Here is a 112360-nt window from a genome sequence, read left to right on the forward strand (position 1 = left end):
GCGGCACCGGCTCGTTCCTGAAGCCGCGCACGCTGCGGCGCGACTGGACCAGCGTTTCGAATTCCACCTCAAGACCTCCCTGCCCGTTCATCCCCTGGCGCGCCAACACGCGAGCGGTTGCCGATGCGGCGCGCAATATCTATGCTAACCCGCAAGCAAGACCAAGAACCCTGTGAGGATCCCATGAAAGCCAACATGGCTGCACCGCTCGATCCCGTCATCGCCCAGATCATTCCGCTGCTGCCAATGCGCGATGCCACGACGATGACGCCACAGAGCGCCCGCGATTCCTTGCGTGCACTGGCTGCCTCACGCGCGGCCATAGCGCCACCACCGGTCGACATCATCGCGGATATCAAGGTGAAAGGCGGCGCCGGTCCGCTGGATGCACGGGTCTACCGCGTCGGCACCACGCCGGCGCCGACCGTGGTGTTCTTCCATGGTGGCGGCTGGGTCGCGGGCGACCTCGAGACCCACGACCGGCAGGCACGCAACCTTGCGATCGAGACGGGCGCGGTCGTCGTCTCCGTCGATTATCGCCGTCCGCCCGAAACGCGTTTTCCCGGCGCGTTCGAGGACGCCTTTGCCGCGGTCAGCGACGTGTTTGGCCGCGTCGCGGAATTTGGCGGCGATGCAAAACGCTTCGGCGTTGCCGGCGACAGCGCCGGCGGCAATCTCGCCGCCACCACCGCGATCGCCTGCCGCGACGCCGGCATCAAGCTCGCGGCGCAACTCCTGGTCTACCCCGTGACCGACGTCCTCGGGAGTTATGCGGACGCGCGCGAGAACGCACGCTTCCCCTCGCGCGCCGAGAATGCCGAAGGCTACTTCCTCTCGCGCGCCGTGATGGAGTGGTTTTGCGGTCATTATCTCGCCGATCCCTCTCATGCGACCGACTGGCGCGTTTCACCGCTGCGCGCGGCTTCGCTCGCCGGCGTCGCGCCCGCGATCGTCACCACCGCCTGGTTCGATCCCCTGCGCGACGAAGGTGCAGCCTACGCACGGGCGCTGGAGGCAGCCGGTGTGCCGGTGAAGCATCATGAAGGCCCCGGCCTGATCCACGGCTATTTCGGCCTCGGCGACGCCTCCGAGGTGGCGCGAGCCGAAGCGCAGCGCGCACGCGCGGACTTCAAGGCGCTTCTCGCGCGCGGCGCCTGAGGGCGATATCCGGAGCGGCAGGATCGACCGCCGCGCCGGCCGGCGTTCAGGACTTGGCAGCGGGCACCTCGAAGAAGCCCGTCGCCTGAACGAGGCGGCCATCGTCGCCGAAACGGCCGAAGCTCTCGCCCGTGACGAACACGCGACCGGCGCCGTCATACATCGTCCAGCGAAAAAGCCCTTGATCATGGTGCTCGAGGAAGCTGTCATTCCTGAAATGCGCGCCAGGAAACTTGAGCTGGGTTTGACCGATGCGCGCCATCAAGGCGTCGCGTCCCTCAACCTGCGAGCCCGGATCGGTATACACGCAGTCCGCGACCACGCTTTGCTCGAGCAGCCGACGCCGCTCGTCCTCATCGATGGGTCCCCACGCCGCCTGATAGGTGTTCCAGGTCTTCAGTCGCGCTTCATCGTTCATCTCGCAGAACCTCTCGTGGCTTCATGCCGCTTTCGGTCATATTGACAATTATTGATACTTTGTCAATATGACCCGACGTTCAGTTCCGACGCTTGTGAGGCTCATGGCTCGTTCCAGCATTTCGAAAGAAGAGCTCGCCGTCGAGGCTGCGACGGAGGTCTTCTCCCGCTACGGCCATGCCCGCACGACGATGGGCGACATCGCCGCCAGGGCGGGAATGTCGCGGCCGGCGCTGTATTTGCTCTTCCCCGACAAGGACGCCGTGTTCGCGGCGGTGATCCAGCGAATGGACGAGCAGAAGCATCGGGAGATCAGGGCCGCAATCGCGCGCCTCGACGGCCTTCACGCCAGGCTGCTCCACGCCTGTAAATCCTGGGGATCGCATGGCTTCGACCTGATCGAGGCGCATCCCGATTCGGCAGATCTGTTCGACCTCCGTTTCCCCGCAGTTCGGAAGGTCTACGACAACTTCCAGTGTTTGGTCGCCGACCTCATCCGCGATCAGGTGAATGCCGCCGGGATAGCGGTCGAGCCGGAGGTGCTGGCGCGATGCCTGGTGTTCGGCATGCGGGGACTGCGCGAAACCGCCAGGAACGGCAAGGAGATGCGGCGGCTGATCGCCGTTCAGGTCACCACGCTCGTCAGAAGCATCAATGACGGCACTTGAGCTTCGAAGAGCCGCCTACCGCGCCTTCCCCGCCCGCTGCGCGTCGGTGTGCCCCCAAGTTTGGTCCCAATCCTGACCGGCGGCATCGACGACGCGGCCGTCGGCTTCGAAGAACTTGTTCGGCACCTGGAAGATCGCCAGGATCAGGGCGCCCTCCGGGCACCAGGCGGCATGCCGGCTGCCCGCCTCGCGCCAGATGAATTCGCCGGCCTTGCAGGTAATCCCCTTGGCCGGTCCCTCGTTGTCGACGAGAGCGCCCTCGATGACATAACTCTGCTCGACGCCGACATGCTCGTGATCGGGCAGCACCGATCCCGGCGCAAAGCGCATCAAGGCCGTCATCAGACCGCTGCTGCGATCGAACAGCAGCGTCTTGGCCTCGCAGCCGGGAAAGCGCGTCTTCTGCCATTCCATCTCTTGCGGCCGAACCAGGTGAGAATGCCGGTCAGAAGCGGCATCCGGCATGTTCGCAATCAGGGTCTCCATTACGATGCTCCCTTTCGGCTAAACTCGCCTGAAGCTAGCAGGATCGCCCGTCCCGGTCAGCGAGCAGTGCAGCAGGCGTCGGCCCTTTCGTACCCGCGGTCGGAAATCGCCAGCAAGACCGGGCGGCAGGCGCTCATCCAGCTTGATTGCGCCACGATTTCCGGCTCCAATCCGCGTGCCATTTCTGGTTTAGGGAGACAATCATGATGAAGCGGATTTTCCTGGCTGCGATCGTTGCCACGTTCGCAGCGGGTTCGGCCCTCGCGGAGGACACCTGCGAAAGCAAGGCGGTCGGCAAGGACGGCAAGGCCCTGGCTGGCGCCGCCAAGACCTCGTTCATGAAGAAGTGCAAAGCCGAAGCCTGCGCGCCCAAGGCCGTCAGCGCCGAGGGCAAGCCGCTCGCCGGCGCCGCCAAGAACAGCTTTATGAAGAAGTGCGAGATGGGCGCGTAAGGCGCCGCAAATTCGCTGCTGCTTTAGCGAGCAATCGCCAGACGAACTGCCACATGGCCGGGCTTGTCCCGGCCATTCGCGTGTGTGTTTCCGTGTGCCGGCTTCCAGACCAAATCATCCGAAAGCAGCGTCGCCCTAGACAGGAGCTCTCGACTGACCGATCATGCGGTGCTGAGCGAAACGGGGCGCATCGACAAGGCTTTCTAGCAAAGGGAACGTCAAGATGTGGCAACCTCGAGTGCGTCATCACTTCATCGCGGCAATGAGCTTGCTCTTCGCGCTGCTCATCGGACTTGAAGCCGCGAACGCGCGGGGCCCGGGACTGCCCAATGTCATGGTGCTCGCAACCGGCGGCACGATCGCCGGCAGCGGGGCGAGCAGCACCACCGTGGTCGGCTACACCGCCGCCACGGTGGGCATTGAGACGCTCCTGAATGCCGTCCCCGAACTGAAAACGGTGGCTAACGTCAAGGGCGAGCAGGTTTTCCAGATCGCCAGCGAGAACATGAACAATGACTACTGGCTCAAGCTTGCCAAGCGCGTCAACACGCTGCTCGCGCAGGACGACGTCGATGGCATTGTGATCACGCACGGGACCGATACGATCGAAGAAACCAGTTATTTTCTGGACCTCGTCGTCAAGAGCAAGAAACCTGTCGTCGTCGTCGGCGCGATGCGGCCGTCGACGGCGATCAGCGCGGATGGACCGATCAACCTCTTCAATGCGGTGATCCTCGCAGGCAGTGACGAGGCCGTCGGCAAGGGCGTGCTCGTTGCTCTCAACGATCAGATCAACGCGGCTCGCGATGTCACCAAGAACAACACCTCGACGGCGGACACCTTCCGTGCCCCGGAACTCGGCTTTCTCGGCTACATGCAGGGCAACAAGCCGTACTTCTATCGTCAATCGACGCGCCGGCACACGGCGGACTCCGAATTCGACGTCTCCAGCCTCGATGTCCTGCCGCAAGTCGACATCGTGTACGGCTACGCCAACATGAACCGGGTCGCGATCGACGCGTTTGTCGCCGCCCGGGCCAAGGGGATCGTGCATGCCGGCGTCGGTGACGGCAGCCTGGCTCGCCCCGCGGTCGAGCCAGCCCTCGACGAGGCCCGCAAGAAGGGTGTCGTGATCGTGCGCAGCAGCCGGGTCGGCAACGGCATCGTCGCGCGCAACGGCGAGGCCAAGGACGACGAGCACGACTTCGTCGTCTCGGATACGCTCAATCCTCAAAAGGCGCGCATTCTGCTGATGCTGGCGCTGACCAAGACGACCGACACCAAGGAAATCCAGCGGATGTTCTATACGTACTAAAGCGTTCGACGCGCGGGCGCTCCACGAACTCGTCTTGCCCGGGCTTGTCCCGGGCATCCACGTTTTTGTTTCGTGCAGCCATGGTCGTGGATGGCCGGGACAAGCCCGGCCATGACGGCGACCCAGTGGTCAATCCCGCTTGAAACGATAATCAAAGGCGGCGCCGAGCGGCCTGATCAGCCCGACCGTCGGCGCCGGGAAATGAATCGGCAGGATCAGCGTGTCGGTGTCGGCGACGGAAGCAAAAAACTTTCGCCGCGACACCGCGGACTGCTTCGCATCCCAATCCGGCTTGGCCGACCAGTCCGGCTCGCGGCACTGGATCTGATGATGCATGAGGTCGCCGGCGACCACCGCGCGGCGCCCCTTCGAAAAGATGTTCACGCAGCAATGGCAGGGCGAATGCCCCGGCGTCGGCGTCAGCGTGACGGTGTCGTCGAGCGCGTAATCGTCATCGACCAGCAGCGCTTGGCCTGCCTCGACGATCGGCAGGCAATTGTCGCGAAACACGGTGCCGGGCGGGTTGCGGCCCTTGGCATGCTCGGCCTCCCAGGCCGCATATTCACCCTTGTGGAAGACGTATTTCGCATTCGGAAACGTCGGCACCCAACGGCCATCGCGCAAGGTCGTGTTCCAGCCGGTGTGGTCGATATGAAGATGCGTGCAGAACACGTAGTCGATCTGCTCGAAGCCGATGCCGAGCGCGAACAGCTCGTTGCGCCAGCGTTCCTTGCCGGGAAAATCGAACGGCGGCGGATGGCCCTTGTCCTCGCCGGTGCAGGTGTCGACCAGGATGGTATAGCGCGGCGTGCGCACCACGAAGGTCTGATAGGTGATGACCATCATGCCGCGCGCGGCATCGAACACCTCCGGCTCCATGGTCGGCAGATGGTGCCTGAACACACCCTCGTCATAAGCCGGGAAAAAATCCTGCGGCCGCCGCCACGGCCCCTCCCGCTCGATCACCGCATCGATGGTGATGTCGCCGATCCGGAGTTGCTTCATGGCTATTTCGCTCCGCTTTTTTGAAACAGCGTAGCGAGAGCCCCTGAAACGTGCAAGCAAGCGAATGGATTGCAAATCTCTCGATCTGGTTGTAGCCCGATGGAGCGAAGCGTAATCCGGGAAGGTGCTCGCGTGGTTCGCTATCGGCGCAATCTTCTCCCTGGTGGGACCTTCTTTTTCACCGTGACGCTGGATGATCGAAGATCATCCGTGTTGGTCGATCATGTGGACAAGCTGCGCCACGCATTCCGGGTGGCGCGCGCTGAAAGGCCATTCACGATCGAAGCAATCGTGGTCCTCCCTGATCATCTGCACGTCATCATGACGCTGCCGGACAATGACGCTGATTTTCCGGCCGATGGCGGCGGATCAAGAGCTCCTTCACGCATCAACTGGCTGTTTCAGGTGCCCCCATCTCCCGCAATCGTCGGGGGGAGTTCTCTCTGTGGCAAAGGCGGTTTTGGGAGCACACGATTCGTGACGACGCCGATTTCGAACGCTGCGCCGACTACATCCACTTTAACCCGGCCAAGCACGGGTATGTCTCTTCGCCGGCAGACTGGCCGCATTCATCGCTTCACCGCTACGTCCGCGAAGGCGTGCTTCCGCCCGATTGGGGAGGAGCTGGAGAGATAGTTGGTAGCTTCGGCGAACGCGAAGACTGACCCGGATTACGCTTACGCTCCATCCGGGCTACGAGATTTCCACGGACTCCTGTCGCCCGGATGAGCGAAGCGACATCCGGGGCCGGACCATCCGCAGCGCACGACTAGCCACGCGGCACGAAACCCGGATTACGCTTCGCTCCATCCGGGCTACCGCCGATCACTACGACCGCAACCCCGGCGCTTCCTGCCCCGTGCGCGCGACATATTCGGTGTAGCCGCCGCCGAACTGGTGGATGCCTTCGGGCGTCAGCTCCAGCACGCGGTTCGACAGGACGCTGAGAAAATGCCGGTCATGCGAGACGAACAGCATGGTGCCCTCGAAATCCGACAGCGCCGTAATCAGCATCTCCTTGGTGGCGAGGTCGAGATGGTTGGTCGGCTCGTCCAGCACCAGGAAGTTCGGGGGATCGAACAGCATCTTGGCCATCACCAGGCGCGCCTTCTCGCCGCCCGAGAGCACGCGGCAGCGCTTCTCGACGTCGTCGCCGGAGAAGCCGAAGCAGCCGGCGAGCGCGCGCAGGGAGCCCTGCCCCGCGGTCGGAAACGCATATTCGAGTGACTCGAACACCGTCTGCTCGCCGTCGAGCAAATCCATCGCGTGCTGCGCGAAATAGCCCATTTTGACGCTGCCGCCGACTGCAACGGTGCCCTCGTCCGGCTCGCTCGCACCGGCGACGAGCTTGAGTAGCGTCGATTTGCCGGCGCCGTTGACGCCCATCACGCACCAGCGCTCCCTGCGGCGGATCATGAAATCGAGCCCGTCATAGATCCGCTTGCTGCCGTAGCCCTTGAAGACCTTTTTGAGCGCAACGACGTCCTCGCCCGAGCGCGGCGCCGGTGGGAAGTCGAACGCCACCGTCTGGCGGCGGCGCGGCGGCTCCACCCGCTCGATCTTGTCGAGCTTCTTCACCCGGCTCTGAACCTGCGCCGCATGAGATGCGCGCGCCTTGAACCGCTCGATGAATTTGATCTCCTTGGCGAGCATGGCCTGCTGGCGCTCGAACTGCGCCTGTTGCTGCTTCTCGCTCAACGCCCGCTGCTGCTCGTAGAATTCGTAATTGCCGGCGTAGGTCGTAAGCGAGCCGGAATCGATCTCGACCACTTTCGAGATCACGCGGTTGATAAACTCGCGGTCGTGCGAGGTCATCAGCAGCGTGCCTTCGTAGTCGTGCAAGAACTTCTCCAGCCAGATCAGGCTTTCTAGATCGAGATGGTTGCTGGGTTCGTCGAGCAGCATGACGTCGGGACGCATCAAGAGAATACGCGCCAGCGCCACGCGCATCTTCCAGCCGCCGGAGAGTTTTCCGACGTCGCCGTCCATCATCTCCTGGCTGAAGCCGAGGCCGGATAGCGCCTCGCGCGCACGGCCGTCGAGCGCGTAGCCGTCGAGCTCCTCGAACGCGTGCTGCACCTCGCCGTACCGCGCGATGATCTCGTCCATCTGGTCGGCCTTGTCGGGATCGGCCATCGCGGTCTCGAGCTCGCGCAGCTCGGCGGCCACCGCACTCACCGGTCCCGCCCCGTCCATGACCTCGGCCACGGCGCTGCGGCCGGCCATCTCGCCGACATCCTGGTTGAAATAGCCGATGGTGATGCCGCGATCGGTCGAGACCTGCCCCTCATCGGGCAGTTCCTCGCCGGCGATCATCCGGAACAGCGTGGTCTTGCCCGCGCCGTTCGGGCCGACGAGCCCGATCTTCTCGCCCTTGTTGAGGGCGGCGGACGCTTCGATGAACAGGATCTGGTGGCCGGCTTGCTTGCTGACGTTGTCGAGGCGGATCATGAGGTCTTTTTGGGGGATTGTTGCGTTGCAGCGTCATAGGCCATGCAGGCCGCCAGGGGAAGCCTGGCCGAGCCCGTGTTGTCTGCTCGGAGAGACCTTGGCCGCACGCCGAAGTTGCTGCCTGTGGCTGAAATGACGCACGCCGCCAGCAATGGCCTCGGCTGCGAACAACGGTTCATTGTTCCAGGGGTTCCACTCCGATAGCGTCGCCATGTCGTGCCGCCAATGGCCTGGCAGTCAACAAGACGTCAGGTGGGCAAGTGTCGGGATTTCGGCGGATTTCAACCAAGCGGGCAGCGTGGCTGGCTTCGACTGCCTTGGCGGCGACGCTGGCCGGTACGGCGGCGGCGCAGGCCGCAGATTCGACCTGGTCGACCAGCCCAGGCACGGGCGACTTCAACACCGCCGCCAATTGGAGCCCGGCCGTGGTGCCAACTGGCACCGCGTTCTTTGGCACCTCCAGCACGACGGCAGTTTCATTCTCGGCCGACGCCAGCTTCGGCGGCTGGACCTTCAACAGCGGCGCGTCGACTTACCACTTCACCAATAGCCGGTCTCTTTCCTTCATCGACGCTGGTATCAATGCCCAGGGCGGCCAAGTCTTTATACGCAACGACACAAATGCTCTGAATTTCTACAACAGCAGCACGGCCGGCGCAGGAGCTGCTCCTGCAACTCAATTTGACATCCAGAACGGCGGCAGCGTCAACTTTTACGACACCAGCACGGCCGGTAATTCCCGCATTAGCTTAGGCGGCGGTGGCGCTGCCAACAGGATCTATTTCAACAATTCTAGCACGGCCGGGAACGCGCAAATCAACGCCTTCAGCGGCAGCCCCGCTGTGGTGTTCAAGGACACCAGCTCAGCCGGCACTGCAAGGATCTTGGTGAACAGCACCGCCACGTTCAGCAACGCGAGCAGCGCCGGCAGCGCCGCATTCAACGGCAGTGGCGTTCTGCAATTCTTCAATAACAGCACAGCCAGCAGCGCCGATGTCACCCTGCAATTGGTCCAGTTTTTCGATACGAGCAGTGGCGGCAATGCCACTCTGAGGACTTTTGCGGGCAGTGTCGTTGATTTCTCGACCCTAACATCCGCGGGGACGACTGCCGGCTCGATCAGTGGCACGGGCACGTTCAACTTTGGCACAAAAACGATCACGGTTGGCGGCAACAACCAGTCGACCACAGTTGCTGGTACGATCCAAGGAATCGGCGGTGCGCTGGTCAAGACCGGCACCGGCATGCTGACGCTGTCGGGCACCAACACCTACGCTGGCGGCACCACGATTTCCGCTGGAACCTTGCAGATCGGCAACGGCGGCACCACAGGCTCGGTCCTCGGCAACATCACCAACAACGCGGCGCTAATTTTCAACCGCTCGGATGCGGTCACCTTTGGCAGCGCCATCGGCGGCAGCGGATTGGTCTCCAAGCAGGGCACCGGCACGCTGACACTGTCGGGCACCAACACCTACACCGGCGGCACGACTGTCAACGCAGGCGAGCTTGTGGTGAACGGCTCGATCGCATCGTCGGTGCTGACCGCCGTCAGCAGCGGCGCCACGCTGTCGGGCGTCGGCACCGTCGGCAATACGGTTATCAACACCGGCGGCACCCTGGCGGCGGGCAACGGCGCCGCAGGCACGTCGCTGAACGTAACCGGCAGTCTCGCCCTTCAGTCCGGCGCCATCTACATGGTGCAGATCAATCCGACGACTTCGAGCTTCATCGGCGTGACGGGTTCGGCCACGCTCGGCGGCGCCACGGTGAACGCGACCTACGCCAATGGCAGCTACGTCGCCACGCAGTACACGATCCTCACAGCAGGCAGCGTCAGCGGCACGTTCGGAGCGGTGGTCGACACCAACCTGCCCACGAACTTCCATACGACGCTGAGCTATGATCCCACCCACGCCTATCTGAACCTGGTCCTGAACTTCGTCCCGCCAGGCGGCAGTTTGACTGGCAACCAGAACGGGGTCGGCAATGCCATCGTCGGCTACTTCAACACCAATGGCGGCATTCCGCTGGTCTATAGCGGGCTGACACCGGCCGGCCTGACCCAGGCCTCGGGCGAGACCGCGACGGGGTCGCAGCAGACCACTTTCAACGCCATGACCCAGTTCATGAGCATCATGACCGATCCGTTCACGCCCGGACGCGGCGACGGCGTCCATGCGCCGGCCTATGCCGAGGATAATGTTGCCGCCAACGCCTACGCCTCGTCAGGCAAGCCGCGCAGCAAGAACGAGCGCGACGCTTATGCCGCGATCTACAGCAAGGCGCCGCTGCGGAGCAATTACGATCCGCGCTGGAGCGTGTGGGCGGCCGGCTTCGGCGGCGCGCAAACCACCGATGGCAACCTCGCGGCAGGCTCCAACACCAGCACCAGCCGCATCTTCGGCATGGCGGCCGGTGCCGACTATATCCTTTCACCCAACACCGTCGCAGGCTTTGCGCTCGCCGGTGGCGGCAGCAGTTTCAACGTCGTCAATGGCGGCAGCGGTCGCTCCGACCTGTTCCAGGCCGGCGCCTTCGTGCGCCACACGCTCGGCGCGGCCTACGTCTCGGGCGCGCTGGCCTATGGCTGGCAGGATGTCACCACTGACCGCACCGTGACGATTGCCGGCGTCGATCACCTGCGCGCGCAGTTCAATGCGAACGCCTGGTCGGGACGCCTCGAAGGCGGCTACCGCTTCGTGACGCCGTGGATCGGCGGCGTCGGCCTCACGCCCTATGCGGCCGGGCAGTTCACCACCTTCGACCTGCCGGCCTACGCCGAGTCCGTCGTCTCCGGCACCAACACCTTTGCGCTGGCCTACGGCTCGAAGAGCGTCACCGACACCCGAAGCGAACTCGGCGTCCGCGCCGACAGATCCTGGGCGATGCCGAACGCGATCCTCTCGCTGCGAGGCCGTGCGGCCTGGGCGCACGACTTCAACCCGGACCACGCCATCAACTCCACCTTCCAGGCGCTGCCCGGCGCCAGCTTCACCGTCAACGGCGCAAGGCAGGCCAGCGAGTCCGCGCTGACGACGGCGTCCCTCGAAATGAAATGGATGAACGGCTGGTCTGCGGCAGGCACCTTCGAGGGCGAGTTCTCCGAGGTCACGCGCTCCTACGCCGGCAAGGGCGTGGTCAGATACGCCTGGTGAGAGGCGTCCTCCCAGAAGCTTACGGCTTGTAGACCTCGACCGTCTGCATCATGCCCATCTCCTCGTGGTTCATCATGTGGCAGTGGAGCATGTAGACACCGGTGAAATCGATAAAGCGCGAGCGGAACACGACCACGCCGCCCTTGCGCTCCACGATCACGGAATCCCGCCATTCCGGCACCGCCAGCGCCTTGCCGTTGGCCGAGATCACCTGGAACGGGTTGGTGTGGATGTGGAAGACGTGGTCGTCATGCTCATGCGTATTGACGATGGTCCACTCCTCGACCGCGCCCAGCTTGACCCGCTGATCGATGCGGCCGGGGTCGAACTTCTTGCCGTCGACGGAGAACTCGAATTCCTGCCAATGGCCGGCGGCATCGGCCTCCGGCGCGGTGGCCGACAGCACCACCTTGCGGCGGTTGGTGATCTCGGAGTCCTTGATGGTCGCGAGCGGCGCTGGTGGCAGGGCGCGCGGCAGCTGCATGTCCATCGGCGCGCCTGACACCACGACCCGCGCCAGAGGCCCCACCGGCGAAGGATGCCCCTGGTCGTAGGGCGCCGCGTTGAAGGCGTAGGTGCCGGGGCTGCCTGCTTTCACCAGAATGTCGGCGCGCTGCCCCGGCGCGATCAGGACCTGCTTGAGCGGCTGCATGGCACCGAGCTGGATGCCGTCATAGGCGATCGCATGCAGATCGTGCTTTTCGAGGTCGAGCAGCATGTCGTCCTGATAGGCGGCGTTGAGGATGCGCCAACGCTGCACCTCGCCGGGCCGCATCTCGATCATTGGCCGGCGCTGGCCGTTGATGGCGAGAAAGCGCGTCGCAGTCTCGGGAAACAGCGTCTCGAAATTTTCGACCATGCCGTTGGCATCGTAGACCACCTGGGTCAGCACCATGAGGCGTTCGCGGGCTGTCGCGATCTCGGGGACGTCGGCGAAATCGCCCTCGATGACGACGGCGCCGACCATGCCGGAGGACATCTGGATGTCGGCGCTGCCGTGGTGATGCGGGTGATACCAGTAGGTGCCCCTGGTGTGGTCGGCCGGCAGGGTGATTTCGATGTTGTAGCTGCGGCCCGGCGCCATCGAGCGCATGACGTTGTCGGAAATCCCGCTCGGGCTGGTATGCGCGCCGTGGAAGTGGAAATTGGTGTTGTTGAACTGGTGCGGATGGCTGATGTCGGCCGGCAATCCATCGCGGTTCGGTGGCAAATCGTTGATCATCTTGATGCGCAGGGTTTCGCCGGGCTTCATGCGCAAGGTCGGGCCGGGGCTGCCGCCGTCATAGGATCTGACATAGAGCCGGACGCCGCCGATCTGGCGATAGGCGTAGCCGACCCGCAACGTCGTGCTCAGCACGCCATTGACGGACCGCCGCACCTCGGGCTCGACCAGCGCCTGGTCCATGGCAGGAACGGGCGTTTCAGCGACCATCCCCATGGTCGGCGACATGTCCGCGGTGTGGGACATGCCAGCATGGTCGTGCACGGCGTGCTGGGCGTTCGCGGCACCTGCGAACAGCGACAACGCGCCGGCTTTGAGACCGCAATCGAGCAACTGGCGGCGCGACAATGTCATAGTCCCTGTCACGCTGGTGACTGAAGCTGCACCGTTCGAATCGTGCTGCATTTGCATTTCGCCCCCTGTTGCCTGACGGTCTTCCGTTCGATTCGATTTTAAAGCAAGCTCGAAACCGCAATTCGAGCCGTAAGCGTATCACATTCATTGGTTGTAAACCTCCTCGCCCGTTCTATCGTCAATGAATCGTAACGGATTCGGCGCTCGCGCGGGTCCGTGGCCTGCGTACATCGAATGCTGCCAGCATCCCGATGTTCTCGAAACTCTGTCCAAGGATCTGATCATGACGCCTTCGCGACGTGAGTTCGTGAAGTGGTTATCGGCGGGAGGCATCTCGGTCAGCCTGTCACATCTGGCGTCCGCGGCGGGCGTTCCCTTCGCAGCGCACGAAACGCTGCCTGGACGCGGCAAGTTCAATCCCGCGACAACGGGCGCCGGCCGTGTCGACGGCGTCGCCAAGGTCACCGGTGCGAAGCTTTACGCGTCCGACTTCCGCGCCAACGACCTGCCGGGCTGGCCGCAAGCCACCTCGCACGCCATCCTGGTCCGCGCCAATGACGCCACGCATGTCTATACCGGGCTGGACCTCGGCCGCCTCGGCGGCGCGCTCAAGCCGTCGGTGGTAGTGACAGCCGCCGATCTCGATCGGATCGGGACGCAGGTGCCGGAATTCTATGCGGGCGACCTGTTCTGTCCGATCGGCAAGACGCCGCTTTATCTCGGGCAGCCGGTCGCGCTTTTGATCTTCGAAAAGTTCGATGCCTTCGACCAGGCGCGTCTCGCGCTCCGCGACGGCACGTTCGTCCAATTCGGCGAGGAGACCGGGCCTGTCGTGGTGCCCGATTACGGGGCCTTCCGCTTCACCCGCGTGGCAGGTCCCTCGCCTGACCAACCGGACGTCTATTCGCCGCTCCAGGCCGGCTGGGTCTCGCCCAAGAAGGTGCAGAGCGCGGCGCTGCCGGTGTGGTCGCCGCTCGCGAAGGACACGCCGGCGGATTACGCCAAGGCGGCGAAATATGGCGAGCAGATCCGCGCCGAGCTTGCAGCGGATGACCCATCCATGCTGGTGCTCGACCGCGAGTTCGAGACGCAATCGGTCGACCCGATGTTCCTGGAGCCGGAATGCGGGCTCGCCTGGTACGACGGCAAGGGCGGCAATCTCGAACTGCTGCTCGGCGTCCAGTCGCCCTACGAAGCGGCGGAGTCGATCGCGCATCTCTTCGGCAAGGCCCGCGCGCCCTACAAGCCGGCACACATCAACGCGCAGTTCGCCCATGTCGGCGGCGGCTTTGGTGGCCGCGATCACACGCCTTTCATTCTGTATGTGGCGCTCGCGGCGGTCTGCTTTCCCGGCAAGCCGGTGCGGCTGGCGCATGACCGTTACCAGCAGTTTCAGGCCGGCATCAAACGCCACGCGATCAAGATGCGCTCGCGCATCGGCATCGATCGCGCGACCGGCAAGATCAAGGGGTTCGCTGCCGATCACGTGCTCGACGGCGGCGGGCTCGCCCATTTCTCGGCCAGCGTCGCCGTCGTCGCAGCCACCGGCGCGATCGGCATCTACGACATTCCGAAGGTCGACGTCAGGACCGTCGCGGTGCACTCGCGCGGCGTGAGCGCAGGCTCGATGCGGGGCTACGGCATCCTGCAAGCCATGACGGCGCTGGAGGTCCTGATCGACGAAGCCGCCTCCGAGCTCAAGCGCGACCCGATCGAATTCCGGCGGCGTAACGCGCTGCCGCAGAACGGTCGGACCATGACGGGCAATCCCTACATCGTCTCGGTGCGCACGCCCGAAATCCTCGACAAGCTCGAGAAGCACCCGATCTGGCAGCAGCGGGCACAGTTCAAGCAGACCTCGTCGGATCGGCTGGTCGGCACCGGCGTTGCCTGCGTGACGAAAGACTATGGCTCCGGTGCGGACGGCTCGCTCGGACGCGTTGAGCTCGCCCCCGACGGCAGGATCGTCATCTATTGCGATCACGTCGAGATGGGCAACGGCATCGGGACGGCGCTGGCCAACCGGGTCGCCGGCCATCTCGGCGCCATCGCCGACGAGGTCTCGGTCGCTCGCGTCGACAGCTATGACATGCTCGGGCTGGTCACATCAGGCGATCCCTCCACCATGGACCAGAAGACCCAGGACGCCGCGGAGAAAAATCCGCGCTGGGTGCCCGCGATCAGCTCGCCGACGAGCTCCTCGATCGGCGCGCATGTCGGCACGCATTCGGCCGCGGAAGCCGCCCGCGTGATTTTCCGCTTCGGCCTGTGGCCCGCGGCGCTTGAGCTGTGGCGCGTCGCAAAGACCGATCGGCGCGCGGGGCAATGGGACGCCGCAAGCTGGCAGAACGGCCAGCTCACCATGCCCGGCCTCGAACCGCTGGCGCTGCCGGTACTGGCCGCAACAGCTCACGCGCGCGGCTTCGTCACCGGTGCGGTTGCGCACAGCTTCTCGCGCTGGGCGTGGTCGCGGGCACGCTTCCCGGTGTCCGGCGAGCAATACCGCGCCGAGATCGATGCGCTGGCGATCCGCAAAGGCAACGGCAAGTTCGAGCGGATCAACCGCACCAGCGTCAAGATTCCGCCGACCGACAACAACCGGATTGGCACCGCCTACACCTCGATGTGCGGGACGGTCGTCCGCGTCGAGATCGAGCGCGCAACCGGGAGCTTGCGCATCGCCAAGGCCTACAGTGTGTTCGAATGCGGCACCGCGCTCGTGCCCGAGGTCGTGATGGGCCAGGCCCAGGGCGGCTTCGCCATGGGCGTCGGCTACGCGCTGCTCGAAACCCTCCCACCGTTCGAGGGCGGCCCCGGCAACGGCGAATGGAATCTCGGGCGCTATCTGGTCGCACGCGGCTCCGACCTGCCGCTCCGCGATCTCGAGATCGAGATGCTGAAGCCGCTAGTACCGGACGAAGCGCCGAAGGGCATGGCGGAGGTCGTGATGATCCCGATCGTGCCGGCGCTGATCAACGCCATCCACGACGCCACCGGCCATCGCTTCCGTGCGCTGCCGGTCACCGCAAGCCTATTGAAGGGAGTGCTCGCGTGACGACCCTCAGCCTCACCATCAACGGCCAGAAGCACGGCCCGATGGACGTCCGCGACGATCTCTCGATGAACGATTTTCTGCGCGAGATGCTGGGCATGACCGGCACCAAGTTCGGCTGCGGCGCCGCGCAATGCCTGAGCTGCGCCGTCATCATCGATGCGCCCGACGGCACCAGCACCACCAGCCCGACCTGCGTCGCGCCGGCCGTGAATTTCGACGGCAAGTCGATCCGCACCGTCGAGGGGCACGCGCGGGACGGCGAGCTCTCGACCCTGCAAAAGGCCTTCATCGAGCATTTCGCCTTTCAGTGCGGCTATTGCACCGCCGGCTTCCTCAATGAGGGCCAGGTCCTGCTGGAGCGCCTGTCGCGGACACCGGTCGCGCGCGAGGCGCTGGAGCAAACCATCGCGGATGCGCTCGACGGTCATCTCTGTCGCTGCACCGGCTACGTCAAATATCACGAGGCGGTGCGCGACGTGATCCTCGCCGACTCGAAGCGCTACCTCATGGCCACCAAGTGACGCGCATCATGATCTCCGACGTGCGGTTCAAGATGATTGCCGTGGTCGCCGCCCTCGCCGGCAGTTTCGGTGCAGGCTACGCGGCGTCGGAGACGGCAGGTCACGCCCTCGCCTCGCCCGAGAGCTTTGCCTCGATCGGCGACACAGAGAAGCGCTCGGCCGCAATCTTCACCGAGCTCGGCAAGGTGCTGACGCATCCGCGTTGCACCAATTGCCATCCGGCCGGCGACAGGCCGCACCAGGGCGACAATGCCCGCCTGCATCAGCCGCCGGTGACGCGCGGCGCTGACGGCCACGGGCTCGAGGCGATGCGCTGCAACACCTGCCACCAGAAGGCCAATTTCGAGCCCGGCCGCATACCCGGCCATCCCGAATGGCATCTCGCCCCGCGCGAGATGGCCTGGGAGGGCAAGACCGTCGGCGAGATCTGCGAGCAGATCAGGGATCCCGCGCGCAATGGCGGGCGCAAGGTGGAAGACCTGATCGACCATATCGGCAAGGACACCCTCGTCGGCTGGGCCTGGAAGCCCGGCTTCGGCCGCTCGCCCGTGCCGGGCACGCAACAGCAGGCCGGCGCGCTGGTCGAGGCCTGGGTGAAGACCGGAGCGGCCTGCCCGGCGCCGTGACGTCGAAGCGGTCCGTCCCGCGAACGGAGTTCAGTCGAACTTGTAGTTCACGCCGAGCGTCATCAAGTCATGGCACTGCTTGATCGTTTCCAACGGCACCGCTGCCACCCGAGGGGTTCACCACGCATATCGCACCACGCCCTTGCCGGCGTAGCTGCGCGTCACGCTGGAGAACTCGCCTTCGAATGTCGCGGCGGTCGACCAGCCGTTCATCCATCTGGTTTCGGCGGATGCCGTGACCAGCGCGGAGTCGGAAGCCTGCGCCGCGCCGTTGACGAAGAAGCTGGCGCCCGGCAGCGTCTGGAACGTCGCACCGATGCCGCGGTCGGGATTGAAATCATGCGCCCCGGCCACGCGGCCGCGCAGCGTCAGCATCGCGCTCTGCATGGCAAAGGATTTGTCGGCGCGGACGCCGAGTTCGCTGCGCGTGTCGGTCACGCTCTTCGCATTATAAGCGAGTGCAAAGGTGTTGGCGCCCGAGACGACACCTTCCGCATAGGCCGGCAGGCCGAAGGTGGTGAACTGGCCTGCCGCATACGGCGTGAAGCCAATCCCGCCGATCACGGGCACCACGAAGCGGTAGCCGCTCTCGACACGGCCGGACCAGGCATTGGCATTGAACTGCGCGCGCAGGCGATCGATGCCGGCGATGGTGATGGTGCGATCGGTGGTGATGTCCTGCCAACCATAGGCCAGCGCGCCGGAGAGATAAGCCGCGCCCACCGTGTGGCGCACGAAGGCGCCGGCCTGGAACAGGTCGGAGCGTCCGCCGCCGCCGTTGACGACGCTGAAATTGGTGCCGCCGCCGGCAAGTGCAAAGCCGACCAGCGTGTCGCGCGAGATGCGATAGTCGGCGCCGACAGCGGTGCCATAGAGGCTGCTGCTGGTGTTGTTCGAGCCGGCGATCGAGTTGCCGTCGGTTTTCTGCGAGCCGCCGAAGCCGGCCGCCCACACGCTCCAGCGCTGCTGGAACGGCACCGCAGCTGGTGCCTTGGTATAGATCGCCGCCAGCGCGTCGTTCGGGCTGCGCTTCCTCGCGGCATAGGCGAGCGCTTGCTCGTCGGCGTAACCGGTTGCGTTGCCGCCGGCGGTTGCACCGTCACCGCGCCCGGCGATGAACGGATCGGTCATCACCCCCATGAACTGGTTCATCGCATTGAAGGTGGACTGCTGCGACCCGGTCGCGGTTTCGCCGGAGACCTGCGTCAGGGCGGTGGCGAGACCGGAGCCGGTCAGAGCGAACAGCGCGTTGAAGCCCGCCGGCATGTTGGCGCCGGCCAGGAGCGCATTGTCGATTCCGGCCGCGACGTTCTTCTGGTTGATATTGGCATTGGCGGGCAGGTTCGGCGACAGCAGGCCGGGATCGACCGTCAGTAATACCTCGTTGCCGACATAACTCACCCGCGCATTGCGGGCGAAACTGTTGCCGGCGAGAACGCCCGCCGTGTCGAAGGTGCCGTTGACGGTGCCCGCGATCATGATGGTGTAGGTGGTGGTTGCGCTGATGCGCGCCAGCGGATCGACCGTGACCTTGCCCGCAAGGTTGGCGGTGCCGGTCACAACCGTCATGTCGCTCGATGCGCCCGATATCTGCACCAGATAGGTCGATGCCGCCGTCAATGTCAGGCTGCCGCTCACCGTCAGCGTGCCGATCGAATTGCCAGGCGCCAGCGTGCCGCCGTTGACGTTGGTGTTGCCGACGATGCCGCTGCCGCCGAGCGTGCCGCCGGAATTCACGGTGACGCCGCTTGCCGAGGTGATATCGCCGTTGACCGCCAGCGTGCCGCCGTTCACGGTGGTCGCGCCGGTGTATGTGTTGATAGCGGACAGCGTCATCGTGCCGGTACCAACCTTGACGAGTGAGGCGCCGGTGCCGCCGACAGCGCCACCGTCGGCAATGACACCGGTGACGTTGGTGGAGAGGTTGTTGCCGCCGACCGTCAATTCGTTCTGACCAAGGCTGAAGAGCCCGGCGCCATTGATCGAGCCGGCGCTGAGCTTGTGATCATTGTTGGGCCCTGTCGAGTCGCTGAAATCCGTAACGCTCGAAGCGCCGTTGGTGATGGCGGCGTTGCCGCCCGTCGCGAAGTTAGCGAATTCCAGGCTGCCGTTGTTGATGATGGTGGCGCTGCCGCCTGTGCTGGTGTCAGCGAATTGCAGCCCGTTGTTGTTGATGATGGTGGCGCTGCCGGCGGTGCTGGCGTCCAGGAAGTCGAACCCGCCACCGTTGGTAATGGCGGCGCTGCCGGCCGTGCTGGTGTTCGAGAACACCAACGACCCGGCACTGATAGCGATAGTTGCGTTGCCCGCCGTGCTGCTCATGGCAAATGTAAGGCCGTTGCTGCTGGCGATGATGGCGCTGCCGGCGGTGCTGGTGTCGCGGAATTGCAGTAGATTGCTATTGGTGATGCCGGCGCTGCCGGCCGTGCTGCTGTCGCGGAATTGCAGTACCCCGCTAGCGCTGATGGCTGCGCTGCCGGCCGTGCTGCTGTTGCGGAAAATGACGACGCTACCGGCTGCCCCGTTGATGGTGGCGCTGCCCGCCGAGCTGGTGCCGTTGAAGGCAACGGAGCCGCCGACGATGCTGGTGATGGCGGCGCTGCCTGCCGAGCTGCCGTCGCTGAAAACGAGCGAGCCATTGCGGTTGATGATCGTGGCGCTGCCGGCCGTGCTGCTGTTAGCGAAACTGATGGTGCTGCTGAAGCTGTTGGTGATGGTGGCGCTGCCGGCCGTGCTGCTGTCGTTGAAACCGATCGTGATGCCGTTTGCAGTGTTAGTGATGGTGGCGCCGCCCGCCGAGCTGCTGCCGTTGAAAGCGATGGAGCTCCGGAAGCCGCTGTTGGTGATCGTGGCGCTGCCGCCCTGAACGCTAATGCCGGCACCGCTGAAAGTGAGAGTTTGAAGGAAGTTGTGGTTGTCGAGAACATAGTTCGAGGCGCCTGGACTGAAGGTCCAACCGCCGACCGTGGTGTCGGCCGAGAGCGTCAGCGCGGTCGTGTTCGAGCTGCCAAACAATGCGGTGCCGACTGGCACCGTCGCCGGGGCCCAGTTTGCGGCGGTGTTGTAGTCGGCAGTGCCAGGGTTGGCCAGCCAGGTCGCATCCTGTCCCAACGCCGGGACCGCGATCCCGACCAATCCGGTTGATGCCAAACCCAGCAGCGCGGCCCGTCCGTTCGAAAACCGTCCAAAGCCCGACATTGCCCCACCTGACATCTTGTTGTGAATGCTGCTGCTGTTTTGCAGCCGCGTCGTCGAACCGAGCTTGACCTTCATGACGTAACTCCAGAAACGCTCTTGTTTGCCGTGTCGACGACAGGGAATGTCTCGCGACCGGAGCACGAAACAGAAAAGCGTTGCATGGCTGGATCCTTGAAAACGGCAAACAATCGTCACGGCGCGACGATTGCGAGGCGGGGTGGTATATCGGCAACGTGTTCTGCACGCGCTTAAGTTCTGCGGAGGCCCGCTCAACTATGTCGTTACGCAGAGAGAATCCGTCTTCCCAGTCACCGCGCCGAATATCGCGTCACACGAGGGGTCTGAGAACTACCTAGAAAGGTGGTTCGCTGCGATTTATGAGCGCCGGCGCATCGACTCCGCGGATCGGTTTGCAATCCAGGAGCGCCGTCAATCGCACGACAGGCATATCGGCTCAGGTTGGGAATGCGCGCCCTCGTTGCTCGAAACATGTCCGCAGATGATCCAGGCGGCGGCGTGCACGATGAGGAATGCGGCGGCGACTGCCAGCAGCCAGCCCGTTTCATTGTGGGCATGGGATCGGGCCGCCAATTTTGTTTGCGTCGCTCTGCTCGTCACCATTCTTGTTCTCCGGACGTTTTTTGGCTTCGTTTCCGAGCAAATGCTCACATTGGCGTATGACGCGGCTTGCCAGGCGGCGCCGCGACGCATGCAGTGCCGAGATGATGAAAGCGACGATGCCGTGCTCTTCTGACTCGACGAGCCGATCAGAAACCCGGCAGGCTGGCCGGATCATGAGATTTCCATGCAGATCAACTTCGGAGAACGACGGAAATGCATACAAAAGCGGCTTGATCAGGGAACGCTAACGCCCGGGGCGGATCGACACCCTTGCCGGTGGATGCTGCGCAAAGGCTGAGAGTGTAATCAGCAGCACCGCGGATGACAGGGCGAGGAAAAAACCGCGCCGCCGTCGCCTCTCCGTCCGGCCTTCGCCAGGCCTTTTAGGCCGGCGCGCGCCCGTCGTTGTACGCATCGTCGATCTCCCAATGTCGTTACGCTGAGAGAATCTGTATTCCCGGTAACCGGGCCGATATCGCGCCATTTTGTGCATCTGAGAACTACCTGGAAAGGTGGTTCGCTGTACTTTATGTATGCTCGCGCAGGTCGGAGGCCTCTGGGGTCGCCTCTGAGCTCGGCGGCCGGCACAATCTGGAAATGACATGCATCTCTCCACGGATCCCATCGATCCGCTAAATCAAGACGTCTATGCGCTCTGGGATCAGCTGGCCGACTTCTCGGTCGCCGACAGTGACGCTGCGCTGACCCACCTGCTGTCCGCACTGCGCACCATGTTGTCGGCACGCAATGTGCTGTGGGGCGTGGTCGTGCGATTGCCTTCGCCGAAGCGGACCGATCCCCTGCTCGGCTGGCGTCCGCGTCTCGTCAGGGTGCTGGACCCGATACCGGCGGTGGCGGCATCCGTGCAGAAGCAGTACGATACGCTCTGGTCCGACGACGTCGACCTGTCCCAGATCTTGTCAATGTCGGGCGACGAGCCGTTCCGCGTCCGCCTGCTGTTCGAAACGCTGCCGCCGGAATGGTTCAAGGGGAAGCACTATCGGCGCCACTATCTGGACGTCGGCTTCGCCGACAGCATCTCCGTGCGCATTGCGCTCAATGACGATTTGAGGATTCGCCTGTTCGTATTTCGTGATGCGCAGCAACCCCGCTTTACGGCACAGGACGGCCAGCGTCTGGGCTTCGTGATGCGCGCCTTGAGATGGTTTCACCGTCAACAATTGCTCAGCCACGGACTGCTCATCGCCAACGCGCCCCTCACACCCGCTGAACGCCGCGTGTTGCTCGGACTGCTCGCCGGGGACACGGAAAGGCAGATCGCGCAGAAGCTCGAGCAAAGTCCGAACACCACGCATTTCCACGTCAAGTCGATCTACGCCAAGTTCGCCGTGCGCAGTCGCCAGTCCCTCGCCGCGCTGTGGCTCGGCAGGCTGCGATAACGGGCTGAAGCCGCAGGGCTGCCCTGGATGCCCTTCCCTTTCTGGCTCGTCTCGGACCTCGCTGAGATGCAGGAAGACGAATACGACAGCCGATCGTTGATCACGTTGGCGCTCGTAGACTTGCCGAGGACAGCCAATTCTCGATTCGATGCGCACTTTCGGTTAGTCCGCTGCGCGGATCATAGCTTCCCGAAGGGGGCCATGGGGCAGCCTGTTTGCATCGCCTTCGAGGCGGTTAGCCTCGAGCATAAGCCTATTCTGCAACGACAATTTGGGTTGTACGGCTTTGGTGCGCATGGTGCTCTCCGGGTAGGAGGCGGGAGCGCGATACTCTCAGTCACCGATAGATGCCGATGGCGGGGCGGTGATCGGCTGAGTCTACGCCCTATATGTGGGTTAAGCCACTGATGCCTTGGACAAGCTGAGCGATTGCGACAAAGAAAGGCAGGACGGGGCTAAAATCAAACCGGGCCACTGAGGTGGGAAACAGGCCAGCGCCCTATCGAGGCCGAAATAGGCCGCTCTGAGTTTCGAAATTCCCCCTAAACGAAAACGCCACCAAGCCCAATAATGCTCAGTGGCGCCACGTTGGAACTGGAAACCGCAATCCTCCAGTAGACATTGGTCGGGACCGCCGGCGTTTAGGTTCAACGCGGCCTCACTGTTGCTCGGGTTTGCAATGGAAAGCGGCCTTCTTGGCAGGCGCAGCTTCGATTAATTCAGTTATGCCAACGAGCGTAATTCGGTCGGTGATACGCGATGCTATGTACTTGTACCGCGCAATGCGCTGGTCGATCTCGTCACATTTCTCACACATAGCTCACCGCGATTGTCAAAGGCGGGAGCGTGCAGGACTCTCTGTCACCGATAAAAGCCAAGGACCGGGCGGCGATCACGAGACTCTAAACCAGATACTCAGTTCCAGATACAGGAACGAATTTGGGCCACTTCTAAATCAATTTGGGCCGGTAGCGTGGGAAACCGGCTCAACGAGGCAATCTTAGAAGTGATCGCCAGCTCGGAATTTGCAGGTCATGGTCCGCCTTGGGTCACCTGACGAGATCGCCGTCCGGGTCTAGAATGCAGACCTCCGGACATGCTGCCGTGGCAGGCCGCGCTGTCGCCGCGCTTCACGCCGGAGCGCCGAGGGCGAGAACACTGAAGGGATGGAGTAATGCTTGCGGTCGAGTATTGGCGGGGTCAGCATGGAAGGGATCGGGTTTCATGACGATTTCAGGCCGGGCGGCCCATTGGGAGAACGTATACGAGAGCAAGGGCGAACGCGAGTTAAGCTGGTTCCAGGAGAGCCCGTCGCCTTCGCTCGAATTGATCGCACTGGCCGCCGCAGAGCTTACCTCACCGATTGTTGACATCGGCGGTGGGGCGGCTCGGCTCGTCGATGCGCTGCTGGCGGCTGGATATGCAGATCTGACCGTCCTTGATCTGTCCGACGCGGCGCTCGCGGCCTCGCGTGCACGGCTCGGTGCCGCTGGCGACGCCGTGCATTGGATCGTCGCCGATGTGACGACGTGGCAGCCAGCGCGCCATCATGACATCTGGCACGACCGTGCAGCGTTCCATTTTCTCACCGCGCCGGAAGAACAAGCGGCTTATGTCGCGTGCGTCCGAAGAACCGTAAAAATTGGCGGTCATGTCATCATCGGCACATTCGCAATCGATGGTCCGGAGAAATGCAGCGGCTTGCCCGTGACACGTCACACCGCTGACAGCATCACCGCACTGCTCGGCGCCGGCTTCACATTGACGGATCATCGGCGTCATAAGCACGCGACGCCGTGGCAATCGGTACAGAATTTCCAGTTCAGCAGCTTCATCAGATCATGCTGAATTTCACGCTGCAGCCCACGTCTGCAGGGCCACAACTTGCGAATTGCACAGATCGCTCGCTTCGGGCCAAAAGCCGCTGTCGTCAGGCGGCCAGCGTTGATACCCTAGGGATGGCTGCCAGGGCGGTTACGGCAATGAGGATGACCGTTACGAGGGCACCTGAAACATAGAGAATGGTTCTGACGCTGCCGCCTTTGGCCGCGTTACCGCCGCGCAAATAGACCGCAACGTGGATCAGACGAATTGCGACATAGACCCATACAAGCGTTGCAAGCGTGACGGGTCTTACCCCTGCCAACGTAGCCAGGACTGTCGGGACGACAAAAGGCGGCAGCGCCTCCACTGCGTTCATGTGGACGCGATCGATCCGGTACAGCAGGTTATCGTCATCCAACGGCAAGACAGGTCCGGAGAGTGCCCCGGCCCAGCCTTTGGAGAATCCTGAATAGACCGCCAGCAAAATTGACAGGAGGCAAAGGGCAAGCACCCCGACAATGCTAAGCCAGTAGGCTGTCATAAGGACCTCCGCAAATGCGATCACGTCGCATAGGTTACGCGGATATCATGCCTCGCGGGCTATCCGCTCGGCGAACCGTTTCAGGTAGAGCGGCCAACCCTGATCGCCTTCAACGCCTTCGCTCACGCCTTCCCTACCTTGGCCATGACGTTCGAGGTGACGGTGCTCAAGTTCCAATCGAGTCCGGCTTGGCGTCTCGGCAATGAACCGCACCTCCCATTCACTGGTCTTGTCTGGATCGGTTTCGATTTGCCAGCGCGGGCTGATGTCCCAGCTTAGAAGCACGCGATTCGGCGGTTCAAAAGCCAACACACGCGCCCAGCGGCATTCGCTGCCGTCGACACCTCGATCATAGATGTGACCGCCGACCCGGGGCTCGAACACGGTCTCTGCGATGGGCACGGAGAGCAGATTGTGCTCGCGTGGTTTGAAGCTGCCGAAGTCTTCCGTAAAGACCTTAAACGCGCGCTCGATAGGCGCCTCAACCACGATCGATTGTTTGATGGGTGCCGCCGATACACGGATGCTCATTTCTGGTCCTCCACTGATTTTTCTACGGCCACTTTGTACGCAGCCAGTGTGCTGCTCCAGAACCGGTCAAGCCAGGCGCGCATCTGGCTGAGCCCCGCTGGATCGATGTGATAAATGTTGCTGGCTCCCTTCGGCTCGGCACGAACCAAATGAGATTCGCGCAGCACCTTCAGATGCTGAGAGACGGCTGACTGGGAGACAGTCAGTTCACGGGTGAGTTCAACGACAGTGCGCGGCCGCGCGCCCAGCAATGCGAATATTCGTCTGCGGGTCGAATCGCCCAGAGCGGCCAGTTGCACGCTGTCTTTAGCCATGCTTCGCCGAAGGGTTGCCGTTACGGTAGCGGATCTATCATTAGCCATAACTAATGATAAGCATAAACTAATGATCTCGTCAAAACGTGCTGATATTGGGCCAGACGTCAGCTTGGGCTCACTTGCCGACCTCGCCGCGGTCGCACGTCAGGCCTGCGTTACCCTCTCGGCAGACATCCGAGATCTCTGAGTAACCGTTCTGGGCCCGCCTCATCAGCTTGAGCGATGCCGCCAATCGCAGGCTGCGCTTCCCAGCGAGTGCGATGCCTTCGAGCTCGCCGCGAGATAGTAGAAGAACGCATCGCCGCCCAGGATGCGGCCGTCCATCGCGCTCATAGATCGGCTGCTAACGGCTCTCGCCCTGGCGAACGAGAGTCTCTCGAAAGAAATTGATGATGCTGGCGTTGAACTCGCGATGGAATGCCGTCCTGTCGAAACCCGGCGGGTCAGTACAGAAGCGAGGAAGCTTCTCCGCGAACTCTGCCGTGCATGGCGACAGGAAAGCAAAATGACCGGCAGGCACCACGCGCACTTCCTTTTTGCCGGGCAGCGACTGAGCAACGAGCGCTGAGTTTTTCGGGTCTACGCCTGCGCCGCCAAACTCTGATCGCCAGATCAGCAGCGGGATTGTGATGTCTGCCAAGCGGTCAGCGGGAAAGGCAAAGTTAATTGCCGTATCGGCGAGCACTGCGGCTCGGATACGAGGTTCGTGAGGCAAGCTGCTTGGTATGTCGCCGCTACGGAGTTGCTCGCATGCCCGCGTTCGGTTCGCGTCCGAGCAGTAGAGCGCAAATCTCCGGAGATCGGGATTGCCGCCCGCCAACACCAATCCGGTATAGGCGCCGAGCGAAAACCCAAAGAAGCCGATCCTGGAGGAATCAATCGCAGCCCGGTCTTTCCAGTCATTCAAGATGAAATCAAGCAATCGGATAATGCTGGCGGGCCGGGTTGCCAGAATGGAAAGGCTGTCTCGTTGCGAGGAATCGTTTCCATTGTCACCCGGAAGGTTGATCGAGGCGACGACAAATCCAGCGTTTGCCAGGGCCTGCACCGTGTCATCGTGTTGTCCGAACCAACCGCCGCGTCCGTGCGAGACGATCACGAGTGGCAAGTTCGTTCCTGTGACGGGACAGTCCTTCGTACCTTCAATCGATTCAATGAATTGGACAGTGAGTTTGCCGAGGGGCACTCGTTGCGCCGCTGCTGCGCAAGGGTACCATATAGCGCCAGCCAGATTTGGATCGGTATCCAGAAGCTGAACACCGGCAGCTTGCACAGGCGACATCAAGCAGCCGAGTACGGCAGCACAGATCCAATACAGTTTGGCCATCAGTGCCCCCATTCGCCAGCGAACTCTCGGATCAAACTTGGCCGAACTGTGCCGCATTGACTGCCGCTACCAGCCTCGCGCAGCTTGCACGTCGGTCCGCCTCCCGCTGAGCCGCAAGCAAGCAAGATGAAAAGACCAATAAAACGCAGGGAAACGCGCCCATCGCAGCCCCGAACAACATGTGCGCAGCGTAGGTAGAGCTTGCCAAAAGGCAAGCTTCGGCTCTGTGACATTGTTCACAATTATAATCTGGCTGGTCGTCCGAACGTCTGCAACGGTTACAAGCCGACATCGCCGCGAGTCGCAGGGCCAGATACAGGCCCTAACGTTTGCTGGCAAACAGCTTGCGCTGCGCAAGATTAACGTAAGAATCGGGCCAATCGACCTCTCTCTTAGATTCCGGAAGAGATTGCCTCCGGTCGGCATACTCGAAGTACAGCGTCCCGTGGACACCTTGCGCATCGCGCTTCAAAATGGGGCGCCCCCATACGGGCGACAATATTCGCAAAGCCTGCTCTTCCCCAGCGCGTTCGGTAAAGTCCTCAATCAACTCCATGTCTTGGCCCGGGCCGGGAAAGATAGCAGCGAACTCATCATCGGTCGCTTGAAACAAGCTGAACGTCGCGTTGACCGCGCGATCTATAATCTGAATGTTCTTCAAGCTCTCCTCCCGGAATAGACGACCATAGGCTCTCTAGTACCGATGCACCGAAGTCCGCTGCAGGCCGATTCTGTTGAAAAAGTCGGCTGTTGCGGCGCAGATAGATCAGTGATTCAGTCTGTCTAGTTGGCAGGACTGAAGATCATGATGGGGCATCGGCAAGTCGAGCAAGCCGCTTTGTTCTATGAGTTCTCACTTGAGAAGCATATTCCCGCCGATCACCTGCTCAGGTCGATCGACAGGTTTGTTGACCTCGGAGAGATCAAGCGGGACCCGGCACCTTTCTACAGCAACATCGGTCGGCCTTCGATCGATCCGGAGCTCATGATCCGGATGCTGCTGATCGGTTACTGCTTCGGTATCCGGTCAGAGCGGCGCCTGTGCGATGAGGTTCACCTTAATTTGGCCTACCGGTGGTTCTGCCGGCTCGGTCTCGAGGGGGCGGTGCCGGATCACTCGACGTTCTCCAAGAACAGGCACGGCCGCTTCCGGCAAAGCGATCTCTTCCGACGCGTGTTCGAGTGCGTGTTGCGCCGCTGCATCGAGGAGCGGCTGGTCGGCGGTGAAGGGTTTGCAGTCGATGCGAGCTTGATCAAGGCCGATGCCAATCGGCAGAAGGGCATCGAAGGCGACAAGGGACTTCCGCCAGCGGCGGCCGGACGAGCCATCGATGAGTATCTAGCTGTCCTCGACGATGCAGCCTTCGGGGCAGCGACCGAAGTCACCCCCAAGTTCGTGTCGCCCTCCGACCCGGCGGCGCGCTGGACGGGGGCTCACGGTGGCCAAGCCTTCTTCGCCTACTCCACGAACTACCTGATCGACGTCGAGAACGCGATCATCGTCGATGTTGAGGCGACTACGGCGATTCGGCAGGCGGAGGTGCTGGCTGCCAAGCGCATGATTGAGCGCTCGCTCGAACGGTTCGATCTCTATCCAAGCCGGCTCCTCGGCGACAGCGGTTATGGCTCGGCCGAGATGCTCGCCTGGCTGCTCTATGAGCACGGCATCGAGCCCCACGTTACAGTGTTCGACAAGTCGGCCCGCACAGACGGGATCTTCTCGCGCGACGACTTCACCTATGACCATACCGGAGACGTCTATCGTTGCCCCGATGGCAAAGTTCTTACCACGACCGGAACGCTGGTGAATGATGGTGCCACCATGCTTTACCTGGCCAGTAAGCGCGATTGTGATCGCTGCGCATTGAAGCTCCGGTGCTGCCCCACGCAGGCCTCACGGAGGGTGCCACGCTCGATCTACGAGGGCGCTCGCGACATGGCGCGCCAGATCGCAAGATCATGGGAGGGTCGCACTTCTCGTCGGCTCCGCAAGAAGATCGAGATGCTGTTCGCGCACCTCAAGCGCATTCTCAAGCTCGATCGCCTGCGACTAAGGGGTCCGAACGGCGCGCGCGACGAGTTCACCCTCGCAGCCACAGCCCAGAACCTCCGCAAAATGGCCAAGCTGATCCCAATGCCAACCCCAAGGCTCGCATAAGAACTGGTGAGCCCTTCGTCCGCATCGCAACTCGTACCATTACAGCGAACTACTTCGGGCCTTTTTCAACGGAATCGGCCAATACCAGAACTGAACTGGCCCAATCTCCTCCCCCAACCTATAGTGCTCGCGCATGGTCGCCATAAGCTGTGAGAGCCGCTCCGGCCCTGTGAACCCAAGGCAGCGCATCGAAACTATCGATGTGCTTCGCGGCCTGGCGTTGCTCGGCGTCCTTGCTATTAACGTCGTCACTGAATTCCGCGTCTCAATCTTCGAGCAGTTCTTACCCGCCGGGCGACCGGCACCTCCGTTTGACCGCGCGGTCGAGACAGTCTTGATGCTCGCGGTCGATATGAAGGCATTTGCCCTGTTCTCACTGTTATTCGGAGTTGGACTTGCCATTCAATATGAGCACCTCTCGACGAACCCGCATCGCGCGCTTCTGTTGTTTCGCCGTCTGATCGCCTTGCTGACGTTTGGACTGATTCACCTTTTCCTGATCTGGAATGGTGACATTCTTACCGAATATGCGATCGCAGGGTTAGTCGTCCTACCATTCCTGTTTGGCCCCCGCTGGCTGCTTTCATGCGGCGCGGCGACATTCCTGGCGCTGTATTTGGCCATGCAGGTGTGGTCCCCTCCTGGATTGTTTCCCAGCTTGGCTTCGTTGCAAGGCCATGTGCTTGAAGCCAATCAGGTCTATGCAGGGGGCAGCTTCGGGCAGGTGCTGGCGTTCCGGGTCAGCGAAATCCCCGTGATCGTTCCTCTCCACATCTACGTATTCCCGCGGACGATAGGGCTATTTTTGATTGGTGCCCTCGTCTGGCGCAGCAATGCCTTGAGGAAGCGAGATCGTCCACTCCTGTTCTTGACAGCAATCAGCTGTACTGGGCTAGGCGCAGTCTTGATCCTCCTAAGAGTAAGCGGCGTCGTAGCGGGCGCCGGTCTCGGCGCACTGGCCACTCCCACAGGCACGATCCTGCTGGCTTTCGGCTACGGTGCAATGATCATCGCCGTCGCCGATCTGGCGAACGGCAAGCGATTGCTGGGCTGGGCTGCGCCGCTAGGGCGCATGGCATTCACGAATTACCTCGCTCAGTCCATGATCTTTGGCTGGATTTTCTACGGATACGGCCTCGGGCTATTTGGGCAGCTCGGGGCGGCGAAGCACTGGCTATCGGGCTTTTCGTCTACGTCTGCCAGGTATTTGTCAGCGGTTGGTGGTTAGACCGGTACAGGTACGGCCCGGTCGAATGGTTATGGCGGACACTGATGTACGGCATACTGCAGCCGATGTCTCATGATCGTCTGACCAGCTCGAGCAAGCGCCCAGCCTAGGTCTGCCAGGGGTCAAAGGCTGCCCTCTTCAGCCAGCATAACCTTGGTCGGGTCACTTGCACGAAGCGGACATCGCCGCGCTCTGGGCTGAGGTCAGCCACGGGCCAGAAGCGGGCATCGCCAAATGAGCCCCCCGCTCAAGCCTCATCGTGCACGGATGGATGAAGTTCACTCCCCTCAGGACGGTGCATCGCTCGGAGGTCGACGACCGGATGGCATTCGGCTTTGAACTTTAGGAGCTGAAGCTTGGAGGAGTTCGATGGAGCGCTTGATCAGCGCTACCATCGCGGCAGGACTGATAAGTGCAAAAGTGCACAAAAGTTCCCGTGCAAACCGGCGGATCATCCACTCCCTCGGGGGCCGCGCGGCTAGGCCAGCGGTCCGCTAAGGGCCATGCCATCAGCGGACGTATCAAGCGGTTGCGGTGAGTAGGTGAGCTGCTATCGGGAACGATAACCCGCTACTACCCACGTATTTTCCCAACTCCAACTTGGTATCTTCGGCCAGGTGTTCGCGAGCCACCTCGCTTGCTTGCGACACATGACTGGCCAGTGGCGAACCCGCAACATAGCTAAATACAAATCGTTCGACGGATGGAAACTCGATGGCACCGACCCTCCGTTGAACCGTGATATCCTGAAAGTTCGCAGCAGCGACAAGTCGGCTCAGCTGATCGGCATCGGCGAGTCCAAATGGAGCTCGCATGATTGTGGCCGCCGCTGGACCGATGTGGCGCTCCAGTATTTTGGCTAAAGATTCAAACCCGGGACTTTGATCGATGCCGCACCACACCATGAGGGCGAGCCTTCCCCTTGAAGATAGAACTCTGCGCATTTCGCGCAAAGCAGCTGGTCTGTCGGCGAAGAACTGGAGGCCGAGTTGGCAGTACGCAATATCAAACGCGCTGTCAGCGGACGGCAGTTTGTCTGCACTGGCCTCCTGCCATTGAACCGAGGCAGCGTCATCGGCCATCCCGAGCGATCGTGCCACGTTCAACATGCCAGGATTGAGATCGATGCCCGTCACGATCCCGGTAGGGCCCACCTTCACCGCCGCGAGGCGCGCCACTATTCCAGTGCCGCAAGCAATATCGACTACGCGTTCGCCCAGCTTCGGCCGAGCGAGGTCTATCAGGACGGGGGCCCATGGCCCAAACACAGCCGGGACCAACTCCCGTTCGTACACTTCGGGCGCACTACCAGCGACCTGCCACTGACCTTGCTGCTCCATCAGATGATGCCAAAAGGACGTTCGCTCCTGCGCTTATAGCTCAACACAGCGATGTCCGCCACGGGTGGTCAAAAGCGCGTCCGCTCCCTCAGCGAAGTGCAGGCTCTTTTCGAGCTTGACGGCGAAATAGTGCGAGGGGCGGCGGTGCAATCACAGCCCGATGGCATCGCTCCGCATCTTCGATCTGAAGTCGAAGATTTTCCAGTTCTGAGAGCCGGCAATAGAGGTCGTTGAGCCGAGAGGCCAGCTCAGCTTGAAAGTCCTGCATGATCGCCCCCATTACTCAAATTCGCTACCGAACCGCGAATTAAAGCAGCGGTCGTGCGCGGCTTCATTAAGGCATGTGAATCCCGTTGCGATCCCGATGAGTTCCGAGTATCGGAACCCGACCGTCCACTCCCTCGGGGGGAGCTCGATGCGTCGGACTCCGCGGTGGGTCAATAGCGCCGGTTTCGGCCGTGGGCAGTCAGGGCGGGCGGTCTACCCTCAACTTCAGACATGAGCGGGCACCGCAAGCGCGATTGCGATGGGGCCACTTCCAGACTTCGCCGATGGGTATATAGAATCATCGTCCACCCTGGAGAACGGCCAAGTGGCCCGAATAGAAACCTTCGTCTGGATCGTAACGACCTTCATAATCATTTTAGCCACCGCTCCACTACGGGCTTTGGCAACACCGGAAGCGTCTGCATGCGGGTACCTCGCTAGTCAAATTGATAAGGCGCAGCCAAGGCCGTTGTTTTTGCCCAGCTATCCGACCGTGGAATCGGGGCCTCTCCATGGCGCCGCATACCTCTATGACAATGCGGTGGCTGTCATCGCGTTGGTCGGTTGCGGTGAGCGAGACAAAGCAAGTCGGATGGGCGCGGCGATCCTCTGGGCCGTCGATAATGACCGGACCTGGCATGATGGACGGCTCCGAAACGCTTACGCCGCGGGTGTGGTGGCGAATGGCTCCGCCAAACTTCCGGGTTGGTGGGACAATAATCGGAACGAATGGTTGGAGGATCGATATCAGGTGGGAAGCGATGTTGGTAACATGGCATGGGCCATGTTGGCGTTGCTGTCGATTGATGATGTGAACACCGGCTCCCCGTTTCGCGATGGTGCAGCGCGGCTTGGCGCTTGGGTCGCGCAATGGGCCGATACGCGCGGTACTGGCGGTTTCACGGGAGGTACGTTTGGGCACGAACCGACGCCGGAAGTGCGGACGTGGAAATCGACTGAACATAATACTGACCTCGCCGCCGCGTTTGGTCTTCTTGCGATCCGCACAGGCGATTCGCGCTGGCGCGATAAGGCAACGGTTGCCGAGTACTTTGTAAATACGATGTGGGATCCGGGGTGCGTCTGTTTCGCCGCAGGAACCGCTGAAGACGGTGTCACGCATAATCCGATTTTGGCTCTGGATGCCCAGATCTGGCCTTTAACAGCGCTTCACGGAGCGGCCGGGAAATTTGCATCGGCAATGACGACCGCCGAACAGCGAATGAGTGTCGGCGGAGGCTTTTCTTACGGTGAAGACCGAGACGGTGTGTGGACCGAAGGTACGAGCCAAATGGCTCTCTTGATGAAATTGCTCGGCAAGACGAAGAGGGCAGATTCGCTGATCGCTGTCATCGAATCCCAGAGGTCGCCCGATGGTGGGTTCTATGCCACGACTGTCCGCGCGTTACCGACGGGGTTCGTGTTGGACACCGACCCGACCAAGCCGCGAAACTATTTCCGATTGTCACATCTTGGCGCAGCTTCGTGGGCTGCCCTTGCGGAAGGTGGGTTCAATCCCTTTACGATGACAAAAGGACTTCCCTAGCTGAGCCGCAGTGCTTCTCGTCGAGGCCGTTTCGATCTGTCCTGATTTCGATATGTCCGCTTGGGGGTCACTTGCCGACATTGCCGCGGCTCGGACGTCAGGCCTGTTGAGCCACTCGAGCGGAGATCCCAAATCTTTGAGTAACCGCCCTACGCCCGCCGCATCAGCTTGAGCGAGGCCGCGAGCCGCAGGCTGCGCTTGCCGGCGAGCGCGATGCCTTCGAGTTCGCCGCTGTCCGCCGTGCAGGTTCCGGAGAAGCCGATCCCGACCTCATAGCCGCCGAACACGGGGTTCTCGCCTTTTGCCGGCGTATGCTCCTGGTTGAGGATCTCGCCCTTCCAGCGGCCGTCAGCCGAGGAATAGGAGCCGAGATAGTAGAAGAACGCATCTCCGCCGAGGATGCGGCCGTCCATCAGCAGCATGACGCCGGAGAGCCCGGCATCGACGCCGTCGAGCGCGCGCAGATGGATCGCATAGAGCCCGTTCACCACCCCGCCTGGACCGATCGTCCCCTGCGGCGGCAACCCCTCGTCATCGAGCCGCGTGAGATTGGCCCAGAAACCGGCGCCCGGCATCGTGTCCGCGCTGCCCGCGAGACGGATCTGGTTGCCGACGAGTCGGCCGCGCGCGCCGATCGCGGCGACATCAGCCCCCATCAGCGGCTTGTAGTTGGGATCGTCGTTGTGCCGTTCGGTGATGACTTCGGCGATGATCTCGCCGTCGCGCTCGAAATAGCTTCCGAGATGCGCGAAGGCCGAATTTCCGCCCAGCAGCTTGCCATCATGCATGCACATGATGCTGCGGCCGAAGGCATCGTTGACGCCGTATTCAACCTTGTAGAGCCCGTCCAGCAACGCAAGTGACCCGCAAAATCATAAGGAAAGCACGCGCTACCTAGCACTGCCATCGCATCAAGACCATCGGGCTTTTTCGCGCAGGGCCATTCGCGAAGCCACGCCCTGCCATGATGCCATCATGCGCCTGTTTTGCCCGACGGCGCAAGCAATTTCGGCAATTCCGCATATGGCGATTTCACACCATTTGCAGGCCTGTGATTTCAACCACTTGGCTACTGTGCATGGGGTTGTTTTTCGAGTTTTTTTGTTTGGCCGGTCGCGAACGGCCTTGCGCACTCACCAAAGCCGGCTTCGAACCCGCCGGCCGAGGCGCTACGGCATGATCCGGAAAAATGCGCAGCGGTTTCCCGAAAAGATCATGCTCACAAATAAATCTACAGCGCGTTCATCGGGCTTTAGAAGCACAGCGTGGTGACGAGCTTGCCCTGCTTGTCCTTGATCGCATAGGGACAGCGCAGCCGCTCCAGCGCCTGCTTGGCATCCTCGTCGCCGAGCGCTGCGGCGCGCTCGTAGTAGGATTTCGCGGCGTCCTTGTCCTTTGGCCCGCCGCGGCCCTCCTGCGCGAAGGCGCCCATCCGCTCCAGCGCGCCGGGATGGTTTTGCGCGGCAGCCTTTTCGAACAGCGCGCGCGCCGCGGCGTCGTCCTTCGCCCCGCCCGTGCCTTCGGAGAGCATCATGCCGAGCTGGTACTGCGCCTCCGCGTTGGTCTCGGCGGCCTTGCCCAGCAATGCGCGCGCCTGTGCCGGATCGGCCGGCGCGGCACCGCCGCTGCCGCCAAGCGCGGCGAGATTGCTGATGCCGCGGGGATTGCCGGCCTGCGCCGCCTTCTCGAACAATTTCCGCGCCTGCGCTTCGTCCCTGGCGACGCCGGAGCCGGTACCGTAGGCCACGCCGAGCTCGACCATCGCCGCACTCGATCCCTTGTCGGCAGCTTTGCGCCAGGCTGCCATCGCGTCCGCCGGTTGCCGGTTGGCCGCATAGGCGCGGCCGAGCGCGAACATCGCGCGCCGCGACGACGGCGCGGCCTGCTTGCAGAACTTGATGGCGGTCGCAACGTCGGAGGCCGCAATCTCGGTCGCGCCCCTGACGTCGGCCGGCTTGTCGGGATCGCTGGGATCGGCCGCGACCCGGTCGCACAGCACGAGGTCGGCCGATTGCCCATGCCCCGACAACGGCACCGCAAGCGTGAGAAGGATGGCAACGAGGAAAGTCCGCATGGACGCCAGGTTGCGTCGCAGTCTCGGCAAATTCAAGGCTCGAGTCCCGATTGGCGCAGCACGGGGACCACCTCGGGCGATGCCAGATAGCGCAGCAGCCGGTCAGCGGCGTCGGCGTTCTCGGCGTTTGTCATCCGACCGGCGGAGAACACGGCCGGCGTTTGCAGATCGTGCGGGATCGGGCCGACCACCTCGATGCCTTCGACCTGCTTCAGCTCGCTGATCTGCTGCACCGCGAGGTCGGCCTCGCCGCTCACGAGCCGCTCCGCGGTAAAGCCCTGCTCGACGATGGTGGCCTTGGCGTTGATCTCTTCCGCGATCCCCATCTGCGCGATCAACCGGGCGAAATAGACCCCGCTCGCCCCCAGTCGCGAATAGGCCACCGACCGCGCCGCGAGCAGCGTGTTGCGCAGTGCGGATGCCGTGGCGATGTCGGGATGTGCCTGCTCTGCCCGCACCGCGATGCCGACGAAGGAGCGCGCGAGATCGGCAGCGCTCTCGGCGATCACACGGCCCTCGCCGATCATCTCGTCGAGCCCTTCGCGGGTGAGGATGACGAGATCGGCGGCCTCGCCGTCGCGCAACCGTTTGAGCAGCGCCAGCGTCGGCGCGAAATCGGCATCGATGTGGACGCCGGTCGCGGTCTCGTACGCGGAGGAGAGGCTGCGCATCGCGCCCATCAGGCCGAGCGTCGAGAGCATGCGAATTGTTTCCATCAGCGATTCCCGTGACGATCAGGCGCGGTGCATCAGCTTGAGCGCGGCGGTCAGGCGCAGGCTGCGCTTGCCGGCGAGCGCCGTTGCCTCCAGCACCGCCTCTTCGGCATCATAGGTGCCGGAGAAGCCGATGCCGACCTCGTGGCCGCCGAAGATCGGATCGTCCTTGGCCGGCGTGTGCTCCTGATTGAGGATCTGGCCCTTCCAGCGCCCGTTGGCGGCGGTGTAGCTGCCGAGATAATAGAACGATGCATCGCCGCCGAGGATGCGGCCCTTGTTGAGCAGCATCACGCCGGTGAGACCGCCGTCGACGCCATCGAGCATGCGCAGATGCACCGAGTAGAGCCCGTCGGCGATACCGGCCTCGCCGACACCGCCGGCGATCGGCATCTCGTCTTCGGTGATCGGTGTCATCAACGACTGAAAGGGTACGCCGGGCAGCTCCTTGAGCTCGCCCTTGAAGCGATAGAGATCGCCGTCGGCCCAGCCCTTGGCAAGCAACGTCGCATCGTCCGTGCCCGCCATGGCGCGATAGTTCGGATCGGGGTTGTGGCGGACGGTGTTGATCACGACGTCGACGCCGGCTTCGGTCTTCACGTAGGTGCCGATATGGGCGAAGGCCGAATTGCCGCCGAGCATCTTGCCGTTGCCGGCATGCATCACGCTCCGGCCGACCCGGTCGCCGAGCTGAAATCTCACCTTGTAGAAGCCTTCAAACACCAGCCGTCCCCGGCCCTGCGCGCACCCAGACGCAGTCTATCCCGCTTTCGGCGGCGATGGACAAGTTTCCGGCCATGAGGTCCGATGAGTCTCCGCAACGGCTGTCAGCAAAATGAAAAATCCGCCGAAGCCTTTCGGCTTCGGCGGATCGAAGTCCAACCGGGGCCAGCCCCCCAGCCCGGGCCGGGAGGATCTTAGGCGGCGGCCTTCTTGTCGGCCGGCACGGAGGCGATCGTCTTCAGGATCTGCGAAGCGATCTGGTATGGGTCGCCCTGCGAATTCGGACGACGGTCTTCCAGATAGCCCTTGTAACCATTGTTGACGAAGGAGTGCGGCACGCGGATCGAAGCACCGCGATCGGCAATGCCGTAGCTGAACTTGTTCCAGGGCGCGGTCTCGTGCTTGCCGGTCAGACGCTTGTCGTTGTCCGGGCCGTAGACGGCGATGTGGTCCATCAGGTTCTTGTCGAAGGCCGCCATCAGCGCCTCGAAGTACTCCTTGCCGCCGACCGTACGCATGTACTCGGTCGAGAAGTTGGCGTGCATGCCGGAGCCGTTCCAGTCGGTGTCGCCGAGCGGCTTGCAGTGGAACTCGATGTCGATGCCGTACTTCTCGGTCAGGCGCAGCATCAGGTAGCGGGCCATCCACATTTCGTCAGCGGCCTTCTTGGAGCCCTTGCCGAAGATCTGGAATTCCCACTGGCCCTTCGCGACTTCCGCGTTGATGCCTTCATGGTTGATGCCGGCAGCCAGGCAGAGGTCGAGATGCTCTTCGACGATCTTACGGGCGACGTCGCCGACGTTCGAGAAGCCGACGCCGGTGTAGTACGGACCTTGGGGCGCCGGATACCCCGAGGCCGGGAAGCCGAGCGGACGGCCGTCCTTATAGAAGAAGTATTCCTGCTCGAAACCGAACCAGGCGCCGGAATCGTCAAGGATGGTGGCGCGCTTGTTGGTCGGGTGCGGGGTCTTGCCGTCGGGCATCATGACTTCGCACATCACGAGCACGCCGTTGGTGCGGGCGCCATCCGGGAACACCGCGACCGGCTTCAGCACGCAATCGGAGCTGTGGCCTTCAGCCTGCTGGGTGGAGGAGCCATCGAAGCCCCAGAGCGGAAGCTGCTCGAGCGTCGGGAACGACGCGAATTCCTTGATCTGAGTTTTGCCGCGCAAGTTCGGAGTCGGCGTATATCCGTCGAGCCAGATGTACTCGAGCTTATACTTGGTCATTGAGCCTCTCTGTAGATGATGCGAAAGGTGGGGGCCGCAGGCCCCCGCACGATTGTTTACCCGGCCAACATCGGCCGACCCTTTCCAAGCATTTAACGTGCCAAAAGGCCGCAGCGCGGGAGGTTTTCCACCGCCGCCGGCCCCCTCTTCCCTCCCGGCGGATCGGCCAGTGCGCCGCGCGTCATAGCGGCGCACCTTTGCGTGAAGCTGCATCGCAAAAATCCCGCGGAAATCGCCCGATTTTGAAGCAGGCCGGCCCGGGTCTAAGGTTGCCGGCTAAACGCGCATCAACGTCGGGCAATATTCGCCAAGACTGCGACCGTCGCCCGCAACCTTCGCAACGGCCCACGCGTTAGCCACCCGAGCGCTGCCTTAGAGGAAGCAGAATGCAGTCTGCCTACAAAATAGGCCAACGCTGATTTCCTTTTCAGCACTTTGCATTTCGGAATGCACGGCCGATATGGGGATTCCAGTAACCACAAGCCAACGAGTCGGGCGCACCATGGAGGCCAGCGCTGCGATCTCGGGAGATAATGCAATGATGAACAATGGACTGAGTCACGGATCTGCACAGATCTACCAATTCCCTGTCGGGGGCCGCTCGGCTCTCGGGGGGCGCCGCAACGGTGAGACCCGCCTTCCCGCCAACCACGCCTCGCTTCCCGTGAACGAGACGATTTGCAGCGGCAGCTGGTACCATCAGGAAGCAGTCGATGAAGCCAAGCCGAAATGGGATCGCTGATGCCTGCGTTCGGTTCAATACCGCCGCGGTCTCTCGATGCCCGGCGTCAGTTCGAAAAAGGGTCGAAACAACGGTGTTTCGGCCCTTTTCCATTCCGGACTTGATTGCGGGATTATATGGTCGCGCAGGTGATCACAGACCGTTTCAAATGCCTGACAAGACACCTCCATGAAAGACTTCCCTGCCCGCCATCTCGCCCTGCAAGGCGCCAGCAATTTTCGCGACCTCGGCGGCTATCCGACCGCAGATGGCCGTATCACGCGATGGCGGCAGATCTTCCGCTCCAACCATCTCGGCCAGCTCACTGCTGCCGATATCGAGATCGTCCGCGCGTTGGGCGTGCGCAGCGCCTTCGATTTTCGCGGCGTCGAGGAACGCGCGGCGGGTGTCCGCGTGGTCAACGAGATCGCCGTGCATTCGCTGCCGATCGAGCCGACAGTCGTGGCTGCGCTGCGCGCCGAGCTCGGCAGGGGCAGGTTGACCGCGCCGGTCGCGCTCGAACTCATGCGCGAATCCTATCGCAACTATGTACGCCACAACACGGCCAGTTTCCGCAACCTGTTCGGGCATCTCCTGGAGGACCGCGCGCCGCTCGTGATCCACTGCACCGCCGGCAAGGACCGCACCGGCTTTGCCAGCGCGCTGATCCTGCATGCGCTCGGCGTATCTGATGACGTCATTGCCGAGGATTATCTGCTGACCAACCAGCACTACAAGCGCGACGCATCAAACGTCTCCGATCTTCCCGCCGATGTTCTCGACGCGATCGGCAACGTCGAGGCCTCGTATCTTGCGGCTGCTTTCGAGGCCGTCGGTAGCGAGTATGGCGATCTCGAAACCTACTTGCGCGACGGTCTCGAGCTCGGCACACCGGAGCGGATCGCACTGAAGGCGCGCTATCTGCAATCGTAGGCGGCCGTAAATCTTAAGCGGCCGTGCCGGGAGAACAATGATGCAAGGCAAGGTTCTGATCGTGACCGGCGCACTCGGCGCGCTCGGCAAGGTGGTCGCCGAGACCGCGCTGGCACGCGGCGCGCGCGTGGCCGGCATCGACCATGCGCCATCGCAAATCTCCGCGATGCCTGAGCGCATCGAGATCGGCGGCGTCGATCTGTCCGACGCAGCACAAGCAAAGACGGCGGTCGAGGCAGCGGCGAGACACTTTGGCGGGCTCGACGTGTTGGTTAACATCGCCGGTGGCTTCGCCTTCGAGACCGTCGGCGACGGCGACGTCAAGACATGGCAGCGCATGCATGCGCTCAACGTGCTGACGGCACTCAACGCCTCGCAGGCGGCCCTGCCGCATCTGGCCGCGTCCAAGGCCGGCCGCATCGTCAATATCGGGGCCATGGGCGCGCTTCAGGCCGGCTCCGGCATGGGCCCCTATGCGGCGTCGAAAGCCGGCGTCCACCGGCTCACCGAGGCGCTGGCGAGCGAGTGGAAAGGCAAGGTGACCGTGAACGCGGTGCTGCCCTCGATCATCGACACCAAGGCCAACCGCGCCGACATGCCGAAGGCCGACTTCGCCAAATGGGTGACACCGCAGGAACTCGCCGAAGTCATTCTGTTCCTCGCCAGCGATGCCGCCAGCGGCGTCACCGGCGCGCTGATCCCGGTTGGCGGGCGGGTGTAATCAATCCGGCACCAAGAGCCGGAGATTGCCTCTGAAACGGATGCTCTGCTTGCCGGCGAGCGCGATGCCCTCGCCGTACGCGGTCTCGCCATTGTAAGTGCCACTGAAGCCGATGGTCACGACCTTGCGGCCCCACACCGGGCGCTCGTCGAACGAGGGGGAATGCTCCTCGTTGGTCAGCTCGCCCTTCCACTTGCCGTTGGCCGAGGTGTAGCTGCCGTAGGCGAAGAAGAATGAGTCCCCGCCCCGCATGGTGCCGTCGCGCATCACCATGACGCCTTGGTTGCCGCCCTGAACGGCATCCAGCATTTCGATGCGGATATGATAGAGCCCATTCCTGATGGTCATCTTCGTGAAGCGCCCGATTGTCCCACCCGCAGGATAGCCGGATCATCTGTTCCCGATCAAATGGCGCAGAGCTCTAAGTCCACTCCGGGGCTAAACTGCCGCAGACTGATTCTCCGATCGAACGTGACATTCGGAAGCTTCCTTTGGAAACCACGCTCTATCTGCCTGTCAAACGCTTCCTCGAAGAGCTCGGCTTCACGGTCAAGGGCGAGATCGGCGGCTGCGATCTCGTGGGCCTCAGCGCCGGCGATCCTCCGGTGGTGGTGATCGGCGAGCTCAAGCTGACCTTCAATCTCGAGCTGATCCTTCAGGCGGTCGATCGTGCACCGGCCGGCGACGAGGTCTGGATTGCGGCAAAGATGTCAGCGCGCGGCAAGGGACGCGAGACCGACGCACGGTATCGCAATCTCTGTCGCCGCCTCGGCTTCGGCATGCTCGGGGTGACCGACCGCGGTCAGGTCGAGGTGCTGGTGAAGCCGCCGACGGCAGCCCCACGCCGGGAGCCGAAGGTCCGTTCGCGCCTGGTCGCAGAGCATCAGCGCCGCCAGGGCGATCCGGCGCTGGGCGGCAGCACGCGCGCGCCGATCATGACGGCCTATCGGCAGCAGGCACTGGCCTGCGCCTCGGAGCTCGCGGCAGGCCCGCGGCGGGTGAGCGAATTGCGCCGGCGCTGTCCCGATGCCGGCAAGATCATGCTTAACAATGTGTATGGCTGGTTCGAACGCACCGAGCGGGGAATCTACGGGCTGACGGAAGCTGGCCAGGCGGCGCTGAAACGCTGGCCACAACAGCGGGTTGCGGATGTTGCCGGTCTCCCGTCACTACCCTGACACCCAACCGGTGCATAGCTGAGATGCCACACCGATTTCATATTGCAATGCAACATAGACGGCACTAGGTATCCCGGCATCGAAACGAGGCCGTTATGAACGCAAACTGGAATACCAAATATGGCACGCGGCGCGTGCGCCACGATCCCCCGACCTTAGACGAGGCGATCTTCGCCGCCGTCGGCATCACCGATGATCAGGAGCAGCAGGCCGAGATCGCCGCAGCCTTGATGGGCATGCCGCTCGATGTCGTCCAGGCCGAGGTCAAGAAGCAGGTTCGCACCAACAGCCGCATCACCTCGACCCGCGTGATCGCCGGCGAACAGGGTGCGCAGCGCTCGGTGGTGGTCGAACGCCGTGTCGTGCGCCGCTTCGGCAACGACAAGCGCACCGGCACCTGACGGCCTAGTCCCTACATACAATACAAAAGCGGACCGGTTTTGCCGGTCCGCTTTTTTGATTCCAATCGGATTTTTCAGGTCAGGCGGCGCGATTGCCGTAGATGCTGGAGATGATCTTCCAGCAGGTCGAGTTGAAGCTGATAAGAGCGCGGCCGGCCCTGAATGGCGAGGCCGCGAGATCAGCGAGTTCGTCCTCAGGCGCCTTGGCGAGATCGATCGTGCCGGTCGATTCGCCATGACGGAATTGCAGATGCGCCCCGAACTTCCTGGCGAGCGCGCGCATCGGGTGATTCTCGGCGCCGGTGGTGATGCGCAGGCGCTTGTAGCCTTTCCAGCGCGCTTCCGCGATCAGGCGGCTGAACAGCACGGTGCCGACGTTCTGGCGCCGCGCCGAAGCTTCCACGCTGAAGGCGACCTCGGGCAGCGAATCGCCCTCGGGCGGATGCAGCTCGGCCGCACCGCGGACCACGCCATCGACGATATAGGCGACAATAACGGTGCCGTCCTCGGCACAGCGGGCGGCGTAACGCTCGATAAAACTGTCGTCGAGAAAACCGTTGAAGCGGTCGTGCCGGCTTTCGGCATCGAGCCTCAGCAGGTGATCGCGCAAAAGCGGCAATTCTTCCTGCTGGCTCAAGGTCCGCACGTAGCCCTGAACGGACTTCGGGCGGTTGGTTATTTCAAGTCCAAAATCTGCTGCGAGTGACAAGTCAAAACTCCTCTTGGTGTCCCTCGAGGAGGCGTTCGAATCCCTAGGCCTCCAATATTGTGCATCGCAACAAACTTTTCAAGACGGGAACCTGCCCAAGTTTCGGGCATCGGAAGCGACTAATTCTTTAATAAAATCAAGCCCCCCGTATTCACACGAGGACCAGCTGGGTCTGCGTCACAACGGCAACCAGCTTGCCGTCCTCGGTCTCCAGCCGGGTGGTCCAGACCTGGGTCCGCCGGCCTCTGTGGATTGGGGTGGCGGTCGCGATTACCGTGGTTCCCTCCTTGGCCCCGCCGATGAAGTTGGTCTTGCTCTCGAGCGTGGTCGTGCCCTTGGCGTCCTCCGGCAGATTGATCACGGTGGCCGCCGCGCCGACGGAATCGGCCAGCGCCATCACCGCGCCGCCGTGAATGGTATGATGAAGCGTGCAGAGATCGGGCCTGACCGTCATCCGCGCCACCACGCGATCCCTCTCGGCCTCGACGAACTCGACGCCCTTGAGTTCGGCAAACGGCATCTTCATTGCTTTAAGTTTATCGAGCGGCGTCATCGGATCTCCTCCCAAATCATTCTGCTCACAGGGTGAATTGCTCTTCGCGGCAAAGCAATGACGTCCGAGGTCGTCATTGCGAGCGCAGCGAAGCAATCCAGAATTTTTCTGCGGATACATTTCTGGATTGCTTCGCTGCGCTCGCAATGACGGGGAGACAGCGTTCGTACCTCACGTCACCGCATTCACCACCTGATACTCCGGCCGCCGCCAAATTTCGCCCGCGATCACTTCTTCGATGAACTCGGCTGCCCGCACGATCTCGCCCTCACCGATATACAGCGGCGTGATGGCAAATCTCATGATGTCAGGCGCGCGGAAATCGCCGATGACGCCGCGGGCGATGAGAGCTTGCATCGCGGCATAGCCGCCGCCGTAGGCGAAGGAGACCTGAGAGCCGCGACGCTCATGCGTGCGCGGCGTAACAAGCTTCAAGGACGGACAGCGGCGTTCGACCTCGGCAATCAGGAGATCGCCGAGGGCCAGCGAGCGGGCCCGGACCTCGGCAATATCGACGCGATCCCAGATGTCGAGCGAAGCTTCCAATGCCGCCATTGCCAGCACCGGCGGCGTTCCCACGCGCATGCGCTCAACGCCACCTGCGGCCGCATAGGCAAGCTCGAACGCGAACGGCTTTGCATGCCCCATCCAACCCGACAAAGCGGCGCGCACGCTGTCGGCGTGGCGCGGCGCAACGTAGAGGAAGGCCGGCGCGCCGGGGCCGGCGTTGATGTATTTGTAGGTGCATCCAGCGGCGAAATCCGCGCCGGTGCCTGCAAGGTCAACCGGCAGCGCGCCGGCCGAATGCGCGAGGTCCCAGACCGTGACGATGCCGAGCGCATGCGCTCTTGCAGTCAGCTTCGCCATGTCGTGGCGCCGTCCGGTGCGGTAATCGACCTCGGTGATGTAGAGCACCGCGATCTCCTCCGACAACGAAGCCTCGATCTCCTCCGGCGCCACCAGGCGCAATTGATGGCCACGGCCAAGGGTCGCGATCAGGCCTTCGGCCATGTAGAGGTCGGTCGGAAAGTTGCAGGTGTCCGATAGAACGACCTTGCGCGACGCGTTCATGTCGAGCGCGGCGGCGAGCGCCTGATAGACCTTGAGCGACAGCGTATCTCCGACCATGACGGAGCCGGCTTCCGCACCGATCAGGCGCGCGATGCGATCGCCGACATGGCGCGGCTGGGCATACCAGCCAGCCGTATTCCAGGCGCGGATCAAGTCATCGCCCCACTCGGCGGTGATGACGCGGCTGACGCGCTCGGCAACGCCAAGCGGCAACGCGCCGAGCGAATTGCCGTCGAGATAGATCACACCGTCCGGCATATGGAACAGCGCTTTGGTGTCGTCGTAGACGCGAAGCTTGGTCATGGAATTCTCTACAGGATCGTGCGCACGCGCCAGAGTTCCGGAAACAGCTCGACCTCCAGCATGCGCTTGAGGTAGCTGACGCCGCCGGTGCCACCGGTGCCGCGCTTGAAGCCGATGACGCGCTCGACCGTCGTCACATGGTTGAAGCGCCAGCGCCGGAAATAGTCCTCGAAATCGACCAGCTTCTCGGCGAGCTCGTAGAGCATCCAGTGCGTTTCCGGCGCCTCGTAGACGATACGCCAAGCCTGCAGCACACCTTCATTGAAGCTATGAGTCTCGCGAACATCGCGCGCCAGCACGGCCGCAGGCATCTTGAGCCCGTTGCGGTCAGCGAGCCGCAGCACCTCGTCATAGAGGCTTGGCGTTGCGAGCTCGGCTTCGAGCAGCTGCGTTGTTTCCAGATCGTGCGCGTGCGGCTTGAGCATGGCGTGGTTGCGGTTGCCGAGCAGGAATTCGATCTGCCGGTATTGCCGCGACTGGAAGCCTGAGGACTGGCCAAGCTGCGAGCGGAAGCGCGTATACTCGCTGGGCGTCATGGTGCGCAGCACGTCCCAGGCGCCGTTGAGCTGCTCGAAGATGCGCGACATCCGTGCCAGCATCTTCATTGCAGGCTGCACCTCATCCTTCGCGATCGAACGGCGTGCGGCGCTGAGCTCGTGGATGGCGAGCCGCATCCACAGCTCGGTGGTCTGATGCTGGATGATGAACAGCATCTCGTCATGGGCTTCCGACAGGGGATGCTGCGCGCCGAGGATCGCGTCCAGCGCCAGATAGTGTCCATAGGACATGCGCCGGGCGAAATCGGTCTCAGCGCCTTCGCTTGCGGGATCGTATTGGCTGGACGTCATGGCAGGCCCTTTCGATCGATCTTCAAGGCCTCGTCAGTCGAGGCCGATCAGGCGCGCGGTGGTGGGCGACGACGGGTCCTTGAGGGCGTCGATCACGGTGAAATGGTTCAGCCCGGGATCGACGACAAGACGCGTCGGCACATCGAAACCAGTCCAGACGTTGGCCATCAGATCGGACTGGCGGATGAATTCGGGCCGCTCGTTGCCACCGACCCAGGCGGTCACCGGCGAAGGCCCGCGCGGCAGATGCAGCGCCGCGCTTTCCAGCGTCGCCTCCTCCATCGTCATGCGCAGGGTGTCGTTCATCCTGGTCTTGAGCAGCGGACGCAGATCATGCAGGCCGCTGATGGACAGCGTGCCGGCGACGCGGTTGTAGACGGCGGGCTCCAGCCGGCTGTCGTCGCACAGCATACGCGTAACGAGATGCCCGCCGGCGGAATGGCCGGCGAGCCGGATCGGGCCCGCGACCAGCGAGGCCGCCTTGGCAATCGCTGTGGTGATTTCCGCCGTAATGTCGGAGATGCGCGCGGCCGGCGTCAGCGTGTAGCTTGGCAGTGCCACCGTCCAGCCGTGATGGCGCGCGCCTTCGGCGAGATCAGTCCATGTCGACTTGTCGAAGCGCATCCAGTAGCCGCCGTGGACGAACACGACGAGGCCCTTGCTGTCGCCGTCGGGCAAGATCAGATCGAGGCGCTGGCGCTCACCGGGGCCATAGGCGATGTCAGCGCGAAACTCCTTCAGCCCGGCGCGATAAGCCGCCGCCCGCTCCGCCCACAGCGCCGGTATCTTGTCCGAGCCCGGGATATGGGCCGAATTGGCGTAGGCGTCATCCCAATCGCGCATCGTGCTTCCTCGACGGACTCAAGGCCTTGTGGACCAGGCGCCAGTCTGCCACCAGCGCGGGCGGCATCCTAGTCTTTCTTTAAGCTTAAAGGATTTGGGCGCCGGTGGATTGGGCAGCCGGAAGATGGTTCGTTCCCCAGGGCGCAGCGCAGCGTGAAACGATGCGCTGCTGAACCGCGGTCCAAATGTGCGGTGACGTGGGTCCTGGCTCTGTCCGGGACACGAGGGCTACCCCTGCTCCACCCCGCACCAATCCGCGATGAACAGCGCCATTGCCTTGGTCGTCTTTTTCAGCGAGTCCAGATCGACATATTCATTGAAGCCGTGCATCTCGCCGCCACTCGCGCCGAAGCACAGGCTCGGGATGCCGTGATTGAGGCCGTAGAAGCGGGTGTCGGTAAGCGCGGTGAAGACGAGGTCTTCGATTTGGCCGCCATAGACGGTGCTGAAGGCCTTGCCGAACGCCGCCTCAGGCGCGGTGGCATTGGTCAGCTCATAGCCTTCCGACAAAAAGCCCGACCATTCGATCTCCGGCGGATTGTTGGCGAGGAAGCGGTGGTTGCGTGCGGCGGCGGCGACACACGCAAGAATCTCCTTCTGGTGCTCGGCGATCGACCAGCCGGGCAACACGGCAATCCGGCAATCGACGTCGCACCAGGCCGGCACGCTGGAGGCCCAGTCGCCGCCCTTGATGATGCCGGGGTTGAAGTTGATGGGATGGTTCAGCGTCTTGAAGTGACGATCGGCTTTCGCGCGCTCGTTCCACTCGATCTCGAGTTTTTGCAGCGCCTGGATCAAATGATAGGCCGCCATGATTGCATTCGCGCCGGAGCCGGCGAAGGCGACATGGGTCGGATGGCCCTTCACGCGCAGGCGGAACCAGATCACGCCCACCTGCGAGCGCACCATCTTGCCGCCGGTCGGCTCAGGAATGAAGCAGGCATCCGCACGATAGCCTCGTTGAAGCGTCGAGAGCGCCCCGACGCCGGTGCTCTCCTCCTCGATCACAGACTGGAAGTGAATCCGCGCCGTCGGCCTCAGGCCCGCGGCCCTGATCGCATCGAGCGCGGAGAGCGCTGCGATGGTGCCCGACTTCATGTCGCAGGCACCGCGACCGAACATCTTGCCGTCCTTGATGACGGGCGAGAACGGCGGGGTGTCCCACAATTCCAGCGGCCCCGCGGGCACCACGTCGCAATGGCCCTGGAGGATCAGCGATTTGCCCGCCTCGGTTTTGGGCCGGTACGTGCCGACCACAGTGCGCGCCTTCGAAAAATCGTGCTCGATGGGCCCGAAGCCGCGCAGATCCTTGAGGTCGTCGACATTGATGTGCCAGTCGTCGACCTCGTAGCCGCGCGCGCGCAGGAGGTCGCCCATCATGTCCTGGCATGGCCCCTCCGCACCGCGCGTCGAGGGGATCGCGACGAAATCGCGTGTGGTCGCGAGCTGGGCTTCGAAGCCGGCATCAACGGCGTCAAGAATCCTCTGCTGCGTTTCGGCATTCATCAGGCAACTCCAATCGGCATTGAGATCATCGATGGAGCGTAAGCTAACCGATTTCAGCCGTTCGGGTACTCTGCAAAATAGGCATCCCGCAATGCGTCTTCGAGCAGCCGGCCCTCCGAATAGCCATTCAGTGTCGCCGGCCGGCTCACGCCGTCGAGCAGCCGCGGGCAAGGTTCCGGCGCACCGAGCACGGTGCGCACCGGGATGCGCTCGGCATAGATCGGCAATTCATAGTCCTCGTCGTCGTCGGCGACACCCTTGGCCCGGATTTTCGCGGAGGCTTCCTCGATCTCCATCGCGATAAAGGAGGTCGCCTTGATCTCCTGCGTGTTGCTCGCCCGCAGGCTGGCGGTGCGATCCGGGAAGAAGCGGTCGACCATCGCGATCACCGCGCGTTCTTTCTCCTCGGGATCGGTGACGAGATAGGCGGTGCCGAATGCCATCACGGCGCGGTAATCGGCCGAGTGATTGAACCCGCAGCGCGCCAGCACCAGGCTGTCGAGATGGGCGACCGTCAGGCACACGCGCTCGCCCAGGGTCTGGTTGCGCAGCATGCGGCTGGCGCTCGAGCCGTGCCAGTACAGTTTCGTCCCTTCGCGCCAGAAGAAAGTCGGCGTGCAATAGGGCTGGCCGTCGATGGCGTAGGAGACGTGGCAGAGCATCGAGGAATCCAGGATGCGATGAACGGTGTCGTGATCGTAGAAGCCGCGGTCGTGACGGCGCTTCACCTGATTGCGCGCGGATGTCGGATAGGAATTCTGGTTCTCGGTCTGGCTCACGGCCGCTCCTGTCGGATTTGAACAATTCCAGAGCAGTTGTATCCGTGGATTTGGTCTGCGATAGTGCCAATTCCATGCGAAAAATTCCGACCAATTCTGTCCCCTCGCCGGCCAAAGCCGAGCTGCCGCTCGACCTCGCAGGCCCGCACATCACGGCTGGCGCCTCGTCGGCGCACCGGCTGTATCAGGCACTGTGCGAGATGATCGTCGGCGGTCTGGTGAAACCCGGCGAGCCGCTGCCGCCGTCGCGCACGCTGGCCAAACAGACCGGCTTTCGGCGCAATGCCGTCGTCACCGCCTATGAGCGGCTGATCGCCGACGGCTTTGCCGACGCAACCGTCGGCTCCGGCACCTTCGTCGCCGCGCGCATCCCCGCGCGCGCGGCCGAGCCGAAGCGGCCCAAGATCAGCGTCGAAACGCCGGGGCAAGGCGCGTTTTCACTCGGCTGCACCCATATCGACGCGCGTGCCGTGCAGCATTTCCGGGCCTTTGTCGGCCGTCGCATGCGCGCCTTCGGCGCGGAGCATCTGCACTATGGCGATCCCCGTGGCAGCCGCGAACTGCGTGCGGCGATCGCCGATCATCTGTTGTCGGCGCGGGGCCTGCGCTGCGATCCCGATCAGATCATGCTGACGTCAGGCATGCTGCACGCGCTGCGCATCTTGCTGAGCGCAATCCTGAAGCCCGAAGATCAGGTCTGGTGCGAGGACCCAGGTTACCCCGCCGCGCGAAAAACCATCGCGCATTGCGGCTATCGTGCCGTCTCCGTTCCCGTCGACGCGCACGGCATGCGTGTCGCCAAAGGCCGCGCAGCGGCGCCGTCCGCGCGCGCAGCCTATGTGACGCCGTCGCACCAGTTTCCGCTGGGTGTGCAGATGTCGATGCCGCGGCGGCTCGAGCTGCTGGACTGGGCCAGGCAGGCCGGCGCCTTCGTGCTGGAAGACGATTACGACAGCGAATTCCGTTACGACGGCGCGCCGCTGATGTCGCTGGCCGGCATCGATCACCTCCAGCGCGTGATTTACATGGGCACGTTCGCCAAGACGTTGTTTCCGGGCCTGCGCATCGGCTATTGCGCCCTGCCCGAGCGCTTGATTGCGGATGTGACCGCGGCGCGGGCTGCGCTCGACCGCTTTCCCGGCACGCTGATCGAGGGTGCGGTGGCCGACATGCTCAATTCCGGCGCGTTCGCGGCGAACCTGAAGCGCGTGCGCAAGCTTTACCGCGAGGCGCGCGACGCGCTGGCCGGGAGGCTCGAAGCCGCATCCGATGGCGTGCTGTCGGTGCCGGTCCCATCACAGGGTCTGCATCTAGTCGCCCGGTTCGATCCCTCGGTCGATCTGTCTGTGGCGGCGAAAGCCAAGCAGGCCGCGGGCGCCGAAGGCTGGCTGTTGGCCGACACCTATTCACGCGCGCGCCCACAGCCCGGTTTCGTGCTGGGATTTTCCGGCCACGCGGTTTCGAAGCTCGTGGCCTCCGCCGAACGACTCGCGCGGGAATCGCGAGCGGCCTTGCGCGCGAGGAGCAAGCCGGCCGGGCGGGCATGACGAACGTTCACTATGAGAATCGGCTGCCGCTCCCTACATTGCGACATCGATGCTGGGAGCTCTCACCATGCTGCTACGCCGCGCGACTTGCCTCTCGCTCCTGATCTTCATCGCACTCGCTGCGACAGCGCGCGCAGGTACCGTCGGACGCGAGCAGGACATCGTCGACCTCAAGCTCGGCCAGCGCGTTCAAGTGGACGACGGAACCTGTCCCGCCGGACAGGTCAAGGAAGTGCGAGGCGCCAAAATGACCGACAAGGGCGTCGCACGGACGAGCATCTGTGTGTCGCGGTTTGGTCCAAAATCAAAGCGATGAGCGCTACTTCGCCGGATCGAACATGCATTGCAGGGTCGGCTTGGCGATCTTGGTGAAGGTCGGGCCGATTTCGGTCTGCTTTGCGGCCGGCACCCAGTCGGTCTCGATCGTCGGCACCCCGGTCTCGCTGATGCCGCGCAGCAGGGCCTCGCGAAGATCGCGATCCTCGACGACGGCGGCAGCATGATCATGCAGGCAGCCGCAGACCTCTTCCGGATGCTCCCACCGTCCGAGCATGCGCGGCGCGCATTGCCTCACGAACTCGGTACGGGGATCGGGTAATCTGGATGGAGAGCGCACCTGCGCCTGAACGGCACTGATCGTCAGAAGGGATATGAACGCCGCAGCGCAGGAACGAACAAGCATGATGGCCTTTATTGGCTGATTTTTCTTGTTGGCGATCAGAAGCGCGCGGCAACCACGATCGGCTGCGGTGCCGGGATCATGATCGGCGAGCCGCTGTACTGGAAAGTACCGATACCCGGGACATTGCCGTCCGGCGAGCCTGCGAACGAGGAGCCGGCGAGCACGAAACCGAAAGCAAGGATGAGGCTGAGCGTGCGCATGAAGTTCTCTCCGAATTCGGTGGCCGGCGTGCGCCGTCGTCGTCGTGAGGTTGATAACCATGGGCGGTTTCGCGCGTGATGCGCCAAAGCCGGAAAATGGTTTCGTCTCCGTGAGAATTGTTTCGTCCCGCTCGAGGCGACGACATATTCCATGGAAAATCTCAATCTTTTCAGATGGGTCGTGCGGTCACCCAATGTAGCTTGGCAGGTTCCGGCGAGCTCGGATGCGCCGCGGAACGCCGGCGCCGTCATGATCCCGCCTCACACCCTTCACATGCGTTTTACGTTTTTCTGCTGAAGAGAAGCCGAACGAAGGCTGGGTCCTGTCGAACCGGGGGCGCTTCGACTGCGACCCAAGCTATCGAGACCGAGGACGCCCGAGCATCGCCGAGCGTGTTCATGTGAGGAACAGCCATCATGACCGCGCAGAATCGCGCAACGACGCGCGATGCGGACCAACGAACGGACCGCCGGGAGCAACGACCTGTTCACAGCCATTCGCCTAGCGAAATGGCGCTACAATCGAGCCGGGGCTTTGAGGCCACGCCGCAGTCATTCGTGCGGCTGACCGGCTCGCATCTTGCAAAACCGCGCGCCATCCGCGCTGACATCATCGAGTGAACGCAAACCCCTCACTGAGTGCACGCGAGAGCGTCACTGAGTGAACGCAAGAGCGTCACTGAGTGAAGAACTCTCCGCACTTCTGGACGTTGGCGTCCGCCGGTCCCCACGGCATGACCGGCACGGTCGAGGTCGAGTTCTTCGGCGAACCCTCGATCAGCCTGTCCGAATAGACCATGTAGACCAGCACGTTGCGCTTCGCGTCACAGCCGCGCACGATCTGCATCTTCTTGAAGAACAGCGAGCGGCGCTGGCGGAACATGTCGTCGCCCTGCTCCATCTTGTTCTTGAACTTGATCGGGCCGACCTGACGGCAGGCGAGCGAAATGTCCGAGACTTCCTCGGCAAGGCCCAGCCAGCCCTTGAAGCCGCCCTTCTCCGGCACCGTAAAATGACAGGCCACGCCCTCGACTTCAGGATCGTCGAGGCCGTAGGTCGCAAGCTTGTCGTTCGGGCTCATCCATTTGAACACGGTCGAGCGGCGAAAGATCAGATCCGGCTCGTCGGCGGCGAAGGCGGACGCTGCCGGCACGGTCAACGCCATGAGGAATAAAGCGAGGCCTTTCAAGCGGATGCTGGAAAGACTGCGGAAACGAGATGACATGAACCTCTCCGGTAACAACTTCCAGCAATGTAGGGATGAGGCGACCGATCAGGAAGACGACCGGCAAGCCGACACGGCCGCCGTTTACCGCTCCGTGAGGCTTTTTTGCTACGCTTTGGACAAATGTAGCTGATGGCAGAACCGCCATGCTGGTGAACGCGTATCCCCTCTGAGAGACTAACATCTGATTTGGATTATGGATTCGAGGATGAACAGCGTGAACGGGGCCGGTTTTTCTGCCAAGCCGACGCGGCTTTGGCAGGTCGCCATTTTGGCGGCGGCGGGTGCGATCGGCACGGCAAGCCAGGCGGACGCAGCGTTTTATTACTGGACGGACTATTCCGACGGGTCCTACGGGCGCCAGGAGCGCCATCTCGACGTCCCGCGCCAGAAACCGCAGAAGCGCGGTGCGGTCGGCAAAAAAGACCTTGTTGCCGAAAAAGAAGCCGGCACCAAACCGCAAGGTCCTCTCGTCATCGTCGTCTCGATCGACCGGCAGAAGGTCACGGTCTACGACAGCAAAGGCGTGTTCGCGGAATCCCCGGTTTCGACGGGCATGAAGGGCCATTCGACGCCGATGGGTGTGTTCAGCGTCATCCAGAAGCACAAATTCCACCACTCCAACATCTATAGCGGCGCGCCGATGCCGTACATGCAGCGGATCACCTGGTCGGGCGTTGCCATGCATGCCGGCGTGCTGCCGGGCTATCCAGCCTCGCACGGCTGCATCCGCATGCCGATGGCGTTCGCGGTGAAGATGTGGAACTGGACCAGGATGGGCGCGCGCGTGATCGTTTCGCCCGGTCAGATGTCGCCGCAGAAGTTCTCACATCCGCTGCTTGCCTCGCTGCGCGTGCCACCGCAACCCGCGGCCAGCCTCGAGCCGCAGACCAATGCCGGCGACAAGGCCGACAAGGGCACAGCCAATACCGCGGCCACCGAAGCAAAGCCGGTTGAAACGAAAACCGCCAGCGCCGACGGCGTGCCCGAGCTGCGCTCGTCGGTCGGCCACACCGTGATGTCGGACGTGACCACCGGATATGCCCCAGCCCGCGAGGAGGCCCCGGCATCGGCCGACAACACCGAGACAACGGCAAAGCCCGAGACCAAGCCCGCTGAGGCGGCGGACGCGGCCAAGCCAGAGGCCGGAGACGCCGCGCAGCCCGCGAACACTGAAGCGAAGCCTGTCGACGCCGCGGAGACGCCGAAGTCCGAACTCGCGAAGACATCCGATGCACCGGCCGCGGCGCCAGCGCAGGCGGCCACGACCGACGTCAAGAAGGACGAAACCCGCGTTGCCGATCCGGCGCCCGTGGCAAAACCTGAAGCGCCCAAGCGAGCGGGCCAGATCGCGGTCTTCATCAGCCGCAAGGATTCCAAGCTCTACGTGCGGCAGAACTTTGCGCCGCTGTTCGAGGTGCCTGTCACAATCGCCGCGAGTGATCGGCCGCTCGGCACGCATGTCTTTACCGCCGAAATCGACAAGGCCGATTCCAATGCGCTGCATTGGTCGGTGGTGTCCTTGCCAGTGTCGGTCCGTTCTGCCGCGCGCGAAGATGACGGCCGCGTGACAGGCCGCCAACGTGGCGCGGCGGTGATTCCCGTCGCCGTAAAGCCTGTGGTCCCGCCGGACAGTCCAGCCGAGGCCCTGGACCGCGTCTCGATCCCGGCCGACACGATCGCGAGGATCAACGAAATGCTGACATCGGGCGGCTCGATCATCGTCTCCGACCAGGGCATCAACCAGGGCGAGACTGGCGAAGGCACCGATTTCATCGTCCGCCTGTACTAACGCGCCTCATCGCGGCAGATAACGCCGTGTTGACGACGCCGCTCGCACCGACGGGGTAACATGCGCCCCGGATCATTTCGGGGGACGCCGTTATGATGAACCGCAGGACCATACTCATCGCCGCCTTTGCAGGCACGCTGGCGCCGGCGACGCGTGCACTGGCGGATGGCGGCATGAGCCGAATTTCCGCCTACGCCTTCTCTTTCCCGGCATTGTCAGGCGACGACATCCGCCTTGCGGCCTTCACTGGCAGGCCGCTGCTGGTGGTGAACACCGCTTCGCTCTGCGGTTACACGCCGCAATATGCCGGCCTGCAAGACATCTGGAGCGAGTTTCGCGAACGCGGCCTCACCGTCATTGGCGTGCCCTCCAACGATTTCGGCGGACAGGAGCCCGGCGGCACCAGTGAGATCTCGGAAACCGCCCACCACCAATACGGCGTTACCTTCCCCATCGCGGCCAAGGCCATCGTGGTCGGTGCAAAGGCGCATCCATTCTACAAATGGGCGGCAGAGGCGCGCCCGCGAGAAGTTCCGCGCTGGAACTTCCACAAATATCTGATCGGCCGGGACGGCTATATCGCCGATGTCTTTGCATCCGCGGTCGAACCGACAGACACGCGGATCAAGACGGCGATCGCCAAGGCGCTGGCCGACACTTGACGCCACGCGTCCCCAACCCGGTTGGGCACAATTGGGCTGGCGCGCCAAACAGCCGTTGCAATGGCGAGGGCCCACCATCTAGGCTAGGATTGTTATGGGCAGGATGGTTTTGCCGAAGGCGAAAAGCCGCGGCGGAACAACGGGATCAATCTCGAGGACAACACCATGCGTGTGGCGGCAGGACTGATATTGGCAAGCGCGATGTCTCTGGCGATGACGGGCGCGGCATGGTCGCAGACCCCGGCTGCAAAGCCCGCCGCCGCGACGCAGGCCGCACCGGCGGCAACACCGGCTGCGGCTGCGCCCGCTGCAGCTCCCGCACCCGCTCCTGCAGCAGCCGCCGCGCCGGCGGGCTTCGTCAATCCTCCGCCGCCTAAGCAGGCGCCCCAGCCCGCCCGCGCAGCCTGCAACACGCCGGGCGCGCTTGGGGTCGCCCGCACCGTCGAGATCGACACCACGGGCGGTCCTGGCTTCGGCTTCGAGCATTTCAAGGAGCTCGATTTCCTGCGCGACCACGAAGTGGTGCTGACCTTCGACGACGGCCCCTGGCCCAAGAACACGCCCGCGGTGCTGAAGGCGCTCGCCGACGAGTGCACCACCGGCATCTTCTTCTCGATCGGCAAGCACGCGACCTACGAGCCGGAGATCCTGAAGCAGGTCTACGCGGCCGGCCATACCGTGGGCACCCACACCTGGTCGCACGCCAACCTCAACAACAAGAAGCTCACGGAAGCGCAGCGCAAGGAAGAGATCGAGAAGGGTCTTTCCGCGGTGAAATGGGCGCTCGGCGGCATTTCGCCCTCGCCTTTCTTCCGCTTCCCGGCGCTCCAGCATCCGCCGGAGATGGTCACCTATCTCGGCAACCGCAACACAGCGATCTTCTCCTGCGACATCGACTCCTTCGACTTCAAGGCCTCGAAGCCCGAGAAGGTGATCGAGACCGTCATGAAGAAGCTCGACAGCAAGGGCAAGGGCATCATCCTGATGCACGACTTCCAGAAGCACACTGCGGAAGCCCTGCCCGAATTGCTCAAGCGCCTGAAGGCCGGCGGTTACAAGGTGGTGGCGATGCGCGCCAAGTTCCCGGCCTCGACGCTGCCGGAATACGACCAGGAACTGCTCAAGGACGTCAAGCTGCCGACGGTGAGCACCCGGCCGGTCAACAGCGTCGTGACAACGGTTTCCGAATAGCCGCGCCCTTGTCCTTTCGGATCGAAGGCTACGTCATCGTCTCCGCGGACGGCATGCTCGCGGACGCCGACCATGTCATGCCCGACAGCCTGAAGTTCGAAGGCGACAAGCTGTTCTTCGAGCAGGCGCTCGATCGCGCCGCGCTGATCGTGCACGGCCGTCACTCGCATGAGCAGCAGCCGAATTCACCCAAGCGCAAGCGCCTGATCCTGACCCGCAAGATCCAGACTCTGACCGTCGATCCCGAGATGCCGAACGCGACCTTGTGGAATCCGGCTCACACCAGCTTTGAGGACGCCTGTGCGTTCGCCGATGTCGCTTCCGGCACCGTCGCAATCATCGGCGGCCCCGTCGTGTTCGACATGTTCATGGATCGCTACGATACGTTCTGGCTGTCGGAAGCCCCGCACCTTCGGCTGCCCCGCGGCGAGGGCTGTTTTGTCGAAGTACCGGGGCGCACGCCTCAGGAGGTGCTGGCCTCACACGGGATGAAGCCGGGCGCGCCGTATCTGCTCGACGCCGCGCATGACGTGACGGTGACGCCATGGCGCAGGACGTAGTGGCTTAACCTTTATACGTCCCCGTAGGCCGCTTCGGCCGGACGCGTGGCGCGCCCGTAGCCCATGATCATGAACAGGGCGCCGATGATCGACAGGTTCTTGAGCGCGTCGACCAGCATCTTGCCGTTGTCAGGCGGCACCTGGTTCCAGAAGTCGTAGAACAGGAAGGTCGCGACCGCGACATAGATAATCATCAGCATCGCGAAGAAGCGCGCGCCGAAATTCAGCGCGATCATCACGCCTGCGATGATCTCGAGCACGCCGACTGCGATCGCCAGCAGTTGCGGCGTGGTCATGGCCGTCGCCGTCTCGATCTGCTTGGCGTAAGGCGCGATCATGTCGGGCATCACGACCTTGGCGGCGATGAAATCAACGGTCGCCTGCATGGCAAACAGTCTTGCCGCACCCGTGTAGATGAACAGCACGGCGAACAGGATCCGCCCGAAAGTTACGAACGCTGGCATGATCGGCCTCTTTGCTCAGGCTTTTGAATTCTCGCGAAAGCACTTCGCGATTATGAAGATACATTCGCCGGTTTACAAACGGGGAAATGGCTAACTGCGAGCAATTCAAAGTTGGTGGCCCGGCACTGCACCTTCTTACCTTGTGGGAGAAGGTGCAGTGCCGGATGAGGGGTCTCGCTCTGCAAATTCAACCGTGAGAAATGTGCGCGCGGAAGCAACCCCTCACCCGTCTCGCCGCTCCGCGGCGAGCCACCCTCTCTCACAAGGGGAGAGGGGAAGGCCACGCACGCCCTACGTAAACAACGTCGGCTGCTGCCGCGACGCGCGCTCCTGCGCTTCCACCACAGCCACTGCGGTCATGTTGAGGATGCCGCGCGCCGTTACCGACGGGGTGAGGATGTGAGCCGGGCGCGCCGGGCCGATCAGGATCGGCCCGACGGGGAGCGCGTCCGCCAGCGACTTGATCATCTGATAGGCGACGTTGGCGGTGTCGAGGCTTGGCATGATCATGATGTTGGCTTCGCCCTCGAGCTTGGAGTGCGGCAGCACCATCTTGCGCGCGGCGGCCGAGAGCGCGGTGTCGCCTTGCATCTCGCCGTCGGCCTCGAGTTCCGGATGCTTCTCCTTCAGGAGCTGGGTTGCCCGGCGCATCTTGCGCGAGGATTCCGTGTCGTAGCTGCCGAAATCCGAATGCGAGACGAAGGCGATCTTCGGCTTGATGTTGAAGCGTTGGACGTGGACCGCCGCGAGCGAGGCGATCTCGGCGAGCTCTTCGGCGCTCGGATTGGGCCGCACCTGGGTGTCGGCGATGAAGAAGGCGCCCTTGCTCGTGATCAGCAGCGCCAGCGCCGCATAGTCGCTGATTCCCGGGGTGAACCCGACGATCTCGCGAACATGGCGCAGATGGCTCATGTAGCGGCCCTCGACGCCGCAGAGCATGGCGTCCGCCTCTCCGCGCACCACCGCGAGCGCCGCGATGACGGTGTTGTTGGTGCGCACCACCGTGCGCGCCGCATCCGGCGTCACGCCGCGGCGGCCGGCGACCTCGCCATAGGACTGCACGTAGGAGCGGTAGCGCGGATCGTCCTCGGGATTGACCAGGTCGAAGTCCCTGCCGGCCTTGATAGACAGGCCGAAGCGCTCGATGCGGGCCTCGACCACCGACGGACGTCCGACCAGGATCGGCATCGCCAGCTTCTCTTCCAGCACCACCTGGGTGGCGCGCAGCACGCGCTCATCCTCGCCTTCGGCGTAGATCACGCGCACCGGTTGGGTCTTGGCCTTGGCGAACATCGGCTTCATGACGAGGCCGGAGCGGAAGGCGAAGCGCTCGAGCAACGCGGTGTACTCGTCGAAATTGGTGATGGGCCGGGTCGCAACGCCCGATTCCATCGCGGCCTTCGCCACCGCCGGCGCGATGCGCAGGATCAATCTCGGATCAAAGGGACTCGGGATCAGCGAGCCCGGGCCAAACCCTTGCGTCTCGCCGGTATCGAAGCCTTGCGCGACCGCATCGGACGGCGCCTCGCGCGCGAGCTGCGCGATGGCCTCGACGGCGGCGTGCTTCATCTCCTCGTTGATCGCGGTGGCGCCGACATCGAGCGCGCCACGGAAGATGAAGGGAAAGCACAGGACGTTGTTGACCTGGTTCGGATAGTCGGAGCGGCCAGTGCAGATCATGGCGTCGGGACGGGCTTTGCGCGCCTCCTCCGGCATGATCTCCGGCGTCGGATTCGCGAGCGCCATGATGAGCGGCTTGTCGCCCATCGCCTTGGCCATCTCGGGCTTGAGCACGCCCGGTGCGGAGAGGCCGATAAAGATGTCGGCGCCGCCGATGACGTCGGCGAGCGTGCGCTTGTCGGTCTTCTGCGCATAGACCGCCTTCCAGCGGTCCATCGTGGTGTTGCGGCCTTCGTGAACAAGGCCGTCGATGTCGCAGACCCAGATGTTCTTGCGCTGCGCCCCCATCGACACCAGCAGGTTCAGTGTCGCAAGCGCTGCGGCCCCTGCCCCCGATGCCACGATCTTGACGTCCGACAGGTTCTTGCCGTTCAGGCGCAGACCGTTGGTGATCGCGGCGGCGACGATGATCGCGGTGCCGTGCTGGTCGTCGTGAAAGACCGGGATCTTCATGCGCTCCTTGAGCTGCGCCTCGATCTCGAAGCATTCCGGTCCGCGGATGTCCTCGAGATTGATGCCGCCGAAGGTCGGCTCGAGCGCGGCCACGGTCTCGACCACGCGTTCGATGGTGTCGGCCGCGATCTCGATGTCGAACACGTCAATGCCGGCGAATTTCTTGAACAGGACCGCCTTGCCCTCCATCACCGGCTTCGAGGCCAGCGGGCCGATATTGCCGAGGCCGAGCACGGCGGTGCCGTTCGAAACCACGGCAACCAGGTTGGAGCGTATCGTCAGCGTCGCCGCTTCCGCGGGGTTCTTGGCGATCTCCATGCAGGCGGCGGCGACGCCGGGGGAATAGGCCAGCGCGAGGTCGCGCTGGTTGGCGAGCGGCTTGCTCGCCTGGATCTCGAGCTTTCCGGGGCGCGGCAGCCGATGATAGGCCAGCGCCGCCTGGTGGAGATCATCAGAATAGGACGACATGCGGTGTCTTGCCTCGCGTTACCGGCCTCAAACTACGTTGTCCTGACCGGCCCGCCTTCGGGTGGTATTTCCGGGTCATGGAAACGGGATGAAGCACGTCGGGCGGCCCGGTGGCAACATCCGATTGCGGCCCCATCAACAGGGCGCGCGGTCAAATATCTGATAGCGCTCGCTTTCCCTGGACCGCGCGTTGCTTTGCGAATATGGCAGGTTGCGTGCTGCAACGCGAGCGACTGGAGCTGGGAATGAAGTGAATCCTGATCGGCTTCATCGTCGTGGCCGTGGTGGGCGCGGGCGGATGGTTGGGCTTCAGCTTCTACGCAAAACATCGCGTCACCGCCGAGGTGGAGACCGCGTTCGAGCAAATCCGCAAGCAAGGCGGCAAGGCTAGCTACGGCAAGATCGCCTTCGATCTGCCCACGCGCACCCTCACGTCGAGGACATCGCGGTTACGCCGGGCAAGGCACCGCAGGCGCAGATCAGGATCGCCGCCATCAAGGGCACGGGCGTTCGCCAGATCGACGAAACAAGGATCTCGGCCGACGCCGTCGACATCACCGGGCTCGAGGTTACGCTGGACCAGATCGGCGCTGCCAAGCTGAAGGTCGCGTACAAGATCCCGCACCTGGTCATGCGCGACTATGCCGGTCCTGTTCAGGCGGGTCAGGTGCCGGCGGACAGCTCGCTGGTCGATATGTACCGCTACGTGCTCGGCCAATATGCGAGTGTCGCTGCATCGTCGCTCACGGCTCCGACCCTCACGATCAGCTTCGATTCCCGCGCCGCCGGCAGCGGCGAGGTCACCTATTCCGAACTGGCGATCCAGAACCTAAAGCACGGCAAGATCGACGGGATGAAGTCGGACCGCGCCGTGATCTCGGTCGACGTGAAGCAACCCGGCAAGACGGACAAGCTGACGGGTGAATCGTCGAACATCATCGTCAACGATTTCGACGCGACCGCGATCATCGCCGCGCTCGATCCGCAGACGGCCAGCGACGACAGCTATCGCCGGGTCTATCGGCAGGTCTCGACGGGCCCCTATGCGCTCAAATCGGCACAGGGGATGCGAGTGGATGTCGACGGGTTCACCATGGAAGACATCGCCGTCCAGCCGTCGAAATTCCGGCTGGCCGAGATATTTGCCGCGCTGCCACGGGATCAATCGGCCCCGCCGACTCCGGCGCAGGCACGCGAGCTGCTGGAGAAGCTCGCCGGAGTTTATGAGGGTCTTCGCATCGGTAAGGCCGAAATCGGCAAGATGTCGGTCGGCACGCCGCAAGGAACGGCCACGGTTGGTGCCATCCGATTTCGCGACGGCGAGTTCGCGGTCGAAGGCGTCGACGCGCCGTCTCCGCAGGGACAGTTCAAGATGGAGCGCTTTGCGCTGAAGTCCTTCAGCACGGCGAGTTTGATGCGCTGGGCAGCAAGCCTCACCACTGCCGGGCGGGCGCCCTCGCCGGATCAGATGCTCGGGCTGTTCGGCGTGCTCGCAGGCGCGGAGATCAAGGGCGTGACGGCGCCGTTCAAGACCACCAATAAGCTGGTCATGATCGACACACTGAGCCTGGACTGGGGCAGCTGGTCGGCTCGATCCCGAGCAAGGCGCATGTGGTTGCCAAATTTGTCACGCCAGCCGATCCATCCGGTCCAAAACAGCTTCCATTGATTGCCAGCGGGATCGACAAGCTCGCTATCGACCTCGATCTCGGCGCTGCCTGGACCGAACAGTCCAACAGCTTCGCTCTGACGCCCGCGACCCTCGACATCGGAGGCATCGCAAGAGCGCAACTGCGTATGGCGCTCGGCAACGTACCACGCGAGGTGTTTTCGGCCGATCCGGCCCAGCTCATGGGCCAGGCGGCCCGGATCGAGGCGGGCACGCTCGAATTCTCATTGCGCGACAGCGGCGTCATCGATCTCGTCGCGGCGCAGTTCGCGCGCATGCAGAATGTCAGCCGTGATACCGCACGCCAGGCGCTCGTCGAGAGCATCAAGGCTAAACGCGAGCAAGTTGCTTCCGCCAATCCGGATGCGAACGCGGCCGTGGACGCGATCGCCCGCTTCGTCGAGACGCCGGGCCAGACGCTTTCCATCAAGCTGTCCCCGCGCGCCAAGGCACCGCTGATGCAATTGATGCAGCTCTTGCAAACCGACCCACAGAGCGCGCTTGCGCAGTTCAGGATCGAGGCGTCGACGGGGCTGTAGGGAACGACGCTGCGCGCGGGGATGGCAGTTGGACCGGCGAAAATCCCTCCCCGTCATTGCGAGCGAAGCGAAGCAATCCAGAGTCACTCCGCGGAAAGATTCTGGATTGCTTCGCTTCGCTCGCAATGACGCTGTGGAGACAGCCTCACTTCTGCGGCAGGCTCACCTTCACGTGCAGCTCGCGGAGCTGCTTGGGGCTGGGCTCCGACGGTGCGCCCATCAGGAGGTCCATGGCCTGCTGGTTCATCGGGAACAGCGAGACCTCGCGCAGATTGTTGGTGCCGCACAAGAGCATGACGATGCGGTCGACACCGGCGGCCATGCCGCCATGCGGCGGGGCGCCGTACTGAAAGGCGCGGTACATGCCGCCGAAGCGATCGACGACTTCCTGCTCGCCATAGCCCGCGATCTCGAACGCCTTCACCATCGCTTCCGGCACGTGGTTGCGGATGCCACCCGAGGCGATCTCGTAGCCGTTGCAGGTGATGTCGTACTGGAACGCCTTGATGGTCAGCGGGTCCTGGCCCTTCAAGGTATCGAGACCGCCCTGCGGCATCGAGAACGGGTTGTGCGAGAAGTCGACCTTCTTGTCCTCGTCGTTGTACTCGTACATCGGGAAGTCGACGATCCAGGCCAGCTCGAACCGCTCCTTGTCGGTGAGGTTCAACTCCTCGCCGACCTTGTTGCGGGCCAACCCTGAAAATTTCCAGAACTTGTCGGGATCGCCGGCGACGAAGAAGGCGGCGTCGCCTTCCTTCACGCCGATCTGCGCGCGGATCGCGGCGGTGCGCTCAGCACCGATGTTGTTGGCAAGCGGACCGGCACCTTCGCCGCCCTCGCGCCACATGATGTAGCCGAGGCCGGGCTGACCTTCGCCCTGCGCCCAGGAGTTCATGCGGTCGCAGAAGGCGCGCGAGCCGCCACCCGGCGCCGGGATCGCCCAGACCTGGTTCTTGGGGTCCTCCAACATGCGCGCGAACACCTTGAAGCCGGAGCCGCGGAAGTGTTCGGAGACGTCCTGCATCTCGATCGGGTTGCGCAGGTCCGGCTTGTCGCTGCCGTATTTGCGCAAGGCTTCCGCGAACGGAATCCGGCGCCAGCCCTTGGTCACCGGCTTGCCCTTGGCAAACTCCTCGAACACACCCGTGATGACAGGCTCCATCGCGGCGAAGACATCGTCCTGCGTGACAAAGCTCATCTCGACGTCGAGCTGGTAGAACTCGCCCGGCAGACGATCCGCGCGTGGATCCTCGTCGCGGAAGCAGGGCGCGATCTGGAAGTAGCGATCGAAGCCCGACATCATCAAGAGCTGCTTGTACTGCTGCGGCGCCTGCGGCAGGGCATAGAACTTGCCGGGATGAATGCGCGACGGCACCAGGAAGTCGCGCGCGCCCTCCGGCGAGGACGCGGTCAGGATCGGCGTGTTGAACTCGAAGAAGCCCTGCCCCTCCATGCGCCGACGCATCGACTTGATGATTTCGACGCGCGTCATGATGTTCTGGTGCAGCTTCTCGCGACGCAGATCGAGGAAGCGGTACTTCAGACGGACGTCTTCAGGATATTCCTGGTCGCCGAACACCGGCAGCGGCAGGTCGCCGGCCGGGCCCAGCACCTCGATCTCGCTGACATAGATCTCGATCTTGCCAGTCGGCAGATCGTCATTGTCGGTGCCTTCGGGGCGGCGACGGGCCTTACCGTCCATCCGCACCACGAATTCCGAACGCAGCTTTTCGGCCTGCGAGAACGCCGGCGAGTCCGGATCGACCACGCACTGGGTCAGGCCGTAATGGTCGCGCAGGTCGATGAACAGCACGCCGCCATGGTCGCGAACGCGATGGACCCAGCCTGAAAGGCGGACCGTCTCGCCGATGTTGCTCTCGCGGAGCGCGCCGCATGTATGTGACCGGTAGCGATGCATGGTCGTCCCAAATTCAATGTCGGAGGATCGAATCGAACCGCCGAAACGGCAGGTTCAAAGTTGCGGCAGGGTTTACCTCGGCAGGACGGGGGCGGCAACCAAGGGAACGGCCCGTTTTCGGCTGGAAGTGGCCATTTTTGCCCAATCTCGGCTCAAGCCTTTGCCATCAGGCGTTCCACGCCTATCTTGAGGCCATGACAGTCCATTTCCCGTTCCAGAACTCCTATTCGGCGCTGCCGGACAGCTTTTTCGCCCGGGTCGCACCGACGCCGGTGGCAGCGCCCCGGCTGATCAAGCTGAACCGGCCGCTGGCGGTCCAGCTCGGGCTGGATCCTGATGTGCTGGAAACCCCTGAGGGCGCCGAAATCCTGGCCGGCAAGACGGTTCCCGCCGGCGCCGATCCGATCGCCATGGCCTATGCCGGCCACCAGTTCGGGCAATTCGTTCCGCAGCTGGGCGACGGACGGGCGGTCCTGCTCGGCGAGGTCATCGACAAGGACGGCATCCGCCGCGACATCCAGCTCAAGGGCTCCGGTCCCACCCCATTCTCCCGCCGCGGCGACGGCCGTGCCGCGCTCGGGCCGGTGCTGCGCGAATACATCGTCAGCGAGGCGATGTTCGCATTGGGCATCCCCACCACGCGCTCACTCGCTGCCGTCGTCACCGGCGAGCACGTCATCCGCGAGACCGCGCTGCCCGGCGCGGTGCTGACCCGCGTCGCCTCGAGCCATATCCGCGTCGGCACCTTCCAGTTCTTCGCCGTCCGCCGCGACACCGATGCCATTCGCCGGCTCGCCGACCACGTCATCGCCAGGCACTATCCGGAGGTGCTCGGCGCCGAGCGGCCCTATCACGCGCTGCTCGGTGGCGTCGTCGCACGCCAGGCCGATCTGGTCGCACGCTGGCTGCTAGTCGGCTTCATCCACGGCGTGATGAACACCGACAACTCATCGATATCAGGCGAGACCATCGATTACGGTCCGTGCGCCTTCATGGACGCCTACAATCCGTCGCAAGTGTTTTCCTCGATCGACGAGATGGGCCGCTACGCCTATGCCAACCAGCCGCGCATCGCGCTGTGGAATCTGACCCGGCTTGCCGAATGCCTGCTGCCGCTGTTTTCCGACGATCAGGAAAAGGCGGTCGCCGAGGCCCAGGACATTCTTGGCGCCTTCTCCGACACGTTCAGCGACGCCTATCAGGCGGGCCTGCGCAAGAAAATCGGCCTGTTCACGGAGCGCGACGGCGACGACGCGCTGATCCAGGACCTGCTGGACGCCATGGCCAAGAACCAGGCCGACTTCACCCTCACCTTCCGCAAACTCGGCGACGCCGCTGGCGATCCGGCTGCTGACGATGCACGCGCGCAATTCATGGACCCCGCGGCGTTCGACGAGTGGGCCAGGCGCTGGCACGAGCGCACGGCGCTGGAGCCGCAAACCGCAGCCGAACGGCAAGCCGCCATGCACGCCGTCAACCCGATGTTCATCCCGCGCAACCACCGCGTCGAGGCCGTGATCCAGGCCGCGGTCAACGATGACGACTACACGCCGTTCGAGGAATTCGTGAAGGTGCTGGCTAAACCGTTCGAGGGCCAGCCGGGCTATGCAGCCTACGCCGATCCGCCGCTGCCGGAGCAGCGGGTGCTGCAGACGTTCTGCGGGACGTGAGGCAAGCTCGGTGCGCACGGTGGACGAGCCGAAGGCATAATCCAGATGCCGGGGTGCCGAAACCGTTTGTTCAAGACGATCATTCGCTCAGATCGTTACCACGATCTTGCCGAACTGCTCGTTTGACTCCAGAAAGCGATGCGCTTCGACGATCTCCTCAAACTGAAACGTTTTGGCGATGATCGGTTGCAATGCACCGTCCCGCAGCCCGTCGAGGATGAAGGTCTTCGCGTTAGCAAGCCGCGCGGGGTCGCGGATGATCTCGTGCACGAGATAGCCGCGCAGCGTCAGGCTCTTGGTCAGGACGTTGACCAGCGGAAACGGCGTTGGCTCTGGGCTCAGGCCGCCATATTCGATGAGAACGCCACCCGGCGACATCGCGGCGGTGAGCGGCCCAAATATGGGACCGCCGACCGCGTCGAACACCACGCGAACGCCGTTTGAGCCGACAATGTCCTGCAGCCGTGACCGGATGTCCTCTTCCACGGAGGCGATAACGTCGGCGGCGCCAGCATCGCGCAGGGCCTGCCGCTTGATCGAGGTTCGCGTCACTGCAATCGGGATCGCACCGATCCGGTTCGCGATCTGAATCGCTGCAAGCCCGACGCTACTCGACGCCGCGGTGATGACTACGGACTCCCCTCGCTCCAGCCCAGCAATATCGACCAGAGCGCCGAACGCCGTCAGATATTGCATCCATACCGCGGCCGCGGCGTCGAAGCCGAGCTCGGGCGGGTGCTTAACGACGAACTCCGCCGGAAACGTGACGAGCTCGCCATAAGCCGGCCATCGCACCATCGACACGGGCGGCACGATGCTGACGACCTCGCCCGGCGAGAAGCCGCTCACGCCTTCGCCGATCGCCTCGACGATGCCGGCGGCCTCGAGACCGAGGCCGGACGGAAAGGTCGCGGTCTCGATATAGGTCCCCTTCCGCAAGAGCGCTTCCGCGCGATTGAGCCCGAGGGCCTTGACCCTGATCTGCACCTCGCGCCTCCCTGGCGGCGCGACGTCGACGGTCTCGATGCGCAGCACCTCGGGGCCACCATGTCTGCGGAAGCGAACGACGCGCGCCATGAACACACTCCAAAATAATTGAATTCAATGGACCTATGCCAACCGGGCGGCGCCGGATAAAGCGTGCGGAGAGGTGAACAGTCGAAACCAGGAGTTTGCAATCATGGACCGCCTGACCAGCATGGCCGTCTTCGTCAAGGCGGTGGATGTGGGCTCGTTCGCCGCTGCCGCCGATGCGCTCGAAATGTCGGGGCCAATGGTCGGCAAGCACGTTCGTTTCCTCGAGGAGCGCCTGGGCGTCCGCCTCCTCAACCGCACCACACGGCGCCAGAGCCTGACCGAGACTGGCCAAGCCTACTACGAGCGCTGCCGCACTGTGCTCGCTGAAGCCGTGGCCGCCGACGCCGTCGCTTCCGATGAATTGTCCGAGCCGCGTGGCCGGCTCCGCGTGACCATGCCCGCCCTGCTGGGCCGGCACTGCATCGCCCCCTTGCTGATGAAGCTCGCGCGACGATATCCCCATCTGGAGCTCGATCTCTCGTTCGGCGACCCGATCGCTGACATCATCGAGGGCCGCTATGATCTTGCGATCCGGACCGGCGATCTACACGATCAATCCGGCCTGATGACGCGGCGCATCGCAAGCCAGCGCATGGTGGTGTGCGGCACGCGCTCGTACTTGCGCGCCAACGGCAAGCCGAAATCGCTCGACGATCTTGCCCAGCATCAGGCGATCATCTATCGCCGCTCCGGACGCGTCCGGCCGTGGCTGTTTCCCCGCGAGGGCCAGCCTCCGAGCGAAATCGTGCCGGCGGGAAGGCTCAGGCTCGACGATCTCGACGCGATCGCGGACGCCGCGTCACAGGGGATGGGACTGGCCTGGCTGCCATACTGGCTAGTCCGCGAACGCCTGCGCGCCGGTAGACTCGTCACTCTGTTGAGCGGTCAGCCGGGATTTCTCTACGACTGTCACGCGCTCTGGCCACGCTCGTCCCGGATGCCGCCGAAAGTTCGCGCCGCCGTGGACGCCTTGGCGACCGCCCTGCCGAAGCTCATGACCTGACGCCGGATGCCGTGACGCCTGCATAGCATGCCGCGGCCGTTAACCCCCCGTCCACCATCCGGCCCGACCCGCCGCCGGTAACCACGAGAATTAACAGACCCTCAATTCGCCCCCGACAAGTTTAGCAATGTTGCTGGGGGATTTTGCCGTGGATCTGTTGGTTTTCGAGTTCCTGGGGCTGGCGCTGGTCGCCATGTGCGTGGTCGTGGTGGCACTGCCCTGCGCGCGCAAACCCTCCCGGCGGGTCCGCTACGAATAGGATTTTCGTCGGAAAATGCGATTCCGGTCCAAATGCAAGGCTCGAATTCGCTTCGAGCCCCTTGACATCACAGCGCTTTCGGCAGAACGGCTGATGGACTTGTCATGGGCCGTTCATGGATTTGATTACCACCACCGCTGACCTTGCGGCTGCCTGCAGCCGGCTGGCCAAGCACCCCGTCATTACCGTCGATACCGAGTTCCTGCGCGAGACCACCTATTACCCGCTGCTGTGCGTGGTGCAGATGGCCAGCGCCGAGGAAGCAATCGTCATCGACACCCTGGCCGAGGGCATCGACCTCAAGCCGTTCTTCGAGCTGATGGGCAACGAGGGCGTGTTGAAGGTGTTCCACGCCGCCCGCCAGGACATCGAGATCATCTGGCACCAGGCGGGTATCATCCCGCACCCGGTGTTCGATACCCAGGTCGCGGCCATGGTGCTCGGCTACGGCGACAGCATCGCCTACGACGCCCTGGTCGAGAAGGTCACCGGACACCGCCCGGACAAGACCCACCGCTTCACCGACTGGTCGCGCCGGCCGCTGACCAAGGAGCAGATGCACTACGCCGTGTCCGACGTCACGCATCTGCGCGACGTGTTCGCAGCGCTCGATGCCGACCTTAAAAAGCGCCGGCGCAGCGAATGGGTCTCGATCGAGATGGAAGTCCTGACCTCGCCCAAGACCTACGACTTCCATCCCGAGCGCGCCTGGGAACGGCTCAAGACGCGGGTGCGCAAGCCCAAGGACCTTGCGGTCCTAATGGAGGTCGCCGCCTGGCGCGAGCAGGAGGCGCAGAGCCGCGACGTGCCGCGAGGCCGCGTGCTGCGCGACGAGGCCGTCAGCGACATCGCGACCCATGCGCCGAACACGATCGAGAAGCTCGCAAACCTGCGCTCCGTGCCGAAGGGTTTTGAGAAATCCAAATGGGGCGCCGACATCGTCGCCGCTGTCGAGCGCGGGCTGGCGCGCGATCACGCCACGCTGCCGAAGCTGGAAAAGCCGCGCAACAATAACAATGGCGCCGCGATCGTCGAACTGTTGAAGGTGTTGCTGCGCATGACCGCGGAGCGCCATGCGGTCGCCAGCAAGGTGATTGCGACCGTCGACGATCTCGAGGAGATTGCGGCCGACGACGAGGCCGACGTGCCGGCGCTACGCGGCTGGCGCCGCGAGCTGTTCGGCGAGGCCGCCCTGAAACTGAAGCGCGGCGAGCTGGCGCTGGCGGTCGAGAAAGGCCGCGTGATCGGGGTTCAGCGAGCGGAATAGCCCCGATGCCTCCCGATGTCGTCCTGGCCTAGTGCGCAATTGCGCACTAGGCCAGGACGACACCGGGGGTGTGATAGAGCGCTACGCTCACGCGTGAAGCGCCGTCCCTACGCCGGCGTCAGCTTCGCCACTTCCGGCTTCATGTCGTCCAGCACACCTGAAATCGCCGCGACCAGCTCGTCGATCTGAGTCTTGGTGACGATCAGCGGCGGGCAGATGGCAATGGCATCGAGCATGTTGCGCGAGATAACGCCGCGCTCCTGCAGCATGCGGCTGGCCATGCCGCCGACGGCGCCCGGCGTTGCCGCTGCGGTCTTGCGCGCCTTGTCCAGCACCAGTTCGATCGCAGCGATCATGCCGACACCGCGGACCTCGCCCACCAGTGGATGGCTGGTGAGTTCACGCAGCTTGCCTTGCATGTAGCCACCGAGCTCGGCGGCGTGCGCAACCAGGCCCCGCTCCTCGATGATCTTCAAATTCTCGAGCGCAATCGCCGAGCCGACCGGATGGCCGCCCGCGGTGAAGCCGTGGCCGAGCACGCCGATCTTGTTGCTCTCGTCGGCGATCGGTTCGAACATGCGATCGTTCATCATGATGGCCGACAGCGGGAAATAGCTCGAGGTGATCTGCTTGGAGACCACGATGGCGTCGGGCTTGATGCCGTAGGTTTCGCAGCCGAACATCTTGCCGGTGCGGCCGAAGCCGCAGATGACCTCGTCGGCGACCAACAGGATGTCGTACTTGTTCAGCACCTTCTGGATCTTGTCCCAATAGGTCGCCGGCGGCACGATGACGCCGCCCGCGCCCATCACCGGCTCGCCGAAGAACGCAGCGATCGTGTCCGGGCCTTCCTTCTGGATCAGCGCATCGAGTTCCTCGGCCCGCCGCGTCGCGAACGCTTCCTCGCTCTCCCCGGGCGCGCCATCCTTGTAGAAATGCGGCGAGCCCGTGTGCAGGATGTTCGGGAGCGGCAAGTCGAAAGAGCGGTGGTTGTTCGGCAGCCCGGTGAGGCTGGCGGACGCGATGGTGACGCCGTGATAGGCGCGCATCCGGCTGATCACCTTCTTGCGCTGTGGCTGGCCGAGCGCATTGGAACGATAGGCAATCAACTTCAGAACAGTGTCGTTGGCCTCCGAGCCGGAATTGGTGAAGAACACCTTGCTCATCGTAACAGGCGCGAGCGCGACCAGCTTCTCGGCGAGATCGATCGAGGGCCCGTGCGATTTGGCGGAGAACGTGTGATAGAACGGCAGCGCCAGCATCTGCTTGTGCGCGGCGTCGACCAGCCGCTTCTCGTTGAAGCCGAGTCCGACGCTCCACAGGCCTGCCATCGCCTCGAAATAGCGCTTGCCTGACGCATCGAACACGTAAGGCCCCTCGCCGCGTTCGATCACCAGGGGACCGGCCTGCTGATGGGCGCGCGCGTTGGTGTAGGGATGGAGCTGGTAGGCCACATCCCGGGCCTCTTGCGAATTGGGCAGCATGGACATTTGCAGGAATCCTTGAAAGCGTCACGTCGCCGGCGCGGCCAGCGTCATCACTCGATGATCCAGCTCCTTGGCTATTGCCACCGCGCAAAACTTGCAACGTCAATTCGTCGGCAGGAAGCGCTCAGCTGCGTTGCACAAAGCCGCACATCGGGCAGCTGTCACGCCGCACCGTCGTCATTCCCATCGCTATCGGCGGCAGCGGCCTCCCGCACCTCCACCAGCGCCATCGAGAGCAGATACACCGTCGTTGGCAGACCAAGACGGCGTGCCGCCTCGGCGGCACGCGACAGGTCGCTTGCCAGCTCCTCGAGCTGATCTCCCCGTGACAATGTCCCACTCCATCCGTCGATCGCGGCCGCCTACACCGCAACGGCGCCGCTGGTTCTGATCAGTTCGGCGCTGGACTGGATTGTAGCAAAATTCCCGATCACATTCACTACCGCATGCTTGTAGGCGGCAGCATCGCCAGTCCCCGGCTGCCGGCAGGCCACCGCGTCGGCCACCACCTGGAAGCGATGACTGCGGTGAAACCCGTCAATAGCGGTGGCCAGGACGGTTTCGTCCAGGGAAAAGCCCGCGAGCACGCAACGGACATTGCGGATATTGGACATGTAGTCCACAAACCGCGCCGAACTGTAGGCCGACGGCAGCGGGTGCTCGAAGGTCATTTCTCCCGGCCGCGGCTTCGCCTTCGCGATCCAATCGGTCAGCTTGGATGCCGGATTGAACCAGGCCGCCTGCGCGATGCGCTTCAGATGCATCACCGGCCAGAGATTGTCGCGCCAGAACGTCAGCAGTTCCACGCAGCGCGCCGTTGCGGCATCGCCGTCGAGGATGACGTGGCGACGTCCGGGGGTCAGATATTCGACCTGGAGATCCGCGCAGACCAGGATCGGCGGATCGTCTGTGATGGAAACCAGCATGGTTTTGCGCGCAGCTGCACCAGTTTCAACGGCCAGCGAGCGCGACGTCCCGCAGCGGCGACGTCACAGCCCGTCCTGCCGAGGCGTCGAGCACGCCCGGCCGGTCCCAATCGCCCTCGGGGCGGATGATCACGTAAGGATCGCTGTCCAGCGTAATGGCATCCGGACCCGGTTCGATCTCCAGCAGCATTTCTGTGTAGGAGAAGTCGGAAAATGTGATCTTGCGATTGTGACCAAGCGGCTTGGCGCCGAAATGGGCCCAGAAATCGACCAGCCGGTCCTGCGCCTGGCCGTAGATCTTGCGAAAGCCCTTGCGCTTCACATAGTCGACGCTCGCTTGTACCAGCTTGAACGAGACGCGCGACCGCCGGTATTGGTGCCGCACCGCAAGCCGTTCCACCTTGGCGAAATCGCCGAAGAACCGCACCCGCAGACAGCCCGCAGGCTCGTTGCCGACATAGCCGATGAAATGCGCGGCAACCATGTCGTTGCCGTCGAACTCTTCATCGAACGGGCAATCCTGCTCGGCGAGATAGACGGCTGAGCGGATCGAGGTGACCAGCATGAGATCGGTGAGATCGCGCGCGAGGCGAATGGTGATGGCGCGGGAATCGGGCTTGGCGAGAGGAATCCTAGTACCGTGCATCTGCAAAACTCCTTGCTTGGATGATCGCGCTCGGCATGCGCATCGGCTGCCGATGCCAGGGCCGCTCGTAGCACCAGAGGTCGGGTTGGAAGCTTGGAACAGGCTCGAAGCCTGTCGCTTTCATGATGTCGCGGCCGGCCACGGTTGACGGCTGCGCATAGCAATCCGCGTTGCGAAACCTTAGCTGTCTAAGATGAGCCGCGGCCTTGCCGAGACCGGCGACGCCGCGCCCCGTCGCCGCGATCGCCCAGATGTAGATAGCGGAAACGTCTTCCTTCGCGGACGCGAGATAGCGCGTCTCCGGCGCGGTGAGGCAGATCTCGTCGAGCAGCAACGCATCATGCCCGCGATCGTTGAGAAACAGGAAGGCCATGCCGCCGACAAGGTTGCCCTTCCGGCTGAAAGTCAGGATGCTCTCGGGATCGAAGGCGAAATATTTTGCAAGCTCAGTCGCCCCGATCCGAACGCCCGGCACCAGCCGGTGCGCCAACTGCGAAAGCGCGGCGATTTCGGAAAATTTGGCGCGACGGACGTCGACATCCGGACTGAGCGGCAGCGCGTCGAAATCATGCCTTGCGGCAAACGAGCCCCTTTCCATACTCATGTCGCCCCTCTATCGTTCGCGGCTTTCGTGCCCCGCTATGGCGATGAGCTTAGCGGCTGGGGATCAGGCGTATGCAGCAGTTATTGCACCGGGGTGCTGCGGTGATGCAGCACCGTGAAGAAACCCTGGACATGTCCTGGGACGATTTGAAACTGTTTTTAGCTTGCGCAAAATATAAAAGCTTCCGCAACGCCGCCGAGGAGCTCGGGCTCACCTCCACCACCCTGATGCGCAGGATCGACCGGCTCGAAGAGAGCATCGACTGCAAGCTGTTCCTGCGCGACCAGAGCGGGCTCACGCTCAGCGACGAAGGCAGCGCGATGATCGCCGACGTCGCGCACATGGAGCGTCATGCCTTCAATGTGTTCCGGCGTGCTTCGCGATCGTCGAACGATATGTCAGGCACCGTGCGCGTCGCGGTGACGGAAGGCCCCGGAAATTTCTGGATTCTGCCGCGACTGATCGATTTCCAGAAAACCTATCGCAAGATCACCGTCGACCTGCGCTGCGCGATGGAACAGGCCGACGTCGCGCGGCTCGAATCCGATATCGCGATCCAGCTCGAGCCGCCGACCAATCCCGATCTGATCGTCGCCAAGCTCGGCCGCCTGCACATCTATCCCTTCGTCTCCAAGGAGTACGAAAACCTCTACGGCGTGCCCGCGACCCTGGCCGAGCTGAAGAACCACCGCATCATCAAGCAGAGCGCTCCGCAGGTCGACGACGGCGCCTACGCCCGCGTGCTCGGACTGAAGTCGCTCGAGGGCATCGTCGGGATCAAGACCAACTCCTCGGTCGGCGTGCTCTATGCGGTGGAGCGCGGCGCCGGCATCGGATTCCTGCCGACGGTTTCGATCGCGCTCGGCGCCCCGCTGGTTGCCGTCGATCTCGGCGTCAGCCACCACGCCGATCTCTGGCTCACCTATCATAAGGAGTTCCGCGCCTCCGAGCGCCACAAGATCGTGGTCGATTGGCTGAAGAAAATCTTCGATCCCAAGATCCATCCCTGTTTCCGCGACGAGTTCATCCACCCGAACGCGCTGGCGCCGATGATGACGGCCGCGCGCGCGGCCTTTGGATTGACGGGTTATGTCGCGGCAATGCCGACTTAAAGCTCGAGCATGATGCTTTCGTAAAACCGCTTCGCAGTTTTCCGGATCCTCCTCTGGCCGACGCGGGCAGGCTTCGCTTCACCACCGATATTCGAAGCCGACCGTGCCCTGGTGCGACGTCAGCTCGTTGCGGAACTTGCCGTCGTAGTTGACGTAGAGCCGCGCCGTGTTGGTCAGGCTGAGCGAGGCCGAGGCGCCTGCATCCGTACCGTAGCGGCTCTCGCCGATGCCGGGCACGACGATGCTCTGGGTCCCGAGGCTGACCTGCACCGATCCCAGGTTCTGATAGAAATTGTCGACGAACTTGCCGTAGGCGGACAGGTCCAGGATCTTCTGGTCGAAGATGAAGTAGCGCCCGATCTCGGCTCCGATCATGACGCGCGCGCGCGAGAGCGCCGTCGAGCCGACATTGAGTGGATCGAGGCCGCCAACCTCCTGGAACGCGACGCTGGTGGCGCGGACATATTCCAGTGCGCCCTTGGGCACGATGCGCATCTGGTCCTTGGTCCAGTAATAGCTGATCTCGGTCAGCGCGCCGTCGATTGCGGCGCGATAACCCGCGGTCGCAAGTCCCAGGCCAGTATCCCGGCTGGAGCGGACCTTGCCAAAGCCGTGCACCACCGCGAAGGCCCAGGTCCAGGGGCCCTTGTCGACCGAGCCGCTGAAGCCGAGTTGCGTCAGATCCAGCGTGGCGGACTGAAGTGCGAGCGGCACGTCGATATCGGTGTGGCTCTGGTCGACGGAGAAGCCGAGATTGACACCCGGCGCGAGCCGCGCGCCAAAGCCTGCGACACCGCCAAACGTCTTGCGCTTGTCGCCGACAAAGTCTCCTTGCGCATCCGTCCGGACCGAGATGCCATAACCCTCGAACCAGGTGCGGTAGCGCGGGTCTTCCGTGCTCGCCGACGCGCCGCCGCCGCCGGGATTGGTCCGAAACGCCCGGTTGACGCCGCCAGATGCCTGGTTTCCGAGCCGCTCCAGGAAATTCGAGCCGAGATTGAGCGAGCTGTTGCCGGCCGACTGGTCGTAATTGGTCGCGGTCGGCATCGGAATTGGCATCGGAATCGGCGTCGGTGACGGCGTGGGTGTCGGGGTCGGCGTGGGCGTGGGACTCTGCGCAAAGCCTGATGTCGTCGACAGTACCATGATGAGAGCAAACGCCACGGCAGCCGCGATCCAGCGGACGCGGTTCAGCCTGATCGCCTGCCGTGTCTCTGAGGGCTGCGAAATGCAGCACATGGCGACAAGTCCTGAAGCAAAGGGCGGCGCGCAAAAAAGCAACAGGAGCGGCGCACGCGTGCCGCGATTTGTTCCGAACTGTTACTGAGGGTCAACCGGCTGGCGCGTCCCGGCAAAGGCATTGCTTCCGATTGTGGTTCCGCGGCCACAGGTCGCAAATTGCGGACGGGCACTCGGGTCGAAGTCTTGAAATTCGCGCGCGGCTTGCTAACGGGCGATTTTCATGTTGCAATATCGGACACAATCGGAATTGGCCGCTCGACTGTGCGTTTCGCGACATTGAGACTCAAGACTCGAACAGACTACCGGAAGCCCGTTTGTGGCGTGGCACGCGAAAAGCGGCCGCGTCGTTTTTGTATCTAGCGGAGGAGACTGAGGATGCCGCAAAAGGGCACCGTCAAATGGTTCAACCCGACCAAGGGCTATGGGTTCATCAAGCCGAACGGCAGTGACAAGGACGTCTTCGTCCACATCTCCGCCGTCGAGCGCGCCGGACTCTCGACCCTCAATGAAAATCAGGTGGTTGAATACGATCTCGTGGAGAACCGCGGCAAGGCATCCGCGGAGAACCTCAAGGTTTCCTGATTTCTCTCGCGGTCTGCGCAAGAGATCATGACGTTGCCCCCGGCTCTGCCGGGGGTTTTTGTTTGGAATGAGAAGTATTCCGAGTGCGACGGCGCTTCACCGCACCAACGGCGAAACCAGAAAATTCTCCGACGGCCCGCTGCCCGCGGTCTTGCACACATCGCCCTCGATCTGGACCTTGCCGGTCGCGAGCAGGCTCAGTGCTGCGGGATAGATGCGGTGCTCGACTTCAAGGATACGCTCCGACAGCGTGTCCGCCGTGTCGTGGTCGCTGACGGGAACCGCGCCCTGCATCACGATTGGGCCGGCGTCGGTCTCGGGGATCACGAAGTGCACCGTCGCGCCGGACAGCTTGACGCCGGCGCGCAAGGCCTGGCCGTGCGGGTCGAGACCGGGGAAGGACGGCAGCAGCGAGGGATGAATGTTGAGCATCCGCCCGTACCACGCCTTGGTGAATTCGGCCGTGAACAGGCGCATGAAGCCGCCGAGGCAAATCAGCTCGATGCCGTGCTGATCGAGTGCTGCTTGCAGCACCTTCTCGAAGCCGGCGCGGTCCTTGCCGAACGGCTTGCTTTCGATCACCAGCGTCTTCACGCCGCTCGCTTTGGCCCTTTCCAGCCCCAGCGCATCGGCCTTGTTCGAGATGACGAGCGAAATCTCCGCCGGAAAATCCGGCGCGGCCGCGCCCTTGATCAGCGCAGCCATGTTGGAGCCACGGCCGGAAATCAGGATGGCGACGCGGCGTTTCATTACAGCGCCGGTCATTACAGCGCCAGGTCGAGATGGCCGTTATAGACGACGCGGTGCTCGCCCTCGGCCAGGATCACGCTACCGAGCTGTGCCACGGTCTCACCGGCGTCAGTGAAGATCTCCACGACCTCTTCGACCTTGTCCGGCTCGACAATCGCGATCATGCCGATCCCACAATTGAAGGTCCGCAGCATTTCGAGCTCGGCGATGCCGGCCTGCGCGGCCAGCCATTTGAACACCGGCAGCACTGGCAGGCGCGCCAGATCGATACCGACGCCGAGATGCTTCGGCAGCACGCGCGGAATGTTGTCGGTAAAGCCGCCGCCGGTGATGTGGGCAAGCCCCTTCACCGCGCCGGTCTCGCGGATCGCGCGCAGGCAGGATTTGACGTAGAGACGCGTCGGCGTCAGCAACGCGCCGCCCAGCGTCATGACGGGCGCAAACGGCGCCTGCGCCCCGAAGCCGAGGCCGGATTGTTCCACGATCTTGCGCACCAGCGAGAAACCGTTGGAGTGCACGCCCGACGAAGCGAGCCCGATCACGGCATCGCCGGCGGCGATGTCCTTGCGCGGCAAGAGCGTGCCCCGCTCCGCGGCGCCGACGGCAAAGCCGCCGAGGTCGTAGTCGCCGTCTTTGTAGAGGCCGGGCATCTCGGCCGTCTCGCCACCGATCAGGGCGCAGCCGGATTCGCGGCAGCCTTCGGCGACACCGGCGACGATCGACGCGGTCGCCTCCGGATCGAGCTTCCCGCAGGCAAAATAGTCGAGGAAGAACAGCGGCTCGGCGCCCTGCACCACGAGGTCGTTGACACTCATGGCGACGAGGTCGATGCCGATCCCGCCATGCAGGCCGGTCTCGATCGCGATCTTGACCTTGGTGCCGACGCCATCGGTCGCGGCCACCAGGATGGGATCCTTGAAACCGGCCGCCTTGAGATCGAACAGGCCGCCGAATCCGCCGATTTCGGCGTCGGCGCCGGGCCGTGCGGTGGCGCGCACCATCGGCTTGATCAGGTCGACCAAGCGGTTGCCCGCATCGATATCGACGCCTGAATCGGCGTAAGTGAGGCCGTTTTTGCGGTCGGTCATGCCCGATTTCCAGTGGGTTTGCGGCTGGTTACGTCGAATTCCGGGGACGCGCAATGGCTCGCATGGCGCGCCGCCGTATACTATGTAGAGATATCAACCGGTTCAGCCTCCAAAGGGCCGAATTCGAGGTCAGGCCGGGTGCCGGGAAGCGCCGTGTGAGTATACCGAACATCATTACTTTGGGCCGCATCATGCTGGTCCCGATCATCGTCTGGGCCATCGTGTCGAGCCAAATGGAGGTGGCGTTCGCCGTATTCCTGATCGCCGGTATCAGCGACGCGGTCGACGGCTTCCTTGCCAAGCGCTTCAACATGACGAGCGAGCTCGGCGCCTTGCTCGACCCGCTCGCCGACAAGGCGCTGCTGGTCTCGATCTACATGGCGCTCGGCATCTGGGGCGCGATTCCGCGCTGGATCGTCATCCTGGTGGTCTCGCGCGACATCATGATCGTCGCCGCCGTGATCATATCGTGGCTGTTCGACCGACCTGTGGAGATGAAGCCCTCAAAGGTATCCAAGCTCAACACTGTGGCCCAAGTGGCGTTCGCGGCGCTGGTGCTGGCCGCCCTCGCCTTCGGCTTCAAACCCGGTCCTTATGATATAATCCTGATGGGCCTCGTCACGGTCTTCACGCTCTCCTCCGTGTCGCTCTATCTTGTCGAATGGTTGCGGCACATGAGCACGATCGAGGCCAAGTGAGTTGGGAGCGGCCCCGTAAAAGGCCAACTCCCGCTCGATTAGGTCGCATCTCGTCAAACGAAGCCGGCACGCCGGCACGGAGCAAAGCAAGCGTGCCAAGCCGCGTTCATCCCCGACAGTTGGCGTTTTCGCTTCCGCATGCGGAGAGCCTGAGCCGGGACAATTTCCTCGAAGGCCCCGTCAACGCCGCCGGTCTTGCCCTCATCGACGCCTGGCCGGAATGGCCGAACCGAATCATGTGGCTGGCCGGCCCGGAAGGAAGCGGCAAGAGCCATCTCGCCGCGATCTGGGCCGAGGCTTCAGGCGCCCGCTCGACCACGGCCAATGGGCTGACCGCCGAGGCCGTCCCGGCTGCGCTCGCCACCGGCGCGCTGGTGGTCGAGGATCCCAAAGCCAGGGAATTCGACGAGCGCGCCCTGTTCCATCTGATGAATCTGGCCCGCGAGGACGGCGCCTACGTCCTCTTCACCGGACGCGAGGTGCCCGCGTCTCTCGAGATCGAGCTCGCCGACCTGCGCTCGCGGCTCCGCGCCGTCCCCGTTGTCTCGCTGCTGCCGCCCGACGACCAGCTCTTCCGCGGCCTGATCGTCAAGTTCTGCGCCGACCGCCAGCTCGCGGTGGACGAGAGCGTGGTCAGCTACCTCGCCACTCGCCTGGAGCGGTCCTCGGCCGCCGCCCGACGGGCTGTGGACCTGCTGGACAGCGAGGCCTTGCGCCTCGGCCGCCCCGTCACCCGGGCCTTGGCGGCCGAGCTGCTCCGGGATGTCTGACCAAGGCGGGTTGACGCGGCCGGGCGGCGGAACATCAATGTCATCGAAACGTCATCGCTCTAACACATGCTCCCGCGGGTTTTGCGCGTAAGTCGCAAATTGGGGCGAACTGGATGGACCGACTTCTGATGGATTCTGCGCAAGCTGTTGAAGTTAAAGAAAAAGCCCCGGAAGCCGAAGGCCCGCCGGCGATCGCATCGAGCCCCGAGCGGTTCATCAATCGCGAGCTTTCCTGGCTGCACTTCAACCGCCGCGTCCTGGAGGAATCGGTCAATCCCAGCCACCCCATGCTGGAGAGGGTGCGATTCCTGTCGATTTCAGCGAATAACCTCGACGAGTTCTTCATGGTCCGCGTCGCCGGCATCAAGGCCCAGGTGCGCGAGGGTATTGCTGAGCGCAGCCCCGACGGTCTGACCCCGTCCGAGCAGCTCGCGCTCATCAACCGGACCGTCTCGCAGCTTGCCTCCGACCAGCAGGCAATCTGGCGCGACCTGCGCGGCACGCTCGCCGACGAGGGTATCGTGCTGGTCGAGGGCAAGGAGGTCACCAAGGCGGAACGAACCTGGGTCGAGGACTACTTCCTCAGCAACGTGTTCCCGCTGCTGACGCCGCTCGCGATCGACCCGGCCCACCCCTTCCCGTTCATTCCGAGCCTCGGCTTCACCATCGCGCTCCAGCTCACGCGCGCCGCCGACGGCAAGCAGATGAACGCGCTGATCCGCATGCCCGGCAAGATCGACCGCTTCATCCGTCTGCCGGCTGACGGCAAGGTCGTCCGGCTGATCTCGCTGGAGCAGGCCACCGCGCTGTTCATCAACCGCCTGTTCCCCGGCTACAATCTTCACGGCCAGGGCGCCTTCCGCGTCCTCCGCGACTCCGAACTCGAAATCGAGGAAGAGGCCGAGGATCTCGTCCGCCTGTTCGAGACCGCGCTGAAGCGCCGCCGCCGCGGTTCGGTGATCCGACTCGAGATCGACGCCAAGATGCCGGAGCAGCTGCGCAGTTTCGTGCAGCACGCGCTGTCGACCGCCGACGACGAGGTGTTCCTGGTCGATGGCGTGCTCGCCATGAACGAGCTCTCGCAGCTCACCCGCCTTGACCGGCCCGATCTCGAATTCACCCCTTACGTGCCGCGCCATCCCGAGCGCGTGCGCGAGCAAGGCGGCGACATCTTCGCTGCGATCCGGCAGAAGGACCTCGTCGTCCATCACCCCTACGAATCCTTCGACGTCGTGGTGCAGTTTCTCCAGCAGGCGACGCGCGACCCCGACGTCGTCGCCATCAAGCAGACGCTCTACCGCACCTCCAGCAACTCGCCGATCGTGCGCGCGCTCGTGGAAGCCGCCGAAGCCGGCAAATCCGTCACCGCGCTGATCGAGCTGAAGGCCCGCTTCGACGAGGAGGCCAACATCCGCTGGGCGCGCGACCTCGAACGCGCCGGCGTGCAGGTCGTCTACGGCTTCCTCGAACTGAAGACCCACGCGAAACTCTCGATGGTGGTGCGGCGCGAGGGCGGCAGCCTCACGACCTACGTCCACACCGGCACCGGCAATTACCACCCGGTGACCGCGCGCATCTACACCGACCTCTCCTACTTCACCTCGGAGCCGACCATCGGCCGCGACGCCGCGCGCGTGTTCAACTTCATCACCGGCTACGCTGCGCCGAGCGATCTGGAAAAGATGGCGGTGTCTCCGCTGACCTTGCGCAAGCGCATCATCGAGCACATCCAGGGCGAGACCGCGCATGCGCGGCACGGCCGGCCTGCTGCGATCTGGATGAAAATGAACGCGCTGGTCGACCCCGACATCATCGACGCGCTCTACGAGGCCTCACAGGCCGGCGTGCAGGTCGAACTCGTGGTGCGCGGTATCTGCTGCCTGCGTCCCGGCATTCCCGGCTTGTCGGAGAACATCCGCGTCAAGTCGATCATCGGACGATTCCTCGAACACGGCCGAATTTACTGCTTCGGCATGGGCCAGGGCCTGCCGAGCGCGAAAGCGGCTGTGTATATCTCCTCAGCCGACATGATGCCGCGCAACCTCGACCGCCGCGTCGAGGTGCTGTGTCCGCTGCAGAATCCCACGGTGCATCAGCAGGTTCTCGAACAGATCATGGTCGCGAATCTCAAGGACAATGAACAGAGCTGGCAATTGTTGCCGGACGGGTCCTCAACGCGTATGAAGACCGCGAAGGGCGAGGAGCCTTTCAACGTCCACAACTACTTCATGACAAATCCGAGTCTGTCTGGCCGTGGTAAGTCGCTCAAGGAATCCTCGCCGCGCCGCCTCACGCGCCGTAATGAACGTCATCAATCCTGATCCGGGATCGTCGACGTGAAGCGGCCGCGCAAGCGCGGCTCGAGCGTCGCGGTCATCGACATCGGCTCCAACTCGGTCCGTCTCGTCGTCTACGAGGGACTGACGCGGAGCCTCATTCCCATCTTCAACGAGAAGACGCTGTGCGGCCTCGGGCGCGAAGTGCAGAGCACGGGACTGCTTGCGCCCGACGCCGTCGACAAGGCGCTGACCTCGCTCAAGCGCTTCCATGCGCTGTGCCGGGTCATGCAGGTCGGGCGGGTGTTTGCGATTGCGACCGCCGCCTGCCGTGATGCCTCCAACGGCGCCGACTTCATCGCGAAAGCCGAGCGCATCTGCGCGGTGAAGATCGAGATCCTGTCGGGCCCGCGCGAGGCGCGGCTGTCGGCGCTTGGCGTGATCTCCGGCATCCATCATCCTGACGGCATCGTCGGCGACCTCGGCGGCGGCTCGCTCGAACTGATCGACGTGCGCAAAAACACCGTGCGCAGCGGCGTGACGCTGCCGCTCGGCGGCCTCGCGCTGCAGGACCTCGCGCATAAATCCCTGAAACGCGCCGACCGCATCGTGCGCGAAGCGCTCGATGGGGTGCCGCAGCTCAAGGCGGGGAGCAGCCGCAGCTTCTACGCGGTCGGCGGCACCTGGCGCGCGCTTGCGCGCATCCACATCATCCAGAGCGGCTATCCGCTGCAGGTGATGCACGGCTATTCGATTTCGGCGGCCGAGGCGCTCGATTTCTCGCGTCGTCTCCGCCGGCTTGCGGCCGCCGGCATGCTCGCCGACATCGAGATCGTCGCCGATGCCCGGCGTCCGCTCCTCACCTATGCGGCGCTGGTGCTCGAGCACATCATCCGGGTGGCGAAGCCGAAGACCATCGTGTTCTCGACCTTCGGCGTGCGCGAGGGCCTGCTGCACGAGAAGCTGCCGGAGTCCGAGCGCAACAAGGACGGACTGATCTGCGCGGCCGAGGAGCTGAACCAGCTGCTGTCGCGTTCGGCAAAGCACGCCCGCGAGCTGATCGCCTGGACCGACCGCCTCGCGCGCGTGGTGAAGCTGCGCGAGACCGAAGAAGACCGCCGCCTGCGCCACGCCGCGTGCCTGCTGTCCGACATCGGGTGGCGCGTGCATCCCGACCATCGCGGCGAGCAGACGCTGAGCCTCGTCGTCAACGGTAATTTCGGCGCGATCACCCACACCGAGCGCGCCTTCGTCGGGTTGTCCGTGTTCTATCGCTATGCGGGCCTCAGCGAGGAGAACCAGCCGCCGGTCGCCATGCAGGAGCTGCTGACGCCGGCGCAGCTCGAACGCGCCCGCCTGCTGGGCGCGGCCTTCCGCGTCGCACATCTGATCTCGGCGGCGCGTCCGGGCGTCTTGCCCGCGACGCATTTCCGCAGCATGGGCCGCAAGCTGTTGCTGGTGTTCGAGCACCGCCTCGGCGATCTCGTCGCGGATCGAGTCGGCAGCCGCTTCCGCGCGCTCGCCCGCCTGATCAACCGCGCCGGCTCGATCGTCCGACGCTAGCGCTTTTCCCAAGAGATCATGCTCAAAAGATAGATCTACTCCGCCGAGGCCTTGACGTGGCGTTCGGAGGACTCGAGCGCGGCCGCGCTCATGCTGCGGCGGCGCCAGATGGAGCCGACGACCAGCACGACAACGACGCCGAGAGCTGCGCAGAGATAGTCGCCGCCTCCGCCGCCATGGGCGAATTGCGGCGGGATGCGCAAGGCGCCGAGCATGTTGTCGAGCGAAGCGCCGAACGGACCGTCGAACAGCGCATGCAGCCTCGGCGCGATGCCGGGATCGGTCGCGATCACTTCGCCCGCGATCCAGCCGAGCAGCGCCGCGCCGGCCCACACCAGAACCGGCAGCTTTGCGAGCAGCGCCATGATCAGCGCCGCGCCGGCGACGATCAAGGGCACGCTGATGGCAAGACCGAGCACCAGCAAGGGCACGCTGCCATTGGCGGCCGCGGCCACCGCAATGACGTTGTCCAGGCTCATGACGATGTCGGCAACGACGACGATCTGCACGGCCTGCCACAGATGCGACGCCGACTCGACGCCGTCCTCGTCCTCTTGCTCCGGCACCAGCAGCTTGGCCGCAATCACGATCAGCGCGAGGCCGCCCACCAGCTTGAGGTACGGCAACTCCATCAGGCTCGCGACGATGCCCGTGAAGATGATCCGCAGCAGCACCGCGGCGCCCGCACCGAGGATCATGCCCCACAGCCGATGCCGCGGCTTGAGGCCGCGACAGGCAAGCGCGATCACCAGCGCATTGTCGCCGGACAAGAGGATGTTGATCCAGATGATCTTGCCGACCGCGACCCAAAAGGTCGGTTCGGCCATCTCAACGCGGAACTGGGTGAAGAATGCCCCGATCGTAGCGGGATCGAAGATCTGCCAGAGCCAGTTCACACTACGTCCTTTCGCCGCGTCTCGTTACCTTATCGGCTGACGGATCAGCCGACGATCTCGTTGCCCGAGAAGAACTGCGCGATCTCGATCGCGGCGGTCTCCGGCGCATCCGAGCCGTGCGCGGAGTTCTCGCCGATCGACTTTGCGTAGAGCTTGCGGATGGTGCCGTCAGCCGCCTTGGACGGATCGGTCGCGCCCATCACGTCGCGATACTTGGCGACGGCACCCTCGCCTTCCAGCACCTGGACGACCACGGGGCCCGACGTCATGAACTCCACGAGCTCACCGAAGAAGGGGCGCGCCTTGTGGACCGCATAGAAGGTCTCGGCCTGTTCCTTGGTCATGCGGATACGCTTCTGCGCGACGATGCGCAGGCCCGCCTTCTCGATCACGGCGTTAACCGCACCGGTGAGATTGCGCGCGGTGGCGTCGGGCTTGATGATCGAGAAGGTGCGTTCGATGGCCATGATGTTGTCCTTGAAGAGAAACAGTGGTTCGGAGTTGCCGGGCTTATATCGGCGCCTTCGCGATACGGCAAGCGACCGCCCAAACGGGCTCGCGGGGGCTTCGCCGCAGGCCGAGGGCGAGTGTTCACCTGAACCGATACTTGTAGATGGCGGCGATCTGGGCGTCCGAAGGTCGGCGTCGGGCTTAGGGCCGCTTTCGACCCCATGACGTTGAGTGCTGACCTCTCGTGTCTCGATTCGCGGACGAAACGGGAATCAGGTGTTCACCCCTTCGTGCGAACGCTCCATGGCACGCTTGTAGGCGTCGCGGCCGGTGGTGCGGGCGAAATAGGCCTGTTCGGCGTCGCCGAGGGTGATCCCGCAGTTCCGTTGGCCCAGGTTCAGGGCGTAGGTCACCGAGATGTCGGCTGCTGTGAAAGCCTCGCCGGCAAGGTAGGACGAGTCGGCAAGCCGTTGGCTGACAAGCTTTAGCCGCTTCTGGAACGACTGCAGGCACCAGGTCGCGCCCCAGTTCTCCCGTTCGGCGTCGGGCGCGATGAAGCGGCTGACGACGACGGGCATCATCAGGGTCGCGAGACCGGCTTCGCCCAGATGCAGAAATTGCTGGTAGGCGGGGAACGTGGGATCCTGCGGCGCGGGCGCCAGCGGCGTCGGCCCGTAGCGGGCCATCAGGTACTCCATGATCGCGATCGACTCGACCATGACGACGTCGCCGTCCTGGATCGCGGGGATGTAGTCAGCGGGGTTGACCGCCAGGAACTCGGGGTCCTGCTTGGCGGCCAGCATGTCCACCTGCCGCACGCGGTAGGGAAGGCCCATCTCCTCCAGCACCCATACGACCCGGATCGATCGCGAGGTCTGTCCGCCCCAAACGGTGATCACGCGAAGGCCCCTTCCTGGTGTGACTGAGGATCGACCATGGCAGACTCTATATGACCGTAGCACTCAAGGCAGACGCGAAGCTTAGCTTCAGCGTGGTCTCCTTCCCATCCATTGCGGACGCGTGGTGGGTCCCCCTTTCAGGGTTGGAAGTCCAACGTGGATTACAATGATTTCACCCAGATGAACCCATTCTGAAGGCCACGTCAGGGTTTGGTTCAGCCTCGCTCGGATAACCTCGGGTCCATCGAAACCAAAGCCTCTTTCAGAGGCAGACCGTTTCGGCGGCCTTTCCATCGACGCGATAGCCCCGCGCCAACAGATTTGAGGAGATCACCATGTTGAGGAAACTTTCCCTCGCCGCCGTCGCCGCGGTTGCGCTTGGTGCCGCGCTGGCGCCGACCTCCGCCTCCGCGCACTGGCATGGTGGCGGCGGCGGCTGGCACGGCGGCGGTGGCTGGCACAACGGCCACGGCTGGGGTGGACCGCGCTTCTATGCTCCCGTCTCCTACGGCTATGGCGGCTGCTATGTGCGCCGGCTGGTCCCGACCCCCTGGGGACCCCGCTGGCGGATGATCAACCGCTGCTTCTGAGCCCGACAGCACCTTTCCAAAGATACCTGAGCCCCCAAGGTACCTTCCAGGCGAAGCCCCGGCGTCCCCCGGCGCCGGGGCTTTGTATTCGGAGAGGATATTGCGCGGCTTCACACAATTTTTGCTAGAATGCCGCGCAATCGCCGCGAGTGGCGAAACCATTTGGGGGCCAAGGACTTGGTACTGTGTCGCTTCTTTGAGAACACGGAACTCTGCGATGGTTAGCCTTTTCGCCGACGATAGCGAGCAAATCGACCGGCGCACCAGCCGCTCGATCCGCGATGCGGTGGGCGAACGGCTCCAGCAGAGCCTGCGGCCCGAAGCCAGGCTGCCGACGCACCTCGAGCAACTCCTCAATGAGCTGAAGCAGCGCGAGCGCGATTCGCACTGAGTTGACAAGCACCGGCTTGCAAACACAGAAAAACGGGTTGCGTTTGATCGCGGGTGCGGTGACAAGGCCGCATGCTCTCCATCACCGACCTCTCCATCCGCCTCGCCGGACGCCTTCTGATTGACCAGAGTTCCGTGCAGATCACGCCCGGATCCCGCGTGGGCATGGTCGGTCGCAACGGCACCGGCAAATCGACCCTGTTCAAGGTGATCCGCGGCGAGCTCGCCGCCGAGCACGGCACGGTGAGCCTGCCGCCCCGCTGGCGCGTCGGCAGCCTGGCGCAGGAAGCGCCGAACGGCCCCGAGAGCCTGATCTCGGTCGTGCTCAAGGCCGACCTGGAACGCGACGCACTGCTCACCGAGGCCGAGAGCGCGACCGACCCGCACCAGATCGCCGAGATCCAGACCCGGCTGGTCGACATCGACGCGCATTCGGCGCCGAGCCGCGCCGCAGCCATCCTTTCCGGTCTCGGCTTCTCCGCCGCCGACCAGCTCCGCCCCTGCGCCGAATTCTCCGGCGGCTGGCGCATGCGCGTTGCGCTCGCCGCAACGCTGTTTGCGGCTCCCGACCTGTTGCTGCTCGACGAGCCCACCAACTATCTCGACCTCGAAGGCACGCTGTGGCTCGAGGATCACCTCGCGCATTATCCGCGCACCGTTATCGTGATCAGCCATGATCGCGATCTGCTGGAAAGCTCGGTCGACCAGATCCTGCATCTGGATCGCAGCAAGCTCACCCTTTACAAGGGCACCTACTCCTCCTTCGAGGAGCAGCGCGCCATGCGCGAGATGCTCGATGCCAAAGCGGTCAAGCGCCAGGAAGCCGAACGCGCCCGCCTGCAAGCCTTCGTCGACCGTTTCAAGGCCAAGGCCTCGAAAGCCCGCCAGGCGCAGTCCCGTGTGAAAATGCTGGAGCGGCTGAAGCCGATCACGGCGCTGGTCACCCAGGACGTACGCGAGATCAGCTTTCCCGCGCCCGAGAAAATCCTGTCGCCGCCGATCATCGCCGCCGACAACGTCGTGGTCGGCTACGATCCGACCACGCCCGTGCTGAACCGCGTCACCTTGCGCGTCGATAATGACGACCGCATCGCGCTGCTCGGCTCAAATGGCAACGGCAAGTCGACTCTCGTGAAGCTGCTCGCCGGCCGCCTCGCGCCGTTCTCGGGCAAGGTGACCCGCGCCGACAAGCTCTCGATTGCCTATTTCGCCCAGCACCAGCTCGACGAATTGAACGAGGATGCCTCGACCTACGACCACGTCCGCAAGCTGATGGGCGAGGCGCCGGAAGCCAAAGTACGCGCCCGCGCTGGTGCGATCGGCTTTTCCGGCAAGGCGGCCGATACCAAGGTCGGAAAATTGTCGGGCGGCGAGAAGGCGCGGCTCCTGCTGGGACTGGCGACCTTCTTCGGCCCCAACATGATCATCCTGGACGAGCCGACCAACCATCTCGACATCGACAGCCGCGCCGCGCTTGCGGAAGCCATCAACGAATTCCCCGGCGCCGTCATCATGGTTTCGCATGATCGCTATCTGATCGAGTCCTGCGCCGATCAACTCTGGATCGTCGCCGACCGCACCGTGACTAATTACGACGGAGACCTCGACGAATATCGCCGCCTGGTGCTGTCCGCGCGCAATGGCGAGCCCGCCCCGCGAGAGCGCAACGCGCCGAGCGAGAAGCCGCAGCGTCCGAGATCGGACAATCGCGGCTCGCTGAAGAAACGTATCGCGGAAGCTGAGACCGAGATCGCCCGCGTCAGCGCGATCATCAGCAAGATCGACACTGCGCTGGCCCTGCCCGACATCTTCACCCGCGACCCCAAGCAAGCCGCGCAACTGTCGAAGGCACGTGCCAATGCGGCCGACGCGCTGGCGCGCGCCGAGGAGCAGTGGCTAGAGGCGAGCACGCAGTTCGACGAGGCGGCGGGCTGACGCCTCCGCGACCGGCCCGACATCAAAATCGCAAAAACAACCCCATGCACAGTACCGGTATTTTGCTACCCGGTGATTGGCTATTGAATGGTTCTTTACCGTGGTGACTTAGCCCGCTCACGCAGCGATGTCGGGACGAATTGAGCAGGAATGGCTCAGTCCGCGAATTGGCCGGCTGCCTTGATCATCGGAGCCCATCGGTCGACTTCGCTCGCTAGCATCGCGGCCAGCGCCTCCGGCGTCGCCTTCTCCTGCGGGACCGGCTCGGTATTGATGTCGTTGAACCGGGCGATCAGCGTGGAATCCCTAAGGGCGGACTGGAGCGCCGCGGTCAGCTTCTGAACGACCGCCGGCGGTGTGCCCTTGGGGGCATAGATGCCGTGCCAGACGCCAAGTTCGAACCCTTTGAGACCGGCCTCGTCGGCCGTCGGCAGATCGGGCAGGCTCTTCAGCCGCTCCTTGGTGGTGATCGCATAGGCCTTGACCTGCTTCGACATGATCGGGCCGGTGGTATTCGTCGCCTGGTCGCAGGTAAGATCGATCTGCCGGCCGAGAAGGTCGTTCATGATGGGGCCGTTGCCCTTGTAGGGCACCGCGGTGAGCTGCTTCTGGATCGCTGTCATGAACAGCATGCCGCAGAGATGCGACGCCGCGCCGAGTCCGGCATTGGCATAGGTCAACTTGTCGCCCTGCTGTTGGGCGTAGGCGACCAATTCCTTCAGCGTGTCGGCCGGAAAATCCGGACGCGCGATGATGGTCATCGGCGCATTGGTCACAAGCCCGATCGGCGCAAAGGCCGTCTTCGTGTCATAGCTGAGGTTGCGGTACAGTGTGGCGGCCGTCGAGAGGCCGACATGATGGATCAGCAGCGTGTATCCGTCGGGCTGGGCTCGCGATGCGCGGGTCGTGGCGATGGTACCACCGGCGCCAGGCGCGTTCTCGACGACGATCTGTTGGCCAAGCGATTTCGCCATGCCGGCCGCGGTCAGGCGAGCAATCGTGTCCGTAGGTCCGCCGGCGGCGAACGGCACCAGCATGGTGACGGGCCTGATCGGATAGTCCTGGGCGAGCGCCGCGCCAAACGGCAGGACCAGAGCCGATACGAGGGCAATGAGCCGCATGCTTTCCTCCAAATTTTTTGCTTGCTCCTATGTACGCATTCCGGGCTGCGGGGCCACACCAAAATGACTTCATCAGGAGTGGCGCGCCCGCGGCATGGTGTAGCTGCCGAAAAGCCCGATTGGTTCTCAGCGCGTCTCGCGAAGCTTCGTCGGCATCATGCGGGAACTAGCGCTCGCGCATGATCTCGTGCCGGTAGCGCTGCAGCGGCGATAGCAGGTAGCTCAGGATGGTGCGCGAACCGGTCCTGATCTCGACGGTCACCGCCATTCCCGGCGACAGGCTGACGAGGCGGTCGTCCACCTGCATCTGGGTGCGATCGAGCGAGATGCGGGCGCTGTAGCTCAACTCCTGCCCGCTGGGCTCGCTGCTGTCGCGTTGTGTCGCGAGCGGACGGTCGCTCCCGCGCTCCTGCGGCCGGTCGCGGATGATGGCGTCCTGCGAGACGCTCACGACCTGGCCTGCGAGAAGCCCGTAGCGGGTGAAATTGAAAGTGTCGATTTTGATGGCAGCACCCTGCCCGGCCTCGACAAATCCGATATCGCGATTGGAGATCATCGCCTCGATCTCGAGCCGCGTATCGGTCGGCACGATTACCAGCAGCGACTGCGCGGGCGTGACCACGCCGCCCACGGTGTGGACCGCAAGCTGCTGCACGACGCCGTCGACCGGCGACGTCAGTTGCTGAAGCCTCGTCCTCTGCTGCGCCTTGATCAGATCGCGTGCGACGCCATTGGCTTTCTGTTCGCTCTTAGCCAGCTCGTCGGAGAGACTCTTCCTGTACTCGGCCAGGGCTTGGATGCGGGTCTCCCGGATCGCGGCGACGGCCGCCTCGGCCTCCTTCAAGCGGCTGCTCTGGACGCGAAGCTCCTCCTGCTGCTCGATCTGGAGCTGGAGGGTCTCATAGTAGGTCAGCTTCGAGCCGATCTCCTTCTCCATCAGCGTCTTGCGGATCTCGACACGCTGCTGGGTGATCGGCAGCAACGCATCAAGCTTGTGAATCGTCGCCGCAATCGTCTGATGTTCGGCCTCCTTCTGCGCTTCCTGACGTGCCAGCGCCGCGAGCTTGGCCCTGTTCTCGCTGACCTGATTGGCGAGGAGCTGCCGTTGCGTCGCAACCAGCATGGGATCGGCATCCTCTGGTACGACGAGATCAGCGGATACCCCTTCGCCGCCCGCCAATGCGGCGCGGAGGCGCGCGACGTTGAGCCGTTCGGCCATGAGATCGTCGTGCAGACGATCGCGCTCTGCGGCGTTCACCGTCGGATCGAGCTCGATCAGCAGGTCGCCCGATTTGACCGATTGCCCGTCCTGCACGTGAATGGCGCGCACTACGCCGGTCTCGAACGGCTGGACAACCTTGCTTCGCCCGCTCGACACGACCTTGCCGGTTGCGGAGGCCACGATGTCGATCGTGCCCCAGGCCGACCAGGCCAGCGCCGCGCAGACAAGCAGCATCAGGGCCAGGGCGATGGCGCGGCCGATCGGCGATGGCGGTGTCTCCGTGATTTCCAGCGCCGCCGGCAGGAAGGCGACTTCCTCGGCGCGCCGGCCCTTTCCATTCCGGAACGGGATCACGGTCTGCTCCGGCCGAGCCGCCGGCACAGTGCTAGCCGACCTCATAAATGCCTCCCTGGAGACGATGCAGGGCGGCGTAGCGGCCGCCGGTCTTGATCAGCGCATCATGCGTGCCGTCCTCGACCAGACGGCCGCGTTCCAGGGTGAAGATGCGATCGGCGCCGCGGACGGTGGACAGACGGTGCGCGATGATCAGGACGGTACGGCCTTTCGCGATCTCCTTCATGTTGTCATGGATGATCCGCTCGCTTTCATAGTCGAGCGCGCTGGTGGCTTCGTCGAAGATCAGGATCCGGGGATTGCCCACCAGTGCGCGGGCAATCGCAATGCGCTGGCGCTGCCCGCCCGAGAGCGTCGAGCCGCGCTCGCCGACCACCGTATCGTAGCCCTCGGGGAGCTCCAGAATGAAGTCATGCGCGCCCGCCAGCTTCGCCGCATCGATGATGCGGTCCACCGGCAGGCTCGGATCGGCCAGGGCGACGTTGTCGCGCACCGACCGATTGAACAGCATGTTGTCCTGGAGCACGATTCCGATCTGCCGACGGAGCCCGGCCGGGTCGGTCGTCATCAGATCCATTCCGTCGACCAGCACGCGGCCGCCTTGCGGAACGTAGAGCCGCTGCACCAGCTTGGCGAAGGTGCTTTTGCCCGAGCCGGACGATCCGACGATGCCGACGGTTTGTCCGGCTGGAATATCGAACGAGACATCGTGCAGGATCTCCGGCCCATCGGGCCGGTAGCGGAAAGACACGTGCTCGAAGCGGATGTTGCCCCGGATCGGCGGCAGCCCCGCGCGGGCGGCGGAGTAAGCCGGCTCCGCCGCGCTGTTGAGGATGTCGCCGAGCCGCGCGATCGACAGCCGCGCCTGATGAAAATCCTGCCAGACTTGCGCGAGCCGCAGCACCGGGGCCGACACCCGCCCCGCGAAGATGTTGAAGGCCACGAGCTCGCCGACCGTCAATGCGTCACCGATCACCAGCCTGGCGCCGACATAGAGAATGGCGGCAGTGACGACCTTGCTGACGAGCTGCACGAGCTGGCTTGCCGTGTTGCCGAGGCTGGTGACACCGAAGCTCGCGGAGACATAGCCGGCGAGCTGCTCTTCCCAGCGGCGCTGCATCTGCGGCTCGACCGCCATCGCCTTCAGCGTTTCGATGCCGCTGACGCTCTCGACCAGGAAGGCCTGGTTCTCCGCGCCGCGGCGGAATTTCTCGTCCAGCCTGCGGCGAAACAGCGGCGTCGCCACGGCCGAGATCGCGATGTAGAACGGGAACGATGCCAGCACGATGAAGCTCATCTGCGCCGAATAGGCGAACATCACGGCCAGGAACACCGAGGTGAAGACCAGGTCGATGAGAAGCGTCAGTGACGAGCTGGTGATGAAATTGCGGATGTTCTCGAGCTCGCGGACCCGGGCCACGGAATCTCCGACGCGCCTGGCCTGAAACCAGGCCATCGGCAGCGCCAGCAGATGATGGAACAGCCGTGCCCCGAGCTCGACATCGATGCGGTTGGTCGTGTGCGCAAACAAGTAATTGCGTAGGATCCCAAGCACGGTGTCGAACAGGGAGACGACGACGAGGCCGATGACGAGAACGTCGAGCGTGGACAGTGAGCGGTGCACCAGCACCTTGTCGATGACGACCTGGAAGAACAGCGGCGAGACCAGCGCAAAAAGCTGGAGGAAGAACGAAGCCGCCAGCACCTCGCCCAGCAGCCGCCGGTATTTGCCGATCGCGCCGATGAACCAGGTGATATCGAAGTGCCGCCCGAGGTCGGACAGGCCGGCGCGCCGGACCATCAGGATCAAGCCGCCGTCCCAGATCGCGCTCAGCTCGTCGCGATCCATCAGCACCGGGCGCTGTGCCTCCGGGGACTGCACCAGCACCTTGTCGGCGGAGGCCTTTGCGATGACCATGAAGCCGCCGTCCCGCAGCATTGCGATCGCAGGCAGCGGGGTGTCCGACAGCCGGCTCCACTGCGTTCGATAGGTTCGCGCTTTAAGTCCGAGAGACCTGGCGCAGCGGACGATATCCGCTACGCCGAAGCTTGCCGCGCCCAGCCGGTGCCTGAGCTGCTCGCGATCGGCCGCAACACCCTGCAGATGCAGCAGCGTGAGCAACGCATCGAGCCCCGTGTCGGTGGAGACCGCATTCGTCATCATGCGCGTTCTCCGGGCCGATTCAGCGAGAACGCAATGGCGTGAAGTCGAATCGAGCTTGGCCAGCAGCCGCGCTCTATCCGGTCCCTCCCCCCTTGTGGAGGAGGGACCGGGAGGGCGGTGCCCCACGGGGATTCTTTCCGACGTTCGGCCGCTAACACTGCATCTTCAACCATCGGCACCTTTTCCTGGGCTACCCCTCTCCCTAACCCTCCCCCGCAAGGGGGGGAGGGAACGCACCTCCGTCGGAGCGCTAGTGAGGCTCTTCCCATCAGGCCTTACTGTCAGGCGTGCTGCGGCGGTGCGAGCACCTGGCTCTGCGTCGCGTGCGGATCGGGCAGCGGCATCTCGCCGTTCCCCTCACCTGCCGGGACGAAGCTGGCCGCCATGGCCTGGTTGAGCAGCATCGCGGCCGCGAACGCTCCGCCCTGGATGACGACGTTGTTGCCGGTGCCGCCGTCCAGAATGTCGAGGCCCCCGCCGCCGATCAGCACGTCATCACCGGCACCACCTGCCAGCGTGTCGTTGGCGGGGCTGCCGATCAGCACGTCGTCGCCGTTGCCGCCATTGGCAACGAGCTGGATGCCGCCGTGCAAGCCGGAAGCCGTGATGACGTCGTCGCCATCGAGACCGTTGATGACGATCCTGTCGCCCGCGCCGGCATCGGTGATGTTGATGTCCTGGCCAAGCCCCGACACCGTGATGATGCCGTCGTGCTCGGTCACCGTGATGACGTCGTTGCCGCCGGTTGCGTTGATGGTCACGGTATCAGCGGCGCCGTCATTGGCGCCGAGATCGAGGTCGACCTGGCTGACGCCGGTGCCGGAGAGGTCACCGACGGTAATGTTGTCGGCACCGCCGAGAGCATTGAAGTCGACATGTTCGACCCCGTTCAGGTCCATCGCAATGGCGGCGACATCCCGCGTGAACAGCACCCGACCGCCATTGGCCGAGATGTTGATGGTCTCGCTGATATTGGCGCCGTTGAATGCCAGCGTGTCGGAGCCCTTCCCGCCTTCGACGGTGTCGCTGCCGTCGCCGGGATTCCAGACGAAGGTGTCGTCGCCCGCGCCGAGATTGGCGAAATCGTTGCCGCGTCCGCCGTTCACGATGTCATTGCCGGCGCTGCCGGTGATGGTGTCATTGCCGTCGCCGCCGTTGATGTTGAGGCTGAACGACTGTCCCGCCTTGATGGTAGAGGCGTTGATGACGTCATTGCCTTGTCCGCCGTTGATGCCGAGCACGTCACCGGTGTCCGCGTGCGCAACCATCACCTGCGCAGCGAGGCCGTTGACCACGATCGATCCGCCGGAGGTCACGACCGATATGTTGTCGTCACCGATCGTGCCGTTCACGGTCACGCGGTCCGCAGCGCCATCGCCGCTCTGGCCGCCGGGGCCGGCACTGAGGTCGATGGCAACCTGCGTGATTCCTGTCCCGGTCAGATCGTTGACGGTGATGTTGTCGGCGCCGCCTGCCGCCGCGATCTGCACGTGCTCGACGCCAACGAGGTCCATGACGATAGCACCGACGTCACGGGTGAGTAGCGCACGGCTTCCGTTCGCCGAGATCGACATGGTCTCGGCCACATTGGCGCCGTTGAACACCAGCGTATCGGTTCCCGTGCCGCCTTCGACAGTGTCGCTGCCGTCACCGGGATTCCACGTGAAGATGTCGTCGCCTGCGCCGAGAAGCGCGACGTCATTGCCGCGGCCGCCGATGACCTTGTCGTTGCCGTCGCCGCCGATCAGGGTGTCGGCTCCCTGGCTGCCGGTGATGGTGTCGTTGCCCGCACCGCCGTCGATGGTCAGCCCGATCGCCGCGCCGAGCGTGGATGCATCGATCACGTCGTTGCCGCCGAGCGCCTGCACGACCAGCCGGTCGTTGCCGGCCTCTGCATTTGCGATCGTCACGACCTCCGGCAGCCCCGTGACCGTGACCGTTGTGCCCGCGGCTGTGACCTCGATGTGCTGATTGCCGTTGCTGCCGTTGACGGTCACCGTATCAGCAGCGCCGTCGCCTTGCGTCCCTCCCGGAACGGCTCCGAGATCAACCAGCACCTGCTTGACGCCGGTCCGGGTGAGGTCGCCGACGGTGATGTTGTCGGCGCCGCCACGCGCATCGAATTCGATCTGCTCGACGCTGTTGAGATCCATCGTGATGTTGGCGACATCGCGGGTGAAGCGCACCCGGCCGCCATTGGCCGAGATGTTGATGGTCTCGTTGATGTTGGCGCCATTGAAAAGCAGCTTGTCGCTGCCCGAGCCGCCCTCGACCGTGTCGCTGCCGTCACCGGGATTCCAGATGAAAGTGTCGTCGCCACTCCCGAGCTGGGCGACGTCGTTGCCGCGTCCGCCATTGACGATGTCGTCGCCGCTGCCGCCGATGATGAGGTCGTTGCCGTCGCCGCCGATGATCCGGTCGTTGCCGGCGCCGCCATCGAGCGTCAGCGAGATCAGGCTGCCGAGCCCATTGCCCGCGGTGATGACATCGTCGCCGCCGCCGCTGTGCAAGACGAGATTTTCAGTCGTGCCGATGTCGAGCGAAAACGGCGCCGCGCCCGTCCCGTCGAGCCGCACGCGGGTGCCGTTCGCCGTGATCGTGAACGTCTCGGCGGCGTTGTTTCCGTTGACCTGAGCCGTATCGTTGCCCTCACCACCTTCGAACAGGTTGGTGCCGCCGCCGGGATTCCAGATCATGACGTCGTCGCCGGCCTCGCCGAACAGCTGGTTGTCGCCGCTGCCGCCGTCCAGGACGTCGTTACCCGCTCCGCCGAACAGCAGATCGTTGCCGCCGCCGCCCTTGATCAAATCGTTGCCGGCCTGACCAAACAGGAGGTCGGCTCCCGAGCCGCCCGTGATCCTGTCATTGCCGTCGCCGCCGAAGATGTGCACCGCCGGCATCGGTCCGTGGCATTCGTCGACGGTGATCGTGTCGTCACCGCCTTGACCGAAGATGTCGATCGCGGTGGTGTTGTCGACCGTGGGTTCGCCACCAACCGTTTTCACGTGCCCGTTATCAACCAGGATGCGGCCGGACTTGTCGCGACTTATCACGAGGCCGTTATTCGCGCTGTCGCCGAAAATGATGAGTTGCCCCGTAACCGGGGAAAACACAGAGGTAATGGACATCCAAATGATCCTTCCGACCTAGCCCCTCCCTTCGACGCGTAGCATTCGCGCACATGACATTCTTGAACCGTTGCTTGAGACGCGCGTGATTATTCTGGAGATTTCCTCCAGTTTTGCTTCGGGGCAGTTTCCGACAGCGGATGCGAAGGCTTGCTCATCACGAACCGCCTGATCACGGATCACGCGTAACGCCCCCGTGATTTTCAACGCGCGCGGAAGAACGCAGCTCGAGGCAATGAAGGCACTTTGGGCGAAGGTCGGCATCCGCGATGTCGAAACTCGCGAACAAGATCGCCGGCGAGCGCGAACGGGAGAGATCACGGTTCACGCCTCGGCCACCGCGATCAAGGAATGCAAAGCCGCTTGATGATGGGGATAGGAGTGCGCGGCTGATCGCATCGACAGCCGCAACCAGCTTCAGGCCAAAAGGTCGACCCGTGTTACGCCGACTTCTTCTTCGGCTTCGGCTTGGTCGCCTTCGGCATGACCGGCGCCTCCGGCGTGCCCTCGATCGAGGACAGGCGACCGGCCGTGAAGGTATAGATGCCAGCGCGCGGACCGGTCGTCCAGGTCACGACCGCAACGCGCCTGCCGGCGGCATCACCGGAGAGGTTGACGCTCGAGGGCGCGCCGATGCCGCGCACCACATCGCATTCGGTGTGGCCGAGCGCGACGGTGCCGCCCATGGGAGCCGGCGCGGTCGTCGACGCATTCGCATCAGCCGGCCCGGGCGGCGGCGCCATGCCGGCACAAGCCCCGTCGGCGCTGACCAGATCCTCGGCCCCAACCGGCTTGTCGGGGGTCAGCGGCGGCGACTCAATCGAGATGCTTTTGATGAACAGGCGGCTGGGCGTGTTGAACCACTGGGCATCCCTGGACAACAGATCGGTCCCGCCCGAACAGCCCGCAACCAGCGGGGCTACGGCCGCCAACGCAATTATGAGCGAGCTGGGAAGCTTTTGATGTCGCACGATAAACTAAAATCCCCGAGTGAAGGATCGGCCCTAAGCAATTGTAGCAACATCACTTTGCGGCACGAAGGTGACAAAAGCCATCATCACCCGAAAAGTGCAAATTATCATTAATTGCGAGCGACCGCTAATTCCGCTTCTGCCACCGGCCCCGCTCGTCAGCCTGCCAATAAGTGACATCAAATCCCCGCGCCTTGCAATCCGTCCAGGCGCTGCGGGCGAACGCAAGCGCGTCCGGATCGTCGCCGTCGAACAGCAGCACCATGCGCTCATAGGCCTGCGCGTCCTGCGGCACCGCGGCGTTGTCGACGAGGAAGCGGACATTGGCACCGTTCGGATTGTCCTCCTCGACCGCCAGCACGATCGGCTGATCGGCGGCGTCGCTCACCCGCCATGTCGCGTGCGGCAGGAAGGAATCGTCGCGATAGGTCCACAAATGAGCGTCGAGCGCATCGGCGCGCTCCGGCGAATTCGACTGCACCACGACGCGCCAGCCGCGCTCGAGCGATTTCTCGAGAAGCGGCGGCAACACGTTCTCCACCGTCATGTTTTGCAGATGGTAGAAAAGGACTTCAGTCATCTCGGGTCATTTGCGCTCGTAATGGTCGGCGACCAGACGGTCGAGCAAGCGAACTCCGTAACCGCTTCCCCAGCTCTGATTGATGTCGGTCTTCGGCGCGCCCATGGCGGTCCCAGCGATGTCTAGATGCGCCCAGGGCGTGCCGTCCACGAAGCGCTGGAGGAACTGTGCCGCGGTGATCGAGCCGCCATGGCGGCCGCCGGTGTTCTTCATGTCGGCGAACTGGGAATCGATCAGCTTGTCGTATTCGGGGCCAAGCGGCAGGCGCCAGACCTTCTCGCCGCTCTCGATGCCGGCCGCCAGCAGCCGCTCGGCAAGCTCGTCATTGTTGGAGAACATGCCGGCATGCTCGGTGCCGAGCGCGACCACGATGGCGCCGGTCAACGTCGCGAGATCCACCATGAATTTCGGCTTGGTTTTCTTGGCGACGTACCAGAGCACATCGGCAAGCACCAGGCGGCCTTCCGCGTCGGTGTTGATGATCTCGATGGTCTGGCCCGACATCGAGGTGACGATGTCGCCTGGGCGCTGCGCGTTGCCGTCCGGCATGTTCTCGACGAGGCCGATGGCGCCGACGACGTTGACCTTGGCCTTGCGTGCCGCGAGCGCATGCATCAGGCCGACGACGCAGGCAGCCCCTCCCATGTCGCCCTTCATGTCCTCCATGCTGCCGGCCGGCTTGATCGAAATGCCGCCGGTGTCGAAGCAGACGCCCTTGCCGACGAAGGCAACCGGCGCCTCACCTTTCTTGCCGCCGTCCCAACGCATGATCACGGTGCGGCTCGGCCGCGCCGAGCCCTGGCCGACGCCGAGCAGAGCGCCCATGCCGAGCTTGTCCATGGCCTTGACGTCGAGGACCTCGATCTTGACGCCGAGCTTGCGGAGCAGGCCTGCGCGGCGCGCGAACTCCTCGGGAAAAAGCACGTTCGGCGGCTCGTTGACGAGGTCGCGCGCAATGATCACGCCGTCCACGATCGCAGCCGCCGATGTAAACGCCTTCTTCGCGGCGACCACGTCGCCGACCGCAAACGAGACGTCGGCGCGCGTGCCGCCCTCCTCGCCATCCTTCTTCCTGGTCTTGTAGCGGTCGAACTTGTAGGTGCGCAGCCGCAGGCCCGAGGCGATCGCGACCGCCTGCTCGCTGGTCATGGCGCCGCCTGGAAGTTCCGCCATGATGGTCATGGCCGCCGCCCCGGCCGGAAGCTTGCTCGCCGCCACGCCGCCGAATTTGAGGAAGTCGTTCGCCTTCAGGCCGGCCGCCTTGCCGGCACCGATCACGATCAGGCGGGTGGCCTTCACGCCTTCGGGCGCAAGGATGTCGAGCGCAGCGCCGCTTTTGCCCTTGAAGGCGGCGGCGGTGGCCGCCCGCTTCACGAGTTCGGTGGCCCCGCCGAGCGCCTTGGCGGTCGCCGGGCCGAGCTTCAGGCTGTCGTCGCAGAACACGACCATGATGCCACGGGCGGCGGCAGACAATGGAACGAAGCCGACCTTGATGGCATCGGACATGAGTAACTCCTTAAAACATTGCGCTTTTTACCGATCGGCGGTCCCGGCCACGGGCCGGAGCTGAACGGCGATTCACTGAGCGTGCCGCACTATGGGCCACCGGCCCGGCAGATGCCAAGCACCCCCCGTGGCCGAGGGGCCACAACGAGGGAAATATTAACCATATATTGAGGGTGCCACGGGGCAGCCATTTTGTTGACGGATCAAAGGGATGGTACTGAGAGAGTAAGCCGGCGGATGAGATGGTTGGCCGACCTTGGGGATCCTCTTGCGGGGATTGGTTGGACAGGCGGAATTCCGGCCGGCATTGGGGACTTGGTGGGATTCGTGCGGTAGCGCATGGGGTCAATCGATAGGTATATCTTCCGCACGACGCTCGCGTCGTTTGCGCTGGTCCTGGTCAGCCTCACGGGCGTGATCTGGATTACGCAAGCGTTGCGCGGCATCGACCTGATGACGAGCCAGGGTCAGACCATCCTGACCTTCCTCGGGATCACCAGCCTCGTCGTGCCCGCGCTGGTCCTGATCATCTCGCCGATCGCGCTGATGATCGCGATCTCGCATACGCTGAACAAGCTCGCGACCGATTCCGAGATCATCGTGATGAATGCCGCCGGCTTCTCGCCATTCCGGCTGTTCTATCCGTTCTTCTACGCCACCTGCGTGGTGGCGCTGCTGGTCGCCTTCATCGCGGCCTATCTCGCTCCCGACGGCATGCGGCGGATCAAGCAGTGGGACGCCGAGATCACCGCAGACGTGCTCACCAACATCCTGCAGCCCGGCCGCTTCGCCCAGCTCGACAAGAACCTGACGATCCGGATTCGCGAACGCCAGCCCGGCGGCATCCTCGCCGGCATCTTCATCGACGACCGCCGCGATCCGAACGAGCGGGTCTCGATCGTCGCCGAGCACGGCGAAGTCGTGAAGAACGAGACCGGATCGTTCCTGGTGCTGGAGACCGGCAATCTCCAACGCTTCGAGGCCGGCAAGCGCGATCCCGCGCTGGTGGCGTTCGGCCGCTACGGCTTCGACATGTCCAAGTTCTCGGGCCAGGGCCGCGACGTCACCCTCGGCATCCGCGAGCGTTATCTCTGGGAGTTGCTCTCGCCGTCCGAGGACGATCCCGTCTACAAGCAGATTCCCGGCCAGTTCCGCTCGGCCCTGCATGACAGCCTGCTGGCGCCGATCTATCCCTTCGCCTTTGCCGTGCTGACCTTCGCGTTTCTGGGTGCGCCTCGCACCACGCGCCAGAGCCGCAATTTCTCGATCGGCTCCTCGATCCTCGCCGTGTTCGGCCTGCGCATGGCCGGCTTCGCCTGCTCGGTGATGGCGGTGAAATCGCCGGGCGCGGTGCTGGTCCAATATGCCATGGTCATTGGTGCCATCGGCGTCGGGCTGGCGATCATCATTGGCGGCCTTGTGGTCGAACCGCCGCCGCGCCTCATGGAGGCCATCAACAGGTCGAACGCGCGCATTGCGCGGCTGTTCGGACGGCCGGCCACCGCATGAGCATGCTCACCAACACACTCGGGCGCTATTTCGCCGGCCGTTTCGTGGTCGCGGCGCTCGGCGTGTTCGCCGGCATTTTCCTGCTGCTGGTGCTGGTCGATTACATCGAGATGGTGCGCAAGACCTCAGGACTCGCATCCGCCTCCGCAGTCATGGTGGCCGAGACCTCGCTGTTCCGCGTGCCGCAGCTTTTGGAGAAGCTGACGCCGTTCTGCATGCTGATCGGCGCCATGACCTGCTATCTCGCCCTCTCCCGCCGGCTCGAGCTCGTCGTCGCGCGCGCCGCCGGCGTCTCCGCATGGCAATTCATCTCGCCGGCGCTCGGCAGCGCGCTCCTGATCGGCGTGATCGCCACCGTCGCCTACAATCCGATGTCGGCCAATCTGCGCGAGCTGTCCAAGCGCATGGAAGCCGAGCTGTTCGGCTCGGCGCCCGGCGGCGGCATTCAGGACGCCTCCGGCTTCTGGCTCAACCAGAAGACCAGCGACGGCGAGACGATCATCAATGCGGCGCGCAGCGAGCAGCAGGGTATCCGGCTCACCGGACTCACGCTGTTCCGGTTTGACACAGAGCAGCACTTCAAGGAACGGGTCGAGGCGCGCGAGGCGACGCTCGAGGCCGGCCGTTGGCTGTTCAAGGGCGTCCGCCGCTTCTCGCTGGATTCGCCGCCGGTCGATCAGGCCAGCCTGGAGATTCCGACCACGCTGACCGAGGCCCAGGTCCGCAACAGCTTTTCCACACCCGAGACTGTGTCCTTTTGGCAACTACCGAGCTACATCCGCTCATCCGAAAGCTCGGGCTTCGCGACAGCCGGATACCGACTCCAGTATCAGAAGCTTCTGGCACAGCCGTTTTTGCTTGCAGCCATGGTGATGCTCGCGGCCTCCGTGTCGTTGCGCTTCTTCCGGATGGGCGGCGTGCAGAAGATGGTTTTGAGTGGCGTGGGCGCAGGCTTTCTGCTCTACGTTCTGTCGAAAGTGACTGAAGATTTGAGCAAGGCTGAGTTGATGCATCCGATCGCTGCGGCGTGGTTGCCCGTGGTGGTGGGCGGCCTCACCGGCTTTTTGGCCTTGCTGTATCAGGAGGACGGATAGTGACGGCCGTCCACCGAGGGCCCGTGTCTCGTTTGACGCGGCGCACATTGGTGCGCGCGAACGGGTGTGGCTTGTCCATTCGCAGATTCCTGCTTGCTGTCGCCGCCGTGGCATCGCTCGGTGGCGTGATGGACGTTGCCGCCGTGACGCCGGCATCCGCCCAGAGCTTCACCTACAATCCGCTGCCGCCGCGTGCGAAGCCGCCGAAGGCCGTCAACGACAACCAGATGCTGGTTCAGGCGACCGAGGTCGATTACGACTACAACAATTCGCGCGTCTCCGCGGTCGGTAACGTCCAGCTGTTCTACAACGGCACCAGCGTCGAGGCCGACAAGGTCATCTACGACCAGAAGACCAAGCGGCTCCATGCCGAAGGCAACATCCGTATGACGGATGCCGACGGCAAGATCACCTATGCCGAGATCCTGGACCTGTCCGACGACTACCGTGACGGCTTCGTCGATTCGCTGCGCGTTGATACGGCCGACCAGACCCGCATGGCGGCGAGCCGCTCCGATCGCTCCAGCGGCAACTACACGGTGTTCGAGAACGGCGTCTACACGGCCTGCGCGCCGTGCAAGGACGATCCGAAGAAGCCGCCGCTCTGGCAGGTCAAGGGTGCGCGCATCATCCACGACCAGCAGGAGAAGATGCTGTATTTCGAGACGGCGCAGCTCGAATTCTTCGGCGTGCCGATCGCCTATATGCCCTATTTCTCGACGCCCGACCCGACCGTGAAGCGCAAGACCGGCTTCCTGATGCCGGGCTTCACGTCGAATACGCCGTTCGGCTACGGCGTCGAGGTTCCGTTCTACTGGGCGATCGCGCCCGACATGGACGCCACCTTCAACCCGCGCATCACGTCCAGGCAGGGCGTGCTGTTCCAGGCCGAATTTCGCCAGCGCCTGATGGACGGCGCCTATCAGATCCGCGTCTACGGCATCGACCAGCTCGATCGGAGCGCGCTCGCTGGCCAGCCCGGCGACAAGCAGTTCCGCGGCGCCGTCGACACCAAGGGTCAGTTCGCGCTGAACGACAAATGGGTCTGGGGTTGGGACGGTGTCCTGATGTCCGACTATTATTTCTTCTCGGACTATCGGTTGTCGCAATATCGCGATCCGCTGGGCTCGTTCCTGTATCTGCCGACGGATGCACTCTCGCAGCTTTACCTGACCGGTGTCGGCAATCGCAGCTTCTTCGACGCGCGCACGATGTACTGGCTGAGTTACTCGGGCAACCAGAACCAGGTGCCGGTCGTCTACCCCGTGATCGACTACTTGAACGTGCTGAACTATCCAGTCTTCGGCGGCGAGTTCAGCTACAAGACCAATTTCGTGAACCTGTCGCGTGACACCGCGGTGTTCGATCCGATCACGACGCTCGCCAACACCAACAGCCTGTGCACGACGGTGTCGGCCGATCCGCTCGCGCGTACGCCGTCGCAGTGCCTGCTGCGCGGCTTCCCGGGTACCTACACCCGCCTGACGGCGGAAGCGCAGTGGCGCAAGTCCTTCACCGATCCGTTCGGTGAAATCTGGACGCCGTTCGCCATTCTCCGCGCCGACGCGATCAACTCCTCGGTCTCCAACCAGCCGGGCGTGTCGAACTATTTGCCCGTCGGCGATACCCAGGCGCTCCGCCTGATGCCGACCGTGGGCCTCGAATACCGCTACCCCTTCATCAACGTTCAGCCCTGGGGTTCGACCACCATCGAGCCGATCGCGCAGATCATCATCCGGCCGAACGAGACCTATGCCGGCAAGCTCCCCAACGAGGACGCGCAGAGCATGGTGTTCGACGCCTCGAACCTGTTCAGCGTCGACAAGTTCTCCGGCTACGACCGTGTCGAGGGCGGCGGCCGCGCCAATGTCGGCGTGCAGTCCACCACGCAGTTCGACAGGGGCGGAGCCATCAAGACGCTGTTCGGCCAGTCCTACCAGCTGTTCGGCATGAACTCCTTCGCGGTCCAGGACTCCATCAATACCGGCGTGGATTCCGGCCTGCAAAGGCCGCGCTCCGACTATGTGGCGAGCGCCGCCTATTCGCCCAACAGCACCTATACGTTCAGCGTTCGCTCGCGCATGGACGAGCAGACCTGGAACGTGCAGCGCTTCGAGGCGGAAGGCCGCGCCAACTTCAACCGCTGGTCAGTCAGCATGCTGTACGGCAATTACGCGGCGCAGCCGGAACTCGGCTATCTAACCCGCCGCGAGGGCATCCTGACGTCAGGCTCGATCAAGCTCGCGGCCAATTGGGTGGTCACGGGCTCGGCGCGCTGGGACCTTGAGGCCAACAAGATCAACCAGTATGTGCTCGGTGCCGGCTACGTCGACGATTGTTTTGTGCTCGGCTTGAACTATGTAACTGCGTATAGCTATTCCGCAGGCTCGACCCCGCCCGTGCTGAACCACGCGATCATGTTCCAGATCGGCCTGCGCACGCTGGCGAACACAGCGACCACCAGCAGTTCCGGCGGCGGACTCCAGTGAACGGTTTGAAGGTGCCGGCCGCGTGTTCCCGATCGCAGGTTCACCTCGGCTGACATGCGAGCGACAAATATGACGATCCCATTGCCTGTCTTCCGCCTCTTCCTCATCCTCGCCGCCCTGCTGCTGGCCGGCGCGCCGTTGCGTGCGCAGAACATCGTCTTGATGGTCAACGGCGATCCCATCACCGACTTCGACATCGAGCAGCGCTCCAAGCTCGACCAGCTGACGACGCAGAAGACACCGGCCCGCCAGGACGTCATCAACGAGCTGATCGACGACCGGGTGAAGATGAAGGAAGGCAAGAAATATGGTGTCGACCCCGGCGTCTCCGACATCAACCAGTCCTACGAGGGCATGGCGCAGCGCATGCGCATCTCGCCGGACCAGCTCACCAAGTCGCTCGAGGTCAAGGGCGTCCGCCCCGAAACCCTGAAGAGCCGCATGAAGGCCGAGATGGTCTGGACCAGCCTCGTGCGCGGCCGCTTCAAGGAGAAGCTGCTGGTCGGCGAGAAGGACGTCGCGCAGGCCGTGCAGGCCCAGACCGGCGACAAGCTGCAGATCGAGGGCACCGAATACAAGATGCAGCCGATCGTGCTGATCGTGCCACGGGGCTCGTCGCCGGCGTTCCTGGAGACACGGCATAAGGAAGCCGAGCAGTATCGCTCGCGCGTCGGAAGCTGCGAAGAAGCCAATTCGCTGTTCCGCTCCACGCCGAACGCCACCATCCGCGACGTCGTCACCAAGACCACCGCTGAATTACCCGAGGCGCTGCGTAAGGTGCTCGACGACACGCCGATCGGCCACCTGACCGCGCCCGAGACGACCAAGGCAGGCATCGAGATGGTGGTGCTGTGCTCGCGCAAGCCGACCATGATCGACACGCCGAAGAAGCGCGAGGTCCGCGAGAAGATGTATCAGGAGAAGTACGAGAAGACCCAGAAGACCTATCTCGAGGAGCTCCGCAAGGCGGCGATGATCGAGTATCGCAACCGCTGATGGCCAAGCAGCCTGCCAAGCCCCTCGCCCTGACGCTGGGAGAGCCTGCCGGCATCGGCCCCGACATCACCATCGCAGCCTGGCTCAAGCGCCGCGAACTGGACCTGCCCGCCTTCTATCTGCTCGGCGACGAGGCGCTGATCGCCCGCCGCGCCAAGGCGCTCGGCGCTGCCGTCAGGATCGCTTCGGTGACCACCGGCGAGGCCGAGGCCGCCTTCCCCCAGGCCCTGCCCGTGGTTGCGTCCGGCGAGCCCGCGAGCGCCGCGCCCGGCAAGCCCGACGCATCGAGCGCGCCGGCCGCGCTCGCCTCGATCCGCCAGGCGGTCACGGATGTCCGCGAGGGCCGCGCCGGCGCCGTTGTCACCAATCCGATTGCCAAGAGCGTGCTCTATCGTGCCGGCTTCCGCCATCCCGGCCATACCGAATTCCTCGCAGAACTCGCCGCGGAAGACGGCCCCACGCCGCAGCCGGTGATGATGCTGTGGTCGCCGCGGCTCGCCGTAGTGCCCGTGACCATCCACGTCTCCTTGCGCGATGCACTGGCCCAGCTCACCAGCGAGCTGATCGTCTCGACCGTGCGCATCGTCGCGACCGAACTCAAATCCCGCTTCGGCATCGCGAATCCGCGCATCGCGATTTCCGGCCTCAATCCGCACGCGGGCGAGGACGGCTCGCTCGGCCACGAGGAGCAGACCGTGATCGCGCCGGCGATCAAGACGTTGCGGGGCGACGGTATCGAGGCGAAGGGACCGCTCCCCGCCGACACCATGTTCCACGAAGCCGCGCGAAACAGCTATGACTGCGCCGTCTGCATGTACCACGACCAGGCGCTGATCCCGATCAAGACTGTGGCCTTCGATGACGCGGTCAACGTCACGCTCGGACTGCCCTTCATCCGCACCTCGCCCGACCACGGCACCGCCTTCGACATCGCCGGCACCGGCAAGGCCAATCCGGCAAGCCTGATCGCTGCGTTGAGGCTTGCGAGCCGGATGGCGGCTGCGAAAACCCGATGAGCACGATCGATGACCTCCCGCCGCTTCGCGAGGTCATTCGCCAGCACGCCTTGTCGGCGCGCAAATCGCTCGGCCAGAACTTCCTCCTCGACCTCAATCTCACCGCGCGCATCGCGCGTGCGGCGGCTCCACTCGAGGATTCCACCATCATCGAGATCGGCCCCGGCCCGGGCGGGCTGACGCGCGCCCTGCTCGCGCTCGGCGCCAGACGCGTCATCGCCATCGAGCATGACGAGCGCGCGATCCCTGCCTTGCAGGATATTGCTGCGCGCTATCCCGGCCGACTCGAGATCGTCCATGGCGACGCCATGACCTTCGACCCGCGCCCGCTGCTATCAGGCGAAAGAGCAAAAATCGTCGCCAACCTGCCCTACAACATCGCGACCCACCTCCTCGTCGGCTGGCTCACCACCGAACCCTGGCCGCCCTGGTACGAAATGATGGTCCTGATGTTCCAGCGCGAGGTCGGCGAGCGCATCGTGGCGCGCGAGGACGAAGAGGCCTTCGGCCGACTCGGCGTGCTCGCCAATTGGCGCTGCGAGACCAAGATCCTGTTCGACATCGCGCCGTCCGCCTTCGTGCCGCCGCCGAAGGTTACGTCTTCCGTTGTGCGACTGATCCCGCGCGAAACGCCTCTCGCCTGCGATCGCAAGCTGCTCGAACAGGTCGCGGCCGCCGCCTTCGGCCAGCGCCGCAAGATGCTGCGGCAAAGCCTGAAGGCGCTCGGCGCCGATCCCGCGCGGCTCGCCGCAGCTGCCGGCGTCGATGCGACGCGGCGCGCGGAGACCGTTCCGATTTCCGGCTTTGTTGCCATGGCCCGTGAATTGGCCAATATACGCAGCGAAACAGAGAGATAATTTCGGAGGAAGAAATATGGCGTTGATGCGTCGGCAGTCCCTCGTCAAGTTCGATGCGCCGCTGTGCGAGACCATCGTCGAGACGCCGAAGCCGCAAGGTCGAGAGGTGCTGGTGCGGATCGAGCGTTGCGGCCTCTGCCACTCCGATCTGCACATCCAGGACGGCTACGCCGATCTCGGCGGCGGCAAGAAGCTCGACACCACGCGCGGCATGACGCTGCCCTTCACGCTCGGCCACGAGATCGCGGGCGTGGTCGACGAAGTCGGCCCCGAGGTATTCGCCGGTCTCGTCGGCAGCAAGAAGGCGGTGTTTCCGTGGATCGGTTGCGGCCAGTGTCGCGACTGCGCCAATGGCGACGAGAATCTCTGCGCCAGACAGCGCTTTCTCGGCGTCTCCATCGACGGCGGCTTCGCCACCCACGTGCTGGTGCCCGACGCGAAATATCTGCTCGACTACGATCCCCTGCCCGTCAACCAGGCCGCGACGCTGATGTGCTCCGGCGTCACCGCCTACGGCGCGCTCAAGCGCCTGGTCGACCGGCCGCGCCAGCGCAACCTCCTGCTGATCGGCCTCGGCGGTGTCGGCATGATGGGCCTTTCCTTCGCGGCGGCCATGTTCAAGCAGCCGATCACGGTCGCCGACCTCAGCGGTGCCGCGCGCGAAACCGCGCTGAAGAACGGCGCGGCGGTGGCCTACGATCCGGCCGAGCCCGACGTGGTCAAGCGCATCCTCAAGGAAACCGATGGCGGCTTCGACGAGATCGTCGACTTCGCGGGCAACGAGAAGTCCATGGCTTTCGCGGTCGCCGTCGCCGCGCGCGGCGGCAAGATCGTGGTCTCCGGCCTGATGGGGGGCCAGTTCACGTTGCCGATGGTGCAATGGGTCTACAAGCGCATGACCATCGAGGGCTTCATGGTCGGCACACTCACCGAGGCTCACGAGCTGATGGCGCTCGCCCGCGCCGGCAAGATCAAGCCGACGCCGATGCGCGAGGAGCCGATGGCCGACGTCCAAACATGGATCGACGAGCTTCGCGCCGGCAAGGTCGTCGGCCGCATCGTGCTCAAGAACTAGAAACTGACGCAGACCCGTGTTCCAAATTGGGGAACCCGCTCTCTGCAGAATACGGTCCTCGCCAGCTCTCTTTTTGGATTTCTGGCAACCATGCAGACGATCCGCCGCTTCCTCGCCGACGAGTCCGGCGCCACAGCGATCGAGTACGGCCTGATCGCCGCTGGCATTGCGCTTGCGATCATCGCCGTCGTCAACAATCTCGGCGCGACGCTGAACAAGAAGTTCACCTCGATCGGCAGCTCGCTGAAGTAGCGGGCACGCGCGCCAATTCAAAGCATTCGTCTGTCCCGCGGAACGGCAACGGCCGCGCCGCGTTGGCAGCCATGTCCATTCGCTGCACCGTCGAGAACGCATTCTTCATCGCCTGGAGTTTCCTGGAGCAGAGCGGAGAGCTCGGCTCCCCGGACGAGACGGCGAACGTCCTGCTCGACGCCATTGAGGCCCAGCTCAGGACCGGCGAGCGCCGGCAACTGATGCTCGCCAACAGGGCGATCGATGCCTATCGCGCCCACGCGGAAAAAGGCCGGCCCGCGCACGATTGCGAAGCACGCTTCGGGTGACGAACTTCGGGTGATGAACATCCCGGCCGCCCTCGGGCCCGCCGGCCCGGCGGCGTTGAGGTATAGGCCGGCGGTCCGTCGGGCAGAGCGCACGGGCTGCGGCGCTCCGCGACGAGCGCGCTACGCTGGAGCCGCGCCCCTGCTGTGTGCACTCCTGCACAGAGCTCGCAATGTTGAAGGCCGCTGGGTTCGGCTGCGCCATTGCCTCGTCCCATGCCTCGCCAAAACTTTCTGGAATTCCGCAAGCCGGAGGCCATTTTTCAACGGCTGAAAAACGCCTTGTGTGCACTTTGGAACCGTCGGCTCCGTCACGGAAACGTAGGGTTCTGGCCGGTGCCGATTCCCGGCCAGAGCAAGACATGTGACCGGTCGGCCCCAGAACGATCTTCTCCAGCAGCTCAGCCGCCCGGATTTCGAACTGCTCGCGCCGCACCTCCAGCCGGTCGAACTCGAGGCGGGCCACATCCTTTATCATGCCGGCGACGAGGTGGCGGCGGTCCATTTTCCCTGCCGCTCCACGCTCGTGTCGTTCGCCGTGCCGGTCGAGGACGATCGCGAGGTCGAAAGCCTGCTGGTCGGGCGCGAGGGCGCGGTGGGCATTGCCGCCGGCCGCAGCGCCTCGCTGGCCTATTCGCGCATCGTCGTGAAGCTGGGCGGCACCCTGCTGCGGCTGCCGCCGCGCGTGCTCGAGCAGGCCCAGCAGAGGTCGGCCACGCTTCTGCAAATCTTCTCTCGCTACGCCGACTGCCAGTTCGCGCAGCTGCTCCAGACCGCGGCCTGCAATGCCGCGCATTCGATCGAGCAGCGCGCCGCCAAGTGGATCATCTCCGCGCAGGAGCACGTCGGCGGCCCCGAGATCCCCCTCACCCATGAGCAGCTGGCCGGCATGCTCGGCGTGTCCCGCAGCTATGCCAGCCGCGTCATCCAGATGTTCAAGGCCAGGCGGATCCTCGCGACACGCCGCGGCGCCATCCTGATCCTAGATGCGCCGGCGCTCGAAGCCAGAGCCTGCTCCTGCAACGACTGGGTGAAGAAGCACTTTGACGAGGTGATGGGACGCACGGCCGCGGACGGTTAGCTTTAGGTCTCACGCATGCGGCGGCGATTGGCGCTTCAAGTGCAGATAGGTCGGACTGAAGCCTCCGAGCCGCTGCAATTCGCGCCATTTCATGACGATGAGCTCGCCGTCGTGCATGTCCATGGTCCCGCTCCGCCTGAGGTCGGCGAGCGTCCGGTTCACCGTCGCGATCGCCATACCCAAGGTCTCGCCGAGCTGCGCCAGGCTGAGCGGCAGGCGGCAGCGATTGCCGCGGACGAGCTGCGCTGCGCGGGCGCGGTAGAACAGCTCGCAGAACAGGTGTGCCATGCGCGCGTGCATCGGCCGGGCGCTGTTGTTGGTGATGGCCTCGCGAAAGATCGCGGCATCGAGCAGGGTCTCGCGCCAAACCGACAGTGCGAAGGTCGGCCGTCGCCGGAACGCAATGAACAATTCGCGATGCGGGATGAAGGCCACCGAGGCAGGCCCGAGGGCGCAGAGGCCATGGTCCATCTGGTCGATGAACAAGCCCTGGGAGTCCGGCAGGTCGCCGGACAGATGGAACGCGAGGTATTGCCGCCGGCCGCTGTCGAGCAAATGGTAGCGCGCGATCATGCCGGAGACGACCAGCGCCGAATGCTCGGGTTCGTCGCCCTGACGGATGAAATCCTCGTTCGGCGCGAACTCGCGCTGCACAAAGGTCAGCCCGCGAATTTCGGCGACATCCTCCTGGGCGAGTGCGGTGTGCTCGCCCAAGTTCCGGATCAGCACGTCATGCGCTTTTTCCATAGGTCCCGCCAAAAATCCTGCCGGTTCGATCAAATGATACATCTGGCCCGTATCCAGCGGACTAGAACGCGGGTCGGAAGCACAGGTTGCTACCGGTCTGCGACATTACTTGGTCGCAGCCCACCGTCCCTCGATCGCTGACTGCGCCCGCCATTCGCATGAGCTCTACGACGATCCTGAAGCGCATTCGCCACCTGTTCGCATCGGAGTCGGGCGAGCACCTGGACAGTATCAGCGCTGCCTTCCAGCGAGGCACGCTGAAGGAGCCGGCGCGGCCGATGTCGGATCAGGAGCTTGCGCGCGCCATCCGCGAGTTCCAGGCGGTTCCCGTGTCCGATTGGACCATCGCGAAACTCTCACGATGCCTGCTCGAGCCGGCGATGCCGGGTGACGACTGAAACACCTCCTCCTCTCCATGCCGCACCCCAAGTTCATCGCACATCTCCAGGCGATTGAAGGCCTCTCCGACGACGAACGCCGCCAGATCGCGGCTCTGCCGTCCACGCTGCGCCAGGTCTCCGACGGCGAGACCCTGCTGCGCCAGGGTGAAGATACCTCTCGCTGCGTTTTCGTCGTCAGCGGCTTCCTCTATCAGGCGCGCATCGTCGGCGATCGCAGCCAGATCCTCGCCTTCCACGTTCCCGGCGACATGCCGTGCCTCCACACGCTGCTGGTCTCGCCGATGGATGCGGACCTCGTCGGTCTTGGCCCTTCCCTCGTCGGCTACGTCGCACACAGCCAACTCAAGCAGCTGCTCGACGGCTCCATTCACCTGACCCGCGCGTTCTGGCGCGAGACGCTGATCGATGCGGCGATCTCGCGACAATGGATCGCGCGCCTCGGCGCACAGGCGGCACTGCCGAAGGTGGCCCATCTGATCTGCGAGCTCGCCGCAAGGCTGGAGGTCGTGGGCCTCGTCAAGAACGGCCGCTTCCAGATGCCGATGACGCAGCGGCACGTCGCCGATGCCTGCGGACTGTCGATCGTCCACGTCAATCGCACCATCCAGGAGCTGAGAGGGCGCCGATTGATTGCCTGGGAGGGAAGCGAGATCGAGCTGTTGCAACCCGACGAGCTCCGCGCGCTCGCGGATTTCACGCCGGATTATCTGACCTGACAAAGACGGGCGGCGTCCCAACGAACGACATTCGAACCGGCACAGCAAAAGCGATCCCCCGCCTCACGATCGCGATGGCTTTATCCGCCATGATTTGAGCAACGGGCCGCCGGCACCCAGCACGGGATCGGTCTTCGGCTTGCGGACCTTGGCGACGCGTTTGCTGGCGTCAGGACGCTCTCGCGTGTCGGTGCACTCGTCATACGTCCCCTCCTGCGGATACGCTCCGACGACCAGGAAGTCCCGGCTGGACTCGATCAGTCGGTGTCCGGTCCCTGCGGGAAGGACCAGAACATCTCCGGCCTTCACGCTCAGGATTCGCCCCTTGATCCCGCCGCACTCGATCCTGGCCGTGCCGCGTGCCACGCCCATCACTTCGTGGATCTGCGAATGATAGTGGACAAAGTCATAAACCGTATCGCGCCAAGAGCGGCCCCAGCCGTGACGATCGAACAGCGTGTCGATGATGACCTCTGGAGCAAAACGCCGGGTCTTCAGGTTCACCGCGCCGCGATAGAGCAAGACGGGAAAATGCGGGTTATTCGGCACGATGCCATCGTCCTGGAAACGGATGGCTGTCGGCTTCCGAGCCCGCACGAGCGCCCGCAGCGTTGCCGCGTCGGGGTGATCCTCAACGAACTTCTTGGCGAGATTTTTGATCTGGTCCTTGATCGGCATGGCGTCTCCTCAGCCGCAATTAAACGACGGCCGGAAGCATAAGTTTCCCGAGGTGATCCGGTTGGACCGCCATCTCCTCGGCGTCATTTCCGGCGAAGACAAGCATTCCAGAAATCGTTCCGCGGCAGCACTCCGGAATGCTCGCTGCGCTCGCCCGGCCACCGCCTTACCCCGGGGTAGCCGACGATGGCCGCGCAGGAGCGGAACGACGCGCGTTTCGCTTACCTGCGAGCGGCTTTGCGACCTCCCGGGCGCACTCGACGAGCAGCCGCTGAGCAGGGTTTGGCGTTCTGCCCTTCATCGCAATGATCCCGATCGGCCACATCTGAATAGGCATTTCCACCGGTAAAACCTTCATCGACAGCCGCTTCGCGCTG

110 protein-coding genes and 3 pseudogenes (2 of these 113 only partly in view) are annotated in these 112360 nt (G+C 63.7%); 54 read left to right on the forward strand and 59 right to left on the reverse strand.

The features are described 5' to 3' along the window. Positions 1-67, reverse strand: partial view of a nitroreductase gene (locus IVB07_RS21305; RefSeq protein ID WP_026233152.1) — the start only. 611 nt of this gene lie to the left of the window's left edge; only the first 67 of its 678 coding nucleotides appear in the window; the start codon lies at positions 65-67; its stop codon lies off the left edge, out of view. Between the two features lie 128 nt (positions 68-195). On the opposite strand from IVB07_RS21305, the gene IVB07_RS21310 reads away from it, so the two are divergent. Next, positions 196-1158, forward strand: coding sequence for an alpha/beta hydrolase (locus tag IVB07_RS21310; RefSeq protein ID WP_026233151.1), 963 nt, complete (start codon positions 196-198; stop codon positions 1156-1158). Positions 1159-1204: 46 nt separating this feature from the next. Here the strand turns inward: IVB07_RS21310 and IVB07_RS21315 are convergent, their stop codons facing one another. After that, a complete protein-coding gene (locus IVB07_RS21315; protein WP_018456353.1) occupies positions 1205-1576 on the reverse strand; it encodes a nuclear transport factor 2 family protein in 372 nt (123 codons plus the stop codon). A 103-nt stretch (positions 1577-1679) separates the two neighbouring features. On the opposite strand from IVB07_RS21315, the gene IVB07_RS21320 reads away from it, so the two are divergent. Then, positions 1680-2243 (forward strand): TetR/AcrR family transcriptional regulator, encoded by a 564-nt coding sequence (locus tag IVB07_RS21320; protein WP_018456352.1) that lies wholly within the window; start codon positions 1680-1682, stop codon positions 2241-2243. Positions 2244-2258: 15 nt separating this feature from the next. On the opposite strand, the gene IVB07_RS21325 is transcribed toward IVB07_RS21320, so the two are convergent. Beyond that, entirely contained in the window at positions 2259-2729 is a 471-nt protein-coding gene (locus IVB07_RS21325; RefSeq protein ID WP_018456351.1) for a cupin domain-containing protein, read from the reverse strand. Between the two features lie 203 nt (positions 2730-2932). Between IVB07_RS21325 and IVB07_RS21330 the strand changes: the two genes are divergently transcribed. Both IVB07_RS21330 and IVB07_RS21335 read left to right on the forward strand, forming a co-directional pair. Next, positions 2933-3181: a hypothetical protein gene (locus tag IVB07_RS21330; protein WP_018456350.1), complete on the forward strand. Its 249-nt coding sequence runs from the start codon at positions 2933-2935 to the stop codon at positions 3179-3181. 223 nt (positions 3182-3404) lie between these two features. Further along, positions 3405-4496 carry a type II asparaginase gene (locus IVB07_RS21335; protein ID WP_026233150.1) on the forward strand — a complete coding sequence of 364 codons (1092 nt, stop codon included), beginning with the start codon at positions 3405-3407 and terminating at the stop codon, positions 4494-4496. 129 nt (positions 4497-4625) lie between these two features. Here the strand turns inward: IVB07_RS21335 and IVB07_RS21340 are convergent, their stop codons facing one another. After that, positions 4626-5501: an MBL fold metallo-hydrolase gene (locus IVB07_RS21340; RefSeq protein WP_018456348.1), complete on the reverse strand. Its 876-nt coding sequence runs from the start codon at positions 5499-5501 to the stop codon at positions 4626-4628. A gap of 132 nt (positions 5502-5633) precedes the next feature. Here IVB07_RS21340 and IVB07_RS21345 point away from each other — a divergent pair. Beyond that, a pseudogene (locus tag IVB07_RS21345) lies at positions 5634-6166 on the forward strand (transposase). A gap of 163 nt (positions 6167-6329) precedes the next feature. On the opposite strand, the gene IVB07_RS21350 reads toward IVB07_RS21345, so the two are convergent. The 3 genes from IVB07_RS21350 to IVB07_RS21360 all read right to left on the reverse strand — a co-directional run bounded on the left by IVB07_RS21350 (position 6330) and on the right by IVB07_RS21360 (position 9198). Next, entirely contained in the window at positions 6330-7952 is a 1623-nt protein-coding gene (locus IVB07_RS21350) for an ABC-F family ATP-binding cassette domain-containing protein (RefSeq protein WP_204511036.1), read from the reverse strand. Between the two features lie 175 nt (positions 7953-8127). Continuing rightward, complete coding sequence (locus tag IVB07_RS21355) at positions 8128-8469, reverse strand: hypothetical protein (protein ID WP_157642967.1); 342 nt, start codon at positions 8467-8469, stop codon at positions 8128-8130. A 261-nt stretch (positions 8470-8730) separates the two neighbouring features. Next, the gene (locus IVB07_RS21360) at positions 8731-9198 is read right to left on the reverse strand and encodes a hypothetical protein (protein WP_157642966.1); all 468 of its coding nucleotides are present in this window, start codon (positions 9196-9198) and stop codon (positions 8731-8733) included. On the opposite strand from IVB07_RS21360, the gene IVB07_RS21365 reads away from it, so the two are divergent. Beyond that, positions 9197-11110, forward strand: coding sequence for an autotransporter outer membrane beta-barrel domain-containing protein (locus IVB07_RS21365; RefSeq protein WP_051112997.1), 1914 nt, complete (start codon positions 9197-9199; stop codon positions 11108-11110). The genes IVB07_RS21360 and IVB07_RS21365 overlap by 2 nt on opposite strands. A gap of 19 nt (positions 11111-11129) precedes the next feature. Here the strand turns inward: IVB07_RS21365 and IVB07_RS21370 are convergent, their stop codons facing one another. Continuing rightward, positions 11130-12737 carry a multicopper oxidase family protein gene (locus IVB07_RS21370; protein ID WP_026233147.1) on the reverse strand — a complete coding sequence of 536 codons (1608 nt, stop codon included), beginning with the start codon at positions 12735-12737 and terminating at the stop codon, positions 11130-11132. A 232-nt stretch (positions 12738-12969) separates the two neighbouring features. Here IVB07_RS21370 and IVB07_RS21375 point away from each other — a divergent pair, with 232 nt between their 5' ends. The 3 genes from IVB07_RS21375 to IVB07_RS21385 are packed head-to-tail and all read left to right on the forward strand — an operon-like array spanning position 12970 to position 16888. Then, on the forward strand, positions 12970-15741 hold the full coding sequence (locus IVB07_RS21375) for a molybdopterin cofactor-binding domain-containing protein (RefSeq protein WP_026233146.1): 2772 nt from the start codon (positions 12970-12972) through the stop codon (positions 15739-15741). Continuing rightward, entirely contained in the window at positions 15738-16262 is a 525-nt protein-coding gene (locus IVB07_RS21380; protein WP_018456342.1) for a (2Fe-2S)-binding protein, read from the forward strand. The genes IVB07_RS21375 and IVB07_RS21380 overlap by 4 nt, the downstream gene beginning before the upstream one ends. An 8-nt stretch (positions 16263-16270) precedes the next feature. Further along, positions 16271-16888 (forward strand): hypothetical protein, encoded by a 618-nt coding sequence (locus IVB07_RS21385; protein WP_018456341.1) that lies wholly within the window; start codon positions 16271-16273, stop codon positions 16886-16888. A gap of 117 nt (positions 16889-17005) precedes the next feature. Here IVB07_RS21385 and IVB07_RS21390 read toward each other — a convergent pair whose 3' ends face one another. After that, on the reverse strand, positions 17006-19159 hold the full coding sequence (locus IVB07_RS21390; protein ID WP_247362944.1) for an autotransporter domain-containing protein: 2154 nt from the start codon (positions 19157-19159) through the stop codon (positions 17006-17008). Between IVB07_RS21390 and IVB07_RS21395 the strand changes: the two genes are divergently transcribed. Further along, on the forward strand, positions 19140-19754 hold the full coding sequence (locus IVB07_RS21395) for a hypothetical protein (RefSeq protein WP_157642964.1): 615 nt from the start codon (positions 19140-19142) through the stop codon (positions 19752-19754). The two genes, IVB07_RS21390 and IVB07_RS21395, sit on opposite strands and share 20 nt — an antisense overlap. 894 nt (positions 19755-20648) lie before the next feature. Here IVB07_RS21395 and IVB07_RS21400 read toward each other — a convergent pair. Next, the gene (locus IVB07_RS21400) at positions 20649-20882 is read right to left on the reverse strand and encodes a hypothetical protein (protein WP_143274232.1); all 234 of its coding nucleotides are present in this window, start codon (positions 20880-20882) and stop codon (positions 20649-20651) included. A 427-nt stretch (positions 20883-21309) separates the two neighbouring features. Here IVB07_RS21400 and IVB07_RS21405 point away from each other — a divergent pair, with 427 nt between their 5' ends. Together IVB07_RS21405 and IVB07_RS21415 are read left to right on the forward strand one after the other, a co-directional pair. Further along, on the forward strand, positions 21310-22107 hold the full coding sequence (locus IVB07_RS21405; RefSeq protein WP_204511029.1) for a helix-turn-helix transcriptional regulator: 798 nt from the start codon (positions 21310-21312) through the stop codon (positions 22105-22107). A 1224-nt stretch (positions 22108-23331) separates the two neighbouring features. Further along, positions 23332-23955: a class I SAM-dependent methyltransferase gene (locus tag IVB07_RS21415; RefSeq protein ID WP_018456335.1), complete on the forward strand. Its 624-nt coding sequence runs from the start codon at positions 23332-23334 to the stop codon at positions 23953-23955. Between the two features lie 82 nt (positions 23956-24037). Here IVB07_RS21415 and IVB07_RS21420 read toward each other — a convergent pair whose 3' ends face one another. The 6 genes and pseudogenes from IVB07_RS21420 to IVB07_RS21440 form a co-directional block, all read right to left on the reverse strand. Continuing rightward, positions 24038-24472, reverse strand: a complete 435-nt coding sequence (locus IVB07_RS21420; protein WP_039799692.1) for an MAPEG family protein — start codon at positions 24470-24472, stop codon at positions 24038-24040. 45 nt (positions 24473-24517) lie between these two features. Beyond that, a complete protein-coding gene (locus IVB07_RS21425) occupies positions 24518-25003 on the reverse strand; it encodes an SRPBCC family protein (RefSeq protein WP_018456333.1) in 486 nt (161 codons plus the stop codon). Next, positions 25000-25317: a metalloregulator ArsR/SmtB family transcription factor gene (locus tag IVB07_RS21430; protein WP_018456332.1), complete on the reverse strand. Its 318-nt coding sequence runs from the start codon at positions 25315-25317 to the stop codon at positions 25000-25002. The genes IVB07_RS21425 and IVB07_RS21430 overlap by 4 nt, the downstream gene beginning before the upstream one ends. A gap of 202 nt (positions 25318-25519) precedes the next feature. Then, positions 25520-25644: pseudogene (locus tag IVB07_RS40695) on the reverse strand (GrlR family regulatory protein); the annotation flags it as partial. A gap of 19 nt (positions 25645-25663) precedes the next feature. Beyond that, a complete protein-coding gene (locus IVB07_RS21435; RefSeq protein ID WP_026233144.1) occupies positions 25664-26647 on the reverse strand; it encodes a dienelactone hydrolase family protein in 984 nt (327 codons plus the stop codon). Between the two features lie 322 nt (positions 26648-26969). Beyond that, the gene (locus IVB07_RS21440; RefSeq protein WP_018456329.1) at positions 26970-27308 is read right to left on the reverse strand and encodes a hypothetical protein; all 339 of its coding nucleotides are present in this window, start codon (positions 27306-27308) and stop codon (positions 26970-26972) included. A 144-nt stretch (positions 27309-27452) separates the two neighbouring features. On the opposite strand from IVB07_RS21440, the gene IVB07_RS21445 reads away from it, so the two are divergent. After that, on the forward strand, positions 27453-28805 hold the full coding sequence (locus tag IVB07_RS21445) for an IS1182 family transposase (protein ID WP_026233143.1): 1353 nt from the start codon (positions 27453-27455) through the stop codon (positions 28803-28805). Positions 28806-29427: 622 nt separating this feature from the next. Beyond that, positions 29428-30143: pseudogene (locus IVB07_RS21450) on the forward strand (DUF418 domain-containing protein). A 411-nt stretch (positions 30144-30554) separates the two neighbouring features. On the opposite strand, the gene IVB07_RS21455 reads toward IVB07_RS21450, so the two are convergent. Continuing rightward, positions 30555-31373 carry a methyltransferase domain-containing protein gene (locus tag IVB07_RS21455; RefSeq protein ID WP_018456327.1) on the reverse strand — a complete coding sequence of 273 codons (819 nt, stop codon included), beginning with the start codon at positions 31371-31373 and terminating at the stop codon, positions 30555-30557. Positions 31374-31965: 592 nt separating this feature from the next. On the opposite strand from IVB07_RS21455, the gene IVB07_RS21460 reads away from it, so the two are divergent. Further along, a complete protein-coding gene (locus tag IVB07_RS21460; RefSeq protein WP_247766650.1) occupies positions 31966-33186 on the forward strand; it encodes a hypothetical protein in 1221 nt (406 codons plus the stop codon). Positions 33187-33335: 149 nt separating this feature from the next. Here IVB07_RS21460 and IVB07_RS21465 read toward each other — a convergent pair whose 3' ends face one another. The 5 genes from IVB07_RS21465 to IVB07_RS21485 all read right to left on the reverse strand — a co-directional run bounded on the left by IVB07_RS21465 (position 33336) and on the right by IVB07_RS21485 (position 37925). Continuing rightward, positions 33336-34040, reverse strand: coding sequence for a GrlR family regulatory protein (locus IVB07_RS21465; RefSeq protein ID WP_018456325.1), 705 nt, complete (start codon positions 34038-34040; stop codon positions 33336-33338). 398 nt (positions 34041-34438) lie between these two features. Then, the gene (locus IVB07_RS21470; RefSeq protein ID WP_018456324.1) at positions 34439-35260 is read right to left on the reverse strand and encodes a tetratricopeptide repeat protein; all 822 of its coding nucleotides are present in this window, start codon (positions 35258-35260) and stop codon (positions 34439-34441) included. A 32-nt stretch (positions 35261-35292) separates the two neighbouring features. After that, the gene (locus tag IVB07_RS21475; protein ID WP_026233140.1) at positions 35293-35976 is read right to left on the reverse strand and encodes a substrate-binding domain-containing protein; all 684 of its coding nucleotides are present in this window, start codon (positions 35974-35976) and stop codon (positions 35293-35295) included. An 18-nt stretch (positions 35977-35994) separates the two neighbouring features. After that, positions 35995-36696: a GrlR family regulatory protein gene (locus IVB07_RS21480; protein WP_018456322.1), complete on the reverse strand. Its 702-nt coding sequence runs from the start codon at positions 36694-36696 to the stop codon at positions 35995-35997. Positions 36697-36890: 194 nt separating this feature from the next. Beyond that, positions 36891-37925, reverse strand: a complete 1035-nt coding sequence (locus tag IVB07_RS21485) for a glutamine synthetase beta-grasp domain-containing protein (RefSeq protein ID WP_018456321.1) — start codon at positions 37923-37925, stop codon at positions 36891-36893. Between the two features lie 538 nt (positions 37926-38463). Between IVB07_RS21485 and IVB07_RS21490 the strand changes: the two genes are divergently transcribed. The 3 genes from IVB07_RS21490 (at position 38464) to IVB07_RS21500 (ending at position 40300) form a co-directional block, all read left to right on the forward strand. Next, entirely contained in the window at positions 38464-38667 is a 204-nt protein-coding gene (locus tag IVB07_RS21490) for a DUF2735 domain-containing protein (RefSeq protein ID WP_007591835.1), read from the forward strand. A 168-nt stretch (positions 38668-38835) separates the two neighbouring features. Continuing rightward, positions 38836-39579 (forward strand): tyrosine-protein phosphatase, encoded by a 744-nt coding sequence (locus IVB07_RS21495; RefSeq protein ID WP_018456319.1) that lies wholly within the window; start codon positions 38836-38838, stop codon positions 39577-39579. 40 nt (positions 39580-39619) lie between these two features. Continuing rightward, positions 39620-40300: an SDR family oxidoreductase gene (locus IVB07_RS21500; RefSeq protein WP_026233139.1), complete on the forward strand. Its 681-nt coding sequence runs from the start codon at positions 39620-39622 to the stop codon at positions 40298-40300. Here the strand turns inward: IVB07_RS21500 and IVB07_RS21505 are convergent, their stop codons facing one another. Continuing rightward, on the reverse strand, positions 40301-40648 hold the full coding sequence (locus IVB07_RS21505; protein ID WP_018456317.1) for a GrlR family regulatory protein: 348 nt from the start codon (positions 40646-40648) through the stop codon (positions 40301-40303). A 143-nt stretch (positions 40649-40791) separates the two neighbouring features. Here IVB07_RS21505 and IVB07_RS21510 point away from each other — a divergent pair, with 143 nt between their 5' ends. Both IVB07_RS21510 and IVB07_RS21515 read left to right on the forward strand, forming a co-directional pair. After that, positions 40792-41478, forward strand: coding sequence for a DUF2161 family putative PD-(D/E)XK-type phosphodiesterase (locus IVB07_RS21510; protein ID WP_018456316.1), 687 nt, complete (start codon positions 40792-40794; stop codon positions 41476-41478). Positions 41479-41573: 95 nt separating this feature from the next. Next, positions 41574-41879, forward strand: coding sequence for a hypothetical protein (locus IVB07_RS21515; RefSeq protein ID WP_018456315.1), 306 nt, complete (start codon positions 41574-41576; stop codon positions 41877-41879). A 79-nt stretch (positions 41880-41958) separates the two neighbouring features. On the opposite strand, the gene IVB07_RS21520 is transcribed toward IVB07_RS21515, so the two are convergent. The 7 genes from IVB07_RS21520 to IVB07_RS21550 form a co-directional block, all read right to left on the reverse strand. Then, positions 41959-42588, reverse strand: a complete 630-nt coding sequence (locus IVB07_RS21520) for a GNAT family N-acetyltransferase (RefSeq protein ID WP_026233138.1) — start codon at positions 42586-42588, stop codon at positions 41959-41961. Between the two features lie 151 nt (positions 42589-42739). Next, positions 42740-43141 (reverse strand): PaaI family thioesterase, encoded by a 402-nt coding sequence (locus tag IVB07_RS21525; RefSeq protein ID WP_026233137.1) that lies wholly within the window; start codon positions 43139-43141, stop codon positions 42740-42742. Between the two features lie 171 nt (positions 43142-43312). Beyond that, positions 43313-44515, reverse strand: coding sequence for a kynureninase (kynU, locus tag IVB07_RS21530; protein WP_247766658.1), 1203 nt, complete (start codon positions 44513-44515; stop codon positions 43313-43315). 8 nt (positions 44516-44523) lie between these two features. Next, complete coding sequence (kynA, locus tag IVB07_RS21535) at positions 44524-45363, reverse strand: tryptophan 2,3-dioxygenase (protein WP_018456311.1); 840 nt, start codon at positions 45361-45363, stop codon at positions 44524-44526. Between the two features lie 33 nt (positions 45364-45396). Then, complete coding sequence (locus IVB07_RS21540) at positions 45397-46206, reverse strand: alpha/beta hydrolase (protein WP_018456310.1); 810 nt, start codon at positions 46204-46206, stop codon at positions 45397-45399. 228 nt (positions 46207-46434) lie between these two features. Further along, on the reverse strand, positions 46435-47712 hold the full coding sequence (locus IVB07_RS21545; RefSeq protein ID WP_018456309.1) for an ArgE/DapE family deacylase: 1278 nt from the start codon (positions 47710-47712) through the stop codon (positions 46435-46437). Positions 47713-47765: 53 nt separating this feature from the next. Beyond that, positions 47766-48491: a pyridoxamine 5'-phosphate oxidase family protein gene (locus IVB07_RS21550; protein WP_247297463.1), complete on the reverse strand. Its 726-nt coding sequence runs from the start codon at positions 48489-48491 to the stop codon at positions 47766-47768. A 74-nt stretch (positions 48492-48565) separates the two neighbouring features. On the opposite strand from IVB07_RS21550, the gene IVB07_RS21555 reads away from it, so the two are divergent. Then, positions 48566-50038, forward strand: coding sequence for a PLP-dependent aminotransferase family protein (locus IVB07_RS21555; protein ID WP_247766666.1), 1473 nt, complete (start codon positions 48566-48568; stop codon positions 50036-50038). Positions 50039-50105: 67 nt separating this feature from the next. Then, positions 50106-50354 carry a DUF6719 family protein gene (locus tag IVB07_RS21560; protein WP_018456304.1) on the forward strand — a complete coding sequence of 83 codons (249 nt, stop codon included), beginning with the start codon at positions 50106-50108 and terminating at the stop codon, positions 50352-50354. Positions 50355-50357: 3 nt separating this feature from the next. Here IVB07_RS21560 and IVB07_RS21565 read toward each other — a convergent pair whose 3' ends face one another. Together IVB07_RS21565 and IVB07_RS21570 are read right to left on the reverse strand one after the other, a co-directional pair. Continuing rightward, positions 50358-50720 carry a hypothetical protein gene (locus tag IVB07_RS21565; RefSeq protein WP_026233136.1) on the reverse strand — a complete coding sequence of 121 codons (363 nt, stop codon included), beginning with the start codon at positions 50718-50720 and terminating at the stop codon, positions 50358-50360. Positions 50721-50755: 35 nt separating this feature from the next. Further along, a complete protein-coding gene (locus tag IVB07_RS21570; protein ID WP_018456302.1) occupies positions 50756-50920 on the reverse strand; it encodes a hypothetical protein in 165 nt (54 codons plus the stop codon). A gap of 417 nt (positions 50921-51337) precedes the next feature. Between IVB07_RS21570 and IVB07_RS21575 the strand changes: the two genes are divergently transcribed. Continuing rightward, the gene (locus IVB07_RS21575; protein WP_247766668.1) at positions 51338-51541 is read left to right on the forward strand and encodes a hypothetical protein; all 204 of its coding nucleotides are present in this window, start codon (positions 51338-51340) and stop codon (positions 51539-51541) included. Positions 51542-51596: 55 nt separating this feature from the next. Here the strand turns inward: IVB07_RS21575 and IVB07_RS21580 are convergent, their stop codons facing one another. Further along, positions 51597-52145: a CreA family protein gene (locus tag IVB07_RS21580; RefSeq protein ID WP_026233134.1), complete on the reverse strand. Its 549-nt coding sequence runs from the start codon at positions 52143-52145 to the stop codon at positions 51597-51599. Between the two features lie 208 nt (positions 52146-52353). Between IVB07_RS21580 and IVB07_RS21585 the strand changes: the two genes are divergently transcribed. The 4 genes from IVB07_RS21585 to IVB07_RS21600 all read left to right on the forward strand — a co-directional run bounded on the left by IVB07_RS21585 (position 52354) and on the right by IVB07_RS21600 (position 56350). After that, complete coding sequence (locus IVB07_RS21585) at positions 52354-53937, forward strand: L,D-transpeptidase family protein (protein WP_085384887.1); 1584 nt, start codon at positions 52354-52356, stop codon at positions 53935-53937. Between the two features lie 92 nt (positions 53938-54029). Next, the gene (locus IVB07_RS21590; protein ID WP_085352959.1) at positions 54030-54599 is read left to right on the forward strand and encodes a glutathione peroxidase; all 570 of its coding nucleotides are present in this window, start codon (positions 54030-54032) and stop codon (positions 54597-54599) included. A 165-nt stretch (positions 54600-54764) separates the two neighbouring features. Then, positions 54765-55790 (forward strand): polysaccharide deacetylase family protein, encoded by a 1026-nt coding sequence (locus IVB07_RS21595; RefSeq protein WP_018456296.1) that lies wholly within the window; start codon positions 54765-54767, stop codon positions 55788-55790. 8 nt (positions 55791-55798) lie between these two features. Then, on the forward strand, positions 55799-56350 hold the full coding sequence (locus IVB07_RS21600; RefSeq protein WP_018456295.1) for a dihydrofolate reductase: 552 nt from the start codon (positions 55799-55801) through the stop codon (positions 56348-56350). A gap of 11 nt (positions 56351-56361) precedes the next feature. Here the strand turns inward: IVB07_RS21600 and IVB07_RS21605 are convergent, their stop codons facing one another. The 3 genes from IVB07_RS21605 to IVB07_RS40700 form a co-directional block, all read right to left on the reverse strand. Further along, positions 56362-56814: a DoxX family membrane protein gene (locus tag IVB07_RS21605; protein WP_018456294.1), complete on the reverse strand. Its 453-nt coding sequence runs from the start codon at positions 56812-56814 to the stop codon at positions 56362-56364. A gap of 291 nt (positions 56815-57105) precedes the next feature. Then, complete coding sequence (locus tag IVB07_RS21610) at positions 57106-59415, reverse strand: NADP-dependent malic enzyme (RefSeq protein ID WP_018456292.1); 2310 nt, start codon at positions 59413-59415, stop codon at positions 57106-57108. Between the two features lie 429 nt (positions 59416-59844). Continuing rightward, positions 59845-59970, reverse strand: a complete 126-nt coding sequence (locus IVB07_RS40700) for a hypothetical protein (protein WP_346658297.1) — start codon at positions 59968-59970, stop codon at positions 59845-59847. Positions 59971-60046: 76 nt separating this feature from the next. Here IVB07_RS40700 and IVB07_RS40705 point away from each other — a divergent pair, with 76 nt between their 5' ends. Then, positions 60047-61084 carry a hypothetical protein gene (locus IVB07_RS40705; RefSeq protein WP_346659441.1) on the forward strand — a complete coding sequence of 346 codons (1038 nt, stop codon included), beginning with the start codon at positions 60047-60049 and terminating at the stop codon, positions 61082-61084. A gap of 128 nt (positions 61085-61212) precedes the next feature. Next, positions 61213-61623 (forward strand): hypothetical protein, encoded by a 411-nt coding sequence (locus tag IVB07_RS40710; RefSeq protein ID WP_345946456.1) that lies wholly within the window; start codon positions 61213-61215, stop codon positions 61621-61623. A gap of 145 nt (positions 61624-61768) precedes the next feature. On the opposite strand, the gene aspS is transcribed toward IVB07_RS40710, so the two are convergent. Then, positions 61769-63541 (reverse strand): aspartate--tRNA ligase, encoded by a 1773-nt coding sequence (aspS, locus tag IVB07_RS21620; RefSeq protein WP_018456291.1) that lies wholly within the window; start codon positions 63539-63541, stop codon positions 61769-61771. A gap of 194 nt (positions 63542-63735) precedes the next feature. On the opposite strand from aspS, the gene IVB07_RS21625 reads away from it, so the two are divergent. Beyond that, complete coding sequence (locus tag IVB07_RS21625; protein ID WP_026233133.1) at positions 63736-65211, forward strand: protein adenylyltransferase SelO; 1476 nt, start codon at positions 63736-63738, stop codon at positions 65209-65211. A gap of 87 nt (positions 65212-65298) precedes the next feature. Here IVB07_RS21625 and IVB07_RS21630 read toward each other — a convergent pair whose 3' ends face one another. Then, on the reverse strand, positions 65299-66288 hold the full coding sequence (locus IVB07_RS21630) for a zinc-dependent alcohol dehydrogenase family protein (RefSeq protein ID WP_018456289.1): 990 nt from the start codon (positions 66286-66288) through the stop codon (positions 65299-65301). Between the two features lie 103 nt (positions 66289-66391). Here IVB07_RS21630 and IVB07_RS21635 point away from each other — a divergent pair, with 103 nt between their 5' ends. The 3 genes from IVB07_RS21635 (at position 66392) to rnd (ending at position 68817) form a co-directional block, all read left to right on the forward strand. Then, on the forward strand, positions 66392-67291 hold the full coding sequence (locus IVB07_RS21635; protein WP_018456288.1) for a LysR family transcriptional regulator: 900 nt from the start codon (positions 66392-66394) through the stop codon (positions 67289-67291). A gap of 127 nt (positions 67292-67418) precedes the next feature. Beyond that, positions 67419-67550: a hypothetical protein gene (locus IVB07_RS40440; protein WP_018456287.1), complete on the forward strand. Its 132-nt coding sequence runs from the start codon at positions 67419-67421 to the stop codon at positions 67548-67550. A 115-nt stretch (positions 67551-67665) separates the two neighbouring features. Next, positions 67666-68817 (forward strand): ribonuclease D, encoded by a 1152-nt coding sequence (gene rnd, locus IVB07_RS21640; protein WP_018456286.1) that lies wholly within the window; start codon positions 67666-67668, stop codon positions 68815-68817. Positions 68818-68924: 107 nt separating this feature from the next. Here the strand turns inward: rnd and IVB07_RS21645 are convergent, their stop codons facing one another. The 5 genes from IVB07_RS21645 to IVB07_RS21665 form a co-directional block, all read right to left on the reverse strand. Beyond that, positions 68925-70307, reverse strand: a complete 1383-nt coding sequence (locus tag IVB07_RS21645) for an aspartate aminotransferase family protein (protein WP_018456285.1) — start codon at positions 70305-70307, stop codon at positions 68925-68927. Positions 70308-70465: 158 nt separating this feature from the next. Continuing rightward, positions 70466-70636 (reverse strand): hypothetical protein, encoded by a 171-nt coding sequence (locus tag IVB07_RS21650; protein ID WP_007609402.1) that lies wholly within the window; start codon positions 70634-70636, stop codon positions 70466-70468. A 30-nt stretch (positions 70637-70666) separates the two neighbouring features. Next, complete coding sequence (locus IVB07_RS21655; protein WP_018456284.1) at positions 70667-71230, reverse strand: isochorismatase family protein; 564 nt, start codon at positions 71228-71230, stop codon at positions 70667-70669. A gap of 25 nt (positions 71231-71255) precedes the next feature. Beyond that, positions 71256-71876 (reverse strand): GNAT family N-acetyltransferase, encoded by a 621-nt coding sequence (locus IVB07_RS21660; protein WP_018456283.1) that lies wholly within the window; start codon positions 71874-71876, stop codon positions 71256-71258. Continuing rightward, complete coding sequence (locus IVB07_RS21665) at positions 71863-72480, reverse strand: hypothetical protein (protein ID WP_026233132.1); 618 nt, start codon at positions 72478-72480, stop codon at positions 71863-71865. The genes IVB07_RS21660 and IVB07_RS21665 overlap by 14 nt, the downstream gene beginning before the upstream one ends. A gap of 71 nt (positions 72481-72551) precedes the next feature. Here IVB07_RS21665 and IVB07_RS21670 point away from each other — a divergent pair, with 71 nt between their 5' ends. Continuing rightward, positions 72552-73592: a LysR family transcriptional regulator gene (locus IVB07_RS21670; protein ID WP_018456281.1), complete on the forward strand. Its 1041-nt coding sequence runs from the start codon at positions 72552-72554 to the stop codon at positions 73590-73592. 78 nt (positions 73593-73670) lie between these two features. On the opposite strand, the gene IVB07_RS21675 is transcribed toward IVB07_RS21670, so the two are convergent. Beyond that, positions 73671-74831, reverse strand: a complete 1161-nt coding sequence (locus IVB07_RS21675; RefSeq protein WP_026233131.1) for an autotransporter outer membrane beta-barrel domain-containing protein — start codon at positions 74829-74831, stop codon at positions 73671-73673. A gap of 378 nt (positions 74832-75209) precedes the next feature. Here IVB07_RS21675 and IVB07_RS21680 point away from each other — a divergent pair, with 378 nt between their 5' ends. Then, entirely contained in the window at positions 75210-75416 is a 207-nt protein-coding gene (locus tag IVB07_RS21680; protein WP_007591938.1) for a cold-shock protein, read from the forward strand. Between the two features lie 96 nt (positions 75417-75512). On the opposite strand, the gene purN is transcribed toward IVB07_RS21680, so the two are convergent. Together purN and purM are read right to left on the reverse strand one after the other, a co-directional pair. Next, positions 75513-76166: a phosphoribosylglycinamide formyltransferase gene (gene purN / locus IVB07_RS21685; RefSeq protein WP_204511004.1), complete on the reverse strand. Its 654-nt coding sequence runs from the start codon at positions 76164-76166 to the stop codon at positions 75513-75515. Positions 76167-76180: 14 nt separating this feature from the next. Further along, positions 76181-77254 carry a phosphoribosylformylglycinamidine cyclo-ligase gene (gene purM, locus IVB07_RS21690; RefSeq protein WP_018456277.1) on the reverse strand — a complete coding sequence of 358 codons (1074 nt, stop codon included), beginning with the start codon at positions 77252-77254 and terminating at the stop codon, positions 76181-76183. Positions 77255-77409: 155 nt separating this feature from the next. Here purM and IVB07_RS21695 point away from each other — a divergent pair, with 155 nt between their 5' ends. From IVB07_RS21695 to ppx, 4 genes are all read left to right on the forward strand, one after another. Next, a complete protein-coding gene (locus tag IVB07_RS21695; protein ID WP_026233129.1) occupies positions 77410-77952 on the forward strand; it encodes a CDP-alcohol phosphatidyltransferase family protein in 543 nt (180 codons plus the stop codon). 92 nt (positions 77953-78044) lie between these two features. Beyond that, the gene (locus IVB07_RS21700; RefSeq protein WP_026233128.1) at positions 78045-78722 is read left to right on the forward strand and encodes a DnaA/Hda family protein; all 678 of its coding nucleotides are present in this window, start codon (positions 78045-78047) and stop codon (positions 78720-78722) included. 128 nt (positions 78723-78850) lie between these two features. Further along, the gene (locus IVB07_RS21705; RefSeq protein ID WP_026233127.1) at positions 78851-81043 is read left to right on the forward strand and encodes an RNA degradosome polyphosphate kinase; all 2193 of its coding nucleotides are present in this window, start codon (positions 78851-78853) and stop codon (positions 81041-81043) included. 15 nt (positions 81044-81058) lie between these two features. Then, on the forward strand, positions 81059-82561 hold the full coding sequence (gene ppx, locus IVB07_RS21710; RefSeq protein ID WP_018456273.1) for an exopolyphosphatase: 1503 nt from the start codon (positions 81059-81061) through the stop codon (positions 82559-82561). Between the two features lie 35 nt (positions 82562-82596). On the opposite strand, the gene IVB07_RS21715 is transcribed toward ppx, so the two are convergent. From IVB07_RS21715 to IVB07_RS21725, 3 genes are all read right to left on the reverse strand, one after another. Continuing rightward, a complete protein-coding gene (locus IVB07_RS21715; protein WP_018456272.1) occupies positions 82597-83457 on the reverse strand; it encodes a TerC family protein in 861 nt (286 codons plus the stop codon). 44 nt (positions 83458-83501) lie between these two features. Next, positions 83502-83924 carry a nucleoside-diphosphate kinase gene (gene ndk, locus IVB07_RS21720; RefSeq protein ID WP_018456271.1) on the reverse strand — a complete coding sequence of 141 codons (423 nt, stop codon included), beginning with the start codon at positions 83922-83924 and terminating at the stop codon, positions 83502-83504. A gap of 255 nt (positions 83925-84179) precedes the next feature. Next, positions 84180-84806: a glutathione S-transferase family protein gene (locus IVB07_RS21725; protein ID WP_018459082.1), complete on the reverse strand. Its 627-nt coding sequence runs from the start codon at positions 84804-84806 to the stop codon at positions 84180-84182. Between the two features lie 335 nt (positions 84807-85141). Here IVB07_RS21725 and IVB07_RS21730 point away from each other — a divergent pair, with 335 nt between their 5' ends. The 3 genes from IVB07_RS21730 (at position 85142) to IVB07_RS21740 (ending at position 87721) form a co-directional block, all read left to right on the forward strand. Then, positions 85142-85396 (forward strand): hypothetical protein, encoded by a 255-nt coding sequence (locus tag IVB07_RS21730; protein ID WP_018459083.1) that lies wholly within the window; start codon positions 85142-85144, stop codon positions 85394-85396. Between the two features lie 217 nt (positions 85397-85613). Further along, positions 85614-85787, forward strand: coding sequence for a hypothetical protein (locus IVB07_RS21735; protein ID WP_007609361.1), 174 nt, complete (start codon positions 85614-85616; stop codon positions 85785-85787). Positions 85788-85858: 71 nt separating this feature from the next. Continuing rightward, on the forward strand, positions 85859-87721 hold the full coding sequence (locus tag IVB07_RS21740; protein WP_018459084.1) for an ABC-F family ATP-binding cassette domain-containing protein: 1863 nt from the start codon (positions 85859-85861) through the stop codon (positions 87719-87721). Positions 87722-87876: 155 nt separating this feature from the next. On the opposite strand, the gene IVB07_RS21745 is transcribed toward IVB07_RS21740, so the two are convergent. The 7 genes from IVB07_RS21745 to IVB07_RS21775 form a co-directional block, all read right to left on the reverse strand. Further along, on the reverse strand, positions 87877-88842 hold the full coding sequence (locus tag IVB07_RS21745) for a tripartite tricarboxylate transporter substrate-binding protein (protein ID WP_018459085.1): 966 nt from the start codon (positions 88840-88842) through the stop codon (positions 87877-87879). Between the two features lie 166 nt (positions 88843-89008). Next, positions 89009-90463, reverse strand: a complete 1455-nt coding sequence (locus IVB07_RS21750; RefSeq protein ID WP_026233732.1) for an HlyD family type I secretion periplasmic adaptor subunit — start codon at positions 90461-90463, stop codon at positions 89009-89011. Further along, complete coding sequence (locus IVB07_RS21755; RefSeq protein ID WP_018459087.1) at positions 90450-92582, reverse strand: type I secretion system permease/ATPase; 2133 nt, start codon at positions 92580-92582, stop codon at positions 90450-90452. Before IVB07_RS21755 ends, IVB07_RS21750 begins: the two co-directional genes overlap by 14 nt. A gap of 281 nt (positions 92583-92863) precedes the next feature. Further along, a complete protein-coding gene (locus IVB07_RS21760) occupies positions 92864-95710 on the reverse strand; it encodes a calcium-binding protein (protein ID WP_247297469.1) in 2847 nt (948 codons plus the stop codon). Positions 95711-96150: 440 nt separating this feature from the next. Further along, a complete protein-coding gene (locus IVB07_RS21765) occupies positions 96151-96642 on the reverse strand; it encodes a hypothetical protein (RefSeq protein ID WP_018459090.1) in 492 nt (163 codons plus the stop codon). A 166-nt stretch (positions 96643-96808) separates the two neighbouring features. Beyond that, positions 96809-97261, reverse strand: coding sequence for a DNA polymerase III subunit chi (locus tag IVB07_RS21770; RefSeq protein ID WP_018459091.1), 453 nt, complete (start codon positions 97259-97261; stop codon positions 96809-96811). A 6-nt stretch (positions 97262-97267) separates the two neighbouring features. Further along, positions 97268-98767, reverse strand: coding sequence for a leucyl aminopeptidase (locus IVB07_RS21775; protein WP_018459092.1), 1500 nt, complete (start codon positions 98765-98767; stop codon positions 97268-97270). A 339-nt stretch (positions 98768-99106) separates the two neighbouring features. Between IVB07_RS21775 and lptF the strand changes: the two genes are divergently transcribed. The 10 genes from lptF (at position 99107) to IVB07_RS21825 (ending at position 109441) form a co-directional block, all read left to right on the forward strand. Beyond that, positions 99107-100276, forward strand: coding sequence for an LPS export ABC transporter permease LptF (lptF, locus tag IVB07_RS21780; RefSeq protein ID WP_018459093.1), 1170 nt, complete (start codon positions 99107-99109; stop codon positions 100274-100276). Further along, positions 100273-101370, forward strand: a complete 1098-nt coding sequence (gene lptG, locus IVB07_RS21785; protein ID WP_018459094.1) for an LPS export ABC transporter permease LptG — start codon at positions 100273-100275, stop codon at positions 101368-101370. Before lptF ends, lptG begins: the two co-directional genes overlap by 4 nt. Beyond that, positions 101370-103859: an LPS-assembly protein LptD gene (locus tag IVB07_RS21790; protein WP_247766670.1), complete on the forward strand. Its 2490-nt coding sequence runs from the start codon at positions 101370-101372 to the stop codon at positions 103857-103859. Before lptG ends, IVB07_RS21790 begins: the two co-directional genes overlap by 1 nt. Before the next feature lie 69 nt (positions 103860-103928). Further along, positions 103929-104855: a SurA N- domain family protein gene (locus IVB07_RS21795; protein WP_026233734.1), complete on the forward strand. Its 927-nt coding sequence runs from the start codon at positions 103929-103931 to the stop codon at positions 104853-104855. After that, positions 104855-105871: a 4-hydroxythreonine-4-phosphate dehydrogenase PdxA gene (gene pdxA, locus IVB07_RS21800; RefSeq protein ID WP_018459097.1), complete on the forward strand. Its 1017-nt coding sequence runs from the start codon at positions 104855-104857 to the stop codon at positions 105869-105871. Before IVB07_RS21795 ends, pdxA begins: the two co-directional genes overlap by 1 nt. After that, positions 105868-106728, forward strand: a complete 861-nt coding sequence (rsmA, locus tag IVB07_RS21805) for a 16S rRNA (adenine(1518)-N(6)/adenine(1519)-N(6))-dimethyltransferase RsmA (RefSeq protein WP_018459098.1) — start codon at positions 105868-105870, stop codon at positions 106726-106728. Before pdxA ends, rsmA begins: the two co-directional genes overlap by 4 nt. A gap of 16 nt (positions 106729-106744) precedes the next feature. Next, positions 106745-107803 (forward strand): alcohol dehydrogenase, encoded by a 1059-nt coding sequence (locus IVB07_RS21810; protein WP_018459099.1) that lies wholly within the window; start codon positions 106745-106747, stop codon positions 107801-107803. A gap of 90 nt (positions 107804-107893) precedes the next feature. Further along, positions 107894-108055: a Flp family type IVb pilin gene (locus IVB07_RS21815; RefSeq protein WP_018459100.1), complete on the forward strand. Its 162-nt coding sequence runs from the start codon at positions 107894-107896 to the stop codon at positions 108053-108055. 71 nt (positions 108056-108126) lie between these two features. Beyond that, a complete protein-coding gene (locus tag IVB07_RS21820; protein ID WP_018459101.1) occupies positions 108127-108363 on the forward strand; it encodes a hypothetical protein in 237 nt (78 codons plus the stop codon). Between the two features lie 361 nt (positions 108364-108724). After that, the gene (locus IVB07_RS21825) at positions 108725-109441 is read left to right on the forward strand and encodes a Crp/Fnr family transcriptional regulator (protein ID WP_018459102.1); all 717 of its coding nucleotides are present in this window, start codon (positions 108725-108727) and stop codon (positions 109439-109441) included. A 9-nt stretch (positions 109442-109450) separates the two neighbouring features. Here the strand turns inward: IVB07_RS21825 and IVB07_RS21830 are convergent, their stop codons facing one another. After that, positions 109451-110188, reverse strand: a complete 738-nt coding sequence (locus tag IVB07_RS21830) for a Crp/Fnr family transcriptional regulator (protein ID WP_018459103.1) — start codon at positions 110186-110188, stop codon at positions 109451-109453. A 158-nt stretch (positions 110189-110346) separates the two neighbouring features. Between IVB07_RS21830 and IVB07_RS21835 the strand changes: the two genes are divergently transcribed. Continuing rightward, a complete protein-coding gene (locus IVB07_RS21835; RefSeq protein WP_018459104.1) occupies positions 110347-110586 on the forward strand; it encodes a hypothetical protein in 240 nt (79 codons plus the stop codon). A 17-nt stretch (positions 110587-110603) separates the two neighbouring features. After that, positions 110604-111305: a Crp/Fnr family transcriptional regulator gene (locus tag IVB07_RS21840; protein WP_018459105.1), complete on the forward strand. Its 702-nt coding sequence runs from the start codon at positions 110604-110606 to the stop codon at positions 111303-111305. Positions 111306-111368: 63 nt separating this feature from the next. Here IVB07_RS21840 and IVB07_RS21845 read toward each other — a convergent pair whose 3' ends face one another. Further along, on the reverse strand, positions 111369-111983 hold the full coding sequence (locus tag IVB07_RS21845) for a hypothetical protein (RefSeq protein WP_018459106.1): 615 nt from the start codon (positions 111981-111983) through the stop codon (positions 111369-111371). 166 nt (positions 111984-112149) lie between these two features. Next, positions 112150-112360 carry the 3' portion of a LysR family transcriptional regulator gene (locus IVB07_RS21850; protein WP_018459107.1) on the reverse strand. 782 nt of this gene lie beyond the right edge of the window, so 211 of the gene's 993 nt are visible here — the last part of the coding sequence; the start codon falls outside the window, past its right edge; the stop codon is at positions 112150-112152.

It is taken from the genome of Bradyrhizobium sp. 172 (genome assembly GCF_023101065.1).
GTDB lineage: Bacteria > Pseudomonadota > Alphaproteobacteria > Rhizobiales > Xanthobacteraceae > Bradyrhizobium > Bradyrhizobium canariense_D.

What these genes read in the sequence shown, in the direction of transcription:
- IVB07_RS21310 (WP_026233151.1), top strand. Translation starts at nt 196, where the DNA reads ATGGCTGCACCGCTCGATCCCGTCATCGCCCAGATCATTCCGCTGCTG.
- IVB07_RS21315 (WP_018456353.1), bottom strand. Translation starts at nt 1,576, where the DNA reads ATGAACGATGAAGCGCGACTGAAGACCTGGAACACCTATCAGGCGGCG.
- IVB07_RS21320 (WP_018456352.1), top strand. Translation starts at nt 1,680, where the DNA reads ATGGCTCGTTCCAGCATTTCGAAAGAAGAGCTCGCCGTCGAGGCTGCG.
- IVB07_RS21325 (WP_018456351.1), bottom strand. Translation starts at nt 2,729, where the DNA reads ATGGAGACCCTGATTGCGAACATGCCGGATGCCGCTTCTGACCGGCAT.
- IVB07_RS21330 (WP_018456350.1), top strand. Translation starts at nt 2,933, where the DNA reads ATGATGAAGCGGATTTTCCTGGCTGCGATCGTTGCCACGTTCGCAGCG.
- IVB07_RS21335 (WP_026233150.1), top strand. Translation starts at nt 3,405, where the DNA reads ATGTGGCAACCTCGAGTGCGTCATCACTTCATCGCGGCAATGAGCTTG.
- IVB07_RS21340 (WP_018456348.1), bottom strand. Translation starts at nt 5,501, where the DNA reads ATGAAGCAACTCCGGATCGGCGACATCACCATCGATGCGGTGATCGAG.
- IVB07_RS21350 (WP_204511036.1), bottom strand. Translation starts at nt 7,952, where the DNA reads ATGATCCGCCTCGACAACGTCAGCAAGCAAGCCGGCCACCAGATCCTG.
- IVB07_RS21365 (WP_051112997.1), top strand. Translation starts at nt 9,197, where the DNA reads ATGCTGACGCTGTCGGGCACCAACACCTACGCTGGCGGCACCACGATT.
- IVB07_RS21360 (WP_157642966.1), bottom strand. Translation starts at nt 9,198, where the DNA reads ATGCCGGTGCCGGTCTTGACCAGCGCACCGCCGATTCCTTGGATCGTA.
- IVB07_RS21370 (WP_026233147.1), bottom strand. Translation starts at nt 12,737, where the DNA reads ATGCAGCACGATTCGAACGGTGCAGCTTCAGTCACCAGCGTGACAGGG.
- IVB07_RS21375 (WP_026233146.1), top strand. Translation starts at nt 12,970, where the DNA reads ATGACGCCTTCGCGACGTGAGTTCGTGAAGTGGTTATCGGCGGGAGGC.
- IVB07_RS21385 (WP_018456341.1), top strand. Translation starts at nt 16,271, where the DNA reads ATGATCTCCGACGTGCGGTTCAAGATGATTGCCGTGGTCGCCGCCCTC.
- IVB07_RS21400 (WP_143274232.1), bottom strand. Translation starts at nt 20,882, where the DNA reads ATGATCCGGCCAGCCTGCCGGGTTTCTGATCGGCTCGTCGAGTCAGAA.
- IVB07_RS21405 (WP_204511029.1), top strand. Translation starts at nt 21,310, where the DNA reads ATGCATCTCTCCACGGATCCCATCGATCCGCTAAATCAAGACGTCTAT.
- IVB07_RS21415 (WP_018456335.1), top strand. Translation starts at nt 23,332, where the DNA reads ATGACGATTTCAGGCCGGGCGGCCCATTGGGAGAACGTATACGAGAGC.
- IVB07_RS21420 (WP_039799692.1), bottom strand. Translation starts at nt 24,472, where the DNA reads ATGACAGCCTACTGGCTTAGCATTGTCGGGGTGCTTGCCCTTTGCCTC.
- IVB07_RS21425 (WP_018456333.1), bottom strand. Translation starts at nt 25,003, where the DNA reads ATGAGCATCCGTGTATCGGCGGCACCCATCAAACAATCGATCGTGGTT.
- IVB07_RS21430 (WP_018456332.1), bottom strand. Translation starts at nt 25,317, where the DNA reads ATGGCTAAAGACAGCGTGCAACTGGCCGCTCTGGGCGATTCGACCCGC.
- IVB07_RS21435 (WP_026233144.1), bottom strand. Translation starts at nt 26,647, where the DNA reads ATGGCCAAACTGTATTGGATCTGTGCTGCCGTACTCGGCTGCTTGATG.
- IVB07_RS21445 (WP_026233143.1), top strand. Translation starts at nt 27,453, where the DNA reads ATGATGGGGCATCGGCAAGTCGAGCAAGCCGCTTTGTTCTATGAGTTC.
- IVB07_RS21455 (WP_018456327.1), bottom strand. Translation starts at nt 31,373, where the DNA reads ATGGAGCAGCAAGGTCAGTGGCAGGTCGCTGGTAGTGCGCCCGAAGTG.
- IVB07_RS21470 (WP_018456324.1), bottom strand. Translation starts at nt 35,260, where the DNA reads ATGCGGACTTTCCTCGTTGCCATCCTTCTCACGCTTGCGGTGCCGTTG.
- IVB07_RS21475 (WP_026233140.1), bottom strand. Translation starts at nt 35,976, where the DNA reads ATGGAAACAATTCGCATGCTCTCGACGCTCGGCCTGATGGGCGCGATG.
- IVB07_RS21485 (WP_018456321.1), bottom strand. Translation starts at nt 37,925, where the DNA reads ATGACCAAGTATAAGCTCGAGTACATCTGGCTCGACGGATATACGCCG.
- IVB07_RS21490 (WP_007591835.1), top strand. Translation starts at nt 38,464, where the DNA reads ATGATGAACAATGGACTGAGTCACGGATCTGCACAGATCTACCAATTC.
- IVB07_RS21495 (WP_018456319.1), top strand. Translation starts at nt 38,836, where the DNA reads ATGAAAGACTTCCCTGCCCGCCATCTCGCCCTGCAAGGCGCCAGCAAT.
- IVB07_RS21500 (WP_026233139.1), top strand. Translation starts at nt 39,620, where the DNA reads ATGCAAGGCAAGGTTCTGATCGTGACCGGCGCACTCGGCGCGCTCGGC.
- IVB07_RS21505 (WP_018456317.1), bottom strand. Translation starts at nt 40,648, where the DNA reads ATGACCATCAGGAATGGGCTCTATCATATCCGCATCGAAATGCTGGAT.
- IVB07_RS21515 (WP_018456315.1), top strand. Translation starts at nt 41,574, where the DNA reads ATGAACGCAAACTGGAATACCAAATATGGCACGCGGCGCGTGCGCCAC.
- IVB07_RS21525 (WP_026233137.1), bottom strand. Translation starts at nt 43,141, where the DNA reads ATGACGCCGCTCGATAAACTTAAAGCAATGAAGATGCCGTTTGCCGAA.
- kynU (WP_247766658.1), bottom strand. Translation starts at nt 44,515, where the DNA reads ATGACCAAGCTTCGCGTCTACGACGACACCAAAGCGCTGTTCCATATG.
- kynA (WP_018456311.1), bottom strand. Translation starts at nt 45,363, where the DNA reads ATGACGTCCAGCCAATACGATCCCGCAAGCGAAGGCGCTGAGACCGAT.
- IVB07_RS21540 (WP_018456310.1), bottom strand. Translation starts at nt 46,206, where the DNA reads ATGCGCGATTGGGATGACGCCTACGCCAATTCGGCCCATATCCCGGGC.
- IVB07_RS21545 (WP_018456309.1), bottom strand. Translation starts at nt 47,712, where the DNA reads ATGAATGCCGAAACGCAGCAGAGGATTCTTGACGCCGTTGATGCCGGC.
- IVB07_RS21555 (WP_247766666.1), top strand. Translation starts at nt 48,566, where the DNA reads ATGCGAAAAATTCCGACCAATTCTGTCCCCTCGCCGGCCAAAGCCGAG.
- IVB07_RS21560 (WP_018456304.1), top strand. Translation starts at nt 50,106, where the DNA reads ATGCTGCTACGCCGCGCGACTTGCCTCTCGCTCCTGATCTTCATCGCA.
- IVB07_RS21565 (WP_026233136.1), bottom strand. Translation starts at nt 50,720, where the DNA reads ATGCTTGTTCGTTCCTGCGCTGCGGCGTTCATATCCCTTCTGACGATC.
- IVB07_RS21570 (WP_018456302.1), bottom strand. Translation starts at nt 50,920, where the DNA reads ATGCGCACGCTCAGCCTCATCCTTGCTTTCGGTTTCGTGCTCGCCGGC.
- IVB07_RS21575 (WP_247766668.1), top strand. Translation starts at nt 51,338, where the DNA reads ATGACCGCGCAGAATCGCGCAACGACGCGCGATGCGGACCAACGAACG.
- IVB07_RS21580 (WP_026233134.1), bottom strand. Translation starts at nt 52,145, where the DNA reads ATGTCATCTCGTTTCCGCAGTCTTTCCAGCATCCGCTTGAAAGGCCTC.
- IVB07_RS21585 (WP_085384887.1), top strand. Translation starts at nt 52,354, where the DNA reads ATGAACAGCGTGAACGGGGCCGGTTTTTCTGCCAAGCCGACGCGGCTT.
- IVB07_RS21590 (WP_085352959.1), top strand. Translation starts at nt 54,030, where the DNA reads ATGATGAACCGCAGGACCATACTCATCGCCGCCTTTGCAGGCACGCTG.
- IVB07_RS21595 (WP_018456296.1), top strand. Translation starts at nt 54,765, where the DNA reads ATGCGTGTGGCGGCAGGACTGATATTGGCAAGCGCGATGTCTCTGGCG.
- IVB07_RS21605 (WP_018456294.1), bottom strand. Translation starts at nt 56,814, where the DNA reads ATGCCAGCGTTCGTAACTTTCGGGCGGATCCTGTTCGCCGTGCTGTTC.
- IVB07_RS21610 (WP_018456292.1), bottom strand. Translation starts at nt 59,415, where the DNA reads ATGTCGTCCTATTCTGATGATCTCCACCAGGCGGCGCTGGCCTATCAT.
- IVB07_RS40700 (WP_346658297.1), bottom strand. Translation starts at nt 59,970, where the DNA reads ATGTCGACGGCGTCGGCCGAGATCCTTGTTTCGTCGATCTGGCGAACG.
- IVB07_RS40705 (WP_346659441.1), top strand. Translation starts at nt 60,047, where the DNA reads ATGCGCGACTATGCCGGTCCTGTTCAGGCGGGTCAGGTGCCGGCGGAC.
- IVB07_RS40710 (WP_345946456.1), top strand. Translation starts at nt 61,213, where the DNA reads ATGGCGCTCGGCAACGTACCACGCGAGGTGTTTTCGGCCGATCCGGCC.
- aspS (WP_018456291.1), bottom strand. Translation starts at nt 63,541, where the DNA reads ATGCATCGCTACCGGTCACATACATGCGGCGCGCTCCGCGAGAGCAAC.
- IVB07_RS21625 (WP_026233133.1), top strand. Translation starts at nt 63,736, where the DNA reads ATGACAGTCCATTTCCCGTTCCAGAACTCCTATTCGGCGCTGCCGGAC.
- IVB07_RS21630 (WP_018456289.1), bottom strand. Translation starts at nt 66,288, where the DNA reads ATGGCGCGCGTCGTTCGCTTCCGCAGACATGGTGGCCCCGAGGTGCTG.
- IVB07_RS21635 (WP_018456288.1), top strand. Translation starts at nt 66,392, where the DNA reads ATGGACCGCCTGACCAGCATGGCCGTCTTCGTCAAGGCGGTGGATGTG.
- IVB07_RS40440 (WP_018456287.1), top strand. Translation starts at nt 67,419, where the DNA reads ATGTTGCTGGGGGATTTTGCCGTGGATCTGTTGGTTTTCGAGTTCCTG.
- rnd (WP_018456286.1), top strand. Translation starts at nt 67,666, where the DNA reads ATGGATTTGATTACCACCACCGCTGACCTTGCGGCTGCCTGCAGCCGG.
- IVB07_RS21645 (WP_018456285.1), bottom strand. Translation starts at nt 70,307, where the DNA reads ATGTCCATGCTGCCCAATTCGCAAGAGGCCCGGGATGTGGCCTACCAG.
- IVB07_RS21655 (WP_018456284.1), bottom strand. Translation starts at nt 71,230, where the DNA reads ATGCTGGTTTCCATCACAGACGATCCGCCGATCCTGGTCTGCGCGGAT.
- IVB07_RS21660 (WP_018456283.1), bottom strand. Translation starts at nt 71,876, where the DNA reads ATGCACGGTACTAGGATTCCTCTCGCCAAGCCCGATTCCCGCGCCATC.
- IVB07_RS21665 (WP_026233132.1), bottom strand. Translation starts at nt 72,480, where the DNA reads ATGAGTATGGAAAGGGGCTCGTTTGCCGCAAGGCATGATTTCGACGCG.
- IVB07_RS21670 (WP_018456281.1), top strand. Translation starts at nt 72,552, where the DNA reads ATGCAGCAGTTATTGCACCGGGGTGCTGCGGTGATGCAGCACCGTGAA.
- IVB07_RS21675 (WP_026233131.1), bottom strand. Translation starts at nt 74,831, where the DNA reads ATGTGCTGCATTTCGCAGCCCTCAGAGACACGGCAGGCGATCAGGCTG.
- IVB07_RS21680 (WP_007591938.1), top strand. Translation starts at nt 75,210, where the DNA reads ATGCCGCAAAAGGGCACCGTCAAATGGTTCAACCCGACCAAGGGCTAT.
- purN (WP_204511004.1), bottom strand. Translation starts at nt 76,166, where the DNA reads ATGAAACGCCGCGTCGCCATCCTGATTTCCGGCCGTGGCTCCAACATG.
- purM (WP_018456277.1), bottom strand. Translation starts at nt 77,254, where the DNA reads ATGACCGACCGCAAAAACGGCCTCACTTACGCCGATTCAGGCGTCGAT.
- IVB07_RS21705 (WP_026233127.1), top strand. Translation starts at nt 78,851, where the DNA reads ATGGATTCTGCGCAAGCTGTTGAAGTTAAAGAAAAAGCCCCGGAAGCC.
- ndk (WP_018456271.1), bottom strand. Translation starts at nt 83,924, where the DNA reads ATGGCCATCGAACGCACCTTCTCGATCATCAAGCCCGACGCCACCGCG.
- IVB07_RS21730 (WP_018459083.1), top strand. Translation starts at nt 85,142, where the DNA reads ATGTTGAGGAAACTTTCCCTCGCCGCCGTCGCCGCGGTTGCGCTTGGT.
- IVB07_RS21735 (WP_007609361.1), top strand. Translation starts at nt 85,614, where the DNA reads ATGGTTAGCCTTTTCGCCGACGATAGCGAGCAAATCGACCGGCGCACC.
- IVB07_RS21740 (WP_018459084.1), top strand. Translation starts at nt 85,859, where the DNA reads ATGCTCTCCATCACCGACCTCTCCATCCGCCTCGCCGGACGCCTTCTG.
- IVB07_RS21745 (WP_018459085.1), bottom strand. Translation starts at nt 88,842, where the DNA reads ATGCGGCTCATTGCCCTCGTATCGGCTCTGGTCCTGCCGTTTGGCGCG.
- IVB07_RS21750 (WP_026233732.1), bottom strand. Translation starts at nt 90,463, where the DNA reads ATGAGGTCGGCTAGCACTGTGCCGGCGGCTCGGCCGGAGCAGACCGTG.
- IVB07_RS21755 (WP_018459087.1), bottom strand. Translation starts at nt 92,582, where the DNA reads ATGATGACGAATGCGGTCTCCACCGACACGGGGCTCGATGCGTTGCTC.
- IVB07_RS21760 (WP_247297469.1), bottom strand. Translation starts at nt 95,710, where the DNA reads ATGTCCATTACCTCTGTGTTTTCCCCGGTTACGGGGCAACTCATCATT.
- IVB07_RS21770 (WP_018459091.1), bottom strand. Translation starts at nt 97,261, where the DNA reads ATGACTGAAGTCCTTTTCTACCATCTGCAAAACATGACGGTGGAGAAC.
- IVB07_RS21775 (WP_018459092.1), bottom strand. Translation starts at nt 98,767, where the DNA reads ATGTCCGATGCCATCAAGGTCGGCTTCGTTCCATTGTCTGCCGCCGCC.
- lptF (WP_018459093.1), top strand. Translation starts at nt 99,107, where the DNA reads ATGGGGTCAATCGATAGGTATATCTTCCGCACGACGCTCGCGTCGTTT.
- lptG (WP_018459094.1), top strand. Translation starts at nt 100,273, where the DNA reads ATGAGCATGCTCACCAACACACTCGGGCGCTATTTCGCCGGCCGTTTC.
- IVB07_RS21795 (WP_026233734.1), top strand. Translation starts at nt 103,929, where the DNA reads ATGACGATCCCATTGCCTGTCTTCCGCCTCTTCCTCATCCTCGCCGCC.
- pdxA (WP_018459097.1), top strand. Translation starts at nt 104,855, where the DNA reads ATGGCCAAGCAGCCTGCCAAGCCCCTCGCCCTGACGCTGGGAGAGCCT.
- rsmA (WP_018459098.1), top strand. Translation starts at nt 105,868, where the DNA reads ATGAGCACGATCGATGACCTCCCGCCGCTTCGCGAGGTCATTCGCCAG.
- IVB07_RS21810 (WP_018459099.1), top strand. Translation starts at nt 106,745, where the DNA reads ATGGCGTTGATGCGTCGGCAGTCCCTCGTCAAGTTCGATGCGCCGCTG.
- IVB07_RS21815 (WP_018459100.1), top strand. Translation starts at nt 107,894, where the DNA reads ATGCAGACGATCCGCCGCTTCCTCGCCGACGAGTCCGGCGCCACAGCG.
- IVB07_RS21820 (WP_018459101.1), top strand. Translation starts at nt 108,127, where the DNA reads ATGTCCATTCGCTGCACCGTCGAGAACGCATTCTTCATCGCCTGGAGT.
- IVB07_RS21830 (WP_018459103.1), bottom strand. Translation starts at nt 110,188, where the DNA reads ATGGAAAAAGCGCATGACGTGCTGATCCGGAACTTGGGCGAGCACACC.
- IVB07_RS21835 (WP_018459104.1), top strand. Translation starts at nt 110,347, where the DNA reads ATGAGCTCTACGACGATCCTGAAGCGCATTCGCCACCTGTTCGCATCG.
- IVB07_RS21840 (WP_018459105.1), top strand. Translation starts at nt 110,604, where the DNA reads ATGCCGCACCCCAAGTTCATCGCACATCTCCAGGCGATTGAAGGCCTC.
- IVB07_RS21845 (WP_018459106.1), bottom strand. Translation starts at nt 111,983, where the DNA reads ATGCCGATCAAGGACCAGATCAAAAATCTCGCCAAGAAGTTCGTTGAG.